A 90,921-nucleotide genomic window follows, 5' to 3' on the forward strand; every position below is an offset into this window, starting at 1 on the left:
CAGGTTGTGATGGATGCCGAGCGACAGATGGAGCAGGCTCTAAAAACCAAGACAATTTATGAGCTGGCGAAACAAATGAAAGGTGTGTAAAGAAAAGCAGTGGAGCACCCACTGCTTTTTTATTCCCATCAAAAGTATTTCTTTTTCCAAAAGATCAGGCTTGTAACCAGTGCGGACACAAGCGAGAGCAGCATGATAATGGAAAACGCATGGTTATCATTCTGCAAAGGCAATTCCACGTTCATTCCGTATATACTCGCAATCATGGTAGGCAGAGCAAGTACAATCGTAATGGCAGTCAATATTTTGACAACGTGATTGACATTGTTTGAAATTACCGAAGCAAAGGCATTCATCATCGAGCTCATGATGGAGCTGTATACCTCCGTCATGGCGATCGCTTGCCTGGTTTCGATCATGACGTCCTCCAATAGCTCCTTGTCTTCCTCATATATTTTCAGGTAGCTGCCATTGAACAGCTTCTCCAGCAAAATGTTATTTTTGGTCAATGCTGTCGTGAAATAAACCAGACTTTTTTCAATCTCCAATAACGAAAAAAGCTCTTTGTTTCGGACTGATTTGTGGAGGGCTTCCTCCATTTTTTCCCGTCTCTGGTTAATTTGCTTCAGGTACAGCAAATAGTAAAAGGCCATCCGATAAAGAATCTGAAGGACAAACCTTGTTTTCATAAACGTGTGGAAATGCTTGACGCGGCCAGAGACAAAATCCTCAAGGATGGGAGTATTTGTGAGGCTAATCGTAATGAAGCAATCGTTCTGGATGGCGATTCCGAGTGGGATCGTACGTATTTTATCATCTGAGCTGAGGACAGGGATCTCTACGATGAGCATCGTGCAATCCTCATCCTTTTCTATTCTGGCACGTTCGCCTTCGTCAAGAGCATCGCGAAAAAATTCCTGGTCAATCGCAAAAGCATCACAGACGTGCTGGATTTCTGCTTGCGTCGGTTCTGTCAAATGAACCCAGCAGCCTTTTTCAAAATCAGTTCGTGCTACGAGCTCTCCAAACTCATTGCTGCGATAAATGTTTAGCATCGTTTTCACCCTGCCTTTACTAAAAAGTAGGGAAAGGTGCACTAAGCTGCATTATCGGCGGTGGCTACCGCATTCCAAGCAGCGGTGAGCTCCTTTCCTATTCAAAATCTTATTTGAGTGACATGATCGACTACTGAAAGCAGCTCACCTCCCTGGAATCAACAAAAAAGGCTTCCCGTCTGCAGGGAAGCCTGGAAATGCCAATAAAAAAGTGCATAGAAAAAACAACACACTTAAAAAAGCACTACCTACACGCTTCCCCAAGTTGAGTTTTGGCACATGACAACGTAGAGCAATCAAGCATGCTCAGCCACCTTAAGTAAAGCCTTAATCCGGCAATCCCTGTTCTACCCATTGGCGTCTTTCGACATTTCCGGGCAGTGGCCTGTGTTCATCATGGAGCCTCACCTAACGGGAACGGTTCCATATTGTTTTGGCAATCGTTGTATCTACCGCAGTATATGGGCGACAATCCTAGTTTGTCAATACTTTTCAAAAACCCAAACCTTTCCGCTTCTGCCGACATACAGTAGAAAGAAGCCGTGTAAATGAGGAGGGGCTGGACCTGAGCGGAGACTTTGTTGCTGATTTGCTGGGCAAGCTAAGCAGGAAAACGGGGCGTGAATGGACGCTAAACGATATTATGAAGCTGGCTGAGAAAATGCCCAAGGGCGGAGGAAATATTGACTCCGTACTCAATGAGTTGTCGGACATGGGACTTGATGTGCCTGAGGAAACGAAGGAAAAAGTCAAGGACCATATGAAAAGTGGGAAGTCCCTAACTATGGATGATATCGGCAAATTGATGCCAACAGATGTAAAAGCGAAAACCAGTAAGACGAGAACCAAAAAACCAACCAGAGCTGTTGGAAAAAGCAAGCATCTGTCATTGGCTGAGCGTGTAAAAAAATTATCTGGAAAAGGCAAGAAAAAGCGTTAGTCCACACATAGAGATTGTAGAGTGCAGTCGCGAGTGCCGAACAGGCATGGGCGGCTGCGTTTGTTTTGCAGGAAGAAATTCGTCTAAGGCAGGGTCTAATTAACTAAGATGAAAACCTTGATAGAAGCGTACAATTATGTTTTAATAGGAAAGGAATGTTCGTGTTTACTAAAAGTCAGGAGGTTCTATCCGTGAGTGTGAAAAAAGCGTTGATCAGCGTTTCTGACAAGACTGGATTGATTCCGTTTGCCCGTAGACTGGCAGCTGCCGGAGTAGAAATCATTTCAACCGGAGGTACGGCTTCCCTGTTAAAAGCCGAAGGTGTTCCTGTCATTGGCATATCCGAAGTAACTGGATTTCCGGAAATTTTGGACGGACGCGTCAAAACGCTGCATCCGAATATCCACAGCGGGCTCTTGGCTGTACGTGATAATGAAGCTCATCAGAAGCAATTACAAGAACTGAACATTGAAACCATTGATCTGGTCGTTGTGAATTTGTATCCTTTTAAAGAGACCATTGCCAAACCAGATGTGACATACGAAGATGCTATTGAGAATATTGATATCGGTGGGCCGACTATGCTGCGTTCTGCCGCGAAAAACCATGCTTTTGTCAGTGTTGTTGTAGATGCTGCTGACTATGACAAGGTTGCGGAGGAAATCGAAGCTAGCGGTGATACTACTTTGGAAACCCGTCGCAAGCTGGCTGCAAAAGTATTCCGTCACACTGCAGCGTACGATGCCTTGATCTCCCGTTACCTCAGTGAAGAGGTGGGCGAGCTGCTGCCTGAGAGCTACACAGTGACCTATGAAAAGGCTCAAGACTTGCGTTACGGTGAAAACCCGCATCAGCGCGCTGCTTTTTACCGTGAGCCGTTGGCGAGCAGCCTCAGCATCGGTTATTCTGAGCAGCTGCATGGAAAAGAATTGTCCTATAATAATATTAACGATGCTGACGCGGCTTTGGCGATTGTACGTGAATTCGACCAGCCGGCTGTAGTTGCGATCAAGCACTCCAACCCATGTGGTGTAGGAATTGGCAGCGATATTCGCCAAGCTTACCAAAAAGCGTATGAAGCAGATCCTGTTTCCATTTTCGGTGGAATCGTAGCAGCTAATCGCTCGATCGACCGCGAAACAGCTCTGGCTATGAAAGAAATTTTCCTGGAAATTATCATCGCTCCTGATTTTACCGAAGAGGCGCTCGCAGTACTTACTGAGAAAAAGAACCTGCGTCTGCTGCGCATCCCGGCACTGAGTGAGTCAGACAAAAAAGCAGACAATCGTTTCCGTGTCGCTCCAGTAGCGGGTGGCGCTCTGGTTCAAGATTTTGACTACAAGCAATTGGAAGAGAGCGAAATTCAAGTGGTCACAGACCGCAAGCCAACAGAAGAAGAGCTGGCTCAGCTTACATTTGCCTGGAAAGTAGTCAAGCACGTCAAGTCCAATGCTATTTTACTGGCAAAAGACAACATGACGATTGGTGTTGGCGCGGGGCAGATGAACCGTGTGGGTGCAGCAAAGATCGCCATTGAACAGGCGGTGGCGGGGGCGATTGGCTCTGTACTGGCTTCCGATGCCTTTTTCCCGATGGGCGATACAGTAGAAGCAGCTGCAAAAGCAGGTATCACAGCGATTATTCAACCTGGCGGCTCTATCCGCGACCAAGAGTCTATCGATGCATGCAATCGCGCTGGAATTGCCATGATCTTTACCGGTACTCGTCACTTTAAACACTAATCCCTCTCCCACAGGAGGAGCATACACGATGAATATATTAGTCATTGGCGGCGGCGGTCGTGAGCATACGATTGCCTGGAAGCTGTTGCAAAGCCCGAAGGTAAAAAAGGTATACTGTGCGCCTGGCAATGGCGGTATCGCTGGATTGGCACAAAATGTACCGATTGGCGTCAACGATTTTGCTGCACTGGCTCAGTTTGCCAAGGATGAAGGAATTGATCTGACTGTGGTCGGTCCCGAAGATCCTTTGCTTGGCGGGATCGTGGACTTCTTTGAGGAGCGCAATCTGCCAATCTATGGTCCTAACGGAAAAGCGGCGTTGATTGAAGGAAGCAAATCCTTTGCGAAAAGCTTGATGAAACGCTATAACATCCCGACCTCAGAGTACGAATCGTTCCTTGATTACGAATCTGCGATTGCGTATGTTCGTGAAAAAGGAGCACCGATTGTCGTCAAGGCAGACGGACTCGCTGCGGGCAAAGGCGTTGTAGTGGCAGAGACACTTCAGGAAGCAGAGGAAGCACTTCGTCAAATCATGCAGGACCATGTATTTGGTGAAGCGGGAGCACGGGTCGTCATCGAAGAATGCATGCGCGGTGAAGAGCTGTCCTTGCTCGCTTTTGTCGATGGGGAAACGGTGAAGCCGATGATTACTTCCCAAGACCATAAACGAATTTTTAACGATGATCTCGGACCGAATACAGGTGGTATGGGAACCTATGCACCTGTTCCGCACATGTCTGACGTATTGGTTGATGAGGTCGTGGAAACGATCGTGAAGCCAATGGCGAAAGGGATGGCAAGTGACGGGATTCCGTTCAAAGGCATCCTGTATACTGGCCTCATGATCACGGAGCAAGGCCCAAAGGTAGTGGAGTTTAACGCGCGCTTTGGCGATCCGGAAACACAAGTGATCCTGCCGCTGTTGGAAACAGACTTGGTGGATATTTTCGTTGCAACGATCAAAGGTGAGCTGGATGCAGTGGATGTTACCTGGAAAAAAGGCAGCGCTGTTTGTGTCGTGATGGCAGCTCCTGGCTATCCGGGTGAGTATCCAAAAGGTCAAGTCATCCAAGGCTTGAACAAAGTACGAGATCAAGTCACCGTGTTTCATGCGGGTACCAAAGAAACAGATGAAGGAATCGTCACCAGTGGTGGACGTGTGCTGGGCGTAGTGGGCACAGGTGAAAACCTGGAAAAAGCACGTGAAGCAGCATATGCGGCTGTTGCGGAAATCTCCTTCGAGGGTGCTCAGTACCGCACTGATATCGCGGCAAAAGCGATGAAGCATCAAAAGTAAGAGAACTTTTTCTTTCGTAATGAAAAGACCCAGGCAGCGATAAAAGCTGACCTGGGTCTTTTACGATTTATATACTGGCGTTTTCCGTAGCTACAGCAGCTTTTTTCCCTTTGGCTCCTACCAGCTGGGACAGGAAGTAAACGACGAGGAACAAGAGCATACTGAGTGCTGACCAGCGGTACATAACCGAGTAGTTCGAATGAGTAGCGAGGACGCCGAGAAGCATGGAGCCTACAGCAATCCCCAGATCGATTGAGTTGAAAAACACGCCATTAGCCATCCCACGCTGCTCTGGAGTCACCTGCTTAACCATCCAGGCCTGGATCGACGGCTGGATCGTGCCGTACCCTAAGCCGTAGAAGAAGGCAGAAACGAGCAAAATAGACTGCGTATGAGCAAGCGACAGGATAAGCAGGCTGATACCAACGAAAATCGCGCCAGGTGGCAAGACAGCCATGTGACCTTTGCGATCAAACAGCTTTCCGGAAAACGGACGAATCAAGACCATCGCAATGGCATTACACAAGAAGAAAGCACCGACATTTTCTATGTGGGCTTCTTTTCCATAGAGAGCCAAAAAGCTGAGCACACCGCCATACGTAATCGACAGACAAAAATTCAATGTGGCAGGCAGGAGCAGCTTTTTATCAAAGAACCGCCCAAGACCTTTTGGCGAAGGTGCAGCTGTTTTTTGCGGAGGCGCTGTCGGTCTGCTGTATGCACGTATGAGCTGCATCAACGGAAAAATAAGCGCGATCAAAAGAACGACAGTAACGAGCATCGAACCGAATCCGAACGTATTTAAAATGGCAAGGCCGATCATAGGACCGAGTGCCATAGCGAGACTGGTGGACAAGCCGAAATAGCCCATCCCTTCGCCAATTCGTTTGTTCGGAATCACGTTGGAAACAATAGTGGGGAAGGTAGTGCTTCCCATTCCAAAGCCGACCCCGACAAGCATGCGCATCAATAAGAAAAAGGCGATACCGCCCGCCAAATAATACCCCGCAGTTGCAAGTCCGACAAAGCATAAAGCAATGATGGCAAGCATTTTGCTGCTTCTTGTTTTCAGTGCTTCCCCTGTAAAAACCCTGGCAACGACAGCGGCGATACAAAACAGACTGATGACGAGGCTGACGACAAAATCATCTGCTTGAAAGGCCTCTTTTACGTATGCCGGAAAGGTCGGGGTCTGCATCTGAATCGTACTGAACAAGATCAAATTGCAAACAGTTAAAAGGACGAAATCTTTCGTCCATAGTTTCTCTCTAGCCTCTCCCAATGATGTCACTCCTACTCTTTTGTATGACTGTTGATGTTTGTGTTGATTCGCAAAAGAATGTCCTTTAAGAATTCCAACTGTTCAGCCGGGATATCCGCCAATATTTCGGAGACAGCAACCGCTTCAACTGGGATTGCTTTTTCTACCCATTCCCGTCCTGCTGGAGTCAGTGTAATGAGAAATGCTCGCCGGTCTTGTGGACACGGCTTTTTTTCAATCCATCCTTTTTTGGCTAAGTTGTCCAGCAAGCGTGTCATTGTTGGCTGATCTTTGGCTGAGCGTAGAGCGAGTTCTTTTTGATTGATGCCATCTTGCTCGCGAAGCCTGAACAACACCGCGAATTGCTCGGTTGTCAGATCGAAGTCACGCAGGTACGTGGAAACATGGTGGATCATTCGCCGATAGGTATTGCCGATCAGAAAGCCAATCGGTTCATCTTTCCATTGGTCAATCAAGGTGTGACCCTTCTTTCATCTGAAAATACTTGCTTTGACAATTATAAGTGAAGCAAGTAAATGTGTAAACGAAAAAGAAAATACCGCCTCACTGGCGGTATCTCCCTTTTTTTCTGGTGAGGTTGTAGGCGTAGTAGCCCATGACGGCAATGACGCCAATGATGGCAGCGATGACAAAAAAGTTGTGGGAAAGCCATTCGTATAAGGGAGGTCCGACTGTAAGCATAGGTGCAGCCTCCTTAAGAATAAGTTGGATATGTGTTGGATTTTTGCTCGTTCTTTTCTTGGGAACGGTAGGAAATGAATTCGCGTGCGGCTCTCTCTAGTTGCTCGTCCTCAGCAGTCAGCTGTGACTTGCGGGAGAAGTCGTTACCGCTTGCAGTGGTTGCACTAGTTGTGTTAGTAGTACTGGATTGGGCGGTTGCCGATTGATTCTTTTTGTCTTGGCTCTGCGCTTTATCAGTACTGCCCGTCATGCCGATGGAGCGGGTTACCTGATTCATGACAGCTTGAATCCCTTTTTGCTTTGCCTTGTCCATTATGTTTTGCATGCCATTCGCTTTGACCGTATTTACACCCATCGCTGAGTACATGGGGCAAACACGTGTAACGCCCTCTGCTACTTTCATGGCAGAAAAAGCTAGCAAAAACCAAGGCGTGTTATAAGGACGACGACTCATTTTGCCGACTCCGTATGCCAAGCCAAGCAGACCGCCAGTAATCCGGATCATTGCATCAGTAGTTCCCACATTTTTGTGCATAGTCATAGCCTCCAGTCGCTTCTTCTTATGGCTAGTCTGTAGCTATTGTGATGATTGCACCCGTGGAAATTGTTGCTAGCAAGTGCAGGAAAAAGCAGGGGAAGTACCAATGAACGACGAAGCAGTAAGTACATAATGAATGAGCATTCAGTTGGTCAGACGACGAAATTGATACAGTAAGGAGAGATAAAAACCATGCGCGTAAGACCATTATCGAGTGAAGACCATGTGAATCTGATGAGGGTAAGCAGACGACTAGCACCAGCTAGCCTATGGATTCAAGGTGCGAATGTGTTGAATGTATATACGAAGGAATGGATGCAGGTACACGTTGCCCTGTCAGGAGAACGAATTGCTTATGTAGGTGAAAAAGAACCGCTTGTGGATGAGAATACCGAGATCATTGACGCAAGCGAAAAGTATCTGGTTCCGGGCTATATAGAGCCTCATGCCCATCCATTTCAATGGTATAACCCGTATACCTTGGCTGATTTTGCGCTCAAGCACGGAACGACTGCACTCGTATCTGATTCCTTGATGTTGATGAATCTGCCGTTTGAGCAAATAAAGGAAATCATGGAGTCATTAGCTGATCACCCAGTCAAACAGTTTTTTTGGGCACGGCTCGATCCACAGACGGGCAAGGACCATCCGCAATTCACCAAGGAAGGCTTGGCCCGTATGCTGGAGCATCCGCGTGTCGTACAGGGAGGAGAGCTTACCAGCTGGTCTGGTGTGCTGTCCGAGGATGAAAAGGTACTGTTTGGCTTAAAGCATGCGCTTGATCTGGGAAAACGCATGGAGGGACATCATCCGGGTGCTTCGGTTGAAACACTAAATATAGCGTCCGCTGCAGGCATTACGGCGTGCCATGAGGGAATTACCGCAGAGGATTTGCTCTCTCGACTCAGGCTGGGCATGTACGCTACGCTGCGTCACTCCTCGATTCGTCCGGACTTGCCTGAACTGGTCAAAGGGTGGCTGGAGCTTGGGCAGCCCTGGTCAGGGCGAATGATGCTGACCTCGGATGGCAGTACGCCTCCGATGCATCGCAATGGTCTTATGGATGGGACGATTCGAGTCGCGATTGAGGCGGGAATGCCTCCAGAGGAAGCGTATGTAATGGCGTCGCTGAATCCTGCTGTTTATTACGGTATGGATGGGGAAATTGGGGGAATTGCTCCAGGACGTCTGGCAGATTTGCTAGTTTTATCAGATAAATACGAGCCTACCCCTGAACTGGTTATTGCAAACGGAAAGTGTGCTGCCAAAAATGATACGCTACTCATTCCGACGATTCAGGCGCACTGGGAAAAGATTCAGTTTCCTCCAGTGGATGATTTTGAGAAGCAAACGTCAGTCGAATGGTTCCGCTTGCGTCCCGAAGCGGGTCAAACACCTGTCCTGCACATGCTGAATGCGGTCATTACCCGACTGGAAATGGCGGAGCTGCCGATTGATGAGAACGGTTATGTCTCAGTCGAGCACGATCCGGAGTTGGCGTATATCGCAAGTATCGACCCGGCGGGAGGCAGACGTACGCAGGCGGTATTGCGCGGCTATGGCTCCGACCTGGAAGGCTTGGCGAGCTCTTATACAGCTTCGGAGGATTGGATTGTCATCGGCCGCGATCCCGAAGCGATGAAGCGGGCGCTTGATCGGATGAGAGAGATTGGCGGAGGCGTAGTGCTGATCGATAGAGGAGAAATCGTATGTGAATGTCCGCTGCCATTGGCTGGAAGATTTTCAGACGCACCGATGGAGGAAGTCATCCAGATGGCGGAGGACTTGACCCAGAAGCTTCGACAAAAAGGGCATGCTCACCTCGATCCGCTATACTCGATCCTGTTCTTTACAGCTACCCATTTACCGTATGCGCGGCTCACTTCAGAAGGAATTATTGATGTGAAAAGTGGAAAATTATTGGTTCCCTCCCTTCCATTAGTATAGAAGTTTCATTTCAAAAGAAGCGTTTATAAGTAAGGTAATCATTATTTTCATGTGCATGTTGGATATGTATATGAAGATAATATTTTTTTCTCTTGTAAATTTTCCGATTTATTTTACAATAATGATTAAACAAAGATAAAGGGGGATTCCATTCCGCATGACAAAAAGCTCTTACGCAAGCATTCAATCTGCGGTATTGGTAGAAAGGGTTGCAAGCAGAAGAACGATAGAACCGTACTAACTAGATAACAGCAAGACCCCTGATCAAAAGTAATTCCGGAGGTCTACATCCAGAAGGCAGAATTCACATGAAAAAGGATAAAAGTCCTATTTATGTGTGGCAACGGCTTAGGTTCTTCTGATATGATAATATTATCCAATTATTCCATATGTTGTTTTCGTGTCCCGGATTTATGACACAAATTTACAAGCTGGATGATTGGGGCAGAAGAGTACAACTTAACCGCGAACAAGCCTCTGGAAGCCTATTTCCGAAAATGTGTGAACAAAGAAAACATCACCCTCAAAACATGTACAAACCACCAAAGCACTATTCTTGAAAAACATGATAACCGGTAAGACAAAGTAGAAGTACCTGACATCATAGCACGATTGATCATGCCTCACATACTATAGGGGCGGCACATAGGTGTACGTCCCTTTTCTACGTATAAGAATTTATCAGCAGTGCTAATGAATTCTGGAGCGCATGAAAGCTTTTTCGCGAAATTGCGGTCGCATTTTTCTATGCAGAAGCCTTGGGAGGAGATCTGCTTACGTAAGTGGCCCATGTCCGGTCGTTGTATTAAATGCAGAAAATTTAAACAAGTATTGGAAAGAAATGAGGGATGGGATAAGCATGATGCTAAACATTTTGCCTCAGGTGTTAGTTGACGGATTGATTCTTGGATTCATGTACGCTGTCGTGGCACTAGGCTATACCATGGTTTACGGGATTTTGGAATTTATTAACTTCGCTCATGGAGAAATATTTATGGTGGGTGCTTTTGTGGGAACAGAGGTTTTATTGATCTCTGACGCCTTGGGGGCACTGGAAGGCATGAATCCATTTGTCGCACTATTCATAACGCTTATTATTGCGATGGTAATTACCGGAGCACTTGGGGTCGGAATTGAGCGGGTGGCGTATCGGCCACTGCGGGGCGCACCTCGTCTGGTACCATTGATTTCCGCTATCGGTGTTTCCTTCTTGCTGCAAGACCTGGTCCGTTTTACAGAAGCGCTTGCTCGTAACGAGTTTTATTTGAACACACCGGCGCTTTTCACAGGGACCATCCCACTGGGAAGCTGGGCGTCGATCCCGACAAAGGGCTTGGTTGTTATCGTTCTTGCGATTATCATGATGATCGGTCTTACCTTGTTCGTGGGCAAAACCAAGTGGGGAATTGCGATGCGCGCCGTTGCTCAGGATCAAAGCACAGCTTCGCTTATGACAATCAATGTAGACAAAGTCATCATGCTTACCTTTTTGATCGGCTCCAGTCTGGGTGGAGCAACAGGCGTATTGTTCTCGCAAAACTACGGTACGATTGACCCGTACATCGGTTTTATTCTCGGTCTGAAAGCATTTACTGCTGCCGTATTAGGTGGGATCGGTAATCTGAGAGGCGCCATGGTTGGTGGTATTCTGCTCGGAATGCTGGAATCGCTCTCCGGTGCGTTCATGGGACCGCTGACAAACGGAGCGTTTGGTGCCGAGTACAAAGACGTGTTTGCATTCAGTATTCTAATCCTCGTGCTTCTCTTCAAGCCGGAAGGGCTGTTTGGCGAAGCTGTGAAAGAGAAAGTGTAGGTGAATCCAATGGCAAACATGGCATGGAAATCGTTCAAAGGCATCCCTCTCGTCGTCACGTTGGTTTGGATCGCTGCTTTTGCAGCAGCACTGCATTTTATGGACAAGTCAGTTATCGCATTTCTCGGCATTCTGTCGTCCATCGTCCTGATCTATTACACCAACGCCTCTAAAACGGTAAAAATGATTGTCGGGGCAGCGGTGCTACTCATTATTATTCCGCTGGTAGCCGGGGAAAACCGCTACTACATGGAGGTAGCTTCACAGGTAGGCATTTACGTAGCCATGGCGCTCGGCCTGAATATCGTAGTTGGCTTTGCTGGTCTTCTGGACCTCGGCTACGTAGCGTTCTTCGCTGCTGGAGCGTATGCTTATGCGATTTTCTCTACGTCCCAAGCGAACGAATTCATCGCAGGGAATCTGTTTCCACTGTCGGGTGACTGGTTCTGGCCGTTTTTGATTGTAGGTCTGATTGTGGCGGCAGTGTTCGGTATATTACTTGGTTTGCCTGTTTTACGGGTAAAAGGGGACTATCTCGCTATCGTTACGCTTGGCTTCGGTGAGATTATCCGAATTATTTTTAACAACCTGGACAAACCGATCAATATTACAAACGGTCCACAAGGGATTACCCCGATTCCGTCTCCTGAAATTTTTGGGATTAAGATGGGGACGCCGTTCTACTTCTATTTCATCGTTCTGTTCGTAATCGCGTTTATCGTAGTGGCAAACATCCGCTTTGAGCACTCTCGTATGGGTAGAGCCTGGATCGCGGTTCGCGAGGATGAGCTGGCTGCTCAATCGATGGGAATCTCCCTTTTGAATACAAAGCTGGCTGCCTTTGCTACGGGCGCATCGTTTGCAGGTGTGGTCGGAGTTATCTTTGCTGCCAAGCAAACCTTTATTGACCCGACTTCATTTACCCTGATGGAATCGATCGGAATTTTGGTCATGGTTATTTTGGGGGGCAGCGGCAGTATTCCAGGCGTTGTTCTCGGTGCGGCCTTCGTTACGATCCTGCAAGTGCAGCTGCTTAAGGAGTTCTCCAACTTCCTGCACAGCTTGCAGCAATCGGGCATCATCAATTTGCCTAACCAGTTGGACCCGTCCAAGTTCCAGCGACTCGTCTTCGGGATCATGCTGATTCTTGTGGCGTTGTATCGTCCGAATGGATTGATACCAGCCAAGCGAAAGAAAAATGATCTTGATTCGATTAAGAACAGTCCGTTTACCAAAGAGAAGCTCGGCATTTTGGGCAAGCTCACAGGGGCGTCTTCTGGCAAACAGTCGTAACGGACAGGGAGGGGTATAGCATGGCATTGTTGGAAGCGAAAAATTTAACGAAACGATTTGGTGGACTGGTAGCGAATCAAGACGTTTCGATTGCCATTGAAAAAGGAAGCATTACTGCTGTTATCGGTCCGAACGGGGCTGGAAAGACAACGTTTTTTAATATGATTACCGGGTTCTATGAGCCAGATGAGGGAGAAATCCTGCTGAACGGCAAGAGCATCAAAAAGCTGCGCCCGGATCAGATCGCTAGTCGTGGCATTACCCGTACATTCCAAAATATTCGCCTGTTCAAGCAAATGACGGCTTTGGAAAACGTAATGGTTGGTGTTCACAGCCGCTTATCTGCGGGACTAGTAGGCATCCTGTTCAATACAAAGCGGGTACGTAATGAAGAAGAAAAGGCCCGTGTCGAAGCCTATCAGCTCCTGGAGTATGTGGGGATCGAGCATATCGCCAATGAAGCGGCAGGAAGCTTGCCGTACGGATTGCAGCGACGGCTGGAAATTGCCCGGGCGATGGCGACTAATCCACAGATTATTTTGCTGGATGAGCCCGCAGCGGGGATGAACCCACGTGAGACGGTCGAGATGACAGACTTCATCCGCCGATTGAAACGAGAGCTGGACCTGACGATAATTTTGATCGAGCATGATATGAAGCTGGTTATGGGCCTCAGCGAATACATCCACGTATTGGACTATGGACGCAAGATCGCTGAGGGCACACCGGAGCAAATTCGCAATAACCCGAACGTAATTGAGGCGTATCTCGGAAAAAGCGCGTCGGAAGTGTCGTAGGAGGAGGAAGAAATATGGCATTATTGGAACTGCAAGAGGTTCATACCTATTACGGCGGCATCCACGCATTGAAGGGATTAAGCATTACGGTGAATCAGGGTGAAGTGGTAACACTGATTGGCTCCAACGGTGCAGGGAAGTCAACCACGCTCAAAACCATCTGTGGTCAGACACGTGCCAAGCAAGGTAAGGTCCTGTTTAATGGGAAGGACATTACGCAGATGCGTACGCATGATATTGCCAAAGCTGGCATCGCACATGTGCCGGAGGGACGCAGAATTTTTCCAAAGCTGACGGTACGGGAAAACCTGGAGATGGGTGCCTTCGGAGTTTCGGATAAAAAAGTGATTGAAGAAGGAATAGAACGCGCTTTTGCATACTTTCCTCGTCTAAAGGAACGGATTGAACAAAAGGGCGGTACGATGTCGGGTGGAGAGCAGCAAATGCTTGCGATCGCGCGTGGTCTTATGATGAAGCCGCAAATTTTGATGCTCGATGAGCCGTCGATGGGTCTGGCACCGATTTTGGTTGAGCAAATTTTTGACATCGTCACCGAGCTGAACAAAGAAGGCATGACGATTCTGCTGGTCGAGCAAAACGCAAACCAAGCACTTTCCGTTGCTCACCGCGGCTATGTCATTCAAACCGGAGAAATTATTATGAAAGACGATGCACACACGTTGCTGGCGAATCCGCAGGTACGTGAAGCTTATCTCGCATAAGTATGGTATGGCCGATGGGGTGAAAGCTCTATCGGTTTTTCTTTTCAAATACGAGTCTTCTGCTATGATGAAGAGTAGAGAATATTTGCACTTCATGACATCGACGGATCTTTCTAACACGAACAGGTCAGATGGCACAGGAGGTCCGATATGCTAGATATTAGCCCGCGATTTGAAGAGAGTAACGAAGCGCTCTATTTGCAGCTATATCGTTATTTTTGCAACGAGATAAGAAGCAGACGGTTTGTTTCAGGAACGAGGCTGCCATCTGTACGAGCCTTGAGCAGTTTCTTGCATGTAAGTAAAACGACGGTAGAAACGGCGTATCATCAGCTTTTGGCAGAAGGCTATATCGAGAGCAGAGAAAGAAGCGGCTTTTATGTGGTCGATATGGACTGGGATGGGCCGATGCTGAAGCGAAATCATACAGAGTCATCCGCGCCAGATCTAGAGCTATCATTGGAAGGATCAAACGCTGACTACAGTGCAACGCCTATCCAGTATGATTTTCACCAAGCGCGGGTCGATTCAGATCATTTTCCATATGAATTGTGGCGCAAATACAGCAATCAGTGTATGCAGCGAGAAAACAAGAGTGTGCTCTACTATGGCCACTACCAAGGAGAGCCGGAGCTGCGAGAAGAGATTGCCCGTTATTTGAGGCGCGCGCGTGGTGTTCAGGTGACAGCAGAGCAAATTGTGATAGGATCAGGGACACAGGTGTTGATTTGTCTGCTTGGCTTTTTGTTCGGCACACGTGAGCGAGTTGTTGCGATCGAGGAGCCTTGTTATCAGGGAGTTCGTACTGTTTTTTCACAGCTTGGCTTTGAGATTCGTCCGATTAAGCTTGAGGAGGACGGGATTAGTGTAGCAGCGCTAACGGAAAGTGGTGCGCGGATGGTCTACGTGACGCCGTCTCATCAGGACCCATCGGGAATCGTGATGCCGTACGCTAAACGGGTAAAGCTGCTGAATTGGGCGAATCGGACTCAGAGCTATATCATGGAGGACGATTACGACGGGGAGTTCCGCTACAACGGAAAACCGATTCCTTCCCTGCAAGGCTTGGATACGGAGGGGCGTGTAATTTATTTAGGGACTTTTTCCAAATCATTGCTGCCCTCTATCCGGATGAGCTACATGGTGCTGCCTTTTGACCTGCTGCCCATCTATCATGAAAACCTGGCATCGTTTGATCAAACGGCATCACGCATTCATCAGGAGACGCTGGCGCTATTTATGAAAAACGGAGATTGGGAGCGGCATATTCGTAAAATGCGGACACTTTATCGGAAAAAGCATGATGCCATGCTGCAGCTATTGCAGGAAGAAATGGGGCCATGCATTCGTGTCAAGGGACAAGATGCAGGTCTGTCGGTAACCGTGGAGGTAAACAGTGCCTGTACCTCTGGTGAACTGGCAAAAATCGCTGCCTCTGTAGGCGTTCGTGTATATCCAACAGCGCACAAGTGGGTAGATCCGACGAAAAAAGAGCTGCCTACCTTTCAATTTGGATTCGGTGGGCAGACAATTGACGCGATGAATACGGGGATACGGTTGCTTCGAGCGGCATGGGAGCCATACATGCGAGCAAACATGGCCAAAAATCAAAAACATATGCAAGTGTAGGGATTTTTTGGGAGAAGAGAAGGGAGAGCACCAAGGGTGTCACAATCGTTGTTTATGCAAGGGGCAAGACAAATTCTTCCGGTAGCAGCTGCCGGGATTGTCGATGGATTGGTTTTCGGGATTTTGGCCAGACAAGCAGGCTTGGGTGTGACAGAGGCAATGCTGTTCTCCCTGTTAGTAAATGCGGGCTCGTCCCAATTTGCAGCCGTTGGGCTCATTTCCCAGGGGATTGTCGGTTGGCCGATTTTGGTTTCTACGCTTTTGCTCAATGCCAGACATTTATTATACGGGCTGGGATTGGGACCGAAATTTAGTGGAACGGCACCCTGGAAGCTGTCGCTGATGGCGGGTATGTTAAATGATGAAACATATGCGCTAAAAGCAACTTATCTAGCATCGGGGGAAAAACCGAGTCTTTCGTTTTTTGCAGGAGCAAGCGTTGTCGATTATGTCATCTGGAATGGGAGTACGTTCATCGGTGCCTGGTTCGGGACTGTTTTTACGCAGACTGAAGCGTACGGTCTTGATTTTGCTTTTATCGCTACGTTTCTCGGGTTTCTTGCCGTCAATCTCATCTCATCTTTTCACATCAAGGTTGCCCTCGGTGCTACAGCAGTGGCTTGCATCGGGTATGCCCTAGGCGGAGCAACAGTTGCGGTCATCGCAGGAACCTTGATGGCAGTGGGGATAGGAGCGGTGAGCGGTGAACGATAAAATTCTGTTGTATATCGGATTGATGGCAATCATAACCTATTTGACGAGATTTCCGATGCTAGTAATCAGTTCTCGTTTGGAGATTCCTGCTTGGCTGAAAAGAGGACTGGCTATGGTGCCAGTCGGAGTGTTCAGCTCGATGACGATACCGCCGATTCTGTTTCACACACCGAATGGGACATGGAGCCCGGAGTATATGGTAGCCGGAACAGCCGCACTTGCTGTTGGACTTTGGAAGAAGCAAATCGTCTGGGCTTTGCTCGCAGGTGTCGTGGTGATTGCACTCTGGCGTCAGTTGGCAGCATTTTTTTGACAGGGAGGTTACGTAGATGGATGGAACCGTTCAGCAGGTAGAGGGTGGCAGTGTTGTGCGCTTTGAACGACATTTGCCTTATACCGTCGATGATGTTTGGGCTTCGCTCACAGAGCCGAAAAAGCTCGTGGAATGGCTGGCGGCAGCAGAAATAGAGTTAACCGAGGGAGGGCGCATCCAGCTTACGTTTGCCAATACAGGTGATGTGATGAATGGCAAAGTGATGCAGGTACAAGCGAGCAGCATTTTGGCGTACACGTGGAACACTGATGATGCGAATGAATCGTTGGTGCGCTGGGAATTGACGCCTGAAGCAGATGGCTGTCTACTCGTGCTGACTCATACCATCCGTGTGCCAGAGCGGCTTTCTTATATGCTCGCAGGCTGGCATGTGCATCTCGATCTGCTGGAGGAAACGTTGGCTGGTGAGGTGAAGGGTTGGCCGTGGTCTCACTGGGAGTCCATGCGAGAAAAATATGCAAAGCAGCTAGGTGAGTAAAAAAATGAACCTCCCATGCATCGTCGTTAAATCGATGTGTGGGAGGTTTTTTCATGTCCGCTGATTACGATAAGCGATAGCCTAGCTGAATGGACATTTCTTTGACGGTATCGAGTGTTTCTTGTAAAATCTCTTCTTTTTTCGGCAGTACGCGATCAGTCGGACCAATGACACTGACAGATGCTGTCACCTGCCCGGTGGAATCAAAGATCGGAGCGGCGATTCCTGTGACTCCATTATTGCGTCGATTGGAGCTGATTTCATAGCCGCGTTCTTTGATCGCCACAAGATCATTTTTGATATCCTCTACTGAGTTGTAGGAATGAGGTGTATAGCTTTTGAGTGGCTCTGCCAAAATCTCATCTTGAAACGATTCAGACTGATAAGCGAGCAGTACCCTAGCTGCTGTAGTCGAATAGAGCGGGAAACGCCGGAAGGACTCGACTGTGAATCGAATCGGGTGTAGTGAGTCTTCCTTTGCTACATAGATTGCATCCTTGGAGTCTTGCACGCACAATACAGCCAGCTCATTTGTACGAGATACAAGCCTACTTAGAAATGGTTTGGAAAAATCGACGATATCATGGTTTGTCAGTACTTTGGTACCCAATTCAAGCAGCGTATAGCCTAGTGTATACTGCTTGTTTTTTTCATTTTGTCGGATGAAGCCCTCCGATTCCAATGTGGAAAGCAGCTTGTGCACAGCGCCTTTGGACAGCTGCAGCTTTTTGCTGAGCTCTGTTACCCCTAGCTCCTTTGGAGAATCGAGGAAGATTTTTAACAGCCGACAACTATTTCGAACAGAAGACAATACTTGATCCATGAAAAACGTCTCCTTTTGCGAGCATATGTCCTAATAAAGCTAGTCTCAATCGTGGTGCCTTTATCATAAGCTTGTTCTTCAAATTGAGGCAATGATTCTTTTAATATGACTACCTTGAATAGTCAGTTTCTTTATGGTAGTATATCACTATCGTTCTCGAATAGCAAACGTCGTTCTCTATTCGTGAACAACTTAGACAAATCGGGGGTCGATTTACGTGAAGAAAAAGGCATTGTCCGTACTGTCCATTTTCGCTTTAACTGGTTCTCTGCTTGCAGGCTGTGGCTCATCCACAACGCAAACACCTACTCCAGCTCCAGCACCTGCTGCGGGAAGCACGAATGAGAGCAGCGGAGCACAGGTACAGCTCGAAGACACACTCGTCGTTGCAGGAAACGGTGCGACTGTTGAAAAGCTGATGAAGGACGAGGTTTTCAAAAAGTTTAATGAAAAGTACCCGAACGTAAAGCTTACATACGTATCCGGGGTATCGACTGAAATCGTGGCAAAGGTAAAAGCGCAGAAAAACTCTCCGCAAATCGACCTGACCATCGTAGAGGGCGGCGAACAGGAGAAGGGGCGCCAAGAGGGCTTGTGGGAAACGGTTTCCGCAGCGGATATCCCGAATATGAAAAACGTTCCGGATGATTTGAAGATAACAGAGGATAGTGGGGTCGTCGTCAACTTTACGCCGATGGGTATCTCCTATAATAGCGAGCTGGTAAAGGAAAAAGGCTTGCCTGTTCCCGCGTCCTGGAATGATTTGGCCAAGCCTGAAGTGAAGGGCAACATCACCATGACAGACGTAGCGAGCAACTTCGGTCGTTCAACCATGATCATGCTTGCGTACGCCAATGGCGGTTCCGAGCGAGTGATTGAACCAGGCTTCGAAAAAATGGCAACGATTGCAGGATACATGCCTACCTTTGCGAAAAGCGCGGCGCAGCTCCAGCAAAACCTGCAAAGCAAAACAGCTGCCTACACGACTTGGACAATGGCACGTAGCTTAACGCAAAAAGAAGCAGGTCTGCCACTTGAGTTCGTTTTCCCGGCTGAGGGCGGCAATATCGTACCGAACGTAGCTACCTTGGTAAAAGGTGCCAAGCATCCACAAGCTGCAAAAGCATTTGTCGACTTCCTTTTGACAGATGAAGTACAAACGATGTATGCAACAAAGCTGTACTACAACCCAGCTACCGCTGTGAAGCTGCCGGATGATGTAGCTAAAACGCTCGAATTTGACCGCAGTAAAGTCGTGAATTTTGACTATGACGTAATCAGTAAAGAAACATCTGCTTGGCTGGATCGCTTCAATAAAGAAATTGCACCTAAAACAGGAAAGTAGGTATGCACGTGTCCAAGGTGATTGACGTCGAACTACGCGGCATCATGAAAAAATTTCAAAACAATGTCGTGGTTCAAGACTTCAACCTGCAGGTGGAGCAAGGGGAGTTTATCGCTTTTCTCGGCCCATCCGGTTGCGGGAAGACCACGACACTGAACATGATTGCCGGATTTTTGGACCCAGATGGCGGCGATTTGCTGATCAAGGGTCAGCGGATGAACGGGGTACCTCCTTATAAACGTGAGCTGGGAATGGTGTTTCAGACGTACTCGCTGTTTCCGCATATGACGGTCGCAGAAAATATTGCGTACGGTCTAAAGCTGCGAAAAATAGGAAAGCAGGAGATGCAGGAGCGTGTGAAGCGTGTGCTGGAGCTGGTCAAGCTGCCGAATGTCGCCGACCGTTATCCGAAGCAGCTCTCTGGTGGACAACGCCAGCGTATCGCCATAGCGCGTGCGCTGGTGATCGAGCCCTCGCTCTTATTGCTGGACGAGCCGCTCAGTAATCTGGACGCGAAGCTTCGTGAGGAGCTACGCGATGAGCTGAAGCGATTGCATCAGGAAATCGGTGTTACTACGATCTTCGTCACGCACGATCAAGAGGAAGCTCTAGCTCTCTCCGATCGGATCGTTGTTTTGAATCACGGCTTTGTCGAGCAGATTGGCACACCACTCGAAATCTACAATCAGCCTGCCTCTGAATTCGTCCATACCTTTATTGGTAAAACGAATCGGATGGAGGGCGAAATCATCGCGATTGACGCAGACGGTATCACGGTGAGAACGACAGGCGGCCTTTTGATCCAGGCAGCCAAGCAAGCGCGCGATTTCTCTCTTCAGCAAAAAGTGATTGTGTTTGTGCGACCTGAGAAGATCAAGCTGTCAGACACCGGAGTGCACACGGGTGCGAACCAGGTAGAAGGGCATTTGCAGCTCGCTTCTTTTCTAGGCTCGTACACAGAATGCGAGGTTGTGGCAGGCAAGCATACGCTCTCTGTCAAAGTCCAGATGTCCGACAAATCAGCAGAACGGGAAGCGGGTACAACGGTTTACTGCAATTGGGATGCAGAAGACGTGCTGATCATGCCTGCTGAGAGGGGATGACGGATGAACAAACGTCTCTCGATCACACTATTGACTGCACCTGCGATGATTGTGCTACTGGGCGTTTTTATTCTGCCGATGCTGCTTATGCTCATGCTCAGCTTCCAGGATGACAATCAAGCATTTACGTTGAAAAACTATGCGCTTTTTATACAGGATTCGTTTTATTTGGAAATTTTGTGGCGGACGATTCGGGTTAGCCTCTGGACGGTGCTGGCTACCTTGCTGCTAGGGTTCCCGGTGGCGATGTACATGGCACAGGCATCTGGAAAAATGCGTGGAATTGTCACGATGTTTATTCTTGCGCCCCATCTGATCAGCGTGGTTATTCGCAACTTTGGTTGGGTGGTTGTGCTTGGGGAAAAGGGCTGGATCAATGAGACGCTGATGAAGCTCGGTCTCATCGAGCAACCACTGCGGCTTTTGTACAACGAACTAGGGGTCGTCATTGGTCTAACAGATTCGTTCATTGCCTATATGGTTTTGGCACTGGCTACCAGCATGTATGCAATTGATCCTTCGTTGTCCAAAGCAGCCTCGATACTCGGCGCATCGCGTGCCCGCACCTTTTTTACAGTGACGCTACCACTGACCTTGCCAGGTATTATCGCTGGCACGACGCTTGTATTTAGCTTGTCGATGAGTGCGTTTGTCACTCCGGCTCTCATGGGTGGAACATCGGTAAAGGTTATGCCGGTAATTGCGTATGAACAAATTATGGCTACACTAAACTGGCCGCTGGGTGCTGCGCTTGCCTTCCTGCTATTGGGTAGCACGATACTCCTGGTGACACTCTATACGAAACTGATTGAAACGAAGAGGTATAAAGAGGTGTTTGCGTCATGAAAAAGATCAACGTACTCGGACTCATCACATTCTTTGTGCTTATTTTGGTCAATCTGCCGTTTTTGGTCATCATCCCGAGCTCGTTCACGGCTGCTGGGTATCTCGCATTTCCGCCTGAAGGCTTTTCCTTGCAGTGGTACTCGATGATTTTGGAACGACCAGAGTTTATCGAATCGCTGTGGACGAGTCTCAAGCTGGCTGCTATCACTGCCATTTTGGCGACATTTCTTGGAACGCTGGCTGCTTTTGCCCTCTCCAAGTACAAGTTTCGTGGTAGTGGAGTCATCAATGCATTGATGCTCTCTCCGCTTACGGTGCCATCCCTGATCATCGGGATTTCAGCGCTGCTGTTTTTTACCCGGATTGGCATCGCAGGAACCTTTACCGGACTGTTGCTGGCCCATATTTTGATCTCCATCCCGTACGTTGTACGGTTGGTACTGACGGGACTGAGCACGTTCGACTATACGCTGGAAAAGGCGGGTTACATGCTGGGCGCCCATCCGCTTCGGGTGTTCTGGGACATCACGCTCCCGCTGTTGCGCCCGGCTATTGTGTCAGGAATGATCTTTTCGTTTTTGACCTCGTTTGATAATGTGACGGTTTCCCTCTTTTTGGTGGCGCCGGATACTACCACGCTGCCGCTCGCGATCTTTACCTATATGCAGGAGACGTTGGACCCACTGGTGGCTTCCATCTCTGCGGTCGTTATCCTGCTGAGCCTGGTATTTATCGTGCTGCTTGAAAAAGTGTACGGACTAGAGCGCCTGTTCGGACTCAATTCACAATCTCATTAAGGAAGAGGCACTATGTCAATTCACACTTATTTGCAAGACAACATGACCCACTTTCTTCAATTACTTGAGGAAGCAGTCAACATGGACTCGCCTTCGCGAGATAAAGCGCTGGGCGACCGGATGGCGGGCTGGTTCGCACTACAGTTTCAACGGCTGACAGGTGGAAGGGCAGAGCTGATCCCGAATGCTACATATGGCGATCAGGTGCGTTGTACGCTTGGCGAAGGCGATAAGCAAATCCTGATCATCGGTCATTACGATACTGTATGGCTGGAGGGAGAAGCGGCTCGCAGGCCATTTGCGATCCGTGATGGAAAAGCTTTTGGACCGGGCGTCTATGATATGAAAGCAGGCGTACTGCAAGCGATGTTTGCGCTGCGGGCCTTGGTCAAGCAAGATCGTATGCCTGCTGATAAAAAAATCGTTTTGCTATTAAACAGCGACGAAGAGATCGGCAGTCCAACATCCAGACAGCTGGTAGAGGAGGAAGCGGCACGTTCCGTTGCCAGCTTTGTTCTGGAGCCACCGACAGAGCCGATTGGCGCATTGAAGACGTGGCGCAAGGGCAGTGCCCATTTTACCCTCGCTGTTCAGGGAATTTCTGCTCACGCTGGTGTGGATCATCAAAAAGGAGTCTCAGCGATTGAAGAGCTTGCTCGGCAGATTCAATTTCTGCACAGCTTGACCGATTACACCAAAGGAACGACTGTGAATGTCGGCGTGATCAAGGGCGGAATCGGATCAAATGTTGTGGCGGATTATGCAGAGGCCGGGATTGATGTGCGCATCGTTTCCATGGAGGAGGCAGAACGGATCGAAAAAGTGATTCGGGAGCTTACACCGACGCTTAATGGCACGACCATTAGCGTAACGGGAGGCATTCGCCGTCCACCGATGGAACGAACCGAAGATACCGGGACTTTATTTTCGCTGGCCCAATCCATCAGTAAGAATGAGCTAGGAATGGATTTGCAAGAATCGGGTACGGGGGGCGTCAGCGACGGAAATTTTGCCGCCGCTTGCGGAATTCCGACGCTGGATGGACTCGGTACAAAGGGTGGCTACGCGCACTCGCCGGAAGAATGGATCGAACTGGGTGAAATACCGATCCGCGCTGCATTGTTAGCGCGATTGATCGAAGAAGTATAAAGAGAGAAAAAAGCACCTGCTGCGATGCGTGTGGTACTTCCATGCATCGTTGCAGGTGATTGTTCGTTTGGTGCGTTATTTTACAGCAGATAAATGACGACGTCCCATGGACAAAGCCAGGATGCTAAAGAGAACGACGAGGGCACCGACGTAAAATGGAACAGTTGAGCTGTACACTTCCGCCAGCTTCCCCGCGAGCCATGGAGCGATAGCACCACCTACAAAGCGGACAAAGCTGTAGGCAGAGGAAGCAACCGCGCGTTCGACAGGAGCCACATCCATGACGACAGTCGTCAAAATCGTATTAATGATCCCCAAAATGGCGCCAGCTACCGCAATGGCGACGACCAGACCTGTTTGGGATGAGACGGAAAAACCCATGTATGCCAAATCGACGGCAAGCAAGAGCAGCATGACATACAAGGTTCGAACCGAGCCAAATCGGTCTGTCAGCTTCGGTGCGACAATCACGGATGTAATGGCAAGCAGGACGCCCCAGAAAAAGAAGACGAGGCCCAGGCTGTGCTCATCCATGTGCAGAACGAATGGAGAGTAGGCAAGCAAGGTAAAGAAGCCAAAGTTATAAAGCAGGGCAGTCACAGCCATCGTAAAAAGCCCAGGATAGCGCAGCGCACGGAATGGATCGAGCAGAGACGTGCGCTTTTTTGGTTTGGGTATATCATTGAGTAAAACAAAAACAGCAAGAAAGGCAATCGCCATCAGCACGGAAACCCCAAAGAACGGACCGCGCCAGCTAATTCCCCCGAGCAAGCCTCCCAAAAGCGGACCTACAGACATCCCGAGTCCAATAGCCGCTTCGTATAAAACAATCGCGGACGCGGTTCCGCCGCTTGCGACACTCACGATCACAGCCAGTGCGGTCGAGATAAAGAAAGCATTCCCGATCCCCCAGCCGGCCCGAAACCAGACGATTCCATTAATCGAATTTGCCATACCACCCAAAAAAGCAAACAGAATAATAGCAAGAAGCCCAAAAAGCATGGTTCTTTTTGGACCGATGCGACTAGACAGCCAACCAGTAATAAGCATCGTTACGCCAGTCATCAGCATGTAGCTGGTGAACAGCAGCGATACCTGACTTGGTGTGGCATCCAGCTTGGCAGCAATCGCCGGCAAGATCGGGTCTACCAGCCCTATTCCCATAAAGGCCACGACACAGGCAAAGGCAACCGCATACGCCGACTTGGGTTGCTTCAAAATAGTACGTAATGAATGTGAATCCGCAGACATTTAGTTGTTCCCTCCCTGATGTTTTGCTTCCAATTCATTTTTCTTGTTCACGATTCGATTGAGCCTTTCATCGTAGCTGCTCAATAGGTCAGCCATCCGAGACATTTTGTTTTGCAGAAAAGTGCGTTGTGTCGTGAGCGTTTCCTCCAGCGTTTGTAACATCTCGATTCGCTTGCGCAGTTCCACGCCATCAAGCTCCCGGTCTTTGTAGTGCAGATTGTAATAATCGCGTTGTTCATCGTAAAAACGACTAAGCTCCATCATTTCTTTAATCTCTGCAAGCGAAGCTCCCAGCAAATCACGGATGTCCTTTACATGCAAAATTTGCTCGACATCGGCGTCTGTATACATCCGGTAGCCACTGTCCGTTCTGCCAGAGGGAGAAACGAGTCCCAGCTCTTCGTAATAACGTAGCGCGCGCTTGGTCATGCTCGTTTTTTTTGCGACTTCCTCGATCCGATACATGGTATTCCTCCTTTCCTTTTGTTAGTTCATCACGAATCGTTTGATTACAACTATAACCTTAACGTAAACGTTATGGTTTTTCAATGGGGATATTTTCTTTTAGGGTTTGATCTATTTAGTCTGCCCGATGAAGAGATTCTTTTGCTCCCCGACAGTTTGATAATGGATCGGGGTGCCATTTCCAACCATTTTGCGAGATAATGGAAAGGTCTGTATACGCCATTTCTCATAGAAAAGAGGTCGAATACGTATATGAAGTACTATCGATTAGGAAGCAGTGGATTAAAAGTCTCGGCTTTGGGCCTTGGCACAAACTCCTTTGGTGGTCGTGCCGACGAACAAACATCTACCGCGATTATTCACACAGCCATTGAGAATGGAATTACGTTTATTGATACGGCGAATATTTACACCCATACAGAATCAGAGCGCATCATCGGCCAAGCATTGGAGGGCAAGCGGCATGAGGTTGTACTCGCGACGAAGGCTGGCTTGGTAAAAGGAGAGGGGCCAAATCAAAAAGGCTCGTCCCGCTATCATCTGATGCAAGAGCTGGAGAACAGTCTGAAGCGACTGCGGACAGATTATGTGGACTTGTACCAGATCCACACCTTTGACCCAGAGACGCCTTTGGAAGAAACCTTGCGCGCGCTGGATGATATGGTTCGCTCTGGTAAAGTACGTTATATCGGAGCATCGAACTATGCGGCCTGGGAATTGATGAAAGCGATTGGGATCAGTGCGAAGGAAGGTCTTAACCGCTATGTGTCCACACAGGTCAGCTACTCACTGGCAGATCGTACGCCAGAGCGTGAGCTGGTTCCGCTGTGCCTGGATCAGGGAGTAGGCATCATTCCGTACTTCCCGCTTGCAGGCGGTATTTTAACGGGCAAGTATACATCTACCGACCAGGCACCAGCGGGCTCCAGAGCGGACAAGGAACCTCGCTTTGTCAAAATGCTCAGCCCTGATAAGCTGGAGCTGAGCGAGCAGGTAGGTAAACTGGCTGGAGAGCTGGGGGTAACGTCTAGCGTGCTCTCGCTTGCATGGCTGATGCACAAGCCGGCAGTTTCCTCGGTCATTGTAGGTGCTACCAGCGCCAAGCAGCTGACGGACAATTTGCAAAGCGCCACGCTGGAGTTGGATGAAGCAAGCTTTGCAGCATTGGAGAATATCAGCGACAAGTATCGGAATGGAGAGCCGTTCGCTGTCTATCGTTTGTCGTAATAGTTATCCTTTCAGTCAGCTGAAAAAAGCAGAAAAAACCCAGCCCGATTGAACGAGGCTGGGTTTTTTCTGCTTATTACTCTGCTGCCATGCTGCTTTCTTTCAAGATAACGTCGTGTGCGCCACCTTCTACCAGGCTGGTAGCAGAAACGACGGTAATGCGAGCTTTTTGTTGCAGCTCAGCGATAGAAAGAGAGCCGATGTTGCACATGGTTGATTTGATTTTGCTCAGGGTACGATCCATATTCTCGCGCAGGCTTCCTGCGTATGGTACATACGAGTCGACACCTTCCTCGAACACGAGGCCGCTTTTTCCGCCAGTGTCATAACGCTGCCAGTTGCGCGCGCGATTGGAGCCTTCACCCCAATACTCTTTTACAAAGTTGTTTCCGATTTTTACCTTTTTAGTTGGGCTCTCGTCGAAGCGGGCGAAATAGCGACCCAGCATGACGAAATCCGCGCCCATAGCCAAAGCAAGGGTAACGTGGTAGTCGTGAACGATACCGCCATCGGAGCAAAGCGGGATGTAGATGCCTGTTTCCTTGAAGTATTCGTCACGCGCTTCGGCAACCTCGATCAGAGCAGAGGCTTGTCCGCGTCCGATCCCTTTTTGCTCACGGGTAATGCAGATAGAGCCGCCGCCGATCCCTACTTTTATGAAGTCTGCTCCCGACTCAACGAGATAGCGGAAGCCTTCCTTGTCGACTACATTTCCGGCACCGATCGGTACATTAAAGTTTTCTTTTACATACTGAACAGTCTCGCGCTGCCATTCGCTGAAGCCGTCGGAGGAGTCAATCACCAGGATATCTACTCCTGCTTCTACCAAAGCAGGTACCCGTTCCTTGTAGTCCTTGGTATTGATACCAGCGCCAACGATGTAGCTTTTGTTTGCATCCAAAAGGGATAGCGGATTGTTTTTGCGAGAGTCGTAGTCCTTGCGGAAAACAAGGAAGTCCAGGTTTTGCTTTTCATCGACGATTGGGAGACAATTGAGCTTATGCTCCCAGATCAGATCGTTTGCTTCGGAGAGGGTAATCCCCGATTTTCCGTAGATCAGGGAGGAGAAAGGTGTCATGATCTCACTCACAGGCTTGTCCAGAGAATCGCGGCTGATACGGTAGTCGCGGCCTGTGACGATTCCGAGCAGTTTGCCTTTGGCGGAACCATCTTCTGTAATCGCTACGGTAGAGTGACCGGTTTGTTCTTTCAAATCGAGGATATCTTTGAGTGTATGCCCCGGCGTCAGATTGGAACGGCTGACTACGAAGCCTGCTTTGTATCCTTTTGCTTTGCGCACCATTGTGGCCTGACTTTCAACTGATTGAGAGCCGAAAATAAAGGAAATACCGCCACATCTAGCCAATGCTACCGCCATATGATGGTCGGATACTGCTTGCATGACTGCGGATGAGAACGGTATGTTTAAAGAAAGCGCTGGCTTTTCACCCTTCTTAAACTTCGTAAGCGGGGTGGATAAGTCCACATTATTCGGTGTACATTCTTTTGTGGTCAGGTTTGGAAGCAGCAAAAACTCATTGAACGTCCGGGATGGTTCTGTGTAATAGAAAGCCACAATTTTCTCCTCCTGTGAGATTTTTATTAGAGAAATTTTTATCATGTTAACCGCCAAGGGCAGGAACGTCAATAGGGAAATGAAAGATGAGGTGTTTTCTTTGCGAAGTTTGCGAACAAGTCATGAACACATGAAATGGAGAGAACGGATTTCTTTGGAAGAATCGTACATGCTCTCATGTAATTTATTACGACCTGACAGATGCTTGTGTGTAACAGACAGCGTGAATGGAGAAGCAGTCGCCATCGGTACCTATCAGAAGGGTATGCCTTTTCATGCTTTTTCTGTTCATCTGTTTGATGGTGCAGGTACATATTCAATGGAGTACATGCTGACTATTTTTCGGGAAGATCTGGGTGACAAGCTGCCTAGCGGGTCGACCGGTGTGCTGGCGGTAAATGAAGACATCCTCGATCGCCTGATGATCCCGAATATTCTCTCACACAAAACGATGCTGCTCATGAAGCTGACTCAGCCTGAGTTCCTCGCTCCGGCAGGGGCTTCTCGTTTACTGGAGCTTAGTGAAGCGAAAATTGCCGAGGAAATGGCGGAGCAGCTCGGAATGATAGCATTTCGCGCGGAAGAGGTAGTGGAGATGCCGCATCTAGCGCTTTTTTCAGAGACAGGAGCACCGATGGCAATTGGCGGGTTTCATATGTACACCGATGAGTTCGTCGAGCTCGGAAACATCGGGACGTCAATTCATCATCGGAAAAAGGGTCTCGGTACGCAAATCACCTCTGATGTGAGCCGGTTGGGGCTGCAAAAATCGCCTCAAGTATATTTGGTCGTTTTCGCTGATAATCCGGCTGCTATCCACCTGTATGAAAAGCTCGGCTACAAAACGGTCGCTCGATATGCTTTTGTAGAGTTTTCGCTGTAAGAAAAAAAGAGTGCCCACTGCTCCTAAAGGTTTAGGAGTGAGGCACTCTTGGTACTGCGTGCGTCTAGAGACTATTGGGGCTTGGGACAGTTTATCCCTTGAACTCCACAGGAATTGTCATAGTAAAGCAAGGTCCGTCTGGATCGTTACGGGCGACGATCGTTCCTTTATGCGCTTCGAATACAGCCCGCGCGATGGCAAGTCCGAGTCCATGCTTGCCCGATTTTCCTTTGCGGAAGCGCTGGAACAGGTGTGGAAGAAGTGCTTCTTCGATCGGAGGGCCGTCGTTTGCTATGCTCACCACCATATTCCGTCCCACCTGTCTTCCGGTAATGGAAAGACGGCTTTTCGCGTAGCGCAGCTGGTTTTCCATAATGTTGACAAACGCGGTACTCAGCTGCTCGCCGTCTCCTTCCACAATCATGGTAGGGGGTAAACTAAGCTCCCATTCAACATGCGGGTTCAGTACGGAGAGACGCTGCTTCAATAACTGCATCATTTCTGACAGATCGACTCGCCCCGTTTGCATCATTTGCGAAACCGATTCGATCTTGGTCAAATAGAGAAGCTGCCCGACGACCTTTTCCAGGCGCTTGCTCTCTTCCATGATAATGGACAACCCTTTTTCCGCCTGAGGACCCTGAAACACGCCTTCGATCAAACCCTGGGTGTAACCCTGGATCGCCATGATCGGTGTTTTTAGCTCATGCGAAATGTTTTGCACAAAATGTCGCTGGGATTCATCGTATTCCTTCAACTGATTTTTCATCGTATCGAACGATCTGGCCAACTGACCGATCTCGTCGCCGCGGTCCATGGTCAGGGGGATGTCGAACTGACGGCGCGCGATTTTTTTGCACAGCTCGTCCAGACTGCGCAGCGGCTTGCTCAAATAACCGCTGAACCAGATTGCCAAAAGCCAGCTAGCCAAGAGAAGCAAGCTGAAGATGTAGAGGAACTGACGGGTCAAAATCGAGTTGATCTGATTGAGCTCCTGCTCTTTCGAGAACAGCACCATATAGTATGGAAAGCCGTGGTAGTCCATTTTCTTACTGACAAACAAGTAGTTCACATTCTCACGTTCCAACGAGCCGTGCTGGAGCTGCTCTGAGGGATGTGAGGCTGCTTTTACATAGAGCTCTCGAATGTCTGGAGGAGGAATTCGTTCTGCGCTACGGCTGCCTAGCTCTCGCCCGTTCTCTGCGTACACGATCATGTCAAACGAGTACTCATAGCGGGAGAGCAGCAGCTGCAAAAAGTAAGGAGCCGTTGCCGGAACGGTGAGCAGCTCGTTATGTTCATTAAACGCGATGTGCTCGGATAAGGTGAAGAATTCTTCCTCTAAAAGAGAGTACGTGTTGGAGACCAGATACTGCTTCACCGCCAACGGATAGCCGATCCCGAGTCCGACGCCTAGCACCATGGTCAAAATCATGAACAGAATGAGAATTTGCCGGGAGAGCGGCAGGTTTTTCAAACGAAATTTGCTCATATGCGAGTCATCCGATAGCCGAAGCCGTAGACGGTTTCGAGCGGGAATTTCGCCATTTTCTTGCGGATGCGCTTCACCAGATCATCGACAGCACGATCCGAGCCGATGTAGTCTTCGCCCCAAATAGAGGTCAGGATTTGCTCACGATTGAGAGCCAGGCCCTGATTGTGTAGTAGGTAAACGATCAGCTCGAATTCTTTGGTCGTCAAATCGATCAACTCGTCTCCTTCTTTTACTTGTCTGCCTTTTTCTGAGATCATGTAAGGGCCCACGCTTACCCAATCCTGGAAGGTTTGTGCAGGTGCGGCCGCTACTCCGGGCTTTTCGTACGTGCGTTGCAGCAATTTTTTGGCGCGGATGACCAATTCCCGCGGGAGGAAGGGCTTTGCCAAATAGTCGTCACTGCCCAGCTCCAAGCCGATGATTTTATCTACATCCTGATCACGAGCCGAAATAAAGATGATCGGCACATTGGATTTTTCCCGTATCAGTCGCAACAGCTCATAGCCGTCGATGTCTGGCATCATGATGTCCAGTATCCACAGATGAGGCTGGTTTTGTTCATCTAATAGTGACAATACATCAATCCCGCTGGAAAATGCCTTTACTTGCAGCCCTGCGCTTTGCAAGTACGATTGCAGCAATTCCAAAAGGTTGGTTTCATCGTCCACCAGATAGACGAGGTAGGGGGTATTCATGGTTAGAACCCTCGCTTTGCATCTGTTTTTCTACATTGTAGCATAGGAAAAAAAGGGATGTGTGGCACGGACGTAAGAGAATCGTGGAAAAGATGTGAAAGCAGGAATCCCTTTTACCCTAGCGAAAAAGAAGAATGGGAAAAAAGCCAACAAGTACCAAATTCGTAGGCGAGAAAAACATAGAAAGGAGCGATTCGATGAAACGATTCGTCAAATCTTCTCTCATGTTCATATCCATGCTGCTTTTGGTTACAGCATGTAGCACCCAACCGGTTGAAACCCAGCCAACTCCCACTCCGGAGCCACCTGCTCCACCTGTGGAAACGCCTGAGCCGAATCAACCGATCCAGTATCCGTATCGTGCTCCTTTGACTGGTCTTGGCAGCCAGGAAAATTTGGATAGCAAGCGTCCGATTATGGTCATGATCAACAACGCACCACCAGCGAGACCCCAGACGGGCCTAAACCAAGCGGATATGATCTATGAAGTGATGGCAGAAGGGGAAATGACCCGTTTTCTCACCATCTTTCAAAGCCAAAGGCCGGAGGTGATCGGACCTGTACGCAGCATCCGACCTTATTTTATCCAATTAGGCCTCGGCTTTGACGCCGTGCTTGTTCATGCAGGAGGCAGTCCAGAGGCATTGGCGACTTTGGCTCGCTCGGATTACAATTTAAACGAATTGTCGAATGGTCGCTATTTCTGGCGGGAAAGCTTCCGCAAAATGCCGCACAACCTGTACACAAAGCCAGAGCTATTAGAGCAGGCGATGCAGGATAAAGGAATGCGCACGACGGCAGAGGTTCCACATTTTAGTTTCTTGCCTGAGGATGCTGTCATCACGGAAGGCGAGCCTGCAACACAAGTCGATATTACCTTCCACTCTTTGAACAAGGCAGCATTTACGTACGATGCCGAGCAGAAGAAATACATGCGCTTTACGGCAGGCAAGCCACATGTGGATCTGAGTGACAACAAGCAGCTAGCAGCTACGAATCTGCTTGTCATTTCGACCAAGCATCGGGTGCTGGACAAAGAGGGGCGCCTGCAGGTAGATGTGGTTGGACCAGGTGACGGTTATCTTTTCCAACAAGGAAAGGTACGCAAAATCAAATGGAAGCGCAGCAATGGTGTTATCCGTGCGTATGAAGACGCAACCTTGACCAAGGAAGTGCAATGGCTTCCAGGAAATACTTGGGTAGAAATTCTGCCTAGCTCCCCCGGTTTGTCTCAATCTCTGAAGTTCCAATAGGGAATAGGGCTTGCAGATGAAGGCGGTTTCTTCTAAGATAATTAGTAGGGCTTTAACGCTTAAAAATTTCACAGTGGGAAACCGGAGACGGATTAGATAACGGGGTGACGAATATGCAACTTGAAAAGTTGAAGGGTAAAGGGATTGAACAGTTGTTTGAAGCGGTTTTGTCCTTGGAAACAATGGAAGAATGCTATCAATTTTTTGACGATCTTTGCACGGTAAATGAAATGCAATCGCTCGCGCAACGTCTGGAAGTAGCGCGGATGCTCCGCAAGGGCTTCACCTACAATCAGATCGAAGCAGAAACAGGAGCGAGTACAGCGACTATTTCTCGTGTCAAACGCTGCCTGAATTACGGTAACGATGGATACCAGATGGCACTGGAGCGGATCGGTAAATAGGTAGGAGGCAGGCAACGTTGATTGACTATCGTGGCTGGCGCCATGTATTTAAGCTGGACCCTGACAAAGCCATTGATGAAGACGCGCTGGAAGCGATTTGTGAATCGGGTACAGACGGCATCATCGTTGGCGGTACATATGGCGTGACGTATGACAATACATTGGATCTGATGTCCCGTATACGACGCTATGCTGTTCCGGCCGTTCTGGAAATATCCTCGCTGGATGCAGTGGTGCCAGGATTTGATTCATACTTGATTCCGCTTGTTCTCAATGCGGGTGATCCGGATTGGATGTTTGCCCCGCATGTATCCGGACTAAAAACGTATGGAGCCTATATTCACTGGGACGACATCATCACAGAGGGCTATTTAATCGCCAATCCCGAAGCGGGTGTAGCCGAGCTGACCCGTGCACGACCTATCGCTGATGCACAGGAAGCCAAGGCGTACGCGCAGGTTGCGACCAGGATTTGCCGATTGCCGATCGTCTATCTGGAATATAGCGGAACCTATGGCGATCCAGCTGTCGTTCGCGCTTGCAAGGCAGGTGCCGACGAAGCACACCTCTTTTATGGAGGCGGGATCAGAACCGCAGAGCAAGCGAGTGAGATGGCAGTAATTGCAGATACAGTCGTTGTCGGCAACGTCATCTATGATGATCTGGAGGCAGCGCTGGCGACAGTAGCGGCTGTAAAAGGGCAATAGCCAAAAGCAAATAGAGAAAGTCATGTGAGAATGAGAAAGGCAGAAAGGACGTCCCTTCTGCCTTTCTCATTTTTTTGCTTTTTATTCGAGAACTTCGACCAATTACATATGCATAAACTGCTGAGTGTGCCGATCCGTGTGTAGAAAATCATGAAGCAAACGACAAAACGTGGTGACAGCCTGTTCAAGCAGATGAATATCCAGATAGGAAAAGCAGATGCGCAAATGGTGGAATTGCTGTTGGGCAGCGAAACAAACATGACCTGGTAAAAAGGAAATCCCCTCTTGTAGAGCGTTTACGTGCAAGTCCTCTGCATTAAACACAGGGGGCAAGGTCAGCCAAATATTTAACCCTCCATCGGGCTTGGTCCAATGGACACCTTTTGGAGCTGAGTGATTTAAAATGTGCAGGACTAAATTGCGCCGCTCTTTCAGTTTATCTCGCAGTACAGGTAGATGCTTGTTTAACTGGTTTGAGGAAAAGAAGGGTAAAATGGCCTTCTGTGTAATCAACGGTGTTCCCAGATCACTAATTCCTTTGGAACCAACAAGGCGAGTGATGAAGGTTCCGTCTGCAATCAAAAAACCAATGCGACAGCCAGGGGAAATGAACTTGCTAATGCCCTTCAGATAGATGACGTGTCCGTGTGTATCCATACTTTTGATAGAGGGAGGAGGCTCAGCTCCAAAATAAATGTCACTGGTTGCGTCATCCTCAAGAATAATGGAATTGTAGCTTTGGGCGAGCTCCAGCAGTTGTACTCTGCGCCGCATACTCATCACCGTGCCCGTAGGGTTTTGAAAAGTCGGATTGGTGTAGATCAGTTTGGGTGGGCGAGAATCGCAAAGCTTTGCCAATTGGTCAACCTGCATCCCCTCCTCGTCAATGGGAACAGTATAGATCGTGGCTCCACGCTTTCTAAAAACATCAATTGTGCAAGGATAGACAGGTTCCTCGAGCACAACGCAATCACCAGGACCGACAAAGGTAGAGGCAACGAGATCGATGCCTTGCTGAGAGCCGTTTAAAATCATGATTTCATTCGGAGTGGTCTGAATATTTTTACTTCGAAAATACGGGAGAACCGCCTCACGTAGCTTGCTGTCGCCTTGGACAGGTCCATATTCCGTCAGGGCCGTACTGTCGACCTGCGAGTATTGATAGAATTGCTTGGAAAGCCATTCGGTTGGGATGAGCGAAGTGTGTAGTGCAGCAATGGACAATTTGGCGACATCCACAAGAGGCGTCTGCATCATCCGCCAGTATTGGGCGCGAGGAAGATAGTCGGCTACCGCGTTTTGCCAATCCAAAGAAGGTTTCTTTGAATGATTCTGTGTCTGCTGCTCTTTGAAGCGGAGTGATTTTTCTTGAACAAATGTACCCTTCCCCTGAATCCGCCGAGCAAGCTTCTCATGCTCCAGCATTTCATAAGCATGAAAGACCGTCATCAGGCTGACGTCTAGGAGCCGAGACAGATTTCGGACAGACGGAAGCTTTTCCCCTTCCTGCAACAAGCCAGACTGAATCCGATCAGCAATAGATGATCTAATCTGTTCTGTAAGTGTTATGCCTGAGTGTCTATCTAAATCAATATGCATGGGTAAAACTCCTTTCTCACCGACTCCCTAAGGCTTTCCGTATAGAACGCACAAAATAATTACTGACAGTGTACCGTATATGGGCTCGAAGGGGTACAGTAAATTTCGAATGTTTTTAAAAGTGTTATAATGCGCCGTTTACTGTTATGGTGGCTTCTCCGTATGCTTGCTCTAAAATCTTTGAGTTGGCAAGGAGTGGTTAACATGGGATATCCATTTGCGACACGAGTGCAGTCAATTACCTCATCAGCTGTTCGAGATTTGCTCAGTGTCATTCAATCAGGAGACGTCATTTCTTTTGCTGGGGGTCTTCCCGATGAAGGATTGTTTCCAGTGCAGGAATTGGAGTTAGCCTATCAAAAGGCCTTCCGCCAAGGGGGGATAAGTCTACAATACGGCCCAACCGAAGGGGACAGAGAGCTTCGACGGCTCATCCAGGAAAGGATGCATGCAATAGGGATTTCGGTTGCTTATGAAAATATTTTGGTTACGACGGGTTCGCAGCAAGCCATCGATTTGTTAGCAAAGGTGTTTCTCTCGCCAGGGGATGCTGTTTTGGTAGAAAATCCTTCCTACCTGGCAGCATTGCAAGCTTTCAACATATACGAGGCCAACATCATCCCGGTCCAAAGCGATGATGACGGAATGATTCCCGAAGAGCTCGAAGAAAAAATCATCACTCACCGACCGAAATTCATCTACGCTGTCCCGACCTTCTCAAACCCACAGGGAAAAGTGTGGAGCAAGGAGAGGCGGGAGGCTGTAGTGAATTTGGCAGAAAAACATCATGTACTGGTTGTAGAAGATGATCCTTACTCAGATCTGCGATTTACAGATGAGCAGCCAATGCCTTTGGTTGTGATAGACAGATTCGGAGAGCGTGTGATATACACCAGCACCTTCTCCAAAACAATAGCTCCCGGTATTCGCATCGGCTGGTTAACTGGGCCAAAAGAAATCATCCGTATGATTGCTCTGGCGAAGCAATCGAGCGATTTGCATTCCAGCTCCATTGATCAGCGGGCACTATGCTATTTTCTTCAGGATTTCCCTATGCAGCAGCATTTGCACAGATTGAGGAGAGAATACAAGCAGCGGTTGGACATCATGCAGGACTATTTGAAAGGAAGCAGTCCAAACCTGTTTCACTGGGTGGAGCCAAAGGGCGGCATGTTCCTCTGGGTGTCGATCAACGAAGCAATTGATACAGCTGAGTTATTGAAGGTGGCTGTGGATGAGGGTGTAGCGTTCGTGCCGGGAGCTCCCTTTTTCGCTGGCCACCCAAAAACCAATACGCTCAGGCTCAACTTTACCCACTCTTCGCCTGAGGTGATCGGTAAGGGGATGAGTCGCATGATGATTGCGCTCGACAAGCTTTTGGCGAGTAGTGTGCATGACCGATGATCGCAATCATTGCCGATGGGAGATGGGGGAAACGGGTGGTTGATCATCTGTGTGATCAATTTCTTAACGAGGCAATAACCTGGGGGGTTCGCTCAATCGCCTTTGCCAACGAGTTAATGAAAGAGGAGAAAGGCGTGAGAATATCTAGCTATTCTGAAGCGATTGAAGCAAATGAGTTGGTCATGGTAGCTATGCCTTGCGTAGATCTGCTGCCTTGGACCGATGTCTTTGCGCCAATGCTGAATGGAAAAATCGTGATTGACTTGTCTGTGCCGCAAACAAGCGAAGACCGGTACATATTTGGCTGGCAGACATCCAGTTCAGAGCAGTTGCAGAAAAAACTGCCAGGGAGCCGAATCGTCGGGGTGAAAAGCACCGGTATTTATAGATTGGCAGGAAAGGAGCCGGATGCATCTTCATTGGTTTACATAACCAGTGATGATCCGGCAGCAAGAAAGCGGGTGGTCGAGCTTTTTAGAAGCACTACGTATTCAATCGTTGATGCAGGGGGATTGGAAGAGAACCGTGCGATTGAACGGGTGATTAGCTTGAGGGCTACTTGACAGTAGTAGAGACCGAGAGCCTAGCACAAACCAAGCACTATGGGAATGGATGATATGTACAATAATGATATATGATGATTGGACATGTTGTATGGTCAATAATTTCCAATTCTCTCATATCATATTATTTATAGAATTATCTAAATAATCAGAAGTGCAAGGGGGAAAACGTGTGAGTCTATTTAAAAAGAAAGCGATTATCTTCTCCGCGTTGTTGGCAACTCTGTCTCTTTCTGCATGTAACTCGCAGACTGTCGAACAAAAAAATACGACAGGCTCAGACGCAGCAGCTGGTGGGACCAAAATTTTGATTGCTACCCAAAGTCCGCTTTCCGGTTCTCAGTCTGCCATTGGTGATTCTATCAAAACAGGCGCAGAATATGCTCTGAACTTGCAAAAAGAGGAATTCAAGCAGCTCGGATTCGACTTGCAGCTTACCCCACAGGATGACCAGGCTGACCCCAAAATCGGTGTATCCAATGCCGAGATGCTTGCAGCCAATCCTGATGTACTCGGAGTAGTTGGCCATTTTAATACAGGTGTAGCGATTCCATCGTCGGTGAAGTACGAATCAGCCAAGCTTGTCATGGTTTCTCCTGCGAACAGCGGCGTGAAGCTGACAGAAGAAGGCAAAAAGACGGTACACCGCATCTGTGCACGTGATGACGCACAAGGTCCAAAAGGTGCAAAATATGCGAAGGAAAAGCTCGGTGTCAAAACGGTATTCCTCATCCATGATAAAACAGCTTACGGACAAGGTTTGGTAGACGAGGTAAAGGCACAGTTTGAAAAAGATGGCGTACAGGTTCTGGGCTATGAAGGCGTTACTCAGGGCGAGAAAGACTACAACTTTGTAGTCAATACAGTTATTTCCAAAAACCCAGACATGCTCTACTTTGGCGGTATTTATCCAGAGGCAGGCATCATCGTGAAGCAGGCGAGAGAGAAAGGCTTCAAGGGCTTGTTCATGGGTGGTGACGGAATTGACTCCTCCGATTTGATCAAAATCGCGGGTCCTGCCGCAGAGGGCATCTACTTTACTTCTCTCGCAGGTGACGTTAAGCAAACAGATGACGGCAAGAAATGGGCCGAGGAATACGAAAAGGCGATGGGCAAAAAAGCAGAGACTTATTCTGTATACGCATATGACTCTATGAACATCATTCTGAACGGTGTCAAGGAAGCGATCAAGGCGAATGGCGGCAAAAAGCCTACTCGCGAGCAGGTTCTTGACCTTGTTCACCAAACGAAGGATTTCAAAGGAAAGTTCGTTAACGTGACGTTTGATGACAAAGGTGACAACGTATTTGCGGACGTATTCGTTTATCAGTACACGACCGATTCTACGAAATTCCTGGGTAAAATTGAATAGCACATAATGACTGAAAAAGCTGGTGTCTCTAACAGACGCCAGCTTTTTCTTGAATGGAAATCACTTTGTACATCCTTATTTGCTTTCTGCCCTTACCTTGCGCAGCGGAGATAACGACATATACGTAAAGGTACGCCACACCCATTCTAACGGCCCCATTTTGAAAAAGGAGAGCCACAGCGAGCTCAACGCGATTTGCACCACATAAATCCCCAGGCAAATGAGTGTCGTTTGCACATACCCCAGCTTACCGTACAAGTCAAACAAATACCCTGCCCCCAGAATGAGGACAGTCTGCCCTACATAGTTGGTCAACGCCATGCGCCCATAGGTAGCTAGTGGAGACAGTAAGGATTGCAGCCTCTTGTTTTGAAGCAAGCGCATCAAGGTTGTCGTATAAAAAGTGGCCATCACCAGTCCGACGGAAGTAAGTGCGATCGTGTAATAGGTCAGCTTTTGCAGCGCAGATTCTGACATGCCTTCATCTACGATCATCATATAGGATAACTCCATATTGGCAGGAAGCAGCAAATATTGCACATACAGTCCGATGATCGAGAGAAAGAAGGTCACGCCTTGGATTTTCTTGATCACAGGCAGGAAGCGCTCGATGTTTTGGAATACGCCATATTGCCCGACTGCCAGGCCCAGTATGAACAATGGCAGAACCAATAGCGGCTTAAAGCCGGTAGCACATACGAGTACAGCCAAAATCACACCCACAAGCAGATTGGTCTTTGCGCGTGCACGATAAAACGGCATCAGTAAAAATCCGAAAATAGCGTATATAAACAACGCTTCACCTGGGTGAAACATTTTATGGACAAATCCAAAAGCAAGCAGAACGATCAAGCGACGAATGAACAGTGCAGTGCTATTGGCTCCTTTTTCTTTTGCCCTGCTGATAAAGAGATGGAAGCCAACCCCGAACAAAAAGGAAAAGATCACGAAAAAACGTGATTCTACCGCGAAGTTGAGAAAATAGTACATCCATGCATCCGGGCTTCCCGGGGTTGGATTTTGCGCTTGCAGTAGCGGGAGGATGTTGACCAGGACGATTCCCATCAAAGCGAAGCCCCTTACAGCATCCAGTGTATGAATTCGACGATTTGTAGCAGCGATAGTTGTACTCATAGACGTGGACATCCCTCCATGTTTTTTGCTCCGTTTCAGACATGCTTTCTATCCTACAAAGTGGGCCAGCATTATGAAATTCGTTTTTCTTACGGACAGATTACAATTTTGTAAGTAAAATATACAAATTTGCGCAACTCAGGGAGCGCTCGAAGCGTTTATATGATAGCAGATAAAAATCCAAATAATAGAAAATGAGGGGGTTCGATGAAACCGATCACTCGGGGAAAATGGCGGCTTGCAGCTGGCATCTGCTATTTTCGCTTAAAAAGATACGGTGAGTGGTTGTGGGGTCCTAAGAAATTTGCTAGTGAGAGAGATGAGAAGCTGTTGTCTCATGTCCATTTTGGTCATCGGACGATTCTTTTACGCAAGCTAAAAGATGTAGAGATGTGGATGCAGCACAACAAGGTGATTAACCTGCGAATCGCGACCCGGCAATTAAATGGTCTTGTGATTCGTCCTGGTGAAACGATGTCATACTGGAAGCTGATCGGCAAGCCGACGAGAGGGAAAGGATATGTAGAGGGAATGCTGCTTTCCCATGGGCGTGTCACATCAGCTGTTGGTGGAGGCTTATGTCAGCTATCCAATCTGCTGTACTGGATGACGCTGCATACACCGCTAACAGTAACTGAGCGGCATCGCCACAGCTATGATGTATTTCCTGATGCGAATCGCACGCAGCCGTTTGGAAGCGGGGCCACCTGCTTTTACAATTATCTGGATCTACAAATTACCAACCAGACAAAGCAATGCTTTCAACTGCATGTATACATAACAGACACACATTTGGCAGGAGAGTGGCGTTCGGACATGCCACGGACACGAACGTATGAAATTATAGAAAAAGAACATGAGATAGCCCCTTCGATTTGGGGAGGCTATGAGCGGACCAATCAGCTCTATCGCAACGTGTTTGCACTGGACGGAGAATGGCTCTATGACGAGTGGATCACGCAAAATCGAGCTATGATGATGTACGAGCCGCTATTGCCAAAAGGATGATCTTTCCTAATTCGTTTACGAACTGGAACTAGGCAGCGATCTGTGCGAAAATAAGAACATATGCGCTCGTTTAGGGAACGTGGAAAGGTGGACTTTTACATATGTCTTTTGCAGATCGTATTACAGCTGGCTTAAATCCTGAGCAAAAGGAAGCGGTCCTCACAACTGAGGGACCGGTTTTGATTCTCGCAGGAGCTGGAAGTGGCAAAACAAAGGTACTGACGCAGCGAATTGCCTATCTCATCAGTGCCAAGCAGGTAGCGCCATGGAGCATTCTTGCTATCACGTTTACGAATAAGGCAGCACGGGAGATGCAAAACCGTGTCGCCGCCATTATTGGAGGGGCAGCCGCACAGGATGCTTGGCTTTCGACCTTCCACTCTTTGTGCGTACGTATTTTGCGCAGAGATATCGACCGTTTGGGGATTAACCGCAGCTTCTCCATTTTGGATGCGGGCGACCAGCTGTCGGTTGTGAAGCAATGTCTGAAGGAGCTGAATATCGATCCGAAGCAGTATGAACCACGGTCGATTCTGTCGGCGATCAGCACAGCGAAGAACGAGCTGACCGATCCGGAAACATTCACTCGCCTCGCTGGTGACCCGTTTTCGCAAGTGGCTGCCAAAGTATATGAGGCGTACCAGAAAAAACTAAGAAGCAACCAGTCACTTGATTTTGACGATTTGATCATGACGACTGTTCGCCTGTTTAAAGAAGTGCCAGAGGTATTGGAGTTTTATCAGAAAAAATTCCGCTACATTCATGTAGATGAGTATCAGGATACAAACCGCGCCCAGTACTTGCTCATTTCCATGCTGGCTGACAAATACAGAAACGTTTGCTGCGTGGGTGACGCTGACCAAAGTATTTATAAATGGCGGGGTGCAGATATTTCCATCATTTTAAACTTTGAAAAAGACTATCCCGAAGCGAAAATGATTAAGCTGGAGCAAAACTATCGGTCCACCAAAACCATTTTGAAAGCAGCAAACGAGGTTATTGCCAACAACAAGCTGCGCAAGGAAAAAAAGCTATGGACGGATAATGACGGTGGAGAAAAAATCAACTGCTTCCAGGGTGATTCCGAGCACGATGAGGCGTACTTTATCGTGGACACGATTCGCAAGCAGATGAAGGATTACAAGCGCTATGACAAGTTCGCCGTTCTTTACCGGACAAATGCACAGTCCCGCGTGGTGGAGGAAGTGTTCATCAAGTCGAACATTCCGTATACCATCGTTGGCGGAACCAAGTTCTACGATCGCAAGGAGATTAAGGACATCCTGGCTTATTTGCGCCTCATCTCCAATCCGGACGACGATATCAGCCTGCAGCGTATTATTAACGTGCCGAAGCGCAACATCGGGGACACCACAGTAGATAAATTGCAGGCGTATGCGAACTCGCAGGGTCAATCTCTTTTTGCAGCGATTCAGGACACCGCTTATATGGGGCTGCCGTCGCGTACGACAAATGCGATTCTATCCTTTAACGACCTGATCACGAATTTGATGCAGATGACCGATTACTTGAGCGTGACTGAGCTGGTGGAGGAAGTATTGAAGCGCTCTGGCTATCGCGAATCACTCAAAGAAGAAAAAACGTTGGAAGCACAGGCACGACTCGAGAATATCGAGGAGTTTCTGTCCGTAACGCAGGAGTTCGAGCGGAAAAACGAAGACAAGAGCCTGCTTGCCTTCCTGACCGACCTGGCGCTTGTTGCAGACATCGATTCACTTGGTGACGACAAAGTACAGGAAGAAGTATCGGCCGAGGGTCAGGTCGTTCTTATGACTCTCCACAGTGCCAAAGGTCTGGAATTTCCGGTCGTATTCCTGGTTGGCCTCGAGGAAGGGGTTTTCCCGCATAGCCGCTCGCTGTTTGACGATGCGGAAATGGAGGAGGAGCGTCGCCTCGCTTATGTAGGGATTACGCGCGCCGAGGAGCGTTTGTACATGACCTGCGCACGGATGCGGACCTTGTTTGGACGGACAAACGTGAATGCACCATCCCGCTTTTTGCAGGAGATACCTGCCGAGCTGCTCGAAGGAAGTCCGACAGCAGACCGAGGTGGATTTGGTGGTGGACGCACCTCTGCATTTGGACAACGAGACATGGGCAGACCGTTTGGTGCCCCATCCTCCCAAGCGAGTGCAGCTCCAAAAATGGGTCTCGCTCAGCGGACGGCAGGAGCAGCCACATCCTCATTCTCACGTCCTGGTGCAATCTCCGGCGACAAACTGCCTGGACATGGCGCAGGAGCAGGTGTTGACTGGAAGGTTGGCGATCGTGTACAGCATGGCAAATGGGGTACAGGAACCGTCGTCAAGGTGAAGGGAACAGGTGACGACATGGAGCTCGACATCGCTTTCCCAAGCCCTACCGGTATTAAAAAGCTGTTGGCGAAATTTGCCCCTATCCAGCGGGGATAATGTAGGAAACGTACAACCAAATCCGGTAATCCAATCGCATGAGTAAAGGATGAATGACATGGATCATTTGACGGCGGAAACAAAAATAAAAGAATTAGCGAAACGAATTGAGCACCATAACCGTCTTTATCATGAAGAGGATCGACCTGAGATTACGGACCAGGAATACGATCAATTGATGCGGGAATTAAAAGAACTCGAAAGTCGCTTTCCGGAATTGGCTTCACCGGACTCCCCGAGCCTGCGCGTAGGTGGGGAGCCATTACCTTTCTTTGAAAAAGTCGTACATAGAACTCCGATGCTGAGTCTAGGCAACGCTTTTAACGAAGAAGAAATACGGGATTTTGATCGCCGTGTCCGTCAGGCAGTAGGCAGTCAGGCGGTGCGCTATGTAGTGGAGCTGAAAATCGACGGATTGGCTGTTTCTCTCCATTACGAAAACGGCTTGTTTGTCAGAGGTGCAACCCGCGGAGATGGTACGATAGGAGAAGATATCACCCAGAACCTGAAGACGATCCGCTCGATTCCGTTGCGATTGACAAGACCGTTGACGCTAGAGGTGCGCGGCGAGGCCTACATGCCAAAAGGCGCATTCGAAAAACTGAATAAAGAGCGGGAGGAACGCGGCGAAGCGTTGTTTGCCAATCCGCGCAACTCTGCTGCAGGCTCGCTTAGACAGCTCGATCCTAAAATTGCCGCATCCCGTCAGCTGGATACATTTATTTACGCGATCGGTGATTTACAGGGCGAGGTAGTCGAATCACACAGCGAAGGGCTCGCTTTGCTGGAGACGCTTGGCTTCAAGGTCAATCAGGAGCGCCGCGTCTTTGACGACATCGACGAGCTGCTGGCGTTTGTGGAAAGCTGGACAGAAAAGCGCCCGCATTTGCCATATGAAATCGATGGTCTGGTTATTAAGGTAGACAGCTATGCGCAGCAGCAGGAGCTAGGCTTCACCGCAAAAAGTCCGCGCTGGGCAGTGGCCTACAAGTTCCCTGCCGAGGAAGCTGTCACCGTTTTGGAAGGCATCGAGGTATCTGTAGGCAGAACGGGCAACGTGACCCCAACGGCTCTGCTGAAGCCAGTCAGCCTGGCAGGTACGACAGTCAAGCGTGCGTCTTTGCACAACGAAGATATCATTCGTGAAAAAGGCTTGTTGATTGGCGATCATGTCGTTGTGAAAAAAGCGGGGGATATCATCCCTGAAATCATCGCTGTTTTGCCAGAGAGACGTACTGGCTCTGAGACGCCGTTTTCCATGCCGACGCATTGTCCGGAATGTGGCAGTGAGCTTGTACGCTTGGAGGAAGAGGTAGCTCTCAGATGTATCAACCCGATGTGTCCGGCGCTGATCCGTGAGGGCATGATCCACTTCGTCTCCCGTACCGCGATGAATATTGACGGTCTCGGGGAAAAGGTAGTGGCTCAGCTGTATCACGATGGCATCATCCACAGTGTGGCAGATCTGTATTACCTCCATCAGCAGCGCGATGTTCTCCTCGGCATGGAGCGCATGGGGGAAAAGTCAGTTGATAACTTGCTGGCTGCGATCGAAGCAAGCAAGGAGAACTCGCTGGAACGAGTACTGTTTGGCCTCGGCATCCGTTTGGTAGGAGCAAAGGCAGCGCGGGTTCTTGCTGAGCATTTTGGAAACATTGATGCCATCATGCAGGCAGATGAAGAAGCGTTGACGCAAATCGACGAAATCGGACCGAAAATGGCGGCAAGCCTGACTAACTACTTCAGTCAGCCACAGGCCGAAGCGGTTATCGAGCGTCTGAAGGCAGCGGGCGTCAATATGGAATACAAAGGAATTCGGATCGAAAGCGGTGCAGAGCTGCCATTCTCAGGCAAAACGATTGTACTGACTGGTACATTGACGCAAATGTCGCGCCAGGAAGCAGAAGAAGCGATTGCTCGGATGGGCGGCAAGGTAACGGGCAGTGTCAGCAAAAAGACCGATCTGGTCATTGCTGGTGACAAAGCTGGCTCCAAGCTGGAGAAGGCAGAAAAGCTTGGTGTAGAAGTGATGGACGAAGCGGGCTTCCTGCAGGTGCTGGAAGCAAACAAATAAACAAAAACAGACATACGGTAGCGACAGACGGATGAGTAAGGGAAGGGACGTGAAGGGCATGAAGGGCTTCCTGCGATGGGGAATCGGCGCGTTGATATTGACACTCTTGGTCGGCTGTAGTGATGGCAGCGAACGGAGTAAGTCGAATCCTTCTTCGGTTACGGCAGCTGCTCTACAGGGGGACTTGACCTATAAGGACGTGCTGGAAAAGGGAGAAATGGTGCACAATCTCAAGATGACGACGGATTCCGAAAGAGTATGGGTCGGCACACATGCGGGATTGTACAGTTCAGCTGACGGAGGCTTGTGGGGTCTCCTCTCCCCACAATTGGAACAACAAGCGATAGTGGGCTGGTTTGTGGACCCAGATGACCCGCGTCAAATCATCGTTGCAGGCAATGAAGGCGTGCACCTTTCTACAGATGGCGGCAAGGAATGGACTTCTATTGGAAAAGGATTGCCTGTTCCTGCCGAAATTCGCAGCTTCACCGGAATTCGTCAGGGGGAAAAAATCCGTCTCTTTGCCTTTATCTCTGGGGAAGGAATTTATCAGTCCGTAGATAACGGAGAGAATTGGAGTCTGTGGCAGCCGATGGATCAGGAAGTATATGCCATGGATTTTAACCCTGAGGAAAACCGACTCTATGTAGCCGCACAATTCAGCTTGCTCTATAATGAAGACGGGCAGTGGAAGACAGAGGTATTGCCAGAGGCGCAACAAATCTATTCTCTTTCCATCGAACGACGTACCGGAGTACTGGCTGTCGCGACCGAACGTGGTGTTTTTGAAAAAGTAAACGGGGAGTGGCGTTTGCTCGATGCACGCGCCCCTGAAAAGCTGATTTTGATTGCTTCTGGCGAAGGAAAAACCAAATGGATCGGGATCGGTGAATCAGCACTGATTTACAAGCTCGTCGACAATCGCTGGACCAAGTGGAATTAAAAGGAGTAGCGTATGAAAGCGAAGTTTTTGACAGGATGCAGGCTGGTGACGGCTCTACTTCTCGTGATCGTAACAACAGGTTGTTCGTTGCTACCCATTGGCAAGGAAAAGACAGCACCGGAGCCTATGACTCCATCCTTGTCAGAGGTTGTAGAAGTATCCGAAGATTACTACGGAAGCGTTACGCCGTATAAAACAAATCAGACGCGCGGTATGCTGAGCAGCACCAAATATCGTATTGACTTTAGCCATTTGGAGCTCGGGCTGATGGAGTTTGCCAGAGATACGTTCCCGACGTCAGACTATTTCTTTCAAGAAGGACAGCAGGTGACACGGGAACAGGTGACCGAATGGATCGCTCAAGAGAAAAACGGTACAGCAAATGGTCAGAAAAAGACAGGAATTCTGGTACATGTGCTGGAGCATGATTATCTCAACAAAAAGACCAAGGAATTGTCTGGCATGGTCTTAGGACTCTCGCTGTCCCCGAACTATGTCGATGCGACTGGTCAGGAGAAGGTCTATACACCGCAGGAATTGCAGGCAAAAGGGCAACAGCTGGCGGCAAAGATTGTCCAATCTGTGCGTGTGAACAGCCCTCAGGTACCGATACTGATCATGATGTATCAAGTACCGGAAGCCAATTCCTCGTTGGTGCCGGGACACTTTATCATGTCGGGAACCGTCAGTACAGGTGAGGCGGTTGTTTCCAAGTGGCAACCGATCGAAGAGGAATATTTCCTTTTCCCGAGCAAGGAAGTAGAGAAAAAATATGCACAGCAGTCGTTGCAGTTTGATAAGCTGATGCGCCAAACGAAAGAGTTTTTTCCGGAGTACATCGGCTTGACTGGGGTCGGGCGCTTTATGGATGGCAGACTGACAGAGCTGACCATCACAGCGACAGCAGAATATGACTCACGCTCGGAGGTGCTGCAATTTACACAATTTGCGGCAGGCAGTATTAATCAGCTGATCGACAAGAGTGTGCATGTCAACCTGTATGTGCAGACGATGAGCAAGCCGCTGTCGATCTATATACGTCCAACATCTGGTGAGCCGTATATGCATCTCTACCGGAGCTAATCTTTTACGATGATCGATAAACCCGATTTTTCATTGCATTGATTATGAAAAATCGGGTTTTTTGTACAATGCTGACGTTTATGTTCAAACATAAGTGTGTAATAATGAGTAAGTTTTGAACAAAAGTGTGCTGGAAGCCTCCCTGATACAGGAAGATGTTTTTCGAGAAAAATGCAAACAATAGTGGAGTCGAGGAAGTTCAGTTTTAGTTGGTATGATCCTTGCATAAGATTATAAGTGATCCGCACATGGAAGAAATTTATAAGGAGGCGTCACAGATGCAAGTGGAATTCAAAAACGAGGCGTTTACCAATTTTAGCCTGCCAGAAAATAAAAAGGCATTCGAAGAAGCACTCGCAAAAGTAGAAAGCGAGCTTGGCCTCGAGTATGACCTCATCATTGGCGGCGAGCGCATCACAACTGAGAAAAAATCCAAATCCATCAACCCTTCTAATAAAGAACAGGTAGTGGGTGTGGTTTCCCAAGCTGACCAAGCATTGGCTGAAAAAGCGATTCAAACAGCTGCAAGCACTTTTGAAACTTGGAAAAAGGTGCCTGCTCAGGCTCGTTCCCGCTATCTGTATAAAGCAGCAGCGATCATGCGTCGCCGCAAGCATGAATTCTCCGCTTGGCTTGTAAAAGAAGCAGGTAAAAGCTGGGCAGAAGCAGATGCTGACACAGCTGAAGCTATTGATTTCATGGAATACTATGGCCGTCAAATGGATAAGCTGTCCCAACGCCATGACCTTCCTCGCATCCCGGATGAGGATAACGAATTGTACTACGTTCCACTTGGTGTTGGTGTTGTAATCCCACCATGGAACTTCCCTCTCGCAATTATGGTAGGGATGACTACGGCTGCTCTCGTAGCTGGTAACACTGTTGTACTGAAACCTGCTTCCACCACTCCAGTAATCGCTGCGAAATTCATGGAAATCCTTGAAGACGCTGGCGTTCCAGCTGGTGTTGTTAACTTTGTACCAGGTTCCGGTGGAGAAATAGGGGACTACCTCGTAGAACATACACTGACTCGTTTCATCAGCTTCACTGGTTCCCGCGACGTAGGTCTGCGCATCAACGAGCTGGCTGCAAAACATCGTCCAGGTCAAAAATGGATGAAGCGTCTGGTAGCTGAAATGGGCGGTAAAGACTCTATTGTTGTTGACAGCGACTGCGATATCGAGCTGGCTGCACAATCCATCGTTGCTTCTGCATTCGGTTTCTCAGGTCAAAAATGTTCTGCATGCTCCCGTGCAATCGTTCACCAAGATGTGTACGATCAAGTACTGGGCCGCGTAGCAGAAATGACGAAAAACCTGACTGTAGGCGACATCAGAACAAACGATTTCTACACAGGTCCAGTTGTTGACGAGAAAGCATACAACAAAATCCTGGAATACATCGAAATCGGTAAACAAGAGGGTAAACTGGTTGCAGGTGGCGAAAAAGGACCGGAAACTGGTTACTTCATCCAGCCAACTGTATTCGCTGACCTCGATCCAAATGCTCGCATCATGCAAGAAGAAATCTTTGGCCCAGTAGTAGCATTCTGCAAAGCTAACGATTTCGACCATGCTATGGAAATCGCGAACAACACAGAGTACGGCTTGACTGGCGCTGTAATCAGCCGCAACCGTGCACACCTGGAGCGCGCACGCGAAGAGTTCCATGTGGGTAACCTGTACTTCAACCGTAAGTGCACAGGCGCTTTGGTAGGCGTACATCCATTCGGCGGATTCAACATGTCCGGTACAGACTCCAAAGCGGGTGGACCAGACTATTTGCTGCTCTTCACTCAAGCGAAAATGGTTTCTGAAAAATTGTAAGCTCTAGCGAGGTATATACACTGCGGTGTAGGCCGCGTGTTACAAAAAGCCGTCTCTTAATTAGAGGCGGCTTTTTCGGTTTTCTAACACTCATTTTGTCCACACTAAGAAAAATGGCTGTGCGGGGCAGGTGAGGGATACTGTTTACGTATATTGTGTCAGGGCTCTCTACGTTTTTTATCGTGTATTTGTTAATGCCAGTAGCGAATTGGATGGCGTGGAAAACAAAGCTGCTGGACATTCCCAAAGGCAGGAAAGGGCATAGCAGACCGATGCCACTATCTGGTGGATTGGCCATGTTCGTTGGGCTGCTCATAGTGACAACTTTTTTTGCAGGGGCGCAAAAATCCGTTGCAGTTTTGGCAGTTGGTGGCGCAATGCTGGTGGGCATCGGATGGGTCGATGATACTTTTAAATCCAGGCAAAAGGACTTCCCAGCATTACCCAAGCTGCTTGTTCAATTGCTGGTCGCAGTCTTTACTTTTATGCTGGATATAAGGTTTCGTGGAATCAGCTTGTCATGGATCGGAGAAGAGGGAGCATACATTTCTTTTCCGCTTCTCGTTTCGCTCTTGGCGACGGTTTTATGGATAGTCGGGTTGATCAACATGGTCAATTTTTTGGATGGGGTAGATGGCTTGGCGGCGGGAGCGACAGTCTTTTCAGCAGTGACGCTGTTTTTTCTGTCGATGGTGAGAGGACAAGAATTGACGGCACTGTTGGCAGTCGCACTTGCTGGTGCAGCGCTTGCCTTTCTGCGCTTTAATTTTTACCCAGCAAAAATGTTTATGGGCGATGCGGGCTCGATGTTTTTAGGCTTTGCCCTCGGAGTTATTTCGCTTGAAGGGACGATGAAGGGGGCGACTCTCATTTCGCTTGTGGTGACCGTGTTGGCACTAGGGCTGCCTGTCATCGATACCATCCAGGTGATGGTCAGCAGGCTGTTGGCGGGCTCTCCCATGCACCAGGCGGATCGCAGGCACGTTCATCACCGGTTGATGTCCCGTGGCTTGTCAGCAAAGCAGACGGTCGTCGTGCTGTATCTCGTCAGCTTCTTACTCTCCGCGTTGTCAGTGTTCCTGTTTTTTCTTTGAAGAAGTAAGCAAATTGATTTTTCCAGCAAAAAAGGCTACACCAAATGGCTTGGCGTAGCCAACTGCACGATTCATGAAGGAGTGGGATCAAAGAAAAGAAACTGATTGCGGCCGGTTGCTTTTGCCCGATAGAGAGCTTTGTCAGCATAAGTTAGGAGCTGATCGGCGTCGGTGGTAGAGGTCGGATAGATGGAGATGCCGATGCTCGTTGTGAAGGAAAATTCCTGGTCGTTAATAACCCATGGAAGTTGGAGCGATTGCAGAATCCGGCGAGCAACTTTTTCTACCTGTTGCCAGGAATGAATGCCCGTAAGCAGTACGACAAATTCATCTCCGCCCAGACGAGCTACGGTGTCGCCGTCGCGCACGCATGATTTGAGTCGTTCAGCAAGCATTTTGAGAAAAGTATCTCCGGTATTGTGCCCCCAGGTGTCGTTAATTTCTTTAAAATGGTCGCAGTCGAGAAAAAGCACGGCGACCAGCTCGTTTTTTACTTTGGCTTCTGTCAAAGCCTCGTGCAGATTGATAGAAAGCAGACGCCTGTTTGGTAATCCCGTTAGCACATCATGGTACGCCATGTACTCCAGGCGTGACTCCAGCTTTTTGCGCTCGGTAATATCTCTTGTCACGGAAAATACGTGCGTGCATACGCCGTCTTTGTTGTAGACAGGCGATAGAATCGACTCGCCAATCACTTCACCATTCGTCGTATAGTGGATGGGTTCCTCACCGAGCACCGCTTTTTGGTACATTCTGTTCAACAAGGCTGCTTTTTCTTCCGGATATACATCCTCGATTCGCTTTCCATATGCTTCCTCGGATAGATCTGCAACTTGCATAGCGGCTCGATTCATCAGTACGTAGCGGAAGTGGTACTCTTTTTCCGCTGTTTCTTCCACAGACATAAGGAAGAACATGTCTGACATATGATGAAATAAGCTGGTCAGGATATCCCCGTGTTCACTAATGAGTGTTGCGATGTCGAGCTTTTTCATATCTGTCTTCTCCTGAATGTAGGCTTGTCCCCATTATTATAGTATAGCAAGCAAGCCTAAGAAAATGATGAGCCATTGGTAATAGTGTAGGGTTTACTGCAAGTTAGTGGAGTGGTAAAGTAAGGATATTCGAATACAGGTCGTCTAATCGAAAGAGAACAAGGAGTTTGTTTTATGAGCAAAAAGCTGCTTCCGGGTCTCATCCATCGCCTGCCACAAAATGCGATGTCTCGGACCATGGGAAAAATTACCGCCTCGGGCTTTAGTCGATTAGCCATTCAACGATACATACGGCACTATCAGATTGATACCTCGATCATAGAAAAACCGGTGAAGGAATACCGCACGCTAAAAGAGTTTTTTACACGTCGCCTGAAGCCAGAGGCAAGACCAATTGCTTCGGGAGCCGATACGATTGTCAGCCCGGTGGACGGAACTGTTTCACAGCTTGGGGATATTTGTGAGGGTAGCTTAATTCAGGCAAAAGGAAAAGAGTACGATGTGTCCCAACTTTTGGGAGGCTCAGAGGAAGAAGCCAAGCGCTACTACGGCGGTAAGTTTATTACGATTTATTTGAGTCCACGCGACTACCATCGGATTCATATGCCGGTTGCCGGTGACCTGACCTGCTACTGCTACTTGCCAGGGCGCTTGTACCCTGTGAATAAGCTGGGGATAGAAAACGTAGACTGCCTGTTTGCGCGAAATGAACGTCTGGTCACTCATTTCCAAACGGACGGACTGGGAGACATGGCACTGGTCAAGGTAGGGGCTCTGTTCGTCGGCAGTGTCAAAGTCTGCTACAATACCGCTACTACCAACATCAAGCACGGTCAGCAAACGCATGAGAAGATTGCGGGTACCCCTCATTATGAAAAAGGGGCAGAGCTGGGCTGGTTTGAATTTGGCTCCACGGTGATTCTTTTGCTGGAGTCTAACCAACTGGAGTGGGCGGCAGGCATTGAAAAGGGCAAGTCCTTGCTCATGGGTCAACCGCTGCTGAAAAAAGCGTCACAGCCTGAGTAGAACAGAATACATCAATAGAAGACGAGGTCCAGGGCTATAGCTTTGGACTTGTTTTTACATCTACGAAGAAAAGCGATGGCTGTTTTTCTAGCCTCCACGATTGCGCAGCTTCACCCGCGTTTTTCTGGTCAATCTTTTTTTGCCGAATTATTTTTGTTTTGTGGTGAGTATATCCCCGCGAAAATTGACTGAACCTGTTGTTTTCAAGTAAGATCAAAGTTATGTGATACGATTCGGAGGTGGAAAAAATGAGTGCCATTACTCGCAAGGAAGTAGAACATGTAGCTAATCTGGCCCGCTTGCAGCTGACTGAGGAAGAAGCTGAGAGATACACCAAGGACCTGAATGCGATTTTGGAATTTGCAGCCAAGCTAAACGAGCTGGATACATCCAATATCGAGCCGACAAGCCATGCGACTGATGTAAAAAACGTCATGCGCGAGGACGTCAACCGACCATCCCTGCCACGTGAGGAAGTGCTGAAAAACGCGCCTGACCACGAAGAAGGGCAATTCAAGGTACCAGCTGTATTCGAATAAGGAAAAAGGATAACGAGAAGGGAGGAACCCACTGTGTCGCTGTTTGACAAGCGATTGTCGGAGATACATAGCGCCCTGCGCGCAAAAGAATTGTCTGTGACTGATCTGGTGCAGGCTTCCATCACTAGCATTAAAGAGCACGATGGAGAAATCAAATCCGTATTGCACGTAGATGAAGAGGGCGCACTTGCTCATGCCCGTCAATTGGACGAGCGTCTGGTCAAAGAAAATGAGGAATTGGGTCTTCTCTTTGGCTTGCCTGCCGGACTCAAGGACAACCTGATTACAAAAGATGTACGCACAACCTGCGCCAGCAAATTTTTGGCGAACTATGATCCTGTACATGACGGGACCGTTTCCCAAAAAGTAAAGGAAGCAGATGCTGTTATCGTAGCGAAGCTGAACATGGACGAGTTTGCTATGGGCGGCTCCAACGAAAACTCTGGCTTCTACCCAACCAAAAATCCTTGGAACACCGATTATGTGCCAGGTGGCTCCAGCGGTGGATCGGCGGCAGCGATGGCTGCGCGTCATTTTTACTTTACACTTGGTTCTGATACGGGCGGATCGATTCGTCAGCCTGCCGCTTTTTGTGGTGTAGTAGGCTTGAAGCCAACGTATGGACGTGTTTCCCGTTTTGGACTGGTGGCGTTCGCATCCTCATTGGATCAGATCGGACCTGTTACGAAAAACGTCGAGGATTCCGCTTATGTCCTGCAAGCGATCGCTGGGCATGATGGATATGATTCGACCTCTGCAAATGTAGAAGTGCCAGACTACTTGTCTGCACTGACCGGAGATGTCAAAGGGCTGCGCATTGGCGTGCCGAAGGAATTGATCGGCGAAGGAATCGACCCAGAGGTTCGCGAGGCTGTTCTGGCAGCACTGAAGCAGCTGGAGAGCATGGGAGCGACATGGAGCGAGGTTTCCATGCCACATACGGAATACGCGGTACCAGCGTATTATCTGCTGTCGTCCTCCGAGGCTTCTTCCAACCTGGCTCGCTTTGACGGCGTTCGCTACGGTGTGCGTGCAGACAATGCAGCCAACCTGATTGAGCTGTACAAAGAATCCCGCAGCCAAGGCTTTGGGGCAGAGGTAAAACGTCGCATCATGCTCGGAACGTATGCCCTCTCTTCCGGCTATTACGACGCGTATTACAAAAAAGCACAACAAGTACGCACCTTGATTATTCAAGATTTCAACAGCATTTTTGCTGATTACGATGTCATTTTGCATCCGACTACGCCGTCCACGGCATTTAAAATCGGAGAAAACGCAGATGATCCGGTCAAAATGTATCTGGAAGACATCTGCACCGTGCCTGTCAATCTGGCTGGCTTGCCAGCAATCAGTGTGCCATGCGGCTTCGCGAAAAGTGGTTTGCCGATTGGCCTTCAGATTGTGGGCCGAGCGTTTGATGAATCCACTGTGCTGCGCGTAGCACATGCCTATGAGCAATCCGTGGGCTTTCACCAGCGTAAGCCGGAATGGGTAAGGGGGTAAGGCGTCATGAGCAAGTACGAAACCGTCATCGGCTTGGAGGTTCACGCCGAGCTATCAACGAACAGTAAAATTTTCTGCGGTTGCAAGACAGAGTTTGGTGCGCCGCCAAATACGCATACCTGCCCAATCTGCTTGGGACATCCGGGCGTGCTTCCAGTAACCAACAAGCAGGCTGTGGAATTCGCGATGAAGGCAGCACTCGCGCTCAATTGCGAGATTTCCCGAGAGACTAAGTTCGACCGTAAAAACTACTTTTATCCGGATTCGCCAAAAGCGTACCAAATCTCGCAGTTTGACCAGCCGATCGGCTACAATGGTTGGATCGATATCGAGGTAAATGGTGAGACAAAGCGCATCGGAATCACGCGCTTGCATCTCGAAGAAGACGCTGGTAAGCTGACGCACAGCGACTTTGGCGGTGAATCCCTGGTAGACTTTAACCGTGTCGGCGTACCTCTGGTAGAGATCGTTTCTGAGCCAGACATTCGCACACCGGAAGAAGCCAGAGCCTATCTGGAAAAGCTCAAGGCGATTATCCAGTACACCGAAGTATCTGATGTTCGCATGGAGCAAGGCTCCCTTCGCTGCGATGCCAACGTTTCGATCCGTCCGTATGGTCAAGAAGAGTTCGGAACCAAGGCAGAGCTGAAAAACATGAACTCCTTCCGCAACGTACAGATGGGCTTGGAGTACGAGGTGCTTCGTCAAGCGGAAGTGCTGAACTCTGGAGGCAAGGTTGTACAGGAAACGCGCCGCTGGGATGAAGCCAACAAGAAAACCTTGACGATGCGTTCCAAAGAGGAAGCGCACGACTATCGTTATTTCCCAGATCCTGATCTGGTACGTATGCAGATTTCCGAGGAGTGGATTGAGGCTGTTCGTGCTTCGATACCTGAGCTGCCGGATGCACGTCAGGCTCGCTATGTAAACGAGTTTGGCCTGTCGGCGGCAGATGCAGGAGTGATCACGATCTCCAAAGAAACAGCGGATTTCTTTGATGAGACAGTGAAGACTGGTGCAGATCCGAAATCGGTTGCCAACTGGCTGATGGTAGACCTCCTCGCTCACCTCAATGCCAACAACCTGGAATTTTCCGATGTGAAAATGACACCGCAAGGCTTGGGCGAAATGATCAAGCTAATCGGGGACGGCACGATTTCCTCCAAAATTGCCAAAACTGTCTTTAAAGAGATGGTGGAGACTGGCAAAGAGCCGAAGAAGATCGTCGAGGAAAAAGGTCTGGTGCAAATCAGTGACGAAGGTGCACTCCGTCAGATCGTCATCGATGCGGTCAATTCCAATCCGCAAGCGGTAGCAGACTACAAATCCGGAAATGAGAAGGCAGCAGCTTTCTTTGTCGGCCAAGTCATGAAGCAAACCAAAGGCAAAGCGAACCCGCCAATGGTTAATAAATTGATTCAAGAAGTATTGAGCAGCCTGTAGGCAATAAGTCCAAACAGCACTATCCAAATGGAGGGTGCTGTTTCTTTTGTCATGCATCATTGGTCATGTGCTAATTTATACCAATAGAGGTAATATAGACTTAGGAAAGAAACGCCAAGGGAGAAGGAGAAATCCGAATGAAACGTAATGTCCAAAATGCCGCAATGGTTCTATCAGTAGCAACGATCCTAGCAGGTCTGCCTGCTGCAGCTATGGCAGCCAGTCCAGAGGCACTCGCTCAAAGCAGCACGGCGACGACAGCAACGGAAAGCGTCAAGCTTCCAGCAGCAACACAGAAAATTGTCGCAGCGCTGGAAAAGCTGGAGCCGGGACTAAAGACGCTAACGGATCGGCAAATGGAAAAGAGTGAAACCTTCATCTATCTAGATTGGCTGGACCCTAAGAGTGAAGAGTCCTATGCATTTTTCACCTTTGACCTAAAAACAGGAAATTTAATCAGCTATGAGGCTTATTTAAGCAGCTGGAGAACGGAACAGAGGGTGACAGAGGATGCGACTTTGAAAAAGGTAGAGCAGGCTGTTGTGGAGGTTTTTGGCGCAGATAAGCGCAAAACACTGGGGGAGCCGAGCCTGTCTGTTTACGATGAAGGATCTGGAGATGAGATGCGCGAGCTGCTGATCGGTTCGCGGATGGTTTCCTATCCCGCTTTGTTGAACGGACTGGAGATAAACGGGAGTAATTTCGGGATTGAGTTTAGTACCGATTTGGCTGGACATATCGAGGAAATCAACGTCCGTGAAGCCAATTTAAAAGATGTAAAGGTACCTGATGTAAAAACAGCGCTGACTCCAGAAGCCGTCAAAAAGCAATACTTTACCACGTCAGCTTTTGATCTCGGCTATGTACAGGATGGAAAAGATGGCAAGCCCGGCATGCACTATGTCCTCCGCTATGCTCCAACGTATGATGCAACGTCTGGCAAGCTGATTGATGAATGGCTCGGCACAGAAATCGCAGATGATACGAAGCGAAAGGATGCCAATTTGAAAAATATAACGCTGAAGCCGCAGGCGAAATCTCTTGCCGTTAAAGGAGAAGAGGATGTACGAAAGCTTGTGTCCAGCATGTTCGGAATTGATGTGAAGGCAGACGATTGGTATTTTTCGCAAGAGAGCGACGAAGAGTCGGTTACCTACTCTTTCTCCAATGACAATTCGGATTCGATTTCGGTCACTGTAGATGCTGTGACGGGGCTGGTAACTGACGCCAGTCACTGGGAGGAGAAAGTAGAGAACAAGACTGTTCTATCAAAAGAAGAGGCTTTGAAAAAGGCGATTTCTTTTATCGAGCCATATGCAGTGTCTACTTCTAGCAATGTGCAGGTAGAAATCTATGATCCGGTCAATCCTGCGCCATTGGCAGATTGGATGAAGGAAATCGATAAAGAAATGGGTGTCGAAGAAGAAGGACCTGGCTATATTTACGGATTCAGTTTTAATGAGCTGCACAAAAATACCCCTGTTCTGGATCGCTACTACTGGGTGCTCGTGGACAGCAAAAACGGCAAGATTGTGAAGTTCTCTACAACCTTGCCGATGAAGGACGTTACTTTCCCAGAACCAAAGGTGGCAGTGACAGAACAACAGGCAGCAGAAAGCTTTGTGAAAAACCTGCCGCTGAAGCAATCGTACGTCTGGCCATCGTACTATGGAACAAAAGGACCTGAGCTGAAGCTGATCTATACCATCGACACTAGCAAGGGCTGGCCTTATGTGGATGCGATGGATGGGACATTGAACTTCGATGAATAGGACCCAGGCAGGATCATGCGAACAGCTTTTCCTGCATAAGCTCCAATAATGCAACAGCCTTGCGCTCCAGGCTCTCAATTCCTTGCAGAATAGCACCAGCCTGCTTGCTTGGTTCAGACGCATTTGGCTCCCCACCAGCCGGAAACGGAAAGAGCCTTAACAGCTTGGCGAATTCCTCTGCGATTTGCCCGTACAAAGCTGAAGCTTCCACCACCGTAGGACGTATCTCATCAAAAGCAGGATCATTCCACGTCGCAGCGATCTCACTCCAAAACAGGGAGGCGTTGCGACGTGCATTTTCTGCGACCGCTATTGTGTAGGCGTTGCCGTTTGGTTCGATGCCGCCTTGCTGGAAAGCCTCAAGCCATGCGGTATAGGCCATCAAGCCGTTTGTGCATGCTTTATCCGATCCTGCACCAGCGTAATGACGAAGCGCAGCGCCAATTGCTTTTGTCAGCATGGTTTTTTGATCGATCTCTACTGTTTTTTCGATAGCCAGCACGAACAATTCCTCTACCAATCCGCGCCCCAGATGTTCAAAAGCGATCGTTTTGTCGTGACCGCAGTTATCCCCTGCATACAGCTGCTTGCTTTCGTCATCGTACCCGTAAATCAAACCAAACTCAGGGATAAACAAATCCCAGGCAAGAACCGGATATCCGCGGTCAATAGAGCGGTGAACGAGCTCCAGCGCTTGTGGCAGAAGTGTCGGTAACGGGCGCTTCTCACGGGCGTCAGCACCTAACAGAGTAGGAGACACATGGTTCGCATTGGGTGCTGGTGCACAATCGGCTGCCTCGCCCCCCACTACCCGAGACTCAAAGCCCATATTGCGTAGGCCCTCCTGCAAAACATCGGCAAAAGGAAACATCGTTGGGCCCGCGATATGGATTTCCTTTGGAACGACAGTCAAGCGGAAAGCATGCCCGCTAAGGCCGAGCACCATTGGAAGAGACATTTTGCGATCGGTATATTCGATTAATCCATGCAAGGCAGCAGCGCATGTAATCCATGTTGGCAGTGTAAATGCCTCCGGTTTTCTCAGTACGGCTTGTTTCATTATTCCCGCATCCTTTCGAGTTTTCATGTATTGGTCAACTACGACACGGGTTTTTTCCTGAATCAGTTTTTTGCGGGAACGAGACAGAACCTGGTAGACATTCGCCTGAGACATTTCGAACAATCGTCCAATCTCCAGCGGGGACAGATGGTCGAAAAAGTGGGATTCTACGATTCGACGCTCCCGTGGATTCAGGCAATGCAGCATGCCTGTAATCGTCTGCAAGAGCTCTCGGCGCATGACAATCTCAGATGGATCGCCACTGTGCTCCATCGCAGGTGACCATGTGCGACCGAGACGATGCAAAATACTGTCCAAGTCTTCCCAATCAGTTGGTTCCATCTCATGTGACAGATTGATCAGTCCAGTGAAAAGCTGCTCCCGTTTGTGCGGTCCTTTTTGCAGGCGAGTGTATGCCTGATTGCGCACGATACGGTGAAGCCAAGGAAGAAACCGCCGACTGTCTACCAGCGTACCCAAGTGCAAAAAGGCACGGATAAGGGCATCCTGCACAATATCCTCCGCCAGAAAGGCTTCACGTGTATACGAGCGAGCATAGCCGTATACTTTGGAGCGGTGACGTCGAACCAGCTCCCCGAAGGCTTCCTGATCACCGGATTTTGCCCGTTCTACCAGTGTTTCGTCCTCTTCGTATGTTTCTTCCTGTTGCAGCAGCTCTGCCTGATAACCTACGTGTTCCATTGCAAAAACCCCTCGTTGTTAGTTGACATATAGCATAGACTCCAGATGCTTTGATTTTCTGACAGCCAATCTACCCTTTTTTGAAAAAAAGATACAAGTGGCAGATTTGTAAGAAATTCCACTCTCCCCTATAATGAACATACACGATGAAAAAGGGGGAAGGAAGTATGATGAAGCTGATTTCAGTCACAGGAGAAAGCGTGCCACCGGGAAAAGGTGGATCACCATCCGATACATTTGATCGTTCTATCGCCACATGGGAAGAAAACGGCAAGCAAAAGACCGTAACGGTTACATATGTACGCTATTTCGGCAAAGTATTGGCAGAGCGAGGCATCTACGACCAAGATGCAGAAAGCATTCCTGTGAGCCACCTGGTTGCCGTGTTATTTGAGGAAAAGCATCCCGGAATAAAGGAAAACCGTCATTATATCAATAATACAGATGAATTTGTTGAGCTGTTTGCTGACTTTTCGTTGGCCAAATGGAAGGAACGGTACCCAGGTGTGACAGGAGTTACCCAAGCATAAGCCTAAGTCTGACATGCTTGGCTGGGGAGTTTCTTTTGTTCAACTGTCGAAAAATTCTGATCCCCGCAGCAATCCCACGACTTCTACAGGGCCGCACAGGGGGTGTACAAGTGACGTTTCAGGGTGAAAAACGGGCAGCCTACTTGCTCAAGGTACAGTTTTAACGAATAGAAATAGAGCTTCGGACGGGAGGACTGCTGTTGATTGAAGTAAAACAGGTCAGCAAGCGATTCGGGACAATCACAGCAGTAGAGGATGTTTCGTTTCGCGTAGAGGCTGGCGAGGTATATGGACTTCTGGGGGAAAACGGCGCGGGTAAAACGACGACGATGCGCATGATGGCGACGATTTTGCAACCGACAGAAGGAGATATCGAAATTAGCGGGTTTTCTGTCCAAAAGGAGCCTGTAGAAGTACGCCGACGCATCGGCATTTTATTTGGGGGCGACGTAGGCTTATACAACCGTTTGTCGGCGAGAGAGAATATTGCCTACTTTGGCAGTCTGTATGGCCTGGAGCAGAGAAAGCTGCAGGAGCGAATCGACAGTCTCAGTCAGATGCTTGAAATGGAGTCGTTCATTGATCGACGCGTCGGTGCTTTTTCGCGGGGGATGAAGCAAAAGGTCGCCATCGCTCGCACATTGGTTCACGATCCAGACGTGATTTTACTGGACGAACCGACGACAGGACTGGATGTAACGGCAGCCAATATTTTTAGGCGAATGGTTGGAAAGCTTCAGGAGGAAGGGAAGACGATCCTGTTTTCCAGTCACAACATGGGGGAGATCAACAAGCTGTGCAAGCGAATTGCTCTTATTCACAAGGGAAGGCTCCAATTTGCTGGTGGGCTGGATACTCTGCGAGAGCGATTTGGCATCTCAGACTTGGATGATATCTTCATGGCGGTGGTGGAAGGGAGCGAAGCCTGATGGGTAGACGCGTCATCTGGACGGTTTTTCAGAAAGAAATGCTCGATCTGTTTCGGGATCGAAAGGCATTGCTGGGTACTTTTTTGGTACCACTCGTCATTATTCCGTTTGTATTCTTTTTGCTCGGCATGTCTTACAGCAATGTGGAAAAGGAAGCGCGTGCCTATATTCCGATTGCTGTCAACGGTTCGTCCGGGCTGGTGGCTTCGCTCCAAGCAATTCCTGGCGTGAGTATATTGCAGCCGAGTAACCAGGAGCAGGCTCTGCAAGAAGGGCAGCTGCGGGCAATAATCACCATTTCTCCCACGTTCGAGGAGCGGGTTAAAAAGGGAGGCACCGGAGAGGTAGTTGTTGCATTCGATTCCACAAATCAAAAGTCGGTCTACGCACGCACTGTGATTGAGAAAACCGTAGAGGCATACAGCAAAGATATCGTCGTGCAGCGCTTAAAGCAGGCGGGGATGTCTGAGCAGGCGATCAAGCCGATTGCGTCTACGTACCAAAACGTAGCGACAGAAGAAAGGCTTTCTGGTGGGATGCTAGCCGGAATTATTCCGTTGATGCTCGTTGTGTCGCTTGCGTCCGGTGGGATCGCAGCTGCCAATGATCTGGTTGCTGGAGAAAAAGAGCGAGGGACGTTGGAATCGCTGATGACTGCCCCGATAGCCGCGAATCACATTTTGACGGCCAAGCTCATGGCTGTGATGGTGATGAGCTGTATGAGTGCCCTGGCCTCGCTCGTGTCATTGTCGCTTGTGCTGCGTCTGGGGCCACTGGAGATGGAAAGCGGTTTTTCTCTCAGCTTCTTTTCGCCTGTGACTCTGCTTGTCCTTGTGCTGACGATTTTGGTGCTCGCAGCTACCTTTGCTGCATTGGAGCTGGTTTTGAGCACGATTGCCAAGTCCTTTAAAGAGGGACAGACATATATGAGCGGTGTTATTTTTCTGGCGATGGTACCTTCCTACATGATGATGCCGCTCAATCCAGTAGACATCCCGGGCTATTACTACGTGCTTCCTGTCTTTAATGGGGTAGCGCTTTGCAAGGAAGTGTTTTACGGCAGAGTGGAGCCGCTGCATGCGTTGGTTGGGCTGGGGAGCTCGCTGGTGTACGTAGCGATCATAACCGTGATGTCCTCACGTTTGTTCCGCAAAGAAGGGGCGGTTGTGAAAAACTGAAAGCCTCTTGATCACACGTCGTTGCCAATACCCTGAAAGCTGGTGAATTGTCGTGAAGCCGCTCTATTTGGGTGTCTTGTATGTATTCATATCTGCTGCTTGCTTTGGCGTTATGTCTATTTTTGCTGTGTATGCGTACGGGGCGGGTGTGACTGTATCGACTTTGCTTTTTTTACGGTTTCTTTTCGCGGCAATCCTGTTTTTCGGGTTACTCGCTTTACGCAAGGAAGGCTTGCGGCTGGTGAGGAAGCAGGTTGTGGCTTTGTTTGTACTGGGCGGTGTCTTGTATACCTTGCAATCGCTCAGCTTTTTCTCTGCTGTTCAGTATATTCCGACATCTATGGCTGCACTCTTGTTGTACACGTTTCCGGTATTTGTGGCTGTGCTCACTTACTTTGTAGAAAAGGAACCGCTGCGGCGAAAAACGATTTTGGCCATGCTGATCTCTCTCGTTGGTCTGGGACTGGTGCTTGGGCTATCCTTTGGGGGGATTCAACCGATCGGGGTCGTGCTGGCTCTCGCAGCAGCCCTGTTTTACTCCGTATATATCGTTGTGGGTAACCGGGTGGTAAAGGGGCTTTCGCCGTTTGTTACTGCCGGATATATTTCCTTATTCGCGGCCATTTCCACTTTCGTTGTGGCGCAAAAGGATGGCGGGCTTGAGCTATCGTTCGGTGCTGTTGGCTGGTGGGCGCTGGCGGGGATTGTTGTTTTTTCTACCGTGATGGCGATTGGCTTTTTCTTTCAAGGTCTACAGCTGATCGGTTCTACCAAGGCATCTGTCCTCAGCACTTTGGAGCCGGTCGTGACAATTGTTTTCTCGGCTATGTTATTCGGTGAGTCATTTACATTGCTACAGCTGTTGGGAGGGTGTGCGGTGCTGGCTGGAGCCGTTTTGATCGTTTCTGGTCAGGAGAAGCCTGCAGCTGTGGAGGTAGAAAAGTCAGTGCCGAATCGTACAAAGGCTTTGTAGGGTACTGATTCGTATGTTTCATCATGAAAAAACGCTCCTATCGATGTCGTGGGTTCACGATCGCAGGAGCGTTTTCATATGGATAAAGGTCGGCTAGTTTACAAATTGAGAGCGAATAAGCCAGCCAGCTCCGTATACACCAGCATCATTGCCTAGAGTGGCAGGGACGATTTCGGTGGATTCTACGACATACGAAAAGGGGATAAAGCGGGCAAAGGAAGTGCGAATGCGGGAAAAAAGAATTTCGCCTGCTGCTGCAACACCGCCGCCAATGATGAGTTTGGCTGGATTCAGCACGATAGCGAGATGCGAGAGGGCGAGCCCCAAATAAAATCCAACCTGATCGACGATGGCAACGGCTGCCTTGTCTCCAGCGTTGGCGGCAGTTAGAACATCCTTTGCCCGAATACTGCCTGTGACTGCAAGCACTTTGGCTAACATCGGGCTTTTTCCGTTGGCAGCGGCCTGACGTCCTTCACGGATAATGGCTGTGGCCGATGTATATGTCTCGAGACAACCCGTCTTGCCGCAATTGCAGCTAGGTCCTTCTCCGGGCGTCACCGTGATATGACCGATCTCTCCGCCGACACCATTGATCCCGGAGATGACATTGCCGTGCAGGATGACACCGCCGCCGACGCCTGTTCCCACTGTGATCAGCACGAGGTCCTGTGCGCCTTGACCTGCACCGCGCCACATTTCTCCGAGTGCTGCTATGTTTGCATCATTGTCCACGGCGACTGGCAGACCTGTCAGTGCGTGGAGCTTTTCTTTTAAGAGGACGGGTTGCTTCCAATGCAGATTGACCGCTTGCAGCACGATTCCGTTTTTGGTATCGATTGGACCTGGAATTCCGACGCCAATACCCAGGACCTGATCACGAGTGTAGCCGTGCTTTTCAAGCAGTGTGTTCATCATAGCGGTGATTTTTTGCAAAATGCCGTCCTCACCCAAGGCGACAGGTGTTGGTTCCTGTGTTTTCGTCACCATCTCGCCGCTTGGGGTAATCAGAGCCATTTTGATCGCGGTACCCCCAACATCAACACCTACGATGATTTGATCCACAACCGTCCCTCCGATCATTTGGATTACCATCTTTTTCTATCTTAACACGCCCAAGACAGCATAGCGATTCCCAAAAATGGCTATAAAGGATATGATGGAAGAGAGTACACCCGTGAGCGAGGGAAGGAAGAAGGGATCTGCCTTGAAACGAGCCAGATTAATCTACAATCCAAGCTCCGGCCGGGAGATTGTGCGTCGGAGATTGCCAGATATTCTTGAGTTAATGGAATCGGCCGGATATGAAACGTCGTGCCATGCGACCAGAGGGGAGGATGATGCTACCGAGGAGGCTGCCCGTGCGGTTGCCCGCGGCTTTGATGTCATCGTCGCAGCTGGTGGTGACGGAACGATTTATGAAGTAGTAAACGGGATGGCGGAGCTAAAAGCCCGTCCATCGCTTGGAATCATCCCCTGCGGAACGAGCAACGATTTTGCCCGAGCCGTCGGTATACCTAAGTCAATCAGCCGTGCCACCGAGATTATTACCAACGGGAAAAAGCGCAAGATCGACCTGGGGCGGATCAACAACCGCTATTTTATCAATATCGCCGGGGGAGGCTCGCTGACTGACCTGACCTACGAAGTGCCGAGCAAGCTGAAAACCATGATCGGACAAATGGCGTATTACGTCAAAGGCTTGGAAAAACTGCCATCACTGCATCCCATCCGCGTCCGTCTGGAAACCCGCAAAGAGGTACTGCTGGATGAGGAAATCATGATCTTTCTCATTGCCAACAGCAACTCGGTTGGCGGCTTCGACAAGCTCGCACCGGATGCAGATTTGTCAGATGGAAAGCTGGATGTCATCGTAGTGAAAAAGACGAACATCGCAGAGTTTATTCGCTTGGCGACGCAGGCAGTACGCGGTGAGCATCTAAAAGACCCGAACATTTTATATTTCCAAGCAGATTACATCAAGGCCACTTCACCAGGAGGAGAAACGGTACAGCTCAATCTGGACGGTGAGCATGGCGGGCAGCTGCCCTGCGTGGTAGAAGCGCTGCCTGGGCATATCGAGTTGTTCGTACCGTAGGAAGATAGTAAAATGAATAGAACTAGCCGTGGGGATGCTGCAGAGCATCCCTCGCGTTCATCCTAGAGCGAAAAATAGCTTGGAATATAGATAGAAGACAAAAGGAGCAATAAATAGTGGCGAAGACAACAAAGAAGCGGCGCGGACCGCAAAAGGCAGCGAAAGTAGAGCTGGACGTCCCTGTGCGTGTCGGACAAACCGTGGAAGTGGAGATAACCGGACTAAACCATGAGGGAGCCGGGGTAGGTCGGGTTGAGGGATATACGCTTTTTGTAGATGGGGCACTTGCAGGAGAGCGTGTTCGTGCTCGCGTCGACCATGTGAAAAAGAACTTTGGCTTTGCCAAGCTGTCTGAGGTTGTGGAGGCGAGCGAGCATCGCTTCATGCCCCCTTGTCCGTTGTACGACCGGTGTGGCGGTTGTTCCTTGCAGCACCTCGCCTACGAGGAACAGCTGCGACACAAGCAGCAGATCGTTCGGGACAATCTGCGGCGCATCGGCGGCTTTTCAGTGGAGGGAGAAGGCGCGATTACCGTTCACCCGACACTCGGCATGAGCGATCCTTGGCGCTATCGCAACAAGGCACAGGTACCGATCGGCGAGGAAAACGGCGCATTGGTCGGTGGCTTTTACGCGGAAAAATCACACTCCATCATCGATATGAACGAGTGCCTCATCCAGCATCAGGCCAATGACGATGCGGTTACTGCTGTGAAGAAAGCAGCAACCAAGCTGAATATTGCCCCATATGACGAGGTGCGTGGGACAGGCTTGCTGCGTCATGTCGTGGTCAAGGTAGGCGTGAAAACAGGCGAGGTCATGGTCGTGCTCGTGACGACAGAAGAGACCATTCCGCAGCGCGAGCAGCTGGTGGAAGCGATTCGCTCGCAGGTGACAGGTGTGGCGAGCATCGTACAAAATATCAACCCGGACAAAACCAACGTCATTTTCGGCAAAAAGACCGTCACGCTTTGGGGCAGTGATGTCATTTACGATTACATCGGACCGATTAAGTTTGCGATCTCGGCGCGTTCTTTTTATCAGGTCAATCCGGCGCAGACGGAAGTGCTGTATAACAAAACGCTGGAGTATGCAGGGGCGACGGGTACGGAAACCGTCATCGATGCGTATTGTGGTATCGGGACGATCTCGCTCTTTTTGGCACAGAAGTCGAAGCATGTGTATGGGGTAGAGATTGTGCCGGAGGCTATTGCTGATGCGAAACGTAATGCCGAGCTGAATGGGCTCGGTAATGCTACTTTTGAAGCGGGGCCTGCAGAGGTCGTGATTCCGGCGTGGAAAGAGAAAGGGATTCGGGCGGATGTGATTGTGGTCGACCCACCGCGTAAAGGCTGTGACGAGGCGTTGTTGATGACGATTTTGGAGATGCAGCCGGAGCGGGTGGTTTATGTGTCCTGTAATCCTTCGACGCTGGCAAGGGATTTGAAGGTGCTGGCGGAGCGGTATGAGGTGAAGGAAGTGCAGCCGGTGGATATGTTTCCGCATACGGGGCATGTTGAAAGTGTAGCTCTGTTATTGAGGAATGATACAGAAGAACGAAAAGCCTAGTTGCGATGCGTGTTTATGCGTTGGTACAGATTCGCCTAAAATGATGAAACAGACTCGTTTAGGTGGCGTTGTTGTAAAAGTGTTGTAAATGAAAAAAACTTAGGCTTCATCCCCCATTTTTGGGGTTTGATAATTACTCGTTTCCTTGGTGATCAAAACGCAACTTTGCGTTCTGTCGCAGCATCCGATCGTAATAAGGTATTACCAAGTAAGTAAACCCTTTTTCTATTGGCGATCTTTTACGATTGGCCGACCAGGTAATGACTATTTGCAAACAAAAAAAGCTGCGGGGAATTTTCCTCACAGCTTTTGTGTCTTTTTCGCCTGTAGAGTGAACAAGGACTCAAACTTATCAGCTGCAGCCTGGTCAGCGGAACGTAGAGCATGGCCGTAAATGTTCATCGTAGTGGTAATGTTGCTATGTCCCAACCGCTCCGAAATAATCTTGGCATGCACTCCCTGGTTAATTAAAAGTGTAGCCGATGTGTGGCGTAGGTCATGGAATCGAATATACCGGAAACCATTCTTTTTGACGAAACCACGGAACCATAGATATGGCCGTTCATGATGGAATGGCTTACCATCTGGATGGGCGAATACAAAAAAACGGTCTCCGCCTTGCCACAGATCGCCCATGATGCCAATTTGCTCGTGAATATGCTTTTTGTACTCTCTCAGCTCCGCCAGAACAGAGGGAGGGACAGCCACTTTACGTTTGGAGCTTCTTGTTTTCGGTTCTTTTACGATAACTTCTCCTTTCAATGACAATGCGAGCGTTTGCTCTACGTCAATAACGCCGCTTTCTAAGTCAATGTGCCTCCACTCAAGGCCAAGTAACTCACCTCGCCGAAGTCCAGTGGTAAGCGCAAGAGTAATCATAATTCTCCAGTGGAACGGTTCCGACTGCAGCGCTTGCAGTAGTGCTTGTACTTCCTGTTCATCGTAAGGAATGACCTTTTTGTATTCGACCTTTGGTTTCTGCACATTGTCCGCGGGGTTACTGTTAATTATTTGCCACTCAACAGCCCGTTTCAGTACGTTTTTCAAAACTCGAAGGTGATATTCGATTGATCCGGTGGAGAGCTTGCCTTCTTGTCGGTCCTGTCGACCGCCATCCTTGCTGATCTGTTGAATGAAATCAACAATGTGCATAGGTTTGATATCTTCAAGGCGCAAATGCCCCAAGCTAGGCAGTATTCGGGTATCTAGGCACCTCAAATAGAGATTCAAGGTCTTTCGTGCCAAATGGTCTGGTGCATATTTTTCCTGCCATTCACTAACGAATGCTGCCAAGGTCATTTTTTGAGGAGAAATGTAAGCGCCGGCTTCTACTTCCTGCCGAAACTTTGCGTACTCGCTTTCGGCCTCGCGTTTTGTTCGACATTTGACTGTCTTAGTCGCTCGCTTGTACTTTCCATCGGCACCTCTTCCTAAGCTGACTGTAAGTAGCCACGAATCAGATCCCCGTTTTTGGATATTCGCCATGATCGCTACTCCTTTCTTTTAACTCTAACCAGTGCAACGGTCCGTAACTTTAGATTTTCGCCTTTAGAAAGAATGATCAAATTCCCTATGGGCAAGGTTTTAGCAATTGATAGGGACACAGGGACATGCTCAGGCACGCTAACAGGGACACTGAAAAACGCTCAAAACCATTGATATTACTGTATTTATAATATAGTGTCCCTAATGTCCCTATAATTTTATATATAAGAGTAAAAGCAGTGATATATAGGATAATTGAGAATGGATTGAGAAAATATATAGTTATCCATATGAGTTTTTGCTCAGGGACACGTGCACAGCAGGGACAAGCATCCGTTAAACCGTTGGTATTACTGAGTTTGTGGTGTGCCTGTTTAATGTGCCTGTAATCTTTTATGCGGTGTCCCTGAGATAACGAAAGTGTGAAAATGGATCTCCTAGGAGGCCCTTTAATGGCGGACTGTTGCCTTTTTGGATATTCATTCGAGTATTACTTTTTGTCACGAAATGACCAGGCAAGCATATCCAGAACGTGTTGCCGTTCCTCTTTGGTGAGTAGGTGCCCATTGTAGGTTAGACCTTCTTCTTGAAGGATGAGCAACAATTCCCCTTTGCGTCGATCCGCCTTTTCCTTAATTGCCGAAAACCTCATTCTGCCCTCTTCCGTAAAAATCATCAGGGCATCAAGCACTTTAAAGTAATTTTCGTTCTCCGAATAAAAGCCGTCTCCGTTATCAATGTCTTCAGCGATCCTCTTAGGAAGCTCCTCGATCAAACCTTCCATTGTCTCCAAAAAGTCTTCTGGTGCGACTGGCAACCGATACTTTTCAATCCGGTCTGATAAATGTTCCTTTGCCTCGGGCTTAAAATCCCCTTCAAACAACAATTCCCGCCGAGCTGCCTTTAGATTTTCTCTCGACTTTTCGCTTATATCCAAGAGCGCTGACCTGTTTTTTTCTATATAAACATCTGTGGTGTAACCGGCTTCCTCGAACAATTTTAAATGTGATACTCCAAGGGTTCCCGCTAATGTTGTGAGAGTTTCTTTTTGGGGCTTTTGCGTCCCGTCTTCGATTCTGGACAATGTGGCTTGCGATATACCGGATTCCTTGGCTAATTCCTTCTGTGATTTAAAACCAGCCGCTCTCCTTAGTCTCCGGAAGTAATCGCCGAAAGTCTCCTCATAGTGCCTTTCTAACAAACAAAACACCACCTTCATTTGCAATCAGTTAGATAGAGTATAACCACAAAATGCTTCATACGCAATTATATACGCATAAATTTGACATAGAATATATATGCGTGTTACCATAAAGTAGAAGCGAATATATATACGTGCTGGGAGGGGTCAAATGAAAGTTAAAGTGAAGGATCTCTATCGGTTGAACGAACTGATCATTATTCGGGGGATGAATAAGGCGGAATTTGCCAAGGCAATTGATTTATCTCCCACTATGACCGTTCAGATCACAAAGGGGGACAGGTCACCAAGTCCAAAGGCTGCCAAGCGAATAGTCGAGGTTCTGCAATGCGAATGGCATGACGTCTTTGAAGTCGTTAATGAACAAACTTCTTCAAGGGTAGCGTTAGCTAGGTAAGGGGGGCGGCATGATGGGGAAAATTGCACTGGAAAAGATTACACTGACTGTCGCTGAAGCAGCTGACCTGACCGGACTATCCAAGGCGTTTATTTATCGGCTGGTAGCCCGAGGAGAGATACCAAATAAGAAAGTGGGCCGCCTGATCCTTTTTCATCGTCCGACGATTGAAGCGTGGTTGCGTGGGGAGGAGTAATTCCCGTGAAAGCTACATTGATGGAACTTATTAAAGATCGTCTAACGATTGAAGAAGCGTGCGAAATGGCAGGCATCCAATTGGGGAAAGGTCGTGGAAATACACGGACAGCTCGTTGCCCTCTTCATGATGATGCAAGTCCATCATTCATCATCTACTTAGACAGCAATCGTTGGCGTTGCTTTAGTGGATGTGGGCACGGCGATGCGATTGACCTTCTTTCTCGGGTTTACGACATACCAATAAGTCAGACGCTTCATCGTATTGCGAATGATTTGGGGATTACGACATCAGAACAACAAGAGAGCGATCGGCAGAAACAACGGATCGAAAAGCAGCGGCAAGAGCGACAAAAAGCACAGGCTGATAAAGAGTTTGAATCGGCTGTCACGAAAGCAGTCCATTTCCTCAAATCCTTATCAGACGAATTGGACAAGCCAATACGTGCTTGCACAACGCCGTGGCAGGTCGAGAAATATGCCGATTACATACACCTAACGGCAAAGATAGAGCGCATTTTGGATGACTTGGTAAGCGGCGAACGTCAAATACGCGAAAACGGTCTTCTGGCGGCGAGGAGGGTACTGTTTATTGTCAAAGAGGCTAGAGGAAAACAACGTGACATCGATAAAACAAAAACTGCATAAAGCACTCCAAAAAAACAATCGTGGTCGCGTTTTGCAAAACGCCGCAAACATAATGTTTGTCCTGGACCACGACCCTGATCTAGCTGGATTTGCATATGACGAGTTCGCTGGCCGTGTACGAGTTACGGGGAAGTTGCCGTGGCGAGAAGTGGGGGATATGTCCGACTGGTCCAATCACGACTTTTCAATGTTGGCACTTTATCTTGACCGAACCTTTGATATTGTCAAGCAATCGATCATCGAAAACGGATGGACATATGCAGCTCGAAAACGGACATTTCACCCAGTTAAACAGTATTTGTCCTCTCTGAAGTGGGATGGAGTGAAACGAGCTGAAACCCTGTTGATTGACTATCTAGGGGCACCCGACACGCCGTATGTAAGAGCAATAACTCGGAAGACTCTTGCTGCAGCTGTTGCTAGAATCATGTGTCCAGGCATTAAATTTGACACTGTTCTTGTTCTTTACGGCTCTCAGGGGGTTGGTAAAAGCTGGCTGTTTAGGAAACTGGCAAAAGATTGGTTCACGGATTCTTTAACCAAGCTTGGCGGCAAAGAAGCTATGGAAACACTTCATGGAAAATGGATCATCGAACTTTCTGAGTTAGCATCCATGAAGAGATCAGAAATTGAGGAAGCAAAAATGTTTATCTCCTCGCCAGAAGATCATTACAGACCATCGTATGGGCGAATCGCCGAAACGTTCAAACGACAGTGCATATTTGTTGGAAGTACAAACCAACGAGACTTCCTTACAGACAAAACCGGGAATAGGCGTTTCTTACCTGTAGAAGTTTCAGCGGAGAGGCGAAAATTTTTGATTGCGGAACTTACAGAAGATGTGGTCGACAAAGTTTGGTCTGAAGTAATGACGTTTTGGGAATCTGAGCCTTTGTTCTTGGATGGGGAAATGTTGCAAATTGCCGAAAATGAACGGAGCAGCTTCACTGAGGATGATCCGCTCAGCGGGAAGATTGAAGAGTTTCTAAGCCTAAAACTGCCGGCTGATTGGGAAAGTTATGACGTTTGGAAGCGAGTACGATTCTTTGAAGAAGGCGGAATCGCTGAGAATGGCTCTCCTGGAACAGTTACACGCGAAAAGGTGTGTGCTATTGAAATCTGGCGAGAGATGCTTGGAGAGAGGAGAGACTTACCAGCTCATCGACGGAGGCAGATTACGAGCATTTTGGACAATATGCCAGGATGGCAGAGATACAAGGGATCCAAGGAAGGAAAATTGCGATTCGGCAGTCTTTACGGAAAACAAATAGCCTATGTTCGGAGTGATTCTGATGAGGCGAAACGGTGTTAGCTCAAAAAGAAAAAAGAGCTAACCCGTAGTTAGCCCTAAAAGTGTGTATCGACCAAAACAGGTGCGGTCGCATTCCGCATCTGAAAAAAACAATTCACTATGACCATTTTACTTTGGCAGTACGGCGCATTCAAGCAGGAAAAAAGGCCAACTAAGACGTTGGCCCATCTCCTCTGCATGTAAGATATCGAAAAAGTTGAAATGGAAGGACTGGTGTAATGCAAATTTCGCTATCTTATGTAAATTTTACCATAAAAGAACTGGAAACGCTAATGGGTAGCCTCACGATCCTGCTGGATACTCGGGAGCAATCAAACGGACACATTGTTCAGTACCTGGACTCGAAACAGATTCCCTACAGGCAAAACAAATTGGATACGGGGGATTACAGCTGTGTGATTCCGCAAAATGTTGAGCTGGGGATCGTACGGGACATGTACCTTCCAGTAGCAATAGAGAGAAAAAACAGCATCGATGAGCTGGCGCAGTCGATTAAGGAGGAAAGGTTTGAAAGCGAGCTGATCCGTTCGCAAAAACTGGCCCACTTCCATCTTGTTGTAGAAGACAGTTACGAGAACTTGATAATGGGGAATTATCGTAGCCAGTACAAGCCTAAGGCTCTTCTAGGGAGGCTGAAATCCTTCGAAACACGATATGGATTTTCTACAACTTTCATTCAGAAGAATTATGTCGGAAACTTCATCTTTCACCATCTGTATTATCTAGCTCGAAACAAACTCAAAGGTCATTAGTGTTTTTAAGGGATGGGTGGGTGGGGATATCAACGAAAGGAAGTGAAGAAATGTGGCTACTGTAACCGGAACATTAAAAATGTTCGATGCGATGAGTCGTCCGCTTCGGCAAATCACAAACAGCATGAATATGATGATCAAAACGATGGAGCAAATGCAATCCGCTACAGGAAAAAACATCAATGTTGATCGTACACTGGCGTTGGCTAAGAAACAATTACAGTCAGCAGAGGCAAGTATAGGCAGAGAAATTGAAAAGTCGACTAACCTACAGCAAAAGTTTAATCGATCTGTACAAGAAGGAGATCGGGGTATGTCGGGTATGATCAACTCCCTCAAAGGGATGGCGGCGGCATACCTGACCTTTGAAGGGGCGCGGGCATTATTCTCCAGCACGTTAGGAAAGGCGTTGGAGCGTCAACAGCTCGTTGATACGATGGCTGCACGTATGGGAAGCGCAGAGGCCGCTTTGAATGTATACGAGCGAATCAGAAAGCAAGCGTTAGCTGCAAATGAGGACGTGAACAAATCATTATCGAATGTACAGGCATTCATGTCCAATACGATGAACGCAGGGCAGCTTGAAGAATTGAACATGCTGGCGATGCGCCTATCAAAGTTGAATCCGGCAGAGGGGATCGAGGGCGCGGCTTTTGCAATGAAAGAGCTATTGTCTGGTGATTACACTTCCATTGTAGAGCGATTCAATATGGGACGTTCTCTTATTCAGAACAGCGCCGCTTTGAAAGCAGGCAAGATGGGGAACATGGAAGGATTCATCAAAGGGATGGACGAGCTTCTTGATAAGCAGCAAATGACGGAAGAATCATTCCGACGTATGTTGGATTCTCCTGCTTCCCGTTGGCAAAGAGTCGTGAACACCTTCAAGGACAATATGACACAAGCTGGACTTATGGGCATGAAGGCTTTCTCTCCAGTAATTGAGCTGATCAACAAGGGATTCGATTCGGGTAAATTTCAGAGCTTCTTCAGCGGATTGGGTGCAGGGATGCAAGTGTTCGCTTCGATAGTAGAAAGGATATCGACATTCATTTACGATCACCTAGACATTATCAAGCGACTATTAGTATCCATTGGTTTCGTCATAGCGGCGGTTACAACGCAATGGGCGGTAGGATGGGCGGTAGCAAACTGGCCGATTCTTGCGGTAATCGCGGCAATAACAACACTCCTATGGATTCTGGACAAGTTGGGCATTACAACGGATGAGGTTATAGGGTATGTGGCCGGTGCGTTTTATGGACTGGGGGCAGCTGTATCCAATCAATTAGCTTTCATGAACAATCAAATTGTGGCTTTTGCCGAATTCCTTGCGAACATCTTTAATCATCCCGTCTACGCAATCCAAAAACTGTTTTATGACATGGTGCGGAATGTGGTCGGCTATTTCGAGAGCATGATTAACACGATTGTGGATGGAATCAATACGACGATCGAACGCATAAACGCCATTTCAAAGGCATCAATCGCTGTGATCCCAAGGGTTGACCAGTCGTTTATCGATCAGTTCAAACCTGAAATGCCAACTGGTGCAACTGACTTATCGGCTTACCGATGGGATTACAAAAACATCGGTGAACAGATGAAAAACGGTTACTCTGCTGGTTTCAACCTTGCGAACAAATTTCAGAAGACGTTCGATAAAATGCAGGTGTTCTCCGTGGGACCTGGGATGAATGCAGCAGCTTCTTCAAATATCGCGAACATTGGGAAGGTTGGCGAGGTCGGAAAAATACGCGACAGCGTTGATATTTCGAGTGAGGATCTCAAGATAATGAGGGAATTGGCTGAGCAACGATGGATTCAAAACAACACGGTAACACTCACGCCAACCATCAGGATCGAGGGAACGACGATTACGAAAGAGGCAGATGCCGACACGATCATTGCACGTATCAACCAAGCACTAGAGGAACAAATCGCAAGCAGTGGGAGAGCAGTTTTGTCGGTCTAAGGCGAGGGGGAACTCAATATGGAACTAGCCTTTAAAACATATGTAGTCGCTGAGCATAACCCATTTGAACGGTTTCCTAAAGGCGTAATGGTAGCAGCAGAGGCGGACGAAGAAGGCATGTATACCGTACATGTCCAGCTCATAAACGGACTTGGCCTTTCGACACTGACCAAACACACCTTGGCGGAAGCGAATGAATTGGTTGGACGTTACTCGAAGGGGCTGGGGTATCCAGAGAATGCCTGGTACATCGATATACCAGCCCATGTATTGGAGCAGGATAATTTTTTCAATCGCAGGTTGAAACAAGAAATGCTTAAATCTAGGCAATATTTCAAACTTCACGGCATCAAACAAAGGAATAAATCCAGAGTGACAGGAGATGAGGATTATGGAAAATAACGACAAAGAAAAAGCCGGGGAAATGGTTGTAAACGCAATTCTTGAACAGGCGAGACATAACGCACAATTGGCAGAAGCTCGCGAAAACTATTTCAGTGACAAACTCGTAGACGACAGCGAAGCTAACTATTTTCAAACAAAATGGGGAGAGTGATTAGGATGAATAAAGAGTTGAAGGAATTTAAAGATACTGCTGCACAATTGAACGAACAGGTGAACAGTTTCCAGAGCGAATTGAGAGAAAAGCAGGAGAAAAAACGAGCGCTGGAACGGCAATACGAAACCATGCTAAGTGACGATAGCAGCTTGGCTGAAATCAACAAAGTGAGGCAAACGATTGCGAGTCTCGATTCAGACATCGAAATTTTGACCAATAAAATCGCTAAGCTTGAAAGTGCCAAGAAATCTAAGGTTGAACCGCTGCTCGAAGCAGCAAAGGAAGCATATGAAAGGGATCTTGCTTCTACCCATGAAAAACTACAACCGGTTTTCAAGGAGATTTTGGATTACCGAGTCAAAATGCTTGAGGCGCTTCAACGAGCGAGCGCTGATTATCAAGATATTGACGCTAAGTATTGGGATCTGCATAACGAACAAGTAAGGGCTGCTTCGGATCGTGCAAGATACAACCGTCTCGTTCGTTTCGATTTTAACAATGTTCTTTATGGCCAGCGAGATCATGCAGGAAGACCAACTGAACCAGGGCTACTTCCGGATAAAAACGAAATGATGATTGCTTTCTTTAAAGGCGAGTTGCCTGAATGGGTTCAGGAGTTTACAGACAAGCAGTAAAAGGAAATTTTCGTTCAGTAAGCTGATCGTCACCAGACGGACGAGAAGTCCCATATTAACGCTTTGACAGTAGCGCGGGGAACTTGTCCATAGAATCAATTGCAATGCAACAGAAGCCAATAGAGAGGGTGTGCAGGGGGCAAGTGTCTGCCGCTCTCTCAAATGACATTAATGGTGGTGAAGAATATGAATTTGACAGAGAAACAGCGGCGCTTCGCTGATGAGTATTTGATCGATTTGAACGCGACACAAGCCGCGATTCGTGCGGGGTATAGTACACAGTCGGCAAGGGAGATTGCTTCTGAAAACCTATCAAAACCTAACATTCGAGCATATATAGACCAGAGGTTGGCAGAACACTCTCGAAGAACAGGAGCGAATCAAGAAAGGATCATGCGAGAATTAGCCCGGATTGCCTTTCTCAATCCGCTGGACATCGCTAACTTTGATGACGCTACACTTCGAGAAGATGTCTCTCCGGATGATGCAGCTGCAATCGCAAGCGTGAAGGTTAAAACAATCCCTACACCGGAGGGAGTAATCGTCGAACGTGAAGTCAAATTTGCCGACAAGATCAAGGCACTTGAACTGTTAGGAAAACGTTTTGCCATGTGGACGGACAAGCAACAGATTGACGGAGCTTTGAGCGTAACTGTTATCAAAGATATCAACCGAGTTAAAGGGGTTATCGAGAATGACAGTGACAATTGATCCGCTGCAACTTTACACGAGGCACTTCTTACCGTTTTGGGTAGCTGCAGAAGAACATAATCATCTCAGGTACGTCTTAAAAGGCGGCAGGGGTTCGGCTAAGTCCACACATATCGCCATGAAACTGATCGAGGACATGATGTGCTACCCAGTAACTACTTTGGTCGTTAGAAAAGTGGCCAGGACTTTAGAGGAATCTGTTTTCGAACAGTTAAAAGAGGCCATTGAGATGATGGGCGTAAGTCAATTCTGGCGGGTGATGAAAAGCCCGCTCCAGCTCATCTACTTGCCTAGAGGAAATAAGATCATCTTTCGCGGCGCTGACGATCCGAAGAAGATTAAATCCATTAAAGTGAGCAAATTCCCCATTGCTTTTTTGTGGATAGAAGAGATGGCGGAGTTTAAGACCGAAGAAGAAGTGTCAACCATTGAAAATTCCGTATTGCGTGCCGAGTTGCCAGATGGCTTGTTCTATGCGTTTTATTACAGCTACAATCCGCCGAAGCGAAAACAGTCTTGGGTAAACAAGAAGTATGAGTCACATATGATACCGGCCAACACATTCGTTCATCATTCGACCTACCTGAATAATCCGCACATATCCAAGAAATTCATCGAAGAGGCCGAACATGTGAAGGCGATGAAACCTGACAAGTACAAGTGGGAATATCTCGGCGAGGCGATTGGTAGCGGAGTCGTGCCGTTCGAAAATCTAATCTTTAGACGAATCACGGACGATGAAGTAAAGGCGTTTGACAATATCAGGCAGGGTGTTGACTTCGGTTATGGCCCAGATCCATATTCGTTTGTCAGATGGCACTATGACAAAACAAGAAGGTGCATTTATGCGCTGGACGAGCATTATGGACAGAAAATAAGCAATCGTGAAGCAGCTAACTGGATCAAGGAAAAGGGGTACCACGCCACACAAACCACAGCGGACAGCGCGGAGCCGAAATCAATTGACGAGTTGAAAGATCATGGTATCCGGATCAAAGGCGCTAAGAAAGGGCCTGATTCCGTTCAGTATGGTGAGGAATGGCTCGATGACCTGGAAGAAATCGTGATCGATCCTACACGAACGCCAAACATAGCCCGAGAGTTTGAAAACATTGATTATGCGACCGATGCTGACGGAAATCCGAGAGCTAGGTTAGAGGATAAGGACAATCATACAATCGACGCAACAAGATACGCATTTGAAGGTGATATGAAAAAATCCGGTGTATGGTTCCCAGATGCAGGGAGGTAAGAGGACATGCATACAAAAGCCGTCATCCGATGTGGCTCTTGCGGTTACGAATATTCTTCTTTTGGATCGTCTCCTTTACGAGATGGAAAATCTTTAGATTGCCCTAGTTGCCTGCGTGAAATGGAGCATCAAATGAAATCAAAGCTTATCGCAATCATGGGTGAGCTTGACGACTTGAATCGCGATTTCCGGAAATATGCGATCGAGAGAGAAGAGCCGGTTTTTCAAGTCTCAATTGGTTTCGTTCCTGACAAAACAATGGTTGATTGGAGGTAAAGAAAATGAGAAAGAGGAAGGACAAAAGCGATTCATTTGTGCTTGTTTTACGAGCAAAAGACTACGAGGGTTGCGTAGTTCCTCAGAAGGTAACCCAAAGTTCGCAGCATGCCATTGTGATAAAAGCGAAGGAAACGCGAAAGGGTGACGTATAATGAATGGGAATCCGGTTCTCATCATCGATACCGTAGAAGAAATGGAACAAATCAAGCGCGGCAAGTTGCCTCTCGGCGTTACAGATCGGACGGTGATCATCGTTGATGACATCTCTTTTCCCGAAGAAAGCGAATGACTTTCGCCTATGGAGAAATACGACTAGGAAATGTAAGATGACTCCACGAAATTACAACTTGCCTCCTGGATACCTACGGATTAAACAAATGAGAATTCGATGGCGACTGTAACACTTTATCTTAATAAAGAATCGGCCTCCAGAATGCGTCTGGTGGCTATTTTGTTTTTATACGGGCAATCAGTCTGCCAGTGTTTGAAAATGCATGGAACTAGGCTTGTAATGCTTCAGATAGCGTGTTGACGACATGGAGTCTGTTGGATTGGGTGGGTGGGTAACTAGCCGGACCATCTAGCCATCGACTTGTTAATTTTGGCGGTCCAAAAAAAATCACTTTCCTATTGGCAGTATTTATCTGTTTTATGCAGCCTTCATGCACTGTATATACAGATATTCATTTATGCAGTCGGTGTATAAACGTTGATTTGATGCGGATATGTAATTATGCATAAAATGGATTCTATACATAATTCTTTATGTTAACTTTTATTTCGCGTAAAAACGTTGATTTCATGCGCTTTGTCGAGTTTTTGTGGTAATCATCTCAGTTTACTTATGACATATTATCGGACCCAAACAAAATGCGAACATGAATATAAATACAAAAATATGTATTATCAATTGATTTCCTGTCACTCGCCCGAATTTTCGGGTCAGGCTCACATCGACCAAAAATCTTCCTGTTTTACACCCGGGTCCACTTTCCGTACAGCTTTTAGTATCTTTTGCATTGTCTTTAAGTTTGGCGTATTGTCGTCACTTGCGCACAATCGACTGATCGTAGCTTTATTCAATTTTGATTCTGAACTAAGCCAACCTTGCGTCAGATCGTTACTGTCCAACCATTTCCCCAGGCGGGAGCGCTTTTTTCCAAGCCCAAACATGAGCTATCACCTCACGCTTATCTTGGACAAACATTCAGAAAAGTATACAAGCAGTGTTTAAAAAATGCGTAATATTGGACAACCAATGCGGCATCGCATAGTAACAAATCGATTCGTTTTCCCATTCGCTCCACCGTTCGTTTTCGTTGCGCATCAAAGGAACGACGAAACGAACAGTAGAATGCGGATGTCTCAACAGCTCGAGCCGCTTTTTATAATTCGTTTTTAGCGCAACTGTTTCTATCGAAACCACAATGAGGTGGCGCGGAAAGGAGTGGATTGAATGTGTTGTTGGAAATCGTCTCATCTGCAGTTATGGGAGGAGTTGCGCTATATGCTCAAATCAGACGATCTGGATTGACAAATGAAAGTGAAAAGCTGAACAAAATTTTCTCGTTAACCGGCCTAAACGTCAGAGACGGAGACAAAACCTATACGGCGCAGATGGTCAAAAAGATTAATTACCCTTGGGGAACTGAATATCGATACAGGATTCCGTTAGGTCGGAGCTTTGAGGATTACCACTCGAAGTTCCAGCACATTCAAGATGGACTGAACAATCGCAAGACGGTGTTGAACTTTACCCTATCTGATTTGAAGAATATTGACTTTGCCGCTCCAATTATCCCCCAGGTAAAGGCACTCATCAAAAAGAGGATCGCCAATAAAGAAGTTGAAATGGCTTTCGATGGGCTGCTCAAAATCAAGGTTTACAATCACCCGATGCCTGAGATGGTCCGCTATGAAGCTTTGTCTTACGGTGATAACTGGACAGTTCCGGTTGGTCAGATAAGAGAAGGCAATACAATCATTACGCATGACTTCGAACAAATTCCCCACATGGTTGTAGGTGGTGCCACACGGTATGGCAAAAGCAACTTTTTAGGCATGGTCATTACTACGTTGATCGTGCAGCAGCCGGATAATGTGAAGCTTACTTTGATCGATTTGAAAGGCGGAGTGGAGTTTGCAGACTACCAAGATGCAAAACAGGTGATCCGCTATGCAGAGGAACCACAGGACGCAGAAAAGGCCCTACAAGCCGTTGTTGAGGAGATGAGGGGCAAACAGTTAGCACTCAAGAAGAGTGGCGCTAGGAACGTCCAGGAAGCGCGAGAGAAGGTCAGACATTTTGTTATCGTGGATGAAGTTGGAGAATTGAATCCGGATGAGGCAGTAACAAAGGAAGAACGTGCTCTCAAGGAACGATGCCAAACCTACATGAGTCAGATTGCCAGATTAGGAGCTGGTTTGGGCTATCGTCTTATCCTGGCCACCCAATATCCTACTGGCGATGTTATCCCTCGGGCATGCAAACAAAACGCTGATGCAAAGCTGTGTTTCCGTGTTCAAACGGCTACAGCTTCCCGGGTAGTCCTCGATGAAACCGGAGCTGAAGCACTTCCCAAAATAAAGGGCCGCGCTATATACCAGACCGCCGACAAACGACAGATCGTACAGACTCCTCTAATCGATACACAGACCATCCGCAAAGCTATACAGCCGTACATCACCATCAAGCCCAGAAAGGAGCAGAACGATGCAGGCAACCTCCGTGAAACGCATAGAGAGGACAGAACAAATCCTTCACAGCCTGGACAGATTCGGTTTTTTGAGTAGATCGCACATCCAGCGGCTACACCGTCTAGGTGGCGACAGGAACGCCCAAAGGGTTCTCAAGAACATGGAAGAATATCTGCAATCCTTCCGAGAAGAGGAGTATGGCACAGTGTATTATCTCAATCGTGTTGGCCGGCAGATGATCGGATCGCAGAAAGTTGTGCGGCGTACGCTTCAAATTAAACACATCCTAATGCGAAATGACTTTTACTTTCACATTGGCTGCCCGGGTAACTGGAGAAACGAAATCAAAGTGACAGACGGTCAAACCACCCTAGTAACAGATGCACTTTTTATCAAGGATAAACGACATAACTTCCTAGAAGTCGATAACACACAAAGCATGACCGAGAACAGCGCAAAGGTTAAGCGATACAAGGAAATGTTTGATCGAGGCTTGTTTCAGAAGGAGTTTGGATACTTTCCTCATCTGCACATTGTCACGGTCTGCAAGAGCAGGGTAAAACGATTTGCGGAGCTAGTAAATGGTTTGCCAGCACAGGTTTATCTTATTAACGACATCATGTAAGGAGTGGTCAGGATGGCGAGAACAGAAGTAATCAAGTTTCGTGACTTTATGGATGGTACGTGGCAAATGCCTGAAAGGAAAAAGAAAGAGCTGAAAAAAGTCACTGACGCTTTAGTAAAGGCCGGGGCAATGATTCCTATTGCACTCACTACTGCAACTCATGCAAGTGCTGCTGAAAGTATAGCGGCTTCTGCCACTCAAGTGGTTGCCGGTACCACGCTTCAGGTTTTGGCTCATGCACTGGATCCGCTGACACAAATCCTGGTTGCCATCTCCTTGCCAGTTGCTTCAATTGTGATGATTGGTGGTTGCTTCTTCTTTATTTTTGGGCAGAGCGAGAAGGCGTGGAGTTCGATTACCAACGCTGGCTTGGGATATTTGCTTATTCAGCTCTCCCCCTTATTTATCAAGGTGTTGGAGCAGATCGGGAAGAGCATCTAGGATCGGAGCGGAAATTAGATAATTATGGAAAGTATAATATAGTTCTGTTAGACTATTTTTGAAATTATTTTAGGGAGGTTATCAAATGAGTTCATCCCGTGTTATGCGGTGGGTTTCAGGTGGTTTGGAAGCTCTGTTGGGAATACCGGTATTAGGTGGAACCATTGTTATTGGATTGTACTGGACACCACTCTTAGTAATGTTTATCCTTCATATTGTTACATTAGTTCTTTCGAAGAGAAATGACGAACCTATTCATGGACCAGTATTGGGCATAGTTACCTCTGTCGTCGGATGGATTCCAGTGGTTGGCATGATAATGCACATTCTTTCTGCAATATTCTTAATGATATCCGCAGCTAAACCAACTAAAGTTAATAGCGGACAGAATACCACGGTGCAATGAAAAAAAGACGGTAACATAGCTCCAGTTCAAAAAGTGCTGGAGCTTTTTTATGCCTATAGGCAAGAGAAAACAAAAAAGCCACCACTCGGCGGCTGTTCAAAATTTATATATCTGACTCATCCTAATTGTTGGCTAGATGTTCTTTCCATTGTGCAATGAACCCTCCCAATTGTTCTGACGTGGCATTTTCAACTATGATTTTTAGGTTTTCTACCAGGTCATGAGGTATTTCTTCTTGTTCGTTTTGGAGCTTATTGAACTCTTGCAGCATACGCCATCCCTCCTGTGGATCCTTTTGATGAATTGCTTTATGCCAAGCTAGAGCTGCATAATCAAATTCGATGCGTCCATCTGTTACCGCACGAATACCTTCCAAAATGACTTTAGCGCAAATGTCTCCTTCGCTCTCCATCTTAGTCAATTGAGTAAACATCTCGAGTTTTTTCATTTTCCATTCCACCCTTACATTTATTATCGATCCTTATCAAGCAGTTCCCTTTCGTGCAGTTCCCTAACCACTTCTGAAAGATCAGCTATTGCCGATTCTTTCGAATATAGAGCGTCAGTAGATAGACTGGAGATCACTCCGAGAATTTCCGTTTTGATTGTCGATATATAGTAAGCATGCTGGATATCAAATTGCGGTTTAGACAGTTGTTTCATTTTGTAGTCTCCTCCCATTACCGATTTGTCGAACTTGCTTGTGCTTCCGAATCCTTCCCGAAGAACACATGATTAAACGAAATTCTATAGAGTTTTAACAATACACATGCGGAGTGTAACGGGAGGATCGCGGGATTATCTTCCCATTTCTCCAGCTGTTCTTTTGGAATGGCTGTTAGTTTTGATACTTCACGAATGCTTAAATCAGCATTTTCTCTTGCATCCCTCAACGAAATTTTATTCCCCATCGACATACACCCTCTCCCGTTGATTAATTCCTACGATGCTTCCGTCTTCCACGGAGGCATGAATGCATTATTTGCCCTTTCTTGCGATCTGCTTTAGGATGGATATTTTCTCTGCTGTCGTCATAAGCTGCCAAATCCCACACCGGATCATCATATCTCAATCTCCTTTCATTCATTAATTTACTGAATCTGAAAGGGTTGAATCCGTTTCAGTGTATTAAAAGTTCATCTCGATGAATTTATTGTATATCCTTCCAATATGTAAAGTCAACCAAAAAAGTACATTAATGAGAATTTTTGTTTTACCCAAGGGTATTTTTTGGTATATAATGCTGAAAGAAAACTATTCGGCGCAATTGCCACTTGGGAGGGCTATACGGTGGGTTTCAGTTATAAACCATTATGGAAGTTGTTAATTGACAAAGGCATGAAAAAGAAGGACCTCAGAGAATTGGTGGGTCTCCATCCTGCGACTATCGCTAAAATGGGCAAGGATGAGTACGTCACTATGGAAGTTCTGTCCAAGCTCTGCGAATATTTTAATTGTCGTATTGAAGATATCATTGAATATGTACCAGCGGATCGTTAAGGAAAGATGACCTAACGGATCGAGAGGTCATCAATGACCGGATTGACTGGAGGGGATCGCGATTTGCGAGGTCCTTAAAAACGGGATAGCTATTTTTAGGTGTTGTTAAAGGTGTTTACAACAATGTTGTAAATTTGTTGTAAGAAATCGGTCCACTTGCGGAAAGAGGAGTGTAAGAGGGTACAAACGGAGCGTAAGAAACCGCGAGTTAATAACATTTCTGTTCATTACAACAGATTACAGTAAAATGAGGTATTAACCCGCATACGGGGCATGTGGAAGTGACAGTGAGACTTGATAGAAAAGATACAGTCAAGTAAACTGTACCTAATTTGAGGGGAGAGGGTGGGAAAAATAATAGTGAATCTTAATCTTTCCGCCCTCGAATACTTCAATTTTGTGGATAAGTCTTTGCAGAACCTGCTTCATCACTTGTTCATCGTCAATATCAAGATTGGTGAAGCGTTCTACTTCTTTCCTAAAGGCTTGTAGCTGTTCGTTGAGGTCTTTCTTGGCATCTAGCGATGATTGTAATTCAGCTTTCTTGTTTGCCAGTTCTTGTTGTTGTTGAGTAATACGCTCATTTTGTTGTTTGAATTGCTCTGTAAAGATAGCCCCCTTGAGGTGAAGAACCAATAGTCTGTCAAAGCGTTTGTCAAGTTGGGCTAACTCTCTGTCAAGTCGCTTTAGTTCTTTTGTGGTAGAGGATTGTAATGCCTTCGCTTTTTCCTCGGCTAATCCGTAAAGATGCTCTATCTTTACCCTGTCCTTTATCAACGCTTTTAGGTCATTCTTTACGGTCTGTAACAGGGCTTGTTCCTCAATAATATGGGAGGAACAGTAGGAGGATGTAAACTTCACATAGCCGCCGCATACATACGCCCCATTACGTCTATCAGGTTTGAAGTGCATACCGCTTCCGCAATCAGGGCATTTCACGATATAGGAAAACAGGCTTTCCTTGCCGTTGCTTTTATGCTTGCCTTTCTTTTTCATGAGTTCCTGAACAGCGTTATAATCATCATCTGAGACGATAGCAGGGTGGGCGTTCTCAATGACAATGTGCTTGTCATTTTTAACCTCTCTTCTTATCTTGTAGAGTTCAGACTCGGCTAGAGTCCCTGTAGTTTCTTCCCGATGGAATACGAGTTTGCCTGTATAAACAGGATTGTTATGGATACCTTTGATAGAGTTTTGATGCCATTTTGTTCCTGCATTAGCCGCCCCTGTTGTGGCTCTTGGTGTAGGAATACCTCTTTGCATGAAGAGGTTACAGATTTTAAACATCCCCCTACCCTCATGCAAATACAGCCTGAAAATTTCTCTGACGATGGAAGCGGCTGTCTCATCAATCTCTAGCTTTCTAGTTACAGGATTTACTGCGTATCCGTAAGGTGGTAAGGATACTCTACGTTTCCCTTGTTTAGTACTAGAGCGTAAGCCTAGTTTAATCCGTTCAGAAAGTTTGGCGTTTTCTTCCTCAGCTAATATAGCTTTTAGATTGAACATAAACCTGCTGTTACTCGTTTCAGTGTCATAGTTATCTTCAGGCAAGATTAGACGAACAGGTATTCTTTCGAGTTGGTCAGCCATTTCCATACTATTTCGTGGATTACGCCCCAGACGTGAAACGGACTTTGCGATAATCACATCAAACTTCTTCTTTTTAGCGTCCTCTACCAACTGTAAAATCTCTGAACGGTTTCTCATACCTGCACCGCTTATTCCATCGTCAATGTACCGCCCAACTACTGTAAAGCCCTGTTCTCTAGCTAGACTTTCAGCTAGGGCAATTTGATTTTGTAGACTGTTCTGTTGTTCTTCTCTTCTCGTACTTACACGAGCATAGATAGCACACTTCATTATTTCGCCACTCCTTCCGTGTTAGAAGAAATGACATTTGCTCTATCTTCATCGTACTGACTGGCGGAAATACTGTCAAATTGGCTACTCAGAATTGAAGATAATATGTCCTCATGGTTGGCTGTTCCTATGAATGTATGTGTTACGTCCCCCTCTCGGACTAACCATCGTTGCAAGGTGGGGTATAGTTGCGGAAAAGATCGACATAATCTAGAAATGACTGTTTTGATACCTATAGTTGGGATAAAATGGCGGCTTGGTATGAAAGAACATATGACAATAAAGGCTCTTCATGCTTACATCAAACAAAAGGACTTCCGTCCAGAACATAGACAAGCCTATTTCTTTAAGATTGTAGAAGAGGGGGGGGGGACTTTCAGAGATAATTCGTAAGGATTTACGTATGGATGAAAGTCAAAATATTAAGGGTACTATTGAAGAAGAATTTTATGATGTTCTGTATTACACTATTGCTTTGGCTAATCTGTATGATATTGACTTAGAACAATATCAATATCTTAAGGATGAAATTAATCTTAAGAAGTATGGTTCTGTCAGTACCCAAAGCTAAACCAGTTGTCATTCCCCCACCCCTTCGGGGTGGGTCAAGTATTCTTATGGTTCGCTTCGCTTCGCTCACGGGGCTGTCGCCCTGATTTTTGAATTAGTAATTTATTGATGGGGAAACGCAGGTGGATTAGGGACACTCTACTCCCCCCACAAAGGGGGAGAGTAAAAAGGAACAGGTGGATTGAGGGTTCCTTACATGATATCTGACGCTCTCAGGTACTGGTTTACAGCGTGTGTGCGTATACACATCTTTATCATGACTCCCTTGCCTTACGGCAACCGTGACGGGCTACAAATAGTAGAATCTGAGGATGAAGCACAACTTCAATAATAAATACCTGTCCATCTAACGGGGCAAACACCTACTTGTGAACGCAGGGGCAATTTTTAACGTGTTCTTCTGCGACCACGGGTTATACTACATTTGAAGTTTTCTCCATACGAGCAATCGTTACAATAAGCAAATTAGTTTCGCTGTTTGCCCCCACCAACTAAAGTGGGGGCTTTTCGTTCAGGCGAGAATACGACCAATTCTACTGAGAGGTAGGAAAGAGAGAAACAACATCAAATCCCTTTTCACGTAGAACATCAATCAGGTGTGCTTCTTCCACCGTATAAGGATATTTACCGAGTCCTCGCTCATTGTATGGGATTCTTTGAACTATAGTTGACCGGATTTGACCCATTGATAAACAGAGTCTTCAGTTACGAACCCACCACGATTGGAAGCCGACAGCTTCCGGGCGATAGTTGCCAAAGTATAATTAGCCACGTTGTATACCTCCAATTCGATTTTGCCGTTTTCGTGCGTAGTTCATGATCTCGTCTGGTTCGAGCCGCCATAGACTCCCTACCTTTAACGCCAAGAGTTCGTTTTCGTGAATCTTGCGGTAAAGCGTTCGTGGCGACAGGTTCAGGAAGTATGCGGCTTCTTCCAGAGTCAGCAGTCTGTCACTCTTAATGACCATGTTCTTCTCACCCCCTCGTATTACATGATAAGGAGGAGATGTCTTGCTTTAACATGAGCATGGTAACTATGTCGTAAATAGACCTACAGGAGCCGCACGAATCTGTAAAAAACGTGAGAAAGCGAAAGTAACTTTTTCATGCTTTGGAATGGTGGTAACTGGCTATTTTATGAGTAAAGATGAGAAGGGAGATTCGGGAATTAGGTTATAAAATTGCACCTATTATGTGTGGGACAACCAAATGGGCGAAAATTTTCACGGAGCAGATAGCGGTAAACTCGGAAAGAGTGAATAAAAACGAATCGCCAGGCAGTGGATGGGGTGTATATAATAAGTAGGTAATAGGTTCTTGCAATAACTGTCTCATACAAAAATTACAATTACTTACAATTTCTCATTAATTTGGATAATATTGATTTCAATTGGTTAATGAATATGGTGGGGGTATAGAATGTCAAATGTTAAAGCACTTGTCGTGGGTGTAAGTAATTATTATATCGGAGCAACTAATCTTCCTTTTTGTATGAATGATGTTGTTGAAATGAAGCAAGCCTTACAATCCGGAATGAAATTAGAAAATGATGACATTTTCATATTAGGGGAACTAGGGGATGTTAAAACAGACGATTTCATAAGTGCCCTATCGGATATTACAAACTCAACGGGAATAAATGACTATTTATTATTCTATTTTTCAGGACATGGTACAAAAATAGATAATCAGCACTTCCTTGTTTTTAGTGATGGTATTATAAGCACGCAGGAAATAATAGAATACTTCGAGAGATCTTCTGTTAAAGGCAAGGTAGTATTTTTGGATTGTTGCTATTCAGGTCATTTTTCTATTAGTGGAACATCCACATTTAGTATTGAGGAAACCGTTGACGATTTTGCAGGGAGGGGTTATGCAGTATTTTCTTCAAGTAACTCAGCCCAAGTGTCATATGGGCATCCTGATAAACCAATTAGTGTGTTCACTAGTTTTTTATGCGATGCACTTAAAGATAAACATATTATCAAGCAAGGTAGAGTTTCTTTATATGATATACAAAAACTTGTTAGACTCTATTTAGAGGTATGGAATCTAAGGAATCCAGATAGACAACAACACCCTATCTTTAGAGCAAACATGGGCGGAACTGTATATTTTGAGGTACAAGATTATGCGCCATTCTATACCTCTAGAATATATGGAGAGTATGACAAATACATAATTTACAATGTCGAACCCCTTCACGTTGGTATGACAAAAAGATATGCCGTTAAAGCGATTATGAAAGAACCACTTTCCCTTGAAGAAATAGGGATGGTTTCTTTAGAAATAACTCATAAGGTAAAAACAGCGGAGGTTTATGATAATGCAATTGCTCAAAACCGACTTTCGGGTAAATTAGCCAATATTATTTGGGTTTATTTCGGACGTGATGAAAGTGATATTGTAAAAAATAATTATGTTTGCAATACAACTTGGGTTGATGATACTCAAGATAAAAAATGGTGGTATAGAATAGATAATAAGGACACTTTTATACTAAATGGAATCCATTTTAAAATTTTCTCGTATTATGATTCGTTAAGGAATTTCAATCAAGAAAACACAGGTAGTAAGGACGATGTTATATCAAAAACAAAAGATATATTAGCAACTGTGGTAACTCTTGCGGAAAAAGTAATCCATTATTTTAACGAACATAAAAATGGGATATTAACAGAGGAAGCCCTTGTACAAGAAATAGAGAGTCTAATTCCTGAAGTAAATGAGTATTTTTTCAAAAGTCATAATCTAGATATTCCACCAGATGAGATTCGTGATTGGAGTCAAGCGTGCGTAGTGCTAATTGGGACAATCTATGATTTTACTCTGTTTTATAATAAAAAGTATCTGTCACAGAGAACACCAGAAAACCGAAGAGCGTGTATGGAAATGACAATTAAGCAATATTACTCGGATTTAGAGAAAGTTCGAAAACTAGAAGAGAAACTTTAGGTGTTTTTGGGATGTATCGTTTTGCTTTTGGGCTCTTTACATGCAAAATCATGTAAACTTCCGTGGGAGGACGCACCTTTAGTAATTAGGTTAGTTTCACTAAATATAAGAGAATCAAATTCTGAATACTAGTAACTTATTGGGAAGGAGCAACATAAGTGACAGTGGGACCATTTGCAACTTCAGCAGTTTTTCAAAAGTGTAATAATATATCTCATAATGCAAGAGAAATATACAAAAATTATATTACAAATGAAGTTATGCGAGAACTTAAGCCAACTCAACATTTGATTCTAAGGATGATCTATAATTCTGAAACTACTTCAAGTAGTATATCTTTTATGACTTCATGGTTACATATAATCCAAGCATTATCTTTATTAAGAGTTCGTCAAGAGCAATGTATTGTTAGTTCCTATCTTTTAAATGAAGAACCTGAAAAAGGATTGTACCCGTTCGTGGCACATGTTTCTGTTTCTAAATACATTAATATGAGGGATGCTTTAAAAGAGGATGAGATAAAAGAAAATTTAGAACAAAGGTATTTAGATGAATTACCCAAACTAAGAGATGAAGCAATCTATTCCAATCAGCAACTCAATCCAGATTTCGATGCCAACTCTGAAAAATTTGAAAGAAAATGGACAAAATTAGATTTACTTTCAATGTGCAAAAGAAGGGATGAACTGGCTAAAATCAGCGGTAAAGGTTTTCTAAAATTAACTCTTCAAGCTAGCTATGTTTCTCTTTATAGAAATGCAAGTCATCTTATTCATGCTGACTGTGTGGCTGTTTCGGATATTTTTTTAAGTCTTGTGCCAATTGGTCCTGATGGTCAAAAAATGCTTATGGGAAAACCATCTTGGGCTCCTACTATTATGTTATTCAATACTTTATTTGATATTATTCAGTATGCGGAAACATTAATATGGTTGGGTTTTGACGTATGTGAAGAATACGAGTGTCTATTTAAAGAGTGGAAAAATGTAAGAAATGAAGTACTAGAAGACTAACATTTAAATACAGTTTTCTTTGTGATGAAGTTTAAAGATGCCGCTTGTTTTAATAGAATAATAAAAAGTATTGAGCAAATGTCATTCCGTCGTTTAAGACTTGTACCACAGAAAAGGGGTACTTTTTTATGAAGAAGCTACTTGAGATTTTTTTTGATAGTCAATTTATATTTCCATACATGCATTTGGAAGATGTTCGTGAACAACATTCACACTACAGAAATTCAAATATTTATATGGTTATGTTAGCAAGAAAGTATCAAATATCAGATGCACAGTGTATCAATCAACAACTAGTTGTCAACTATAAATGCTTAGAGATAAACGAGAGTTATAGAATATCGAATATTATACTATTGCCTTTCGATGTTCCAAATGGTTCCATTGAGATTAATATTAGTGATTATGGAACTGCAATTGAAATAGGGCTTACTAATTACGGGATCGAATTTATTAAGGAAAATCACGTTGATTTCTTTAACGGGTCGGACATAAATGCCAAAAAGAAGATATCTATATATGATCTAATAAGTATGTCGAATCAAAATGAGGAAACAAGCGAGGAGTATAAAATTTTGTATATTGGACAATCTCTCGATACTGGTGAGGGTAGAAATATCTTTGATAGATTGAGCAGTCACGAGAAGATTTTAAAGATATATAGAGATTATAATATGAAGTACAGAGATAAAGAGTTGGTAATATTTTTGCTTCATGCAAAGTCTAAGTTACATACAGTTATGACCCCAGATTCAATGACCACCATTTCTTTGGGGAACTCCTATTGGCAAACTACTGATGAATTGGGAGAGAAAATAACAGATGCTACAGTGGTTAATGTGATTGAAGCCATGTTAATTTATCATTTTAAACCCCAATATAATATTAAATTAAAAAATTCTATACCTAATCTTGATTTAAAAACATACTCCGAATTAAAAAATGCAGGTGTTCATCAGATAGACGTGGGATTGAATCTTTATTTCGAACGATCAAAAACATGTATAAATTTACTTACTGATATAATTAGCGTGTATTCCAAATTAAGAATTCTACATTGTTATCTTGAAAATTTATATGATAAAAAAGATGCATCCGAGATTGAAGTGGAGGATATTGACGATGAATTATATCGGCTAATTAATTTGTAATTAAATGGAGGTTGCTTATACTCAAGGATAATATGGATGTGAATGTCAACTAAAAAGTTGACCACCGTGCTCATCAAAAAATTGACCACCATGGCAAAATATTACCACCCGTTGGGTGGGTAACTTTTTCATGATCACGAGTGTTTTAAACTCTGCTTAAATCG

General features: G+C 47.2%; 89 protein-coding genes and 1 riboswitch (1 of these 90 cut by a window edge). Of the genes, 66 read left to right on the forward strand and 23 right to left on the reverse strand.

What is annotated here, in order from left to right; all coding sequences use genetic code 11:
• Positions 1-90 carry the end of an RrF2 family transcriptional regulator gene (locus C3B52_RS21165; RefSeq protein WP_103108377.1) on the forward strand. 309 nt of this gene lie to the left of the window's left edge, so the window shows 90 of its 399 coding nt (coding positions 310-399); its start codon lies beyond the left edge, outside the window; its stop codon occupies positions 88-90.
• A gap of 38 nt (positions 91-128) precedes the next feature.
• Here the strand turns inward: C3B52_RS21165 and C3B52_RS21170 are convergent, their stop codons facing one another.
• The gene (locus C3B52_RS21170) at positions 129-1,055 is read right to left on the reverse strand and encodes a magnesium transporter CorA family protein (protein WP_103108378.1); all 927 of its coding nucleotides are present in this window, start codon (positions 1,053-1,055) and stop codon (positions 129-131) included.
• 250 nt (positions 1,056-1,305) lie between these two features.
• Positions 1,306-1,478: riboswitch (M-box (ykoK) riboswitch) on the reverse strand.
• Positions 1,479-1,644: 166 nt separating this feature from the next.
• Here C3B52_RS21170 and C3B52_RS21175 point away from each other — a divergent pair.
• The 3 genes from C3B52_RS21175 to purD all read left to right on the forward strand — a co-directional run bounded on the left by C3B52_RS21175 (position 1,645) and on the right by purD (position 5,037).
• On the forward strand, positions 1,645-1,995 hold the full coding sequence (locus tag C3B52_RS21175; protein ID WP_235615807.1) for a hypothetical protein: 351 nt from the start codon (positions 1,645-1,647) through the stop codon (positions 1,993-1,995).
• Positions 1,996-2,186: 191 nt separating this feature from the next.
• Entirely contained in the window at positions 2,187-3,737 is a 1,551-nt protein-coding gene (gene purH / locus C3B52_RS21180) for a bifunctional phosphoribosylaminoimidazolecarboxamide formyltransferase/IMP cyclohydrolase (RefSeq protein WP_103108380.1), read from the forward strand.
• A gap of 28 nt (positions 3,738-3,765) precedes the next feature.
• Positions 3,766-5,037 (forward strand): phosphoribosylamine--glycine ligase, encoded by a 1,272-nt coding sequence (gene purD, locus C3B52_RS21185; RefSeq protein ID WP_103108381.1) that lies wholly within the window; start codon positions 3,766-3,768, stop codon positions 5,035-5,037.
• A gap of 67 nt (positions 5,038-5,104) precedes the next feature.
• Here the strand turns inward: purD and C3B52_RS21190 are convergent, their stop codons facing one another.
• The 4 genes from C3B52_RS21190 to C3B52_RS21200 all read right to left on the reverse strand — a co-directional run bounded on the left by C3B52_RS21190 (position 5,105) and on the right by C3B52_RS21200 (position 7,535).
• Positions 5,105-6,319 carry an MFS transporter gene (locus C3B52_RS21190; protein WP_103108382.1) on the reverse strand — a complete coding sequence of 405 codons (1,215 nt, stop codon included), beginning with the start codon at positions 6,317-6,319 and terminating at the stop codon, positions 5,105-5,107.
• An 11-nt stretch (positions 6,320-6,330) separates the two neighbouring features.
• Positions 6,331-6,714, reverse strand: a complete 384-nt coding sequence (locus C3B52_RS21195) for a MarR family winged helix-turn-helix transcriptional regulator (RefSeq protein WP_103108451.1) — start codon at positions 6,712-6,714, stop codon at positions 6,331-6,333.
• Positions 6,715-6,862: 148 nt separating this feature from the next.
• Positions 6,863-7,000 (reverse strand): EYxxD motif small membrane protein, encoded by a 138-nt coding sequence (locus C3B52_RS36560; protein WP_162839496.1) that lies wholly within the window; start codon positions 6,998-7,000, stop codon positions 6,863-6,865.
• Positions 7,001-7,013: 13 nt separating this feature from the next.
• A complete protein-coding gene (locus C3B52_RS21200) occupies positions 7,014-7,535 on the reverse strand; it encodes a YgaP family membrane protein (RefSeq protein ID WP_103108383.1) in 522 nt (173 codons plus the stop codon).
• 195 nt (positions 7,536-7,730) lie between these two features.
• On the opposite strand from C3B52_RS21200, the gene C3B52_RS21205 reads away from it, so the two are divergent.
• The 9 genes from C3B52_RS21205 to C3B52_RS21245 all read left to right on the forward strand — a co-directional run bounded on the left by C3B52_RS21205 (position 7,731) and on the right by C3B52_RS21245 (position 17,265).
• Positions 7,731-9,485: an adenine deaminase C-terminal domain-containing protein gene (locus tag C3B52_RS21205; protein WP_103108384.1), complete on the forward strand. Its 1,755-nt coding sequence runs from the start codon at positions 7,731-7,733 to the stop codon at positions 9,483-9,485.
• An 862-nt stretch (positions 9,486-10,347) separates the two neighbouring features.
• Positions 10,348-11,298, forward strand: coding sequence for a branched-chain amino acid ABC transporter permease (locus C3B52_RS21210; protein ID WP_201264924.1), 951 nt, complete (start codon positions 10,348-10,350; stop codon positions 11,296-11,298).
• Between the two features lie 9 nt (positions 11,299-11,307).
• Entirely contained in the window at positions 11,308-12,591 is a 1,284-nt protein-coding gene (locus C3B52_RS21215) for a branched-chain amino acid ABC transporter permease (protein ID WP_103108452.1), read from the forward strand.
• A 20-nt stretch (positions 12,592-12,611) separates the two neighbouring features.
• Positions 12,612-13,388, forward strand: coding sequence for an ABC transporter ATP-binding protein (locus tag C3B52_RS21220; RefSeq protein ID WP_103108386.1), 777 nt, complete (start codon positions 12,612-12,614; stop codon positions 13,386-13,388).
• 14 nt (positions 13,389-13,402) lie between these two features.
• Positions 13,403-14,110 (forward strand): ABC transporter ATP-binding protein, encoded by a 708-nt coding sequence (locus tag C3B52_RS21225; protein WP_103108387.1) that lies wholly within the window; start codon positions 13,403-13,405, stop codon positions 14,108-14,110.
• A gap of 150 nt (positions 14,111-14,260) precedes the next feature.
• The gene (gene pdxR / locus C3B52_RS21230) at positions 14,261-15,739 is read left to right on the forward strand and encodes a MocR-like pyridoxine biosynthesis transcription factor PdxR (RefSeq protein WP_103108388.1); all 1,479 of its coding nucleotides are present in this window, start codon (positions 14,261-14,263) and stop codon (positions 15,737-15,739) included.
• Positions 15,740-15,775: 36 nt separating this feature from the next.
• A complete protein-coding gene (locus C3B52_RS36240) occupies positions 15,776-16,453 on the forward strand; it encodes an AzlC family ABC transporter permease (RefSeq protein WP_123058864.1) in 678 nt (225 codons plus the stop codon).
• Positions 16,443-16,766, forward strand: a complete 324-nt coding sequence (locus C3B52_RS21240) for an AzlD domain-containing protein (protein WP_235615808.1) — start codon at positions 16,443-16,445, stop codon at positions 16,764-16,766. The genes C3B52_RS36240 and C3B52_RS21240 overlap by 11 nt, the downstream gene beginning before the upstream one ends.
• Before the next feature lie 16 nt (positions 16,767-16,782).
• A complete protein-coding gene (locus C3B52_RS21245) occupies positions 16,783-17,265 on the forward strand; it encodes an SRPBCC family protein (protein WP_103108389.1) in 483 nt (160 codons plus the stop codon).
• Positions 17,266-17,329: 64 nt separating this feature from the next.
• Here the strand turns inward: C3B52_RS21245 and C3B52_RS21250 are convergent, their stop codons facing one another.
• The gene (locus C3B52_RS21250; RefSeq protein ID WP_103108390.1) at positions 17,330-18,088 is read right to left on the reverse strand and encodes an IclR family transcriptional regulator; all 759 of its coding nucleotides are present in this window, start codon (positions 18,086-18,088) and stop codon (positions 17,330-17,332) included.
• Between the two features lie 217 nt (positions 18,089-18,305).
• Here C3B52_RS21250 and C3B52_RS21255 point away from each other — a divergent pair, with 217 nt between their 5' ends.
• Genes C3B52_RS21255 through C3B52_RS21275 form a run of 5 tightly spaced genes read left to right on the forward strand, consistent with a single transcriptional unit; the run spans position 18,306 to position 23,328 of the window.
• Positions 18,306-19,433, forward strand: a complete 1,128-nt coding sequence (locus tag C3B52_RS21255; RefSeq protein ID WP_103108391.1) for an ABC transporter substrate-binding protein — start codon at positions 18,306-18,308, stop codon at positions 19,431-19,433.
• Between the two features lie 8 nt (positions 19,434-19,441).
• Positions 19,442-20,536 (forward strand): ABC transporter ATP-binding protein, encoded by a 1,095-nt coding sequence (locus C3B52_RS21260; RefSeq protein WP_103108454.1) that lies wholly within the window; start codon positions 19,442-19,444, stop codon positions 20,534-20,536.
• A 3-nt stretch (positions 20,537-20,539) separates the two neighbouring features.
• The gene (locus C3B52_RS21265; RefSeq protein ID WP_103108392.1) at positions 20,540-21,382 is read left to right on the forward strand and encodes an ABC transporter permease; all 843 of its coding nucleotides are present in this window, start codon (positions 20,540-20,542) and stop codon (positions 21,380-21,382) included.
• Positions 21,379-22,179 (forward strand): ABC transporter permease, encoded by an 801-nt coding sequence (locus C3B52_RS21270; RefSeq protein WP_103108393.1) that lies wholly within the window; start codon positions 21,379-21,381, stop codon positions 22,177-22,179. Before C3B52_RS21265 ends, C3B52_RS21270 begins: the two co-directional genes overlap by 4 nt.
• Positions 22,180-22,191: 12 nt before the next feature.
• Positions 22,192-23,328: a M20 family metallopeptidase gene (locus C3B52_RS21275; RefSeq protein ID WP_103108394.1), complete on the forward strand. Its 1,137-nt coding sequence runs from the start codon at positions 22,192-22,194 to the stop codon at positions 23,326-23,328.
• Between the two features lie 75 nt (positions 23,329-23,403).
• Here the strand turns inward: C3B52_RS21275 and C3B52_RS21280 are convergent, their stop codons facing one another.
• Entirely contained in the window at positions 23,404-24,579 is a 1,176-nt protein-coding gene (locus C3B52_RS21280; RefSeq protein WP_103108395.1) for an MFS transporter, read from the reverse strand.
• On the reverse strand, positions 24,580-25,044 hold the full coding sequence (locus C3B52_RS21285; protein WP_103108396.1) for a MerR family transcriptional regulator: 465 nt from the start codon (positions 25,042-25,044) through the stop codon (positions 24,580-24,582).
• Between the two features lie 252 nt (positions 25,045-25,296).
• Between C3B52_RS21285 and C3B52_RS21290 the strand changes: the two genes are divergently transcribed.
• Positions 25,297-26,271, forward strand: coding sequence for an aldo/keto reductase (locus C3B52_RS21290; protein ID WP_103108397.1), 975 nt, complete (start codon positions 25,297-25,299; stop codon positions 26,269-26,271).
• A gap of 76 nt (positions 26,272-26,347) precedes the next feature.
• Here C3B52_RS21290 and C3B52_RS21295 read toward each other — a convergent pair whose 3' ends face one another.
• Complete coding sequence (locus C3B52_RS21295; RefSeq protein WP_103108398.1) at positions 26,348-27,847, reverse strand: IMP dehydrogenase; 1,500 nt, start codon at positions 27,845-27,847, stop codon at positions 26,348-26,350.
• Between the two features lie 130 nt (positions 27,848-27,977).
• On the opposite strand from C3B52_RS21295, the gene C3B52_RS21300 reads away from it, so the two are divergent.
• Positions 27,978-28,730: a GNAT family N-acetyltransferase gene (locus C3B52_RS21300; protein ID WP_235615809.1), complete on the forward strand. Its 753-nt coding sequence runs from the start codon at positions 27,978-27,980 to the stop codon at positions 28,728-28,730.
• 91 nt (positions 28,731-28,821) lie between these two features.
• Here the strand turns inward: C3B52_RS21300 and C3B52_RS21305 are convergent, their stop codons facing one another.
• Together C3B52_RS21305 and C3B52_RS21310 are read right to left on the reverse strand one after the other, a co-directional pair.
• Positions 28,822-30,222 (reverse strand): sensor histidine kinase, encoded by a 1,401-nt coding sequence (locus tag C3B52_RS21305; protein ID WP_103108400.1) that lies wholly within the window; start codon positions 30,220-30,222, stop codon positions 28,822-28,824.
• A complete protein-coding gene (locus C3B52_RS21310; RefSeq protein WP_049736585.1) occupies positions 30,219-30,920 on the reverse strand; it encodes a response regulator transcription factor in 702 nt (233 codons plus the stop codon). Before C3B52_RS21310 ends, C3B52_RS21305 begins: the two co-directional genes overlap by 4 nt.
• A 197-nt stretch (positions 30,921-31,117) precedes the next feature.
• On the opposite strand from C3B52_RS21310, the gene C3B52_RS21315 reads away from it, so the two are divergent.
• The 3 genes from C3B52_RS21315 to C3B52_RS21325 all read left to right on the forward strand — a co-directional run bounded on the left by C3B52_RS21315 (position 31,118) and on the right by C3B52_RS21325 (position 33,284).
• Positions 31,118-32,173: a DUF3048 domain-containing protein gene (locus tag C3B52_RS21315; RefSeq protein WP_103108401.1), complete on the forward strand. Its 1,056-nt coding sequence runs from the start codon at positions 31,118-31,120 to the stop codon at positions 32,171-32,173.
• A gap of 113 nt (positions 32,174-32,286) precedes the next feature.
• Positions 32,287-32,577 carry a YerC/YecD family TrpR-related protein gene (locus C3B52_RS21320; protein ID WP_055747723.1) on the forward strand — a complete coding sequence of 97 codons (291 nt, stop codon included), beginning with the start codon at positions 32,287-32,289 and terminating at the stop codon, positions 32,575-32,577.
• A 17-nt stretch (positions 32,578-32,594) separates the two neighbouring features.
• Positions 32,595-33,284: a heptaprenylglyceryl phosphate synthase gene (locus C3B52_RS21325; RefSeq protein ID WP_103108402.1), complete on the forward strand. Its 690-nt coding sequence runs from the start codon at positions 32,595-32,597 to the stop codon at positions 33,282-33,284.
• Positions 33,285-33,386: 102 nt separating this feature from the next.
• Here C3B52_RS21325 and pdxR (C3B52_RS21330) read toward each other — a convergent pair whose 3' ends face one another.
• Positions 33,387-34,883, reverse strand: a complete 1,497-nt coding sequence (gene pdxR, locus C3B52_RS21330; protein ID WP_103108403.1) for a MocR-like pyridoxine biosynthesis transcription factor PdxR — start codon at positions 34,881-34,883, stop codon at positions 33,387-33,389.
• Positions 34,884-35,087: 204 nt separating this feature from the next.
• Here pdxR (C3B52_RS21330) and C3B52_RS21335 point away from each other — a divergent pair, with 204 nt between their 5' ends.
• From C3B52_RS21335 to C3B52_RS21345, 3 genes are all read left to right on the forward strand, one after another.
• Positions 35,088-36,287: an aminotransferase-like domain-containing protein gene (locus C3B52_RS21335; protein WP_103108404.1), complete on the forward strand. Its 1,200-nt coding sequence runs from the start codon at positions 35,088-35,090 to the stop codon at positions 36,285-36,287.
• Entirely contained in the window at positions 36,284-36,850 is a 567-nt protein-coding gene (locus C3B52_RS21340; RefSeq protein ID WP_103108405.1) for an NADPH-dependent F420 reductase, read from the forward strand. The genes C3B52_RS21335 and C3B52_RS21340 overlap by 4 nt, the downstream gene beginning before the upstream one ends.
• A gap of 172 nt (positions 36,851-37,022) precedes the next feature.
• Positions 37,023-38,222 (forward strand): branched-chain amino acid ABC transporter substrate-binding protein, encoded by a 1,200-nt coding sequence (locus C3B52_RS21345; RefSeq protein ID WP_103108406.1) that lies wholly within the window; start codon positions 37,023-37,025, stop codon positions 38,220-38,222.
• 75 nt (positions 38,223-38,297) lie between these two features.
• Here C3B52_RS21345 and C3B52_RS21350 read toward each other — a convergent pair whose 3' ends face one another.
• Positions 38,298-39,356, reverse strand: a complete 1,059-nt coding sequence (locus tag C3B52_RS21350) for a DUF418 domain-containing protein (protein ID WP_103108407.1) — start codon at positions 39,354-39,356, stop codon at positions 38,298-38,300.
• A gap of 207 nt (positions 39,357-39,563) precedes the next feature.
• On the opposite strand from C3B52_RS21350, the gene C3B52_RS21355 reads away from it, so the two are divergent.
• The 7 genes from C3B52_RS21355 to C3B52_RS21385 all read left to right on the forward strand — a co-directional run bounded on the left by C3B52_RS21355 (position 39,564) and on the right by C3B52_RS21385 (position 49,816).
• The gene (locus tag C3B52_RS21355) at positions 39,564-40,364 is read left to right on the forward strand and encodes a VanW family protein (RefSeq protein WP_103108408.1); all 801 of its coding nucleotides are present in this window, start codon (positions 39,564-39,566) and stop codon (positions 40,362-40,364) included.
• A gap of 101 nt (positions 40,365-40,465) precedes the next feature.
• Positions 40,466-42,796: a DNA helicase PcrA gene (gene pcrA / locus C3B52_RS21360; RefSeq protein WP_103108409.1), complete on the forward strand. Its 2,331-nt coding sequence runs from the start codon at positions 40,466-40,468 to the stop codon at positions 42,794-42,796.
• Between the two features lie 58 nt (positions 42,797-42,854).
• Positions 42,855-44,870, forward strand: coding sequence for an NAD-dependent DNA ligase LigA (ligA, locus tag C3B52_RS21365; protein WP_103108410.1), 2,016 nt, complete (start codon positions 42,855-42,857; stop codon positions 44,868-44,870).
• A 31-nt stretch (positions 44,871-44,901) separates the two neighbouring features.
• On the forward strand, positions 44,902-45,813 hold the full coding sequence (locus tag C3B52_RS21370) for a WD40/YVTN/BNR-like repeat-containing protein (protein ID WP_235615810.1): 912 nt from the start codon (positions 44,902-44,904) through the stop codon (positions 45,811-45,813).
• Between the two features lie 12 nt (positions 45,814-45,825).
• On the forward strand, positions 45,826-46,896 hold the full coding sequence (locus tag C3B52_RS21375; RefSeq protein WP_103108412.1) for a CamS family sex pheromone protein: 1,071 nt from the start codon (positions 45,826-45,828) through the stop codon (positions 46,894-46,896).
• Between the two features lie 278 nt (positions 46,897-47,174).
• Positions 47,175-48,722 carry an L-glutamate gamma-semialdehyde dehydrogenase gene (pruA, locus tag C3B52_RS21380; RefSeq protein WP_103108413.1) on the forward strand — a complete coding sequence of 516 codons (1,548 nt, stop codon included), beginning with the start codon at positions 47,175-47,177 and terminating at the stop codon, positions 48,720-48,722.
• 155 nt (positions 48,723-48,877) lie between these two features.
• Entirely contained in the window at positions 48,878-49,816 is a 939-nt protein-coding gene (locus tag C3B52_RS21385) for an MraY family glycosyltransferase (protein WP_235615811.1), read from the forward strand.
• A 71-nt stretch (positions 49,817-49,887) separates the two neighbouring features.
• Here the strand turns inward: C3B52_RS21385 and C3B52_RS21390 are convergent, their stop codons facing one another.
• A complete protein-coding gene (locus C3B52_RS21390) occupies positions 49,888-50,811 on the reverse strand; it encodes a diguanylate cyclase domain-containing protein (protein ID WP_103108414.1) in 924 nt (307 codons plus the stop codon).
• Positions 50,812-50,985: 174 nt separating this feature from the next.
• Between C3B52_RS21390 and asd the strand changes: the two genes are divergently transcribed.
• From asd to C3B52_RS21415, 5 genes are all read left to right on the forward strand, one after another.
• The gene (asd, locus tag C3B52_RS21395) at positions 50,986-51,837 is read left to right on the forward strand and encodes an archaetidylserine decarboxylase (protein WP_103108415.1); all 852 of its coding nucleotides are present in this window, start codon (positions 50,986-50,988) and stop codon (positions 51,835-51,837) included.
• A 248-nt stretch (positions 51,838-52,085) separates the two neighbouring features.
• Positions 52,086-52,376: an Asp-tRNA(Asn)/Glu-tRNA(Gln) amidotransferase subunit GatC gene (gene gatC, locus C3B52_RS21400; protein ID WP_049736600.1), complete on the forward strand. Its 291-nt coding sequence runs from the start codon at positions 52,086-52,088 to the stop codon at positions 52,374-52,376.
• Between the two features lie 33 nt (positions 52,377-52,409).
• On the forward strand, positions 52,410-53,882 hold the full coding sequence (gatA, locus tag C3B52_RS21405; protein WP_103108416.1) for an Asp-tRNA(Asn)/Glu-tRNA(Gln) amidotransferase subunit GatA: 1,473 nt from the start codon (positions 52,410-52,412) through the stop codon (positions 53,880-53,882).
• Between the two features lie 6 nt (positions 53,883-53,888).
• A complete protein-coding gene (gene gatB / locus C3B52_RS21410) occupies positions 53,889-55,325 on the forward strand; it encodes an Asp-tRNA(Asn)/Glu-tRNA(Gln) amidotransferase subunit GatB (RefSeq protein WP_103108417.1) in 1,437 nt (478 codons plus the stop codon).
• Positions 55,326-55,462: 137 nt separating this feature from the next.
• Positions 55,463-57,097, forward strand: a complete 1,635-nt coding sequence (locus tag C3B52_RS21415; protein WP_103108418.1) for a YcdB/YcdC domain-containing protein — start codon at positions 55,463-55,465, stop codon at positions 57,095-57,097.
• 13 nt (positions 57,098-57,110) lie between these two features.
• Here C3B52_RS21415 and C3B52_RS21420 read toward each other — a convergent pair whose 3' ends face one another.
• Positions 57,111-58,859: an RNA polymerase sigma factor gene (locus C3B52_RS21420; RefSeq protein WP_103108419.1), complete on the reverse strand. Its 1,749-nt coding sequence runs from the start codon at positions 58,857-58,859 to the stop codon at positions 57,111-57,113.
• Positions 58,860-59,026: 167 nt separating this feature from the next.
• On the opposite strand from C3B52_RS21420, the gene C3B52_RS21425 reads away from it, so the two are divergent.
• The 4 genes from C3B52_RS21425 (at position 59,027) to C3B52_RS21440 (ending at position 62,469) form a co-directional block, all read left to right on the forward strand.
• Complete coding sequence (locus tag C3B52_RS21425; RefSeq protein ID WP_235615812.1) at positions 59,027-59,389, forward strand: hypothetical protein; 363 nt, start codon at positions 59,027-59,029, stop codon at positions 59,387-59,389.
• 200 nt (positions 59,390-59,589) lie between these two features.
• Complete coding sequence (locus C3B52_RS21430; protein WP_103108420.1) at positions 59,590-60,318, forward strand: ABC transporter ATP-binding protein; 729 nt, start codon at positions 59,590-59,592, stop codon at positions 60,316-60,318.
• Positions 60,318-61,496: an ABC transporter permease gene (locus C3B52_RS21435; protein ID WP_103108421.1), complete on the forward strand. Its 1,179-nt coding sequence runs from the start codon at positions 60,318-60,320 to the stop codon at positions 61,494-61,496. Before C3B52_RS21430 ends, C3B52_RS21435 begins: the two co-directional genes overlap by 1 nt.
• Before the next feature lie 52 nt (positions 61,497-61,548).
• Complete coding sequence (locus C3B52_RS21440; protein ID WP_103108422.1) at positions 61,549-62,469, forward strand: DMT family transporter; 921 nt, start codon at positions 61,549-61,551, stop codon at positions 62,467-62,469.
• A gap of 93 nt (positions 62,470-62,562) precedes the next feature.
• On the opposite strand, the gene C3B52_RS21445 is transcribed toward C3B52_RS21440, so the two are convergent.
• Positions 62,563-63,534: an ROK family glucokinase gene (locus tag C3B52_RS21445; RefSeq protein WP_103108457.1), complete on the reverse strand. Its 972-nt coding sequence runs from the start codon at positions 63,532-63,534 to the stop codon at positions 62,563-62,565.
• Between the two features lie 142 nt (positions 63,535-63,676).
• On the opposite strand from C3B52_RS21445, the gene C3B52_RS21450 reads away from it, so the two are divergent.
• Positions 63,677-64,567, forward strand: coding sequence for a diacylglycerol kinase (locus C3B52_RS21450; RefSeq protein ID WP_103108458.1), 891 nt, complete (start codon positions 63,677-63,679; stop codon positions 64,565-64,567).
• A gap of 116 nt (positions 64,568-64,683) precedes the next feature.
• Entirely contained in the window at positions 64,684-66,135 is a 1,452-nt protein-coding gene (gene rlmD / locus C3B52_RS21455; protein ID WP_103108423.1) for a 23S rRNA (uracil(1939)-C(5))-methyltransferase RlmD, read from the forward strand.
• A 300-nt stretch (positions 66,136-66,435) separates the two neighbouring features.
• Here rlmD and C3B52_RS21460 read toward each other — a convergent pair whose 3' ends face one another.
• Both C3B52_RS21460 and C3B52_RS21465 read right to left on the reverse strand, forming a co-directional pair.
• The gene (locus C3B52_RS21460) at positions 66,436-67,620 is read right to left on the reverse strand and encodes a site-specific integrase (RefSeq protein ID WP_103108424.1); all 1,185 of its coding nucleotides are present in this window, start codon (positions 67,618-67,620) and stop codon (positions 66,436-66,438) included.
• Positions 67,621-68,110: 490 nt separating this feature from the next.
• On the reverse strand, positions 68,111-68,839 hold the full coding sequence (locus C3B52_RS21465; protein ID WP_103108425.1) for a helix-turn-helix domain-containing protein: 729 nt from the start codon (positions 68,837-68,839) through the stop codon (positions 68,111-68,113).
• 133 nt (positions 68,840-68,972) lie between these two features.
• Between C3B52_RS21465 and C3B52_RS21470 the strand changes: the two genes are divergently transcribed.
• From C3B52_RS21470 to C3B52_RS21545, 17 genes are all read left to right on the forward strand, one after another.
• Positions 68,973-69,218, forward strand: a complete 246-nt coding sequence (locus C3B52_RS21470) for a helix-turn-helix transcriptional regulator (protein ID WP_103108426.1) — start codon at positions 68,973-68,975, stop codon at positions 69,216-69,218.
• Positions 69,219-69,231: 13 nt separating this feature from the next.
• A complete protein-coding gene (locus tag C3B52_RS21475; protein ID WP_235615813.1) occupies positions 69,232-69,414 on the forward strand; it encodes a helix-turn-helix domain-containing protein in 183 nt (60 codons plus the stop codon).
• A gap of 5 nt (positions 69,415-69,419) precedes the next feature.
• The gene (locus tag C3B52_RS21480) at positions 69,420-70,061 is read left to right on the forward strand and encodes a CHC2 zinc finger domain-containing protein (protein WP_103108427.1); all 642 of its coding nucleotides are present in this window, start codon (positions 69,420-69,422) and stop codon (positions 70,059-70,061) included.
• Entirely contained in the window at positions 70,033-71,373 is a 1,341-nt protein-coding gene (locus C3B52_RS21485) for a virulence-associated E family protein (RefSeq protein WP_103108428.1), read from the forward strand. Before C3B52_RS21480 ends, C3B52_RS21485 begins: the two co-directional genes overlap by 29 nt.
• 272 nt (positions 71,374-71,645) lie before the next feature.
• Positions 71,646-72,125, forward strand: a complete 480-nt coding sequence (locus tag C3B52_RS21490; protein ID WP_373419740.1) for an ERCC4 domain-containing protein — start codon at positions 71,646-71,648, stop codon at positions 72,123-72,125.
• Positions 72,126-72,177: 52 nt separating this feature from the next.
• On the forward strand, positions 72,178-74,100 hold the full coding sequence (locus C3B52_RS21495) for a hypothetical protein (protein ID WP_103108429.1): 1,923 nt from the start codon (positions 72,178-72,180) through the stop codon (positions 74,098-74,100).
• An 18-nt stretch (positions 74,101-74,118) separates the two neighbouring features.
• Complete coding sequence (locus tag C3B52_RS21500) at positions 74,119-74,502, forward strand: hypothetical protein (RefSeq protein ID WP_103108430.1); 384 nt, start codon at positions 74,119-74,121, stop codon at positions 74,500-74,502.
• Positions 74,492-74,656, forward strand: coding sequence for a hypothetical protein (locus C3B52_RS36565; RefSeq protein ID WP_164684845.1), 165 nt, complete (start codon positions 74,492-74,494; stop codon positions 74,654-74,656). Before C3B52_RS21500 ends, C3B52_RS36565 begins: the two co-directional genes overlap by 11 nt.
• 5 nt (positions 74,657-74,661) lie before the next feature.
• Positions 74,662-75,294: a hypothetical protein gene (locus C3B52_RS21505; protein WP_103108431.1), complete on the forward strand. Its 633-nt coding sequence runs from the start codon at positions 74,662-74,664 to the stop codon at positions 75,292-75,294.
• Between the two features lie 186 nt (positions 75,295-75,480).
• On the forward strand, positions 75,481-76,005 hold the full coding sequence (locus C3B52_RS21510) for a terminase small subunit (protein ID WP_103108461.1): 525 nt from the start codon (positions 75,481-75,483) through the stop codon (positions 76,003-76,005).
• Positions 75,989-77,257, forward strand: coding sequence for a PBSX family phage terminase large subunit (locus tag C3B52_RS21515; RefSeq protein WP_103108432.1), 1,269 nt, complete (start codon positions 75,989-75,991; stop codon positions 77,255-77,257). Before C3B52_RS21510 ends, C3B52_RS21515 begins: the two co-directional genes overlap by 17 nt.
• Positions 77,258-77,263: 6 nt before the next feature.
• Positions 77,264-77,533 carry a hypothetical protein gene (locus C3B52_RS21520; RefSeq protein WP_103108433.1) on the forward strand — a complete coding sequence of 90 codons (270 nt, stop codon included), beginning with the start codon at positions 77,264-77,266 and terminating at the stop codon, positions 77,531-77,533.
• Positions 77,534-77,687: 154 nt separating this feature from the next.
• Complete coding sequence (locus C3B52_RS36570) at positions 77,688-77,825, forward strand: hypothetical protein (protein WP_164684846.1); 138 nt, start codon at positions 77,688-77,690, stop codon at positions 77,823-77,825.
• A gap of 1,169 nt (positions 77,826-78,994) precedes the next feature.
• Positions 78,995-80,329: an FtsK/SpoIIIE domain-containing protein gene (locus tag C3B52_RS21530; protein ID WP_103108435.1), complete on the forward strand. Its 1,335-nt coding sequence runs from the start codon at positions 78,995-78,997 to the stop codon at positions 80,327-80,329.
• Positions 80,250-80,858: a replication-relaxation family protein gene (locus C3B52_RS21535; RefSeq protein WP_103108436.1), complete on the forward strand. Its 609-nt coding sequence runs from the start codon at positions 80,250-80,252 to the stop codon at positions 80,856-80,858. The genes C3B52_RS21530 and C3B52_RS21535 overlap by 80 nt, the downstream gene beginning before the upstream one ends.
• A 12-nt stretch (positions 80,859-80,870) precedes the next feature.
• Positions 80,871-81,299: a hypothetical protein gene (locus tag C3B52_RS21540; protein WP_103108437.1), complete on the forward strand. Its 429-nt coding sequence runs from the start codon at positions 80,871-80,873 to the stop codon at positions 81,297-81,299.
• An 85-nt stretch (positions 81,300-81,384) separates the two neighbouring features.
• On the forward strand, positions 81,385-81,705 hold the full coding sequence (locus tag C3B52_RS21545) for a hypothetical protein (RefSeq protein WP_103108438.1): 321 nt from the start codon (positions 81,385-81,387) through the stop codon (positions 81,703-81,705).
• Positions 81,706-81,826: 121 nt separating this feature from the next.
• On the opposite strand, the gene C3B52_RS21550 is transcribed toward C3B52_RS21545, so the two are convergent.
• From C3B52_RS21550 to C3B52_RS21560, 3 genes are read right to left on the reverse strand one after another with little or no spacing between them, the layout of a single operon-like run.
• Entirely contained in the window at positions 81,827-82,153 is a 327-nt protein-coding gene (locus tag C3B52_RS21550) for a hypothetical protein (protein WP_103108439.1), read from the reverse strand.
• A 23-nt stretch (positions 82,154-82,176) separates the two neighbouring features.
• Complete coding sequence (locus tag C3B52_RS21555) at positions 82,177-82,368, reverse strand: hypothetical protein (RefSeq protein WP_103108440.1); 192 nt, start codon at positions 82,366-82,368, stop codon at positions 82,177-82,179.
• Positions 82,369-82,385: 17 nt separating this feature from the next.
• A complete protein-coding gene (locus tag C3B52_RS21560; RefSeq protein WP_103108441.1) occupies positions 82,386-82,622 on the reverse strand; it encodes a helix-turn-helix domain-containing protein in 237 nt (78 codons plus the stop codon).
• A 373-nt stretch (positions 82,623-82,995) separates the two neighbouring features.
• Here C3B52_RS21560 and C3B52_RS21565 point away from each other — a divergent pair, with 373 nt between their 5' ends.
• A complete protein-coding gene (locus C3B52_RS21565) occupies positions 82,996-83,205 on the forward strand; it encodes a helix-turn-helix domain-containing protein (protein ID WP_103108442.1) in 210 nt (69 codons plus the stop codon).
• Between the two features lie 327 nt (positions 83,206-83,532).
• Here the strand turns inward: C3B52_RS21565 and C3B52_RS21570 are convergent, their stop codons facing one another.
• Positions 83,533-85,068: a recombinase family protein gene (locus C3B52_RS21570; protein WP_103108443.1), complete on the reverse strand. Its 1,536-nt coding sequence runs from the start codon at positions 85,066-85,068 to the stop codon at positions 83,533-83,535.
• Positions 85,069-85,471: 403 nt separating this feature from the next.
• Here C3B52_RS21570 and C3B52_RS37400 point away from each other — a divergent pair, with 403 nt between their 5' ends.
• Positions 85,472-85,639 carry a hypothetical protein gene (locus tag C3B52_RS37400; RefSeq protein ID WP_235615814.1) on the forward strand — a complete coding sequence of 56 codons (168 nt, stop codon included), beginning with the start codon at positions 85,472-85,474 and terminating at the stop codon, positions 85,637-85,639.
• 763 nt (positions 85,640-86,402) lie between these two features.
• On the opposite strand, the gene C3B52_RS21580 is transcribed toward C3B52_RS37400, so the two are convergent.
• Positions 86,403-86,606: a helix-turn-helix domain-containing protein gene (locus C3B52_RS21580; RefSeq protein WP_103108444.1), complete on the reverse strand. Its 204-nt coding sequence runs from the start codon at positions 86,604-86,606 to the stop codon at positions 86,403-86,405.
• Positions 86,607-87,057: 451 nt separating this feature from the next.
• Between C3B52_RS21580 and C3B52_RS21585 the strand changes: the two genes are divergently transcribed.
• The 3 genes from C3B52_RS21585 to C3B52_RS21595 all read left to right on the forward strand — a co-directional run bounded on the left by C3B52_RS21585 (position 87,058) and on the right by C3B52_RS21595 (position 90,757).
• Positions 87,058-88,593, forward strand: a complete 1,536-nt coding sequence (locus tag C3B52_RS21585; RefSeq protein ID WP_103108445.1) for a caspase family protein — start codon at positions 87,058-87,060, stop codon at positions 88,591-88,593.
• A 158-nt stretch (positions 88,594-88,751) separates the two neighbouring features.
• On the forward strand, positions 88,752-89,606 hold the full coding sequence (locus tag C3B52_RS21590) for a DUF5677 domain-containing protein (protein ID WP_103108446.1): 855 nt from the start codon (positions 88,752-88,754) through the stop codon (positions 89,604-89,606).
• 128 nt (positions 89,607-89,734) lie between these two features.
• Positions 89,735-90,757, forward strand: a complete 1,023-nt coding sequence (locus tag C3B52_RS21595; RefSeq protein ID WP_103108447.1) for a hypothetical protein — start codon at positions 89,735-89,737, stop codon at positions 90,755-90,757.
• The last annotated feature ends 164 nt before the right edge of the window (positions 90,758-90,921 follow it).

The sequence above is a fragment of the Brevibacillus reuszeri genome (assembly GCF_002897295.1).
GTDB lineage: Bacteria > Bacillota > Bacilli > Brevibacillales > Brevibacillaceae > Brevibacillus > Brevibacillus reuszeri_A.

Excerpts from the sequence above, each read along its gene's own strand:
- gatB (WP_103108417.1), top strand. The coding sequence starts at position 53,889 with ATGAGCAAGTACGAAACCGTCATCGGCTTGGAGGTTCACGCCGAGCTA.
- C3B52_RS21370 (WP_235615810.1), top strand. The coding sequence starts at position 44,902 with ATGAGTAAGGGAAGGGACGTGAAGGGCATGAAGGGCTTCCTGCGATGG.
- C3B52_RS36565 (WP_164684845.1), top strand. The coding sequence starts at position 74,492 with ATGGAAAATAACGACAAAGAAAAAGCCGGGGAAATGGTTGTAAACGCA.
- C3B52_RS21515 (WP_103108432.1), top strand. The coding sequence starts at position 75,989 with ATGACAGTGACAATTGATCCGCTGCAACTTTACACGAGGCACTTCTTA.
- C3B52_RS21220 (WP_103108386.1), top strand. The coding sequence starts at position 12,612 with ATGGCATTGTTGGAAGCGAAAAATTTAACGAAACGATTTGGTGGACTG.
- C3B52_RS21420 (WP_103108419.1), bottom strand. The coding sequence starts at position 58,859 with ATGGAACACGTAGGTTATCAGGCAGAGCTGCTGCAACAGGAAGAAACA.
- C3B52_RS21425 (WP_235615812.1), top strand. The coding sequence starts at position 59,027 with ATGATGAAGCTGATTTCAGTCACAGGAGAAAGCGTGCCACCGGGAAAA.
- pdxR (WP_103108403.1), bottom strand. The coding sequence starts at position 34,883 with ATGCATATTGATTTAGATAGACACTCAGGCATAACACTTACAGAACAG.
- C3B52_RS21250 (WP_103108390.1), bottom strand. The coding sequence starts at position 18,088 with ATGGATCAAGTATTGTCTTCTGTTCGAAATAGTTGTCGGCTGTTAAAA.
- C3B52_RS21415 (WP_103108418.1), top strand. The coding sequence starts at position 55,463 with ATGAAACGTAATGTCCAAAATGCCGCAATGGTTCTATCAGTAGCAACG.
- pruA (WP_103108413.1), top strand. The coding sequence starts at position 47,175 with ATGCAAGTGGAATTCAAAAACGAGGCGTTTACCAATTTTAGCCTGCCA.
- C3B52_RS21355 (WP_103108408.1), top strand. The coding sequence starts at position 39,564 with ATGAAACCGATCACTCGGGGAAAATGGCGGCTTGCAGCTGGCATCTGC.
- C3B52_RS21285 (WP_103108396.1), bottom strand. The coding sequence starts at position 25,044 with ATGTATCGGATCGAGGAAGTCGCAAAAAAAACGAGCATGACCAAGCGC.
- C3B52_RS36570 (WP_164684846.1), top strand. The coding sequence starts at position 77,688 with ATGAATGGGAATCCGGTTCTCATCATCGATACCGTAGAAGAAATGGAA.
- C3B52_RS21275 (WP_103108394.1), top strand. The coding sequence starts at position 22,192 with ATGTCAATTCACACTTATTTGCAAGACAACATGACCCACTTTCTTCAA.
- C3B52_RS21585 (WP_103108445.1), top strand. The coding sequence starts at position 87,058 with ATGTCAAATGTTAAAGCACTTGTCGTGGGTGTAAGTAATTATTATATC.
- asd (WP_103108415.1), top strand. The coding sequence starts at position 50,986 with ATGAGCAAAAAGCTGCTTCCGGGTCTCATCCATCGCCTGCCACAAAAT.
- C3B52_RS21500 (WP_103108430.1), top strand. The coding sequence starts at position 74,119 with ATGGAACTAGCCTTTAAAACATATGTAGTCGCTGAGCATAACCCATTT.
- C3B52_RS21390 (WP_103108414.1), bottom strand. The coding sequence starts at position 50,811 with ATGAAAAAGCTCGACATCGCAACACTCATTAGTGAACACGGGGATATC.
- C3B52_RS21470 (WP_103108426.1), top strand. The coding sequence starts at position 68,973 with ATGAAAGTTAAAGTGAAGGATCTCTATCGGTTGAACGAACTGATCATT.
- C3B52_RS21545 (WP_103108438.1), top strand. The coding sequence starts at position 81,385 with ATGAGTTCATCCCGTGTTATGCGGTGGGTTTCAGGTGGTTTGGAAGCT.
- C3B52_RS21245 (WP_103108389.1), top strand. The coding sequence starts at position 16,783 with ATGGATGGAACCGTTCAGCAGGTAGAGGGTGGCAGTGTTGTGCGCTTT.
- C3B52_RS21205 (WP_103108384.1), top strand. The coding sequence starts at position 7,731 with ATGCGCGTAAGACCATTATCGAGTGAAGACCATGTGAATCTGATGAGG.
- purD (WP_103108381.1), top strand. The coding sequence starts at position 3,766 with ATGAATATATTAGTCATTGGCGGCGGCGGTCGTGAGCATACGATTGCC.
- C3B52_RS21490 (WP_373419740.1), top strand. The coding sequence starts at position 71,646 with ATGGGTAGCCTCACGATCCTGCTGGATACTCGGGAGCAATCAAACGGA.
- C3B52_RS21375 (WP_103108412.1), top strand. The coding sequence starts at position 45,826 with ATGAAAGCGAAGTTTTTGACAGGATGCAGGCTGGTGACGGCTCTACTT.
- C3B52_RS21475 (WP_235615813.1), top strand. The coding sequence starts at position 69,232 with ATGGGGAAAATTGCACTGGAAAAGATTACACTGACTGTCGCTGAAGCA.
- C3B52_RS21280 (WP_103108395.1), bottom strand. The coding sequence starts at position 24,579 with ATGTCTGCGGATTCACATTCATTACGTACTATTTTGAAGCAACCCAAG.
- gatC (WP_049736600.1), top strand. The coding sequence starts at position 52,086 with ATGAGTGCCATTACTCGCAAGGAAGTAGAACATGTAGCTAATCTGGCC.
- C3B52_RS21310 (WP_049736585.1), bottom strand. The coding sequence starts at position 30,920 with ATGAATACCCCCTACCTCGTCTATCTGGTGGACGATGAAACCAACCTT.
- C3B52_RS21460 (WP_103108424.1), bottom strand. The coding sequence starts at position 67,620 with ATGGCGAATATCCAAAAACGGGGATCTGATTCGTGGCTACTTACAGTC.
- C3B52_RS21210 (WP_201264924.1), top strand. The coding sequence starts at position 10,348 with ATGCTAAACATTTTGCCTCAGGTGTTAGTTGACGGATTGATTCTTGGA.
- C3B52_RS21270 (WP_103108393.1), top strand. The coding sequence starts at position 21,379 with ATGAAAAAGATCAACGTACTCGGACTCATCACATTCTTTGTGCTTATT.
- C3B52_RS21595 (WP_103108447.1), top strand. The coding sequence starts at position 89,735 with ATGAAGAAGCTACTTGAGATTTTTTTTGATAGTCAATTTATATTTCCA.
- C3B52_RS21200 (WP_103108383.1), bottom strand. The coding sequence starts at position 7,535 with ATGCACAAAAATGTGGGAACTACTGATGCAATGATCCGGATTACTGGC.
- C3B52_RS21570 (WP_103108443.1), bottom strand. The coding sequence starts at position 85,068 with ATGAAGTGTGCTATCTATGCTCGTGTAAGTACGAGAAGAGAAGAACAA.
- C3B52_RS21540 (WP_103108437.1), top strand. The coding sequence starts at position 80,871 with ATGGCGAGAACAGAAGTAATCAAGTTTCGTGACTTTATGGATGGTACG.
- pcrA (WP_103108409.1), top strand. The coding sequence starts at position 40,466 with ATGTCTTTTGCAGATCGTATTACAGCTGGCTTAAATCCTGAGCAAAAG.
- C3B52_RS37400 (WP_235615814.1), top strand. The coding sequence starts at position 85,472 with ATGGATGAAAGTCAAAATATTAAGGGTACTATTGAAGAAGAATTTTAT.
- pdxR (WP_103108388.1), top strand. The coding sequence starts at position 14,261 with ATGCTAGATATTAGCCCGCGATTTGAAGAGAGTAACGAAGCGCTCTAT.
- C3B52_RS21215 (WP_103108452.1), top strand. The coding sequence starts at position 11,308 with ATGGCAAACATGGCATGGAAATCGTTCAAAGGCATCCCTCTCGTCGTC.
- C3B52_RS21555 (WP_103108440.1), bottom strand. The coding sequence starts at position 82,368 with ATGAAACAACTGTCTAAACCGCAATTTGATATCCAGCATGCTTACTAT.
- C3B52_RS21305 (WP_103108400.1), bottom strand. The coding sequence starts at position 30,222 with ATGAGCAAATTTCGTTTGAAAAACCTGCCGCTCTCCCGGCAAATTCTC.
- C3B52_RS21505 (WP_103108431.1), top strand. The coding sequence starts at position 74,662 with ATGAATAAAGAGTTGAAGGAATTTAAAGATACTGCTGCACAATTGAAC.
- C3B52_RS21290 (WP_103108397.1), top strand. The coding sequence starts at position 25,297 with ATGAAGTACTATCGATTAGGAAGCAGTGGATTAAAAGTCTCGGCTTTG.
- C3B52_RS21300 (WP_235615809.1), top strand. The coding sequence starts at position 27,978 with ATGAAATGGAGAGAACGGATTTCTTTGGAAGAATCGTACATGCTCTCA.
- C3B52_RS21265 (WP_103108392.1), top strand. The coding sequence starts at position 20,540 with ATGAACAAACGTCTCTCGATCACACTATTGACTGCACCTGCGATGATT.
- C3B52_RS21435 (WP_103108421.1), top strand. The coding sequence starts at position 60,318 with ATGGGTAGACGCGTCATCTGGACGGTTTTTCAGAAAGAAATGCTCGAT.
- C3B52_RS21225 (WP_103108387.1), top strand. The coding sequence starts at position 13,403 with ATGGCATTATTGGAACTGCAAGAGGTTCATACCTATTACGGCGGCATC.
- C3B52_RS21560 (WP_103108441.1), bottom strand. The coding sequence starts at position 82,622 with ATGTCGATGGGGAATAAAATTTCGTTGAGGGATGCAAGAGAAAATGCT.
- C3B52_RS21320 (WP_055747723.1), top strand. The coding sequence starts at position 32,287 with ATGCAACTTGAAAAGTTGAAGGGTAAAGGGATTGAACAGTTGTTTGAA.
- C3B52_RS21535 (WP_103108436.1), top strand. The coding sequence starts at position 80,250 with ATGCAGGCAACCTCCGTGAAACGCATAGAGAGGACAGAACAAATCCTT.
- C3B52_RS21580 (WP_103108444.1), bottom strand. The coding sequence starts at position 86,606 with ATGGTCATTAAGAGTGACAGACTGCTGACTCTGGAAGAAGCCGCATAC.
- C3B52_RS21510 (WP_103108461.1), top strand. The coding sequence starts at position 75,481 with ATGAATTTGACAGAGAAACAGCGGCGCTTCGCTGATGAGTATTTGATC.
- C3B52_RS21170 (WP_103108378.1), bottom strand. The coding sequence starts at position 1,055 with ATGCTAAACATTTATCGCAGCAATGAGTTTGGAGAGCTCGTAGCACGA.
- C3B52_RS21350 (WP_103108407.1), bottom strand. The coding sequence starts at position 39,356 with ATGAGTACAACTATCGCTGCTACAAATCGTCGAATTCATACACTGGAT.
- C3B52_RS21465 (WP_103108425.1), bottom strand. The coding sequence starts at position 68,839 with ATGAAGGTGGTGTTTTGTTTGTTAGAAAGGCACTATGAGGAGACTTTC.
- C3B52_RS21315 (WP_103108401.1), top strand. The coding sequence starts at position 31,118 with ATGAAACGATTCGTCAAATCTTCTCTCATGTTCATATCCATGCTGCTT.
- C3B52_RS21335 (WP_103108404.1), top strand. The coding sequence starts at position 35,088 with ATGGGATATCCATTTGCGACACGAGTGCAGTCAATTACCTCATCAGCT.
- C3B52_RS36560 (WP_162839496.1), bottom strand. The coding sequence starts at position 7,000 with ATGCTTACAGTCGGACCTCCCTTATACGAATGGCTTTCCCACAACTTT.
- C3B52_RS21520 (WP_103108433.1), top strand. The coding sequence starts at position 77,264 with ATGCATACAAAAGCCGTCATCCGATGTGGCTCTTGCGGTTACGAATAT.
- C3B52_RS21195 (WP_103108451.1), bottom strand. The coding sequence starts at position 6,714 with ATGATCCACCATGTTTCCACGTACCTGCGTGACTTCGATCTGACAACC.
- C3B52_RS21550 (WP_103108439.1), bottom strand. The coding sequence starts at position 82,153 with ATGAAAAAACTCGAGATGTTTACTCAATTGACTAAGATGGAGAGCGAA.
- C3B52_RS21340 (WP_103108405.1), top strand. The coding sequence starts at position 36,284 with ATGATCGCAATCATTGCCGATGGGAGATGGGGGAAACGGGTGGTTGAT.
- ligA (WP_103108410.1), top strand. The coding sequence starts at position 42,855 with ATGGATCATTTGACGGCGGAAACAAAAATAAAAGAATTAGCGAAACGA.